Consider the following 115343-nt stretch of genomic DNA (forward strand, 5'->3'; position numbering starts at 1 on the left):
GCCCCACGGCCGGGTCGTGACGGACGGGAGGCTCGGTGCCAGCTGGCACCGAGCCTCCCGTCCGTCACGTGGTGCGTGCGCGGCTGGCGCCGGTGCTGGCGCGGCTGGTGCGAGGTCGTGCACTCGGTGCGGGTCTGTACGGTCGCACCACGCGGTCGACCTCGTACGGGGCGGGAGACCGCGCACCGTGCCGGGTCGGAGCGGGCGTCCGAGACGGGTGCGTCAGCTCCACCACGCGGGGAAGGACCGCGTGATCGTGTCGACGAGGGCGCGGCGGGAGCGTCGGGGGCCGGCGAGCCAGGCCTCGATCGCACCGACGAAGCCCTGCGCGACGAAACCGGCGGCGACGTCGTCGAGGAGCTCCGGACGCGCGGCGGCGTCCAGCGCCTCGATGTGCCGGACGCTCGAGACGGTGAAGTGCTCGACGAGCAGCCGGTGCAGCGAGCCGTCGTTCGGGTCGGGCAGGGCCTTGGCGTAGATGTCCCGGTGCGTGACGACGTGTTCGACGACCGCGTTGATGCCGCGGCGCGTGATGGCGGCGAGTTCCTCGGCGTCCGCCCCCTGCTCCGCAGCGGTGTGTCGTGCGGCGGCGTCCTCGTCACGGATGTCGTCGAGCTCCGGGGTCAGCACGTCGGCGAGCAGCGAGCCGGGGGAGACGGCGTGCGAGTAGAACGTGGCCCGGTTGATCCCGGCGGCGCGGGTGACGTCCGCCACCGTGATCTCGGACACCGGACGGCTCGTCGCGAGTCGCAGGATCGCTTCACGCAGGGCAGCCGTGGTGTGCAGGATCCGAGCGTCCACCATGACGCCCACCCCCTCTTCCGTCCTGGTCGCCCGGACTCCCGAGCATGCCGACGCTACCGCAGGTGGGGCGGCGGTGTCGCGGGCGGGAGTCGGTGCGTAGGATGGTACCGCGGCCGAATCGATTCGAGCGTGGCCGCGATCACCACTCGCAACCACCCCTCATCGCCGAAGGACCTGTCGTGACCGCGCCCGCCACCACCGGCTCGCTGAGAGTCATCCTGCACCCGGGGGACTCGCTCTCCCGGGCCCAACGGCTCGTCTACGTGTTCGTCCTCGGAGCCCTCACCGCGCTCGGCCCGTTCACGATCGACCTGTACCTGCCCGCGTTCCCGGCGCTGAAGCAGCAGTTCGGGGTGACCGACGGCGCTGTGCAGCTCACGCTGACGGCCACGACGCTCGGGTTCGCGGCCGGCCAGCTGCTCGTCGGCCCCTGGAGCGACAAGGTCGGCCGTCGTCTGCCGCTGATCATCGCGACGACGGTGCACATCGCCGCGTCGATCGGGGCGGCGACGGCGCCGAACATCGAGGTGCTCGGGCTGTTCCGCGTCCTGCAGGGCATGGGCGCCGCGGCCGGGGGCGTGGTCGCGATGGCCACCGTGCGCGACCTGTTCGGCGGGAAGCCCCTGGTCCGGATGCTGTCGCGCCTGGCGATGGTGAACGGGCTCGCACCGATCCTGGCACCGCTCATCGGGTCGCAGATGCTGCGGTTCACCAGCTGGCGCGGGATCTTCGTCTTCCTCGCCTGCTACGGCCTGGCGGTCGTCATCGCGTCGATCCTGCTCATCGTCGAGACGCTGCCGCCGGCTCGTCGTCAGGAGGCCGGCCACTCCACGATGGGCCAGCGCTACCGGGCGCTCTTCTCGGACCGCATCTTCGTCGGAGTCGCGCTCATCGGGGCGATGGTCTTCAGCGGGTTGTTCTCGTACCTCAGCGCGTCACCGTTCCTGTTCCAGGGCGTCTACGGCCTCGACGCGCAGCAGTACGGGCTGCTCTTCGCGGTGAACTCGGTCGGGGTCGTCCTCGGCGTGCAGATCTCGGCACGGCTCGCGCAGCGGGTGGGTCCGCAGTGGATCCTGGCGTGCTCGACGGCCACGCTGTTCCTGGCCTCGACGGCGATCATCGTGCTCGACCTGCTCGGCGCCGGGCTCGTCGGGGTCCTCGTCCCGCTCTGGTTCTTCATCGCCGCGTGCGGGTTCTCGTTCCCGCTCGTACAGGTCATCGGGCTCGCCTCCCACGGGAAAGAGGCCGGCACCGCCGCCTCGGTCCTGGGAGCGCTCAACTTCGGCGTCGCCGGGCTCATCTCGCCGATCGTGGGATGGCTCGGGATCACGCAGGCTGCACCCATGGCGGCGGTCATGGCGTCCACGGCGGCGGTCGCGATCCTGCTGCTGTGGTTCGTCGTGCGGCCGCGGACGGTGCCGGCGCTGTCGCACTGAGGTCCGGCGGGGTGCGGCGGGGACCGGCGAGGTGCGGGCGGGGTGCGGCGGGCGGGTGCGGCGGGGACCGACGGGTGCGGCGGGTGCGGTGCGGCGGGGACCGACTCGGAACGACACCGCCGTTGTCGTGCGACGTCGATCGTGTCGTTCGGCGCGACGAGCCCGACGCGTTCGTGGCAACCGCGACAAGATCGTTGTCGTACGACGACGATCTTGTCGTTCGAGGACGGACTCTCCGCGGGGCCGTACCGCCGGGTCAGCGGCGTCCCTAGGCTGAGCGCATGAGCGACGCGGTGGAGCAGGCACGGGCAGCGGCGGAGGCAGCGCGGGCAGCGGCGGACGAGGCACGACGCCTCGCGGACCAGGCGGTCGCCCGGGCCGAGAAGCTCGCCGCGGCACTGGCCCAGGCGGCATCCACGGCGGCGGCACCCACGTCAGCGGACTCCGCGCCGGCACCGGCGCCGGACGCGACCTCCGCGAACGGCGTCCCCGCGGCCCCGGCGACGGCGGTACCCGCGCCGGACGTGACCTCCGCGACCGACGTCCCAGCGGCGCCGGGCGGGACCACCCCGGGCCCGGCGGCCGCGCTGCCGACCGCCACCGAGCCTCCCGTCGGGCCGCTCGGGGCGGACGCCGTCGACGCCGTCCGGGCGGGCTACACGGTGACCGGCACGGCGCTGGAACTCGGGGCCCTGGTCAACGGTGCCGTGCGCCCCGACGTCCAGGTGCGCATCCCCCTCGGCATGCTGAACCGGCACGGCCTGGTCGCCGGTGCGACCGGCACCGGCAAGACCCGCACGCTGCAGCTGCTCGCCGAGCAGATCGCGGCGAACGGCGTCCCCGTGTTCGCCGCCGACGTGAAGGGCGACCTGTCCGGGCTCGCCGTCGCCGGGCAGGCCTCGGACAAGCTCCTCGCGCGCACCGCGGGCATCGCACAGGACTGGAGCCCTGCCGCCAGCCAGGCCGAGTTCTACTCGCTCGGCGGGCAGGGGACCGGCGTGCCGATCCGTGCGACGGTGTCCGGCTTCGGGCCGCTGCTGCTGTCGAAGGTGCTCGGGCTGAACGACACCCAGGAGTCGTCGCTCGGGCTGGTCTTCCACTACGCCGAGCGTGCCGGGCTGGCACTCGTCGACCTCGCCGACCTGCGGAGCGTGCTGACCTTCCTGGTGAGCGATGCCGGCAAGCCCGAACTCGCGGACCTCGGGGGACTGTCGAAGCAGACGGCCGGGGTCATCCTGCGCGAGCTCGTCACGTTCGCCGACCGCGGCGCCGACCGGTTCTTCGGCGAGCCGGAGATCGACACGCAGGTGTTCCTCCGGACGGCGGCGGACGGGCGCGGCATCGTGAGCCTGCTCGAGGTGCCGGGGGTGCAGGACCAGCCCGAGGTCTTCTCGACGTTCCTGATGTGGCTGCTCGCGGACCTGTACAACGAGCTGCCGGAGGTCGGTGACCAGGACAAGCCGAAGCTGGTGTTCTTCTTCGACGAGGCACACCTGCTGTTCAGCGGCGCGTCGAAGGACTTCCTCGAGCAGATCGTCCGGACCGTGCGGCTCATCCGGTCGAAGGGCGTCGGGATCGTCTTCGTCACGCAGACGCCGAAGGACGTCCCGAACGACGTCCTGGCGCAGCTCGGCTCCCGCGTGCAGCACCAGCTCCGAGCGCACACACCGGACGACGCCAAGGCCCTGCGCGCGACCGTCTCCACCTACCCCACGAGCGAGTACGACCTCGGCGAGGTCCTGACGTCCCTGGCCACCGGTGAGGCGATCGTCACCGTGATGAACGAGCAGGGTGCTCCCACCCCGGTGGCCTGGACACGGCTCCGCGCACCGCAGGGCTCCATGGACCCCATGCCGGCAGCCGAGATGGAGGCCCGGGTCGCCTCCTCCCCGCTCCTCGCGACGTACGGCACTCCCGTCGACCCCGAGTCCGCCCATGAGGTCCTCGCCCGCCGCATGGAGGCCGCCGCGGCACAGTCCGCCGCCGACGACGCCGCGAAGCAGGCGGCAGCAGCGGAGGCGGAAGCGGCGAAGGAGGCCGCCCGGGCCGCTGCGACGGCGGCGAAGGAGGCCGCCGCACAGGCGAAGCAGGAGGCCCGGGAACGGACCGCCGCGCAGCGGGAGTACGAGCGCACGCAGCGCGAGTTCGAACAGGCCGAGCGGACGGCTGCGCAGCGACGCGGGCGCTCCACGTCGCGGTCGCGGACCACGTCGTCCCGGAAGACCGGCGACCCGTTGTCCGACCTGCTCGGCGGGGGACTGGGTCAGGCGATCGCGAAGGAGGTCGTGCAGGGGATCTTCTCGACCCTGCGTCGACGGCGCTGATCGACCGGCAGGTCACCTCGCCGCGGGGTCAGCCTCGGTCAGCAGGGCTTGCGGCGCTCGGCCGGCCGCGGCGGCAGGTAGCGCCGGGCGAAGTCCCGCGCGGGCAGCGGACGGGTGAGCTCCGTGACCTGGACGCCCAGGGCGTCGACGACTCGGTCGAGCCCGGCGTCGCCCCAGACGTCCGAGCGCATCCGGAAGAGGTGCCGGTCGTCGGGGCCGTACGCCACGAGGACCCGCGTGGTCCGGTCGATGGAGCTGCCGAAGGTGGTGGCGAGCACGACACGTTCGACGCAGGGACGGCCGACGGACCGCATCGGCGTCAGCACTCCGCGCACCATGACGCCGTCGTGGCTGATCCCCACGAAGGCAGACCGGAGTCGGACGAAGACCACACCGGCAGCGACGGCGAGCACGACGACGACGGTGGCGACCAGCGCCCAGAGCCGCAGCGGGAACGAGACCCACAGCAGGGCGACGGCGAGCGGGACCGCCGAGAAGACGATGCTCAGCGCCGTGGACCGGACGAGGGCGACCCGCGGACGGACCAGGACGTCGAACGTCACGGGCTCCGGACCCGTCGCCGCCGTCGTTCCCCCCACGGCCGTCTCCTCGTCCCCTCGGGTGCACCCGGAGCGCGCCGTCGAGGACGCTCCGCAACGGCGCCCCTGCCGTCCACGTGTGCGCGACCCACCCGGCTCTCGGATGCGTCGTACCGGCAGCATAGGGGAGGTCTCGGCCGCTGCGACCGATCTGTCCACCCTTCTGGGGGAGCGCTGGGGAAGCGGGGTTCAGCGTGGTCCGCAGGGTGGGGGACTGTGACACGTCATCGCCGGAGACCGGGGCTGCAGCTCGCCTGGAACGACGAGAGCGCACGTGCCCTGGTGGACTCGTGCGCTCCCGGTCGTGCTGTTCTTCGTGGCGGAGAATGGGGGATTCGAACCCCCGAGGGCTTGCACCCAACACGCTTTCCAAGCGTGCGCCATAGGCCACTAGGCGAATTCTCCTGGTGCCATCTCGCGATGACGACACCCCATGGTACAGGTCTTCCGGGGTGTGGACGACCACCGCTCTCCACAGGTCGATCCGTTCCCAGAGGGCACGGCAGCGGCACGGCTAGCCTGGACCCGTGTCGACCCGCATCTACATCACGTCAGCAGAAGGACACACGGGCAAGAGCACGGTGGCGCTCGGTGTCCTCGAGACCCTCGCCCGCACGGTCGGACGCGTCGGCGTGTTCCGGCCCGTCGCCCGTTCGGTGGAGGAACCCGACTACGTGCTCGAGCTCCTGCTCCAGCACACCGCCGCCGGTCAGTCGTACGACGACGCCGTCGGCGTGACGTACGACGACGTCCACGCCGACCCGGACGCGGCACTCGCCACCATCGTCGGCCGCTTCGCCCAGGTCGAGCGGCAGTGCGACGCCGTCGTGGTCCTCGGCTCCGACTACACGGACGTCGGCAGCCCCACGGAGCTCTCCTTCAACGCCAAGGTCGCGGCGAACCTCGGCGCACCGGTGCTCCTCGTCCTCGGCGGGCGCGACTCGGCCGAACGCGGTGCCAGGACCGCCGCGGACATGGGCCAGGTCGCCGACGTCACGACGAGCGAACTCCGCGCCGCACACGCCCAGCTGCTCGGGATCGTCGTCAACCGCGCCGACCCCGACGCACTCCCCGCGATCTGCGACGCCGTGTCCGCGGCCGTGCAGGACCACCACCCCGACACGCTCGTGTGGGCGATCCCCGAGGACTCGGTCCTCGTCGCGCCGACCGTGCGCGCCCTGCTCGCCGCGACCGAGGCCACGCTGGTCCGCGGCGACGACGCCCTGCTCGACCGCGAGGCCCTCGGCACGGTCGTCGCGGGCATGAGCATGGAGAACGTGCTCCCGCGGCTGATCGAGGGTGGCATCGTCGTGGTGCCCGGGGACCGCAACGACGTCCTCATCGCGACGCTCCTGGCGAACCAGTCGGACACGTTCCCGAGCCTCGCCGGCGTGATCCTCAACGGCGGGTTCGAGACGGCCCCGCAGATCACGCGGCTGCTCGAGGGCCTGTCGAGCTCGCTGCCGATCGCCACGAACGACCTCGGCACGTACGACACGGCCCTGCGCATCACGCAGACCCGCGGTCGTCTCGCGGCGGACTCCCCGCGGAAGGCCGACCTGGCGCTGTCGCTGTTCGAGCGCCACGTGCAGGCCGACGCGCTCCTCGCCCGACTCCAGGTCACCCCGTCGGGCGTCGTCACGCCGCTCATGTTCGAGCACGGGTTGCTCGACCGGGCGCGCGAGTACGGCACGCGGATCGTGCTGCCCGAGGGCGACGACGACCGGATCCTCCGCGCGGCCTCGACCCTGCTGCAGCGTCAGGTCTGTGCGCTCACGATCCTCGGTGACCCTGCGGCGATCCGGGCGCGGGCGACGGAGCTCGGGCTCGACCTCGACGCAGCCCAGCTCGTGTCGCCGTTCGACCCCGCACTCCGTGAGCGCTTCGCGGAGGAGTACACGAAGCTCCGCGCACACAAGGGCATGAGCATCGAGCTCGCCCGCGACACCGTGACCGACGTCTCGTACTTCGGCACGATGATGGTGCAGCTCGGGCTCGCGGACGGCATGGTCTCCGGCGCGAAGCACACGACGGCGCACACCATCCGGCCGTCCTTCGAGATCATCAAGACCCGTCCGGACACGTCGATCGTGTCGAGCGTGTTCCTGATGGCGCTCGCCGACCGCGTGCTCGTCTACGGCGACTGCGCGGTGATCCCCGACCCGACCAGCGAGCAGCTGGCCGACATCGCGATCTCCTCCGCCGAGACCGCCACCCAGTTCGGCATCGAGCCCCGCGTGGCGATGCTGAGCTACTCGACGGGGGACAGTGGCTCCGGAGCGGACGTCGACAAGGTCCGCGCCGGCACCGCCTTCGTGCGGGAGCGTCGACCGGACCTGCTCGTGGAGGGGCCCATACAGTACGACGCCGCCGCCGACCCGACGGTCGCGAGCACGAAGATGCCGGACTCGCCGGTCGCCGGCCACGCGACGGTCTTCATATTCCCGGACCTCAACACGGGCAACAACACCTACAAGGCGGTCCAGCGGTCCGCCGGCGCAGTCGCGATCGGGCCGGTGCTGCAGGGGCTCCGCAAGCCGATCAACGACCTGTCCCGCGGGGCACTGGTCAGCGACATCGTGAACACAGTGGCCATCACCGCGATCCAGGCGGGCACCGCACAGACGGCCGCCAGCACGTCGGTCGACCCCGCAGCACCCACCGGCACCGCGACCAGCGCTCGCTGAGCGCCGACGCCACCCGAGCCTCCAGACCGGCCCTTGGGCCATGCACAGAAAGCGAGCCACCGTGACCGCCGCACTCGTCGTGAACTCCGGATCGAGTTCGTTCAAGTACCAGCTCATCGAGCTCGACGGCGAGCGCGAGCTCGCGTCCGGGCTCGTCGAGCGCATCGGCGAGTCCACGGGCGCGTGGAAGCACACGAACGCGCTGACCGGGGAGTCCTCGTCGAACGACTCGGCCTCGGTGCCTGACCACGCCGCCGGCTTCCAGGCGATGATCGACGCGTTCGCGAAGGTCGGGCCGTCGTTCGACGACCACCCGCCGTCGGTCGTGGGGCACCGCGTCGTCCACGGCGGCACGGCCTTCGACGCCGCCACGATCGTCACGGACGAGGTCGAGCGGCAGATCGACGCCCTGTCGAGCCTGGCGCCGCTGCACAACCCCGCGAACCTCGAGGGCATCCGCGCCGCGAAGCAGGTGTTCTCCGGCGTGCCGCACGTCGCCGTGTTCGATACCGCGTTCCACCAGACGATGCCGCCGCACGCGTACACGTACGCGATCCCCGCGGAGCTCGCCGAGCAGCACCAGATCCGCCGGTACGGCATGCACGGCACGAGCCACAAGTACGTCTCCGAGCAGGCCGCCGTGTTCCTGGACCGCCCGCTGTCGGAGCTGAAGACGATCGTGCTGCACCTCGGCAACGGCGCCTCGGCCGCGGCGATCGACGGCGGCCGGTCGATCGAGACCTCGATGGGGCTGACGCCGCTCGAGGGACTCGTCATGGGCACCCGGTCCGGGGACCTCGACCCGGCCGTGCTGATCCACCTGCACCGCGAGGCGGGGATGTCGTTCGACGACCTCGACACGATGTTGAACAAGCAGTCCGGCCTGCTCGGCCTGACCGGCAACGGCGACATGCGCGACGTGCAGGCCGCGGCGATCGACGGCGACGAGACGGCCGAGGCGGCGCTCGCCGTCTACCGGCACCGGATCCGCCGGTACGTCGGGGCGTACACCGCGCAGCTCGGCGGACTCGACGCCGTCGTCTTCACGGCGGGCGTGGGGGAGAACAACGCGCTGCTGCGTCGTCGGGTGCTGGCCGGGCTGGAGCACCTCGGCATCGAGATCGACAACGACCGCAACGAGCTGCACGCGAAGGACGCCCGAATCATCTCGACGGACTCCTCGCGGGTCGCCGTGCTGGTCATCCCGACGAACGAGGAGCTCGAGATCGCCCGGCAGTCGGCGGCCGTCGCGCTGTAGCGGCGGGCGCGAGACGCCGGCGTCCCAGGACGAGACGCCGGCGTCCCAGCGAGACACCGGCGTCTCGGCGAGACACCGCCTCCCGTGTGGGACGCCGCCGAAAACTGCGGCGTTTCGAGGACTCCGCGGTGTCTCGCGCGGACAGGGGTGTCTCGCGCAGACGCCGGCGTCTCGACGAGACACCGCGGCACGTGTGAGACGCCGCCGAAAACTGCGGCGTCTCGAGGAGTCCGTGGTGTCTCGCACTGACAGAGGTGTCTCGCTGCTGGCGCTGCACGAGACGCCGGCGTCTCGCGCGGACGGGGGTGTCTCGCAGCCGCAGCCGCAGCCGCGCCCGCGGCAGCCGCAGCCGCAGGCGGGCCGCACCCGCAGCCGCCCCGCGCGGGCCTCAGCCCAACGCCGCGAGCGCCGCCGGGATCGGCGTGTCGCCGCTCGTGACCTCGAACTGCACACCCACCGCACTGTCGTCGAGCAGCGCGTGCAGCACGACCGCGGCGACGTCGGCGCGGGGGATCGACCCGCGCGGAACGGTGCGACCCACGGTGACGGTGCCCTGCGGCGGTGTGTCGAGCAGCCCGCCCGGGCGCACGATCGTCCACCGCAGGCGCCGAGCCCGCAGGTTCGCGTCGGCCTCGGCCTTGGCGCGCAGGTACACCTGGAAGACCGCGTCCTCGTCCTGCGCCGGCACCACGGCCCGGGTGGCGTCGTACGTGTCGGCGCCCATGGCGGAGATCATCACGTAGCGCTCGATGCCCGACCGGACCGCGGCGTCCGCGAGCACGACTGCGCCGTCGCGGTCGACCGAGAGCTTCCGCTCGGCCCCGCTGCCCGGACCGGCCCCGGCGGCGAAGACCACCGCGTCGACCCCGCGCAGTCGCAGGGCGAGGTCGTCGTCGTCGAGCTGCTCGAGGTCGGCGACCACGGCGGTCGCACCCGTCTGTTCGACGTCGGCGACGTGGGCGGGGTTCCGGACGATGCCGATGGCCTGGTGTCCGGCGTCGGTGAGCTGTCGGGCGAGGAGGAGGGCGATCTGGCCGTGTCCTCCGGCGATGGCGATCTTCATGCCGTCAATCCTGCCCCCTGTGATCCGGTAGACTTCTCGGCGGCTCCTCACGTGACGCCATCCAGGCCAACTCCCCCAGGGCGGAAACGCAGCAAGGGCAACCTGGCTCTGACGGGTGCGTGAGGAGTCTTTTTCATGTCCGTGCGGGACAACGTCCCGATCGTGTGTGAAGATCATCCCAGGAACCCCCAACCAGGGTCCCGACCACTCCCGACGCACCATCGGGAGGATCAGCCCCTCCGGCTCACCACCGGGGGGAATCCGAGGATCAGGTGACGGGCGTGCCCGTCAGGATGAGGAACACACATGCGCAAGCACGTGTCGCTTCGTGGTACCCGAACGCACGGGACCGGCGACAGGACAGGACGACTCTCCCGCGGTGACCGACGGCTGCTGCTCCGCCGTGGTGTCGTTGCCACGGTCACCGCGCTCATCGCCGCGACCGTGGCGATCCAGCCAGCGGCTGCTGCCCCGACCGACCTGACCGAGGGCGAAGCCGTCCTGCTCGGCGGGTCGGGCATCGTCGACGTCGACACCCTGGCACAGCTCGCGGGGGCCTACTCGGCCAGAGGCACGACGAGCGGCGGCGGGACCACGAACCAGCCGCTCGACGTCACGGCCCTGAACGCGCTCAACGTCGACCTCGGGAACGACATCGACCTGCTCGGGTCGAACGGCATCCTGCGGCTCGGGGTCGCGGGGCAGTACGCCACGACGTCTGCCACCGGCGCCACGGCGTCCTCGGGGGCGGTCACCGGCAACGGAGCGATCGGCGTCGGCTCCGGCACGAACGGGTCCGGCGCGACCGTGAACCTGAACCCGCTGCTGTCCCGCGTCGGTGCTGACGCGTCGGTGCTCGCGGACGGGCGGCTCACCGTCGGGGCACTGGCGTCGACGATCTCCGCCGCGCGTGGCTCCACGGTCACCACGACGAGCGACTACCAGATCGCGAACGCGCAGCTCAGCCTGCAGAGCCCCGCGGTCGCCGGACTCACCACGGCGCTCCGCAGCGACCTCCGCACGTTCTCGTCGGGCGTCAACTCCACGCTCGGGTCCAACGGCGCGCTCTCGGGCGTCACCGGGCACCTGACGACGGGCCTCACCGGGGCGCTGTCCGGGCTCGGGCTCGTGTCGCTCAACGGCACGACCGCGCGGGCGACCGTCGACCTGAACCTCGACGACACGCTGACGCAGGTCCTCGCGCAGCCGCTCACGTCCGGGGCGGTCACGCTCACCCCGTCGACGGGCGCGGTCACGGTCGACCTCGACCAGCTCACGGCGCTGAACGGACAGCCCGCGAACACCCCGGTGCTGACGCAGCAGGCGGTGACCTCGATCAACACGGCGATCGCGGACATCCTCGGCCGCCAGCTGCCGACGGCGCTGCAGACGGCCGTGGTGAACACGGTGAACTCGACCGCGATCACGATCCGGGTCACCGCGAACGCGACGATCGCCGGCCTGCCGGTGGCACCGCTGACCGTCACCGTCGCGACCACCCTCGGGCAGGTCCTCGGCACCACCACGGGCACGCCGGTCGTCACCGCATCGGGCCTCGGGCTCCTCGGCTCGGCGCTGCTGCCGCTCGTCACCCCGGTCGTGACCACCACGCTCATCCCGGGCGTCCGCGCCGTCGCCGCGCCGCTCCTCACCGGGGACGCCCTCACCACGCTCGGGACCACGCTGACGGCGACGACCACGGTCGTCTCGCGACTGCTCTCGCCCGCGGTGCTGCTGCTGCGCCAGGTGATCGACATCACCGTGAACGCGCAGGACTCCACGACCGGGTTCCGCGACCGCCGTGGTTCGGACGCCGGCACCCGCAGCGTCCACGCCATGCGGCTGGCGATCCTGCCGGGGGCGAACGTCTCCACGGTCGACCTCGCGACCTCGACCGTGCGAGCGGCTGCCGTCGCTCCCGTGACCATCACCGCGCCGACCGCGAACCAGTCGTTCAGCGTGCCGACCACGAGCGCCACCCGCTCGATCACCGTCAGCGGCACCGGGGACCCGGGCGCCGCGATCGCGGTCGACCTCGGCGACGGCCGCACCGCCACGGCCACGGTCGCCGCGGACGGCACCTGGACCACCGCCGTCGCGAGTGTCCCCACCGGGACCTTCACCGCGACGGCCACCCAGACGGTCGGTGGTGCGGCCGCCGGCACGGCGACCCAGGGCTTCTCGGTCGTCGCCCAGCGGGCCCTGACGATCACGACGCCGACCACCGGTCAGACCTTCACCATCGCCGGCGCCTCGGCCCCGGTGACCGTGGCCGGTTCCGCGACGCCGAACGCCACCATCGCCGTGGACCTCGGTGCCGGCCGCACGGCCACCGGCACCGCCGACGAGACGGGGGCGTGGTCCGTCACCGTGCCGGGCGTCCCTGCCGGCAGCTACACCGCCAGCGTCACGCAGAGCGTCGGCGACGCGACCTCCGCACCGACCGAGCGGCCGTTCCGCGTGGTGCAGGCAGCGCCGCTGACCGTCACGACCCCGACCGCCGGCCAGGGGTTCCCGGTCGCCGACGCCGCAGCCACCCGTGACGTCCGCGTCTCCGGCGCCGGGCAGCCCGGCGCGACGGTCGACGTCGACGCTGGTGCCGGTCGCACGGCCACCACCACGGTGGACGCCGACGGCTCCTGGTCGACGACGCTCCAGCGGGTCCCCGTCGGTGACCACACCGCCCGCGTCACGCAGACAGTCGGCACCTCCACGAGTGCCGTCGTCACCCGCGCGTTCTCGGTGACGGCCGCTCCGGCGCTGAGGATCACGGCGCCGGCGGACGACAGCACCATCACCGTCGCCGACGCGTCCTCGACCACCCCGGTCACGGTCCGCGGCACCGCCGCGCCCGACGCCCGGGTCGACGTCTCGATCGGCGGTGCGTTCGCCGCCACGGTCACCGCGGACGACGACGGCGCCTGGACGACGACCTTCCGCGGTGTCCCGGTCGGACCCAGGACGGTCACGGCCACCCAGACGGTCGGCGGTTCCACGTCGCGTCCGGTCACCTCGACCTTCACCGTCGCCGCCGGTGACGCCCTGACGATCACCGACCCGGCCGACGGCGACGTCGTCACCGTCCTCGGGCAGCGCACCGACCTGCCGATCACCGGCACGGCCGAGGCGGGTGCCGCCGTGGCGGTCGACCTCGGCGACGGCCTGACGGCGACGACCACGGCCGACGACGACGGCGACTGGACGGTCACCGTCCGCGACGTCCCCGTCGGTCGGTACACGATCGCGGCGACGCAGCGGGTGAACGGCACGACCTCACCGGTCCTCGAGCAGGTCGTGACCGTCCGCACGGCGACGCCCCTCGCCGTGACCGCCCCGACCCAGGGATCGACCACGACGGTGGCGCAGGCCTCCTCGCGGATCGACGTCCCGGTCACCGGCACGGCCGAGCCCGGCGCTCGGGTGACCGTCGTCCTCGACGACGGCACGCCCCTGACCACCACCGCGGCCACCACCGGTGGCACGTGGCGCGTCACGCTGCCGGACGTCCGCACGGGCGACCACACCGTCTCGGTCACCCAGACCGTGGACGGCACCGAGAGCACCGCGATCGACCGCGACTTCACCGTCGCGGCCGGCGTCGCGCTGCGGATCGACACCCCGACCGCGCAGCAGGACGTCCCCGCCGGTGGCGACGCGACCGCGGCCGTGATCGCGAGCGGCTCGGCCCAGTCCGGTGCCACCGTCACGGTGCGCTTCGACGACGGTGACCCGATCGTGGTCACCGCCGGACCCGACGGCCGCTGGACGGCCCCGGCCACCGGCGGCACCTCGCTGCCGATCGGCGCGCACACCGTGACCGCCACGCAGACCGTGAACGGGACCGACGGCCCAGTGGTCGACCGTGACTTCACCGTCGTGCCCGGCCGAGCGATCACGATCGACACCCCGCCCACCGGTCTCCGGTTCGTGGTGGTCGACGAGGACGCCACGACCGACGTCCGGATCACCGGCACCGCGGAGCCCGGGGCAGCCGTCGCGGTCTCCGTCGGCGGTGCTCGGCTCACGACGACGGCCGACGCCTCCACCGGCGCATGGGCCGTGACCGCGCGGGACCTCCCGCCGACCGGCACCTCCACCGTCAACGCCACGCAGTCCGTCAACGGCGTCGACACCAGCGCCCTGCCGATCACGTTCCAGGTCGTCACGGCGGCCCCGGTCCGGATCACCACGCCGGGCGCCGACGACACCACCACCGTCGCGGGCGAGGACGTCACCACCGACGTCACCGTCTCCGGCACCGCCCAGCCCGGCGCGTCCGTCACCGCGACCACCCCGGGAGCCCCGGACCAGACCGTGACCGTCGGCGACGACGGCACGTGGACGGTCACGTTCCCGGACCTCGCCATGGGCGAGCACCCGGTGTCCGTCACGCAGACGCTCGGTGGCGACACCTCGGTGCCCGTCGAGCGGACGGTGTCCATCGTCGCCGCCGACCCCGTGCGGATCACGAGCCCGGCCGCCGACGCCGTCCTGTACGTCATCGGTGCCGACAGCACGCGCGACGTCACCGTCTCCGGCACCGCAGCAGCAGGCGCACCGGTCTCGGTGCAGCTCGCTGACGACCGGGCCACCACCACCGCGGACGCCGACGGTGCCTGGACGGTCACGTTCACCGACGTGCCGGTGGGTGACCACCCGGTCACCGCCACGCAGACGGTGAACGGCACCACGGCCTCCAGCCCGGACCGCACCGTCTCGGTGCAGGCAGCCGACGACGTCACCATCACGACGCCGACGGACGGCACCCGACTCGTCGTCGCGGACGCGACCGGCACGGCTGACGTCCGGACGGGAGGCTCGGCGCAGCCGGGCGCGTCCGTGACCGTCCGGCTCTCCGACGGTTCCACCCGGACCGTCACCGCTGACGGTGACGGCACCTGGTCCTGGACCTTCGAGGACCGGCCGGTCGGCGACCTGCGGGTCACCGCGACCGAGCGGTTCGCCGGCCAGACCTCGGCAGCGGGGCCCGTCGCGGTCTCCGTGGTCGCCGGAGCGCGGCTGACCGTCACCGACCCCGCCGGCGCCACCCGCGTCACGGTCGCTGACGACGACGCCACCACCGACGTCCGGTTCGCGGGGACCGGCCAGCCCGGTGCCACCGTGACGGTCGACCTCGGCGCAGGGGGCTCCGCGACCGCCACCGTGCGGGGTGACGGCTCGTGGGACACGACCGTGCAGGACGTGCCCACCGGTTCGCACACCGCGTCGGTGACCCAGTCGGTGAACGGCACGACGAGCGCGGCGGTCGAACGCCCCGTGACCGTCCTGGCGGCGGCCGACCTGACCATCCGCCAGCCCGACGCCGACGAGCCGGTCACCGTCGCCGACGGCGACCAGACCACGACGGTCGTCGTCGCCGGTGACGCCCAGCCGGGCGCCACCGTGACCGTGACGGTGGACGACCGCGACCCGGTGCAGGTCACCGCGGGCACGGACGGCACCTGGACGGTCGAGGTCCCGCGTCTCGGCGTCGGCGACCACGACGTCAGCGTCACGCAGACCGTCGGCGGCTCCACGTCGACGGCGCCCGTCACCTCGACGTTCGAGGTCGTCGCCGGCGCGCCCGTCCGGGTCAGCGCACCGACCACCGACGCGGTGTTCCCCGTCGGGGACGCCGACGCCACCACCACGATCCAGGTCAGCGGCACCGCGGAGCCCCGCGCGAACGTCGTCGTCGACCTCGGTGGCGGCCGGAGCGAGTCCACGACCGTCGGCAGCGACGGCCGGTGGACGGTCGACGTCGCGGGCATCGGAGCCGGTGACCCGGTGGTGTCCGTGACGCAGCGCATCGGCGACACGGAGTCGGCTCCGGTCACCGTGCCGGTGCACGTCGTCGTCGCGGACCCGATCACCATCGCGGTGCCCGGGGACCAGTCCACGATCCGAGTCGCCCAGGACGACTCCACCACCACGGTCACCGCGAGCGGTGCCGCCGCGGTCGGCGCCACCGTCCGGGTCCGTCTCGACGACGGCACCGTGCGGAGCACCACCGCGACGGACGCCGGCACGTGGTCGGTCGACTTCGCCCGGGTCGGGACGGGACGCCACACCGTGCGCGCCACCCAGACCGTCGCCGGGTCGACGTCGAGCCCGGTCACGTCCCGGTTCACCGTCGCCGGTGCCACCACCCTGGCGATCGACGCCCCCACGGCCGGCTCGACGATCACCGTCCCGGCCGGCACCACCGGCACGGACGTGGTGGTCAACGGCACCGGCCAGCCCGGCGCCGCCGTCATGGTCGTCGCCGACGGGGGCGACCCCGTCGAGGTGCCCGTCGGGACGGACGGCCGCTGGACGACCACGCTCGCGGGCCTCGGCGCCGGCACTCACGAGCTGTCGGTGACGCAGGTCGTCAACGGCACGACGTCCGACCCGGTCGGCCGCGGCTTCACCGTCGTGGTCGCCGACGCGGAGAGCATCGTCGTGACCTCGCCGGCACCGGGCACCGTGTACCGCGTGCTCGGCGGTCCGACCGGCGTGGTCGTGACCGGCACGGCAGCGCCCCGCGCCGCGGTGTCGGTGTCGATCGACGGCGGGACGGCGGTCACGACGACGGCCGACACCGACGGCGCCTGGCGCGTCACGGTGCCGGGCATCGGCACCGGAGCGCACACGATCGCCGCGACGCAGACGGTCGGCGGCCGTGACGGCACCGCGCCCGAGGTCGGGTTCTCCGTGGTCGCCGCGACGCCGGTGACGGTGTCGAGCCCCACCGACGGCCAGGTGTTCCCGGTCACGGGTGACTCCGCGTCCGTCCCGGTCAGCGGCACCGCCGAGCCCGGGGCCAGCGTCACGGTCGAGCTCGACGGCCAGACGGTCACCACCGTCGCCGGCGACGACAGCTCGTGGACGGTGACCGTCGACGACGTGTCGCCGGGCACCCACACGGTGTCCGTCACGGAGACGGTCGGGGGACGCACCTCCGACCCGGCGACCGCTGACGTCCGTGTCGTGGTCGCCCAGCCGACCGACGTGGTGATCACGTCGCCGACGCCCGGCCAGCTCATCGCCACCTCCGGGTTCGGCTCGACGGCCACCTTCACGGTGACGGGCCACGCCACCCCGGGTGCCGCGGTCACGGTCCGGCTCTCCACCGGGCAGGTCCGCGACGCGAAGGCCGACGCCGACGGTGACTGGAGCGTGGTGTTCGACCGCGTGGCCGAGGGGGAGTGGACCATCCGCGCGACCCAGTCGGTCGCCGGTGTCGACTCCGCGTCGCAGCAGGTGCCGATCCAGGTCGACGCCATGGACCCGCTCGCGGTCACGTCACCGCTGTCGGGTGCGCACCAGACCGCCGGCAGCGCGGGCTGGGTCGACTGGATGATGACCGGGACCGCCGAACCGGGCGCGACCGTCAGCGTCTGGGCCGACGACGGGGATCCCGTCACGACGACGGCCGACGCGGACGGCTCCTGGTCGGTGATGCTCCGGCTGACCGTCGGCACGCACCGGCTCTCGGCGACCCAGACCGTCGGTGGCGCCACCTCGGCGCCTCGGCTGTGGACGCTCATGGTTGACGCAGCGGCGACCGCACCCGGCCAGCCGACGGACCCGGGCCAGCCCGGTCTCCCCGGGGCACCGGGTCAGCCGGGACAGCCTGGTCTCCCCGGCACGGGTGGGATCGCCACGGGCGGGGCCGGCACGGGCGGGACCGACTTGCCGGGCTCGGGGGTGCGCGGCAGCACGACCGGCGGCACCACCGGCCAGGGGACACGTGGCGGTGACCTCGCCTTCACCGGCGCGGACGTCGCCCCGCTCGCCGCCACCGCCGGCGGCCTGGTGGTCCTCGGGTTCCTGCTGCTCGGCCTGTCGCGCCTGGCGCGCGGCGTGCGCCGACGCCGGAGCTGACGCCACCGCACGACCCGCACCGCGCCTCCCGACCGTCGCCCTGACGGCCGGGAGGCGCGTTGCCGTCCCCGGGTCCCGGCACCTCCGTAGGTGCCCGTCCCAGGGCCCGGGGCGACCTGTGGAGAGCGGCCTCCGGCTGTCGGCCGTCCCGGCTACCCTTGTCGCGTGGTCACCGCCCTGTATCGCCGTTACCGGCCTGAGAACTTCGCCGAGCTCATCGGGCAGTCGCAGGTCACCGACCCGCTCCGCACGGCGCTCCGCACCAACCGTGTCAACCACGCGTACCTGTTCAGCGGGCCGCGCGGCTGCGGCAAGACGACGTCGGCGCGCATCCTCGCGCGCTGCCTGAACTGCGCCGAGGGCCCCACCGACACCCCGTGCGGCGTCTGCCCGAGCTGCGTCGAGCTCGCGCGCGGCGGCAGCGGTTCGCTCGACGTCATCGAGATCGACGCCGCCAGCCACAACGGTGTCGACGACGCCCGCGACCTCCGCGACCGCGCCGTGTTCGCCCCGGCGCGCGACCGCTACAAGATCTTCATCCTCGACGAAGCCCACATGGTCACGCCGCAGGGCTTCAACGCGCTGCTCAAGCTGGTCGAGGAACCGCCCGAGCACGTCAAGTTCATCTTCGCCACCACCGAACCCGAGAAGGTCATCGGGACGATCCGGTCGCGCACACACCACTACCCCTTCCGGCTCGTCCCGCCCGCCGCGATGCTCGAGTACGTCGAGCAGCTCTGCACGCAGGAGTCCGTCACCGTGGCTCCCGGCGTGCTGCCCCTCGTCGTCCGGGCCGGCGGCGGATCCGTCCGCGACACCCTCTCCCTGCTCGACCAGCTCATCGCCGGCAGCGAAGACGGAGCGCTCCGGTACGAGCGTGCCGTCGCCCTGCTCGGGTACACCGACAGCGCGCTCCTCGACGACGTCGTCGACGCACTCGCCGTCGCGGACCCGGGCTCGGCCTTCGCCGCCGTCGACCGCGTCGTGCAGACCGGGCAGGACCCCCGCCGCTTCGTCGAGGACCTGCTCGAACGCCTCCGTGACCTCATCGTCGTCGCCGCGACGAACGAGAGCGCCGGCGCGGTCCTGCGCGGGGTCTCTCCGGAGGAGCTCGACACCATGTCCCGGCAGGCCGGCGTGTTCGGCGCGACGGGGCTGTCCCGTGGCGCGGACATCGCGAACCGGGCCCTCACCGACATGACGGGCGCGACCTCGCCGCGGCTGCACCTCGAGCTGATGGTCGCGCGGATGCTGGTCCCCGAAGCGGACGACTCCCAGCGCGGTGCGCTCGCACGGGTCGAGCGGCTGGAACGCCGAGTCGGTGTCGGTGACGCCGGGGGCCACAGCGGTGGTCCAGCGGTGCTCAAGTCGGCAGCTCCGTCGGCAGCGCCTGCTGCCGCGCCGGTGCGTGACGCCGCGTCGTCGTCGACCGTGCCGGCCTCGTCCTCGATGCAGCCGGTCCGGCAGTCGGAGCCCGTGTCGACGAGCGCCAGCAGCGCGCCGGACACGATCGGGGCGATCGGGGCATCGTCCGGGTCGTCGTCCTCCTCGGGGTCGTCGACGTCTGCTGAGACTGCGGCCGGTGGCCCGGCAGCCGCCTCGGCCGCACAGGACGCCGCCGCCTCGTGGGCCGCTGTGGCTCCGGGCCGTGCGGACTCGACGGGTGCACCGGACTCCTCCGGGGCCGCTGCTTCGTCCGGGTCGTCTGCGTCGTCCGGGTCGCCTGCGTCGTCCGGGGCGTCTGGGCCCTCGTCGTCGACGCCGGGCACCGATGCGTCCCCGACCGCGGTGGCCACGGACCGACCGGCCTCCACGGGGTCGGCGCCGAGCGAGCACGCGTCCTCGTCGTCCACCGGTCAGGGCACGGTCATCGGCTCCGAGCCGGCGGTCCGTCCGATCGCGCCCGTCGGGCTGCAGCAGATGCGGGACGCCTGGTCGCAGGTCCTCGAGCACGTGCAGCACGCCAAGCGCTCCGCCTGGACCGTCGTCGTCACGGCGCAGGTGACCGCGCTGCGCGACGACGTCCTCACGCTGACGTTCCCGAGCCAGCAGGACGTCGCCTCGTTCAAGGAGATGGCCGACCCGTCGACCAGCGTCAGTGAGCTCGTCCGTGCGGCGATCCTCGACGTGCTCGGGTTCCGGGTGAAGTTCGTCGCACGTGGCCCCGGTGGTGCCGGCGGGCCCGGGCAGCAGCGTCCGGCCGAACCGCCGCGCGACCAGCCCGTGGCGGCCGCGCAGCGTTCCGCGCCGGTCCAGTCGGCACCGACCCCTGCAGCGGCGTCCACACCGGCACCGGCACCGGCACAGGCACCGGCACCGGCACCCGCCCCGACCCCGGTCGAGGACGCGCCCGAGCGCCCCACGTCCGCCCAGCAGGCATCGTCCTCACCCGCGGCCACCGCGCCGGAGACCCAGCCGCAGCAGGAGGCACCGCGCAGCGTGCCCGAGCAGCCCGCGCAGCAGCCGGTCGTCCGCGAGCCACAGGCCGAGTCCCGGCCGTCTGCGCCGACGCAGCCCGAGTCCCCGCCGCCCGTCGAGTCGACGCCGGTGTCCAACGACCCGGTGACTGAGTGGGCCGTCGCGACGATCCCGTCCACGGACCCGAGCACCGGCGCTGTCCCAGAGGGCGTCGAGCCAGCCTGGGGAGCGCCCTTCGGGTCGACCGGGCCGTCGGAGACCGTCGCCCCGACCACCGCCACGACTCCGGACGCCGCGGCAGCGTCGCGCACGGGCTCCCCGGCTACGGCGCCCGCTGGCAGCGCGACTGCCCCCGGCACCCAGGACGCGCAGCAGCGCTCCGCCGCAGCACCCGGTTCAGCGGCGCCCGGCGCGGACGTCCCGGTCGACGACTACCCGATGGACGACGGTCCCTTCGACGACGCCCCCTACGACGACGGCGCCCCGTTCCCCGACCCCGGGTTCGGCGGTCGTGCAGCCGGTCCGGCCCCGACCCAGCAGGCCCCGACGCAGCAGGCCCCGACGCAGCAGGCGCCGGCCCAGCAGGCGTCGGCCCAGCAGGCTCCGGCATCGTCGGCGCCCGCGCAGCAGCGTCCGGCGCAGCAGGCACCGGCCCAGCAGCCGCGCCGTGCACCTGTACCGGGTCGCTACGGCGAGGCCGTCGTGCGTGAGATCCTCGGCGCACAGTTCATCGAGGAGACCACCCTGAGCGAAGGCAACTGATGTACGACGGCATCGTCCAGGACCTCATCGACGAGTTCGGTCGCCTCCCCGGCATCGGCCCGAAGTCGGCACAGCGCATCGCCTTCCACATCCTGCAGAACGAGTCGTTCGACCCGGCCCGGCTCGCCGAACTGCTCGCGGACGTCAAGGAGCGGGTCCGGTTCTGCGAGGTCTGCGGCAACGTGACCGAGTCGGTGCGCTGCAGCATCTGCCGCGACCCCCGCCGCCAGCCCCAGACCATCTGCGTGGTCGAGGAAGCGAAGGACGTCGCCGCGATCGAGCGCACCCGCGAGTTCCGCGGGCTGTACCACGTGCTCGGCGGCGCGATCAGCCCGATCGACGGCGTCGGCCCGGACGACCTCCGGATCCAGCAGCTCATGACCCGACTGGCCGACGGCACCGTGGACGAGGTCATCATCGCGACCGACCCCAACCTCGAGGGCGAGGCCACGGCGACCTACCTCAGCCGGCTGCTCGTGCCGATGGGCATCAGGACGACCCGCCTGGCGTCCGGACTGCCCGTCGGCGGCGACCTCGAGTACGCGGACGAGGTCACCCTCGGCCGTGCGTTCGAGGGCCGGCGCGTCGTCGGCGGCTGACCAACCGGCGCCGCCACGCACGATCGTTGCGCCGAGGCCCGCTCGCACGCAACATCCCCGAAACAGCGTCTACGATTGTCGCAAGCCGCGCCCGTCGCGGACCACCTCGTCCCAGGAGTACCCGCCCGTGGCCTTGATCGTGCAGAAGTTCGGTGGCTCCTCCGTCGCGGACGCGGAGAGCATCAAGCGCGTGGCGAAGCGGATCGTCGAGACGAAGAAGGCCGGCAACGACGTCGTCGTGGCGGTCTCGGCGATGGGCGACACCACCGACGAGCTGGTCGACCTCGCGCACCAGGTCACCCCGATCCCGGCCGGCCGTGAGCTCGACATGCTGCTCACCGCGGGGGAGCGCATCTCGATGGCGCTGCTCGCGATGGCGATCAAGAGCCAGGGCGTCGAGGCCTCGTCCTACACGGGCAGCCAGGCCGGCATGCTCACCGACGCCCAGCACGGCAAGGCCCGCATCGTCGACGTCACCCCGAAGCGCGTGCGTGAGGCGCTCGACGCCGGCCACGTGGCGATCGTCGCCGGGTTCCAGGGCTTCAACCGCACGACGGGCGAGATCACCACGCTCGGCCGCGGTGGATCGGACACCACGGCGGTCGCACTCGCAGCCGCCCTCGACGCCGACATCTGCGAGATCTACACCGACGTGGACGGCATCTTCTCCGCCGACCCGCGCATCGTGCCCAAGGCGCGCAAGATCGACCGCATCACGAGCGAGGAGATGCTCGAGCTCGCGGCGTCCGGCGCCAAGGTCCTCTACATCCGCGCCGTCGAGTACGCCAGGCGGCACGGCGTCACCCTCCACGTCCGTTCGTCGTTCTCCAACGCCGAGGGCACCATCGTCTACAACCCTGCGAAGGGGGAAACCGTGGAAGAACCGATCATCACCGGCATCGCCGGAGACCTCTCCGAGGGCAAGATCACCGTCGTCGGCGTGCCCGACCAGCCCGGCAAGGCGGCGGAGATCTTCACGATCGTCGCCCGTGCCGGTGCGAACATCGACATGATCGTGCAGAACGTGTCGGCGGCCTCCACCGGTCGCACCGACATCTCCTTCACGTTGCCGAAGGACCAGGGCCAGAACGTCCTGACCGCACTCGGTGTCGCGAAGGCGGACATCGGCTTCGAGAGCATCCAGTACGACGACCAGATCGGCAAGCTCGCCCTGGTCGGCGCCGGCATGCGCACGAACGCAGGGGTGTCCGCCGAGCTCTTCCGCGCGCTGCACCAGGCGTCCATCAACATCGAGATGATCTCCACGTCCGAGATCCGCATCTCGGTCGTCACCCGCGCCGACACCCTGAACGAGGCCATGCGCGTCGTGCACGAGGCCTTCGGTCTCGACGCCGACAGCGAGGCCGTCGTCTACGCCGGCACCGGCCGCTGACCCGCACCACCAGGAGCCACCCATGACCGCAGAACTCACCGTCGCCGTCGTCGGCGCCACCGGCCAGGTCGGCGCCGTGATGCGTCGCCTGCTCGAGGAGCGCGACTTCCCGGCCACCACCGTCCGCTTCTTCGCCAGTGCCCGGTCCGCCGGCACGACCCTGTCCTTCCGCGGGCAGGACGTCGTGGTCGAGGACAGCGAGACCGCCGACCCGTCGGGCATCGACATCGCGCTGTTCTCGGCCGGTGCCACTGCCTCTCGTGCGCTCGCGCCACGGTTCGCCGCCGCCGGCGCCCTGGTGATCGACAACTCCAGCGCCTGGCGCATGGACCCCGAGGTCCCGCTCGTCGTCAGCGAGGTGAACCCGCACGCCATCGACGACGCGGGCAAGGGCATCATCGCGAACCCGAACTGCACGACGATGGCGATCATGCCGGTGCTGAAGGTCCTCGACACCGAGGCCGGGCTGCAGCGGCTCGTCGCGACCACGTACCAGGCGGTCTCGGGCAGTGGGCTCGCCGGCGTCGAGGAGCTCCTCGACCAGGCCCGCGCGGCACTCGACCAGGACACCGCGGCCCTCACGCACGACGGCAGCGCCGTGACGTTCCCGGAGCCGGTCAAGTACGTCCGACCCATCGCGTTCGACGTCATCCCGCTCGCCGGCAGCATCGTCGACGACGGCCTCGGCGAGACCGACGAGGAGAAGAAGCTCCGCAACGAGAGCCGGAAGATCCTCGAGCTCCCCGACCTGCTCGTCGCCGGCACCTGCGTCCGCGTGCCGGTCTTCACCGGCCACTCGATCTCGGTGCACGCCGAGTTCACCCGGCCGCTGTCGCCGGAGCGTGCCACCGAGGTCCTCGCTGCTGCACCCGGCGTCGAGCTCTCCGACGTCCCGACCCCGCTGCAGGCCGCCGGGCAGGACCCGACGTTCGTCGGGCGCATCCGCGCCGACCAGTCCGCTCCCGAGGGCCGCGGCCTGGTCCTGTTCGTCAGCAACGACAACCTCCGGAAGGGGGCGGCGCTGAACGCCGTCCAGATCGCCGAGGTCGTGGTCGCGCGACGCGCGGTCGCCGTCTGACGGACCCCACCACCTGACGGACGGGAGGCCCGGTGCCAGCTGGCACCGGGCCTCCTGTCCGTCATCCCCGAACCATCTCGATCACCCGTCGCGCTGTCAGCACCCGACGCTAGGATCGTCTGGTGGCAGTGAAGCAGGTGGACCCGATCGACGTCGTCCTCATCGGGGGCGGGATCATGAGCGCCACGTTGGGCGCACTCATCCACCGGCTGGAGCCCTCGTGGAAGATCCGGGTGTACGAGCGCCTCGGCAGCGTGGCGCAGGAGAGCTCGAACCCCTGGAACAACGCGGGGACCGGGCACTCCGCGCTCTGCGAGCTGAACTACACGCCTGAGCTGCCCGACGGCCGCGTGGAGATCACGAAGGCCGTCAACGTCAACGAGCAGTTCCAGGTCTCGCGGCAGTTCTGGTCGTTCCTCGTCGAGACCGGCACGCTGCCCGACCCGTCGAACTTCATCAACCCGACGCCGCACATCTCCTTCGTCTGGGGTGCGGACAACGTCGCCTACATGCGCGCTCGGTACGAGGCCATGAAGGACCACCCCCTGTTCGCCGGGCTCGAGTTCAGCGACGACGCCGAGCAGATCCGCAAGTGGGCCCCGGCGCTCATCCCCGGCCGCAAGAAGGACCAGCCCATCGCGGCGACGTACTCGGCCGCCGGGTCGGACGTCGACTTCGGGTCGCTCACCCGGCAGCTCTTCGACCAGCTCGAGGTCGACGGCGTCGAGTTCGAGCCGAGCCACCGCGTGCGGAACATCAGCCGGGGCAAGGAGTTCGACGGCTGGGCGCTCGACGTCGTGAACGAGATCGGCCGCTCGCCGCAGAAGATCGCCGCGAAGTTCGTCTTCGTCGGTGCCGGCGGCGGAGCACTGCAGCTGCTGCAGAAGTCCGGCATCCCGGAGATCCGCGGCTACGGCGGGTTCCCGGTGTCGGGGGAGTTCCTCCGCACCGACGACCCCGAGGTCGTCCAGAAGCACGCGGCGAAGGTCTACGGCAAGGCCAGTGTCGGCGCCCCGCCGATGTCCGTGCCGCACCTCGACACCCGCATCGTCGACGGCAGTGCTTCGCTGATGTTCGGCCCGTACGCCGGCTTCAGCCCCAAGTTCCTCAAGCAGGGGTCGGTGCTCGACCTGTTCCGGTCGATCCGTCCGCACAACCTGCGCCCGATGCTGAGCGTCGCGTTCTCGAACTTCGACCTGCTCCGCTACCTGATCGGGCAGCTGCTCGCGTCGAAGTCGACCAAGTTCGACGCCCTGCGCGACTTCATGCCGAGCGCCGAACCCGAGAACTGGCACAAGATCATCGCCGGGCAGCGCGTGCAGGTCATCAAGCCCGACAAGGACAAGGGCGGCGTCCTGCAGTTCGGGACAGAGGTCATCACGGCAGCCGACGGCTCCATCGCCGGGCTGCTCGGTGCGTCGCCCGGGGCATCGACCGCGGTGCCGATCATGCTCGGGCTGCTCCGGACGTGCTTCCCCGACCGCTGGGACCGCTGGGAGGACGCCGTGCGCGTGATGGTGCCGACCTACGGCAAGGACCTCGGCGCGGACGCCGCCCTCGCCGACGAGACCCTCGGCCGCACGGCCGCGGTGCTCGGACTGCACCACTGATCCACGCCGGGTCGAACTGACCCGTCCCGAGTTGCGTCGTGTTCGAACGTGTGTTCGAATGGCGCGATGCGATGGAACGGGCAGGCGATCGACGCGACGCTCAGTGACGCCCTGCCGGGGCTCGAGTCGAACAGCGGGTTCGTCCGGAGCGTCACGACGCCGGAGTTCGCAGACGTCACCTTCCACGAGGTCCTGGCGAAGTCCGCGCTGAACCGTGTCGACGGCGTCGACGGGGACACCTGGGGGATGACGATCAACCCCTACCGCGGCTGCAGCCACGCCTGCGTCTACTGCTTCGCCCGGCCGACCCACACGTACCTCGAGTTCGACGCCGGCGCCGACTTCGACCAGCAGATCGTCGTCAAGACGAACGTGGCCGAGGTGCTACGCCGCGAACTGGCCAAGCCGAGCTGGGACCGCCACCCGGTCGCCCTCGGCACGAACACCGACCCGTACCAGCGGGCAGAGGGCCGGTACCGCCTGATGCCCGGCATCATCGAGGCCCTCGCCGAGTCCGGCACGCCGTTCAGCATCCTGACGAAGGGCACGCTCCTCCGGCGGGACATCCCGCTGCTGGTCGAGGCCGCCCGGACCGTGCCGGTCGACGTCGCGATGTCCATCGCCGTGTACGACGACGACCTGCAGCAGTCCGTCGAGCCGGGTACGCCGACCACCTCGGCGCGCCTGGCGACGGTCCGGGCCGTGGTCGACGCCGGTCTGCCGTGCTCGGTGTTCCTGATGCCCGTGCTGCCCTACGTCACGGACACCATCGCCCACCTCGACGACGCGATCGGGCGCGCGGCGGCTGCCGGAGCCACGAGCCTGATGTACTCGGCGCTCCACCTGAAGCCCGGCGTCAAGCCGTGGTACATGGAGTGGCTGGGGCGCACGCACCCGGACCTCGTCGCCCGCTACCGCGCGATGTACCTCGACAACACGTACGCGCCGAAGGACTACCGCCGCTGGCTCGCCGAGCGCATCCGCCCGATCATGCGCGCGCACGGGGTGGGGCTCGGCCGGGTCGACCCGGCGACGGGCTCGATGGGGTTCTCCGACGGCCCGGTGGACGTCCGGCCGGTCGCACTCGGCGTGGAGGGGCCCGGCAGCGACAGGGAGGCGGGCATCTCCCCGCTGAAGCGTGCCGACCCCGGCTGGGACCGCCGTCGTACCGGGATCACGAACGGCGTACCGACGCTGTTCTGACGCCGGCCAAGGGCCTTCGACGGGGCGTCTTCGGGGGACATCGAACGTCAGACCCCTGCCGCTATCATCGAAGCAGTCGTCATCCGGTACCCGATCCGGGGTACACGACCGCGTCGATGGTGGTTGGATCGTGGGCGGCGCTTCCTGGCTCCCGGAAGGAGATGCACCGTGCTCGGCATCCCCACGCATCTCGCTCCGCGAGTGAACGCGTGGTCGACCGTGCGGGCCTTCCACGCGGCGGCCATCGGGTCGCTGCTGGCCGCAGCCGTGACGCTCCTGCTCTTCGTCCTGACGGACACCGACGTCCGGGTGGTGTGGGCGCTGGTCGCCCTGCTGCCGATGCTCGCGATGATCGGCGTCCACGTGCAGTTCGGCACGTGGCGCTCCGCGGTCGCCTTCCTGCTGGTCGGTGGTGTCTGCGCCTGGTGGTTCTCGCTCGTCGTGCAGCGGGACATCGCGGTGCCGTGGGTGACGTCCTACCTGCTCTCGCTCGTCGTCGTCCCGCTCGTCCTGGTCGGTGGGGCCGGCGCGGTCCCCGGTCGTGTGGTCCTGTGGTCGATCGGCGGGCTCGCGGTCGGACGGGTCGCGACGGGCATCGCCACCGCGCAGACCGGCGGACCCGCCCACCCCCTCGTGCTCGCGTGGATGACGCTGGCGTTCGTGGCGGGCATCGTCCTGGTCGGCGGACGCAGCACCACGCGGTCGCAGCGCGTCCAGCCTGAGCTCCTCCGCTCCGCACGCGAAGAGCACGTCTCCGCCTACCGCGCTGGCGTCGAGTCCGAGGCCTCCGCGATCCTGCACGACACCGTGCTGAACCACCTCGGCGCGATCGCCCTCGCGCCCGCCGGCCCGATGGACGAACAGCTCGCCCGCACGGTGGACGCCGACTTCGCGATGCTCACCGGCAAGGCCTGGCTGGCGAGCGGACCGCACGACACCGGTGACAGCGCGGCGGTCGACGCCTTCGAGCACGTCATCGAGGAACACCGGGGCGAGGGGCTCCAGGTCCTGGTCACGGGGGACCCCGCTGCACTCGCCAGGCTCGAGCCCCCGTCCCTGACGGCCCTGGTCCGCGCCGTCGGTGCCTGCCTGGCCAACGTCCGGAAGCACTCCGGCACCGACTCGGCAGAGGTGAGCGTCTTCGACGACGGCACCGCCTGCACCGTGATGGTGGTCGACGACGGCCGCGGGTTCGACGAGCAGCAGACCGGCTCCGACCGCATGGGCCTGCGCAACTCCGTCCGCGAGCGCATCGGCCGCGTCGGCGGGGACGTCCAGGTGTGGACGTCACCCGGCAGCGGCACGAGCGTGATGATGTCGGTGCCGTATGCCACCACCACCACCCCGGTGCGCGTCATCGGCCACGGTGAGACCGACGGCCTGCAGGAGTCCGCGTGAGGGGCTCCAGGACCGCGCAGCAGTACGACCCGCTCGGCGCGATGGGGTCACGGCCGCTCGTCGTCGTCCTCGGTGCCGCAGGGGTGCTCTGGGCGATCCTCGTGTCGCTCTTCGACCGTGACGTCATCGGCAGCCCCACCCTCAGCGCCGTCGCGGTGCTGCTCGTCGCGGCGTCGACCGCGGTCGTGATCGTCGCGTCGAGTCCGTTCCGAGCGCCGTTCCCGCGGTGGGCGTTCATCGCGCACGTGGCGCTCCTCGGCACCGCCGTCGTCGCGAGCGTCGCCGCGCAGTGGGGCCCGGACCGCAACGCACTGAACGACTTCATGTCGCTGCTGACCGCCACGGGGATCGTGATGGCGGCGCCCTACCGTCCGTGGCTCGACCTCGTCGTCGGCGGCGTCGTGCTGGCCGCCGTCGACGCCGTGACCTGGGGCGTCGCCGCGACCGTCTTCCCGCACGCCGTTCCCGCCGCGGTGTCCGCGTTCCTCGCCGCCGCTCCGACCCTCGTGCTGACCGCTGCTGCCGTGGTCTTCGCGTGGACGTTCGCCGGCCTGGCCGAGCGGGTGCAGATCCGTGCGGGGTCGTACTCCGTCGAGCGTGCCGAACGCGACGGCATCGCCGAGAGCGTCGAGCAGGACCGCTCCTCGATCCTCGCCGAGGACGTCGCGCCGTTCTTCGCCGAGCTGCGCACCCGCGAGACGATCACCGACGCCGACCGGGCCAGGGCACGCACGATCGCCGACGGCATCCGCCGCGTGATGGTCGCCGATGCCGACCGGACCTGGCTGCAGCAGGCCGTCCGGGCCGAGGGCGGGGCAGCGGCCACGATCGACGACGCCGACGGGCTCATCGCCGCGCTCGACGCCGACCAGCGCACGGTCGTCCGGACGTTCCTGCGTGCCGTACTCCGGGCGTCGACCGTCGACCCCGCCGGGTTCCACGTCACGGTTGCACGTCGACCCGACGACCGCGTCGACGTCGGCGTCGAGGCCGTGGTGGCCGACTCCGACGTCGGCATCCACCGTGCCTTCGACCCCTACTTCGCCGTCCTCCGCGTGACGTTCCCGGACCTCGACGTCGCCGTCCGCCCGTCCGCCCTCGCATTAAGGTTCTCCTATGACCAGCACTGACCCGAACAGGCTCTCGGAGGGCATGCCGGCCCTTCCGAACCCCGGATCGCGCCGAGTACGACTGGCCATCCTCGACGACCACGAGGTCCTGCTCGACAGCCTGTCCAGCTGGATCGCCGTCAACGCCTTCGACTTCGACCTCGCACTGACCGCGCACACCTGGCTCGAGATGGTCCACAGCGACAGCTTCCCGACCGACCTGGTGTTCCTCGACTTCCAGCTCAAGGAACCCGTCTCGATCGAGGCCCGCGTGCGCACCTGCCGTGCCGCCGGCGCGAAGGTCGTCGTGCTCTCGAGCCTCGACACCCGCGAGTCCCGCGACCGTGCCCTCGCTGCCGGTGCCTCGGCGTTCCTGTCGAAGTCGCTGCCGATGCGCGAGGTCATGGACGTCGCCCGTGACGTCATGGGCGTGGCGCGCGAGACCCCGCCGCAGCGCGAGTGGCGTCCGCTGCCGACCGGGGCGACGGCGCACCAGCGCCCCAAGCTCAGCCACGGCGAAGAAGAGGCCCTGCGGCTCTACGTCTCCGGCTACTCCACGAACGAGGTCGCCGCGCAGATGAACGTGCAGTACGAGACCGCGAAGACGTACCTGCGCCGCGTGCGTGAGAAGTACGCCAAGGTGGGGCGCCCGGCGTCGAAGAAGTCCGACCTGATCCGTCGTGCGGCGGAGGACGGCTTCCTCTCCTAGTGGCCAAGCTGTACTTCCGCTACGGGGCCATGAACAGCGGCAAGAGCACGGGCCTGCTGCAGGCCGCGTACAACTACGAGGAACGCGGCCAGCGGGTGCTCCTCGCCAAGCCCGGCGTCGACACCAAGGGGGACCGCGAGATCGTCTCCCGCCTCGGGGTCACACGGCAGGTCGACGTCGTGTTCGCAGCTGAGGACGACGTCCGCACCGCCGTGGCCGCGGCCGGCGCCGTCGATCCCGCCTCCGACCAGCTCGACGGCATGGTCCGCCCCGTGAGCTGCGTGCTCGTCGACGAGGCCCAGTTCCTGACGCCCCACCAGGTCGACGACCTGCTGCGGATCGCGGTCCTCGACGACGTCCCTGTGATCGCCTACGGCATCCGCACGGACTTCCGGACCGAGGCCTTCCCGGGCAGCCGACGCCTGCTGGAGCTCGCGCACTCGCTCGAGGAGCTCAAGACCATCTGCCGCTGCGGCCGCAAGGCGGTCTTCAACGCGCGCAAGGTCGACGGTGCCTTCGTGTTCGACGGCTCGCAGGTCGCGATCGACGGCGTCGACGTGGAGTACGAGTCCCTCTGCGCCAACTGCTACCTGACGGAGTCCGGCGGTCGCCTCGACGGCGACCTCGGCTGACCGCTCGCGTCACGCAACCGCGTACCGGACGGGAGGCTCGGTGCCGGACCCGCGCCGCGCCTCCCGTCCGTCGTCGTGAGGGGTCATGACGCCCCGCTCACGTCCGCCGAATGGTCGCGAACCGTCGCCGCAGGCGGCGCCGAGCGACGTGACATGACCACTCGGCAGACCGCCGCCGGGGTGTCCTGACCAGTCGCGCGCCCGACCCTGCTCCGCGCTGGGGAGGAGGCTCGGTGCCGGACCCGCCCCGAGCCTCCCGTCCGTCGTCGTGAGGGGTCATGACGCCCCGCTCACGTCCGCCGAATGGTCGCGAACCGTCGCCGCAGGCGGCGCCGAGCGACGTGACATGACCACTCGGCAGACCGCCGCCGGGATGTCGTGACCAGTCGCGCCCCGAGCCTCCCGTCCGTCGTCGTGACCGCCCGGCGCGGAATGCCCACTCCGTGGCGGGCGTTCAACCTGCCATGAGCGACGATTCCCTGCACCTGTCCGTCCTCGACCTGGCCACGCGTGAGTACGGCCAGTCCAACACCGAGGCCCTGCAGGGGTCCATCGACATGGCGGTCCATGCCGAGGGCCTCGGCTACGAGCGCTTCTGGGTCGCCGAACACCACGGCATGCCCGGGATCACCTCCTCGGCCCCCGCAGTCCTCCTGAGCGCCGTGGGAGCCGCCACGAAGACGATCCGCATCGGATCCGGCGGCGTGATGCTGCCGAACCACGCGCCGCTGGTCATCGCTGAGCAGTTCGGCACGCTCCGGGCGCTCTACGGCGACCGCGTCGACCTCGGCCTCGGACGTGCCCCCGGGACCGACGGCGCGACCGCGATGGCCCTCCGCCGCACCGACCGCCTCGACGTGGACGACTTCCCCGAGCGCCTGGCGGACCTCATCGGCTTCTTCACCGGCATGGACGCGGAGAACCCGCTGTCCCGCATCCGCGCGGTGCCCGGCTACGGCGACGTGCCGGAGTTCTGGCTGCTCGGGTCCTCCGGGTACAGCGCCCAGGTCGCCGGTGCGCTCGGCATCTCGTTCGCGTTCGCGCACCACTTCGCCTCCGACAACACCGAGGCCGCGCTCGCGCTCTACCGCGACTCGTTCCGGCCGTCGCGCTTCCGGTCCGAGCCGAACGCACTGATCGGCGTGCAGGTCGTCACGGACGAGGACCCCGCCGTCGTCGACGAGCAGTCCGCACCCGGCATGATCTCGTTCATCCGGATGCGTCAGGGCACCAAGCCCGAGCCGGTCTCGATGGACGAGGCCCGGGCGTACCAGTTCAGCGACCTCGAGCGCCGGTTCATCGCCGCCCGCACCGAGCGTCAGGCGTACGGCACGGCCGACCAGGTCGCCGACAAGATCAACGCGCTGGTGGAGTCCACCGGGGCGAACGGCGTGATCGTGGCACCGGGTGCTGCGCAGGCGCGGTACCGGCACCAGGCGCTCGACGTCGTGGCGTCGCTGCACGCGGCTGGCCGGCTGGTCCGGCGCGCGGTCGCGGTCGCGTAAGGGGTCGCGCCGTACCGCGCGTCGCGCGCGTCGCTGCCGCATCGAGGGAGCAGGAAACGTCGGGTCCGATGGACCCACTCGACGATTCCTGCTCCCTCGTTCGCATGCCGGGAGGCTCGGGTCAGCTGAGCAGGCCGAGTCGCGTGGCCGTCGCCACGGCTCCCACGCGGCTGGTCACGTCGAGCTTGCGGAACACGTTGTAGACGTGGCGCTTCACCGTTCCCACGGCGAGCCCGAGGTCAGCGGCGATCTCGGCGTTCGACCGCGCGGCGGCGACCAGCCGGAGCACCTCGACCTCGCGGTCGCTCAGCGCTGAGCCGGCACGAGCGTCCGTGACGACGTCGACCGGGAAGGTGACGGGGGTGCCCGGCCGGGTGCTCGCCCGGACGATCCGTTCGACGAGCTCGCGGCTGGGCGTGTCCTTCGTCACGTAGTCCACGGCGCCGGAGTCGAGCAGCGCACGCCGGAGGACCGCGTCGCGGTGCATCGTCAAGACGACCACGGCGATGTGCGGGTGGTTCCGCCGCACGGTCGCGATCGTGGTGCGGGCCGGGGGCCCGTCGAGCTCGACGTCGAGCAGGAGCACGTCGATGGCCGTGCTCTCGGGCCCGTCGAGCACGTCGGCGGGTCGTTCACCGTGCGCGACGACGCGGATCGTGGGCACCGAGGCCAGGATCGTCGCGAGTCCCTCGCGGAAGAGCCGGTGGTCGTCGACGATCGCGACGTGCGTGACGGCGTGGTTCACAGCGCTCCCGTGGGCACGACGAGCGTCACCGTCGTCCCCGTGCCCGGCGCGCTGACGACGTCGAGGGTGGCCCCGATCAAGGCAGCGCGCTCTCGCATCGTCGACTGCCCGAGCCGGCCCGGGGCGAGCGCGTCCTGGTCGAACCCGGGCCCCTCGTCCTGCACCACGACCGTGATCGAGTTGTCAGCCCAGGTGAAGTCGACGCGGACGGCTGCGTCGCGGGCGTGCTTCCACCAGTTCGTCAGTGCCTCGAGCAGGATCGTCAGCGACTCCTCGGCCCGCCAGTTCACGATCTGGACCGGCGTGCCGTGCGACACGATCGAGACGTGGTCGGTCTCCGGGAACAGGTCCGCCGTGTGCCGTGCCAGGGCGGCGTCGAGCAGGTCGTCGCCGACGCGGGCGTGCAGGGCGACTGCCAGGTTCTGCACGTCACCGAGGGCGCGTCGGAGCTGAGCGGCTGCGGCCTCGAGCTGCGCTGTCCGCTCGGGCGCCGGGGGATCGGTGAGCAGCGCCAGGTCGATGCGCTGCAGCCCGGCCAGGATCCCGTGGGCGACCCGGTCGTGCAGGTCACGGGCGATGTGAGCTCGCGAGTCGAGGTTCGCCGTCGTGACGCGTTGGCGTAGCGCTTCGGTGTAGGCGATGGCGCCGGCGGGGAAGCGTCGCCAGATGCCCGAGTGGAGGGCTCTGGAGGCACGCAACAGCTCGGCCGGGGTCTCCGCACCGACCTCGTCGACGAACACCGGCAGGTACTCGTCGAAGAGCACCTCGGCCGCGAGCATCGCGCCGGCCGGGTGCTGCATGCGCTCGGCGTGCAGGGCCCCAGTCGCCAGATGCTCGTCCGCCAGGAGCTGGTCGCTCGTGATCGAGGCGTCGTGTCCGTCGGCGTAGTGCCGGTGCGCGTCGGCGAGCATCGAGGTGACGTTCTCGACCAGGCTGGCCGCCAGGGCCGGGTCGTCGCCGAGGTCCGGGGACGTCGCGGCGATGCGTTGCAGGACGGGGGCGAGGCGATCGGGGATGTCCATGTCCGGTTCACGGTAGCGGTGCGACCGCCTCCAACAGAGCAGCGCGGCCCCGATGTGTCGTCGGACGTAGGCCGCGCTGTGCGGAGGTCACGACAACGGATCGAGGAGGCCGTACAGCGCGATCATCAGCCCGGGCACGATCGAGAGCACGGCGACCGTCAGCCAGCGGCGCTTCGGGCGACGAACTGCGAATCCGACCGTGTAGTTCGTCATCGCGACGGCGAACGCGAGTGGCGTCCCGATCAGGCCGATGAACGCACGGAACCAGTTCCAGCTGGCCCACGGTGGGGCGGCTGGGACGAAGGACGTGGCCACGAGCAGGAACACCGACGCCCCCACCATCAGCCACCCCGCGGCGATCCCGCCGCGAGTGGCGCTCCCGAGCCGAGACAGCGCGCTCCCGGCCAGTCCGACCAGCCCGCAGATCGCGACCGCTGCAGCCGCCGCGGCCGTCCGCGCGACCACCGTCGAGATCGTCCTCAACTGGAGCGCCCCGCCGATGACCTTCGGACAGCAAGGGGTGGGGTGACGGGCGCGCAGCTACCGAGAGAGGCCACGAGTCGCTGCTGAGTTCCCAGCTGTCGGTCGTCGTGAAGCAATGAGGACAGCAGCGATGAACAGCCCGATGTGCAGGAACGGCACTCCGATGCTGATCGCGCTCGACAACGAAGACCGGGGGCTGTCGCCTCCGAGAGCCAGGAGGAACAACAAGACTCCGCCCCAGAGCAACGACGTCCCGAGACCGACCGCGGTCGCGATCGCTGACAGCCAACGGATCGTTGTGGCAGGTTCCGGTCGCACCGTCACCAAGACCAGCACGATGTGCGCGATGAGGAGGCCACACATCCACCACCCGGCGGATTCGCTGGCGTTGACCCCTGCGGAGAACTGCACCCAGTTGCCGAAAGCTCCAGCGAAGCCTCCGACGACCATCTCGATCGGCGCCGCGGCCGCTGTGACGGCGATGGACACCCCGACACGGGCAGGATGCGCAATCAATTGCAGACGCATTCAGCTGATTCCGGCGCGGGTGAGGAGCGTGTCAGCGCAGGCCTTCGCGAACTCCGTCAGTTGATCGCTTGTCGGGTCGACCTGGCCTTCCTGGAAGCCCTCGCGGGGTATCTCCGGCCAGATCTTGCCGTGCCACAGCGATTCGATGTTGCCGATGATGGACTGCCTGAGCGTGACGCCGTCTCGATCGAAACGACGATGGAGGAACTCCGCAATGCGATCAGCCGGTTCGGGGAGTCGGACCAGCAGGGCCGCGAAACTGTCCGCAAATGATGTCTGAAGTCTCGTCTCCACTCCGATGAGGAAGCCGTCTGCGTCTGAGATGAGATCGACCATCGTGAACTCCGATGTCGTTGAGTCGGTACCGCCGAGATTGTGTTCGACGAACTTCTTGACCCCCTCTCCCTGCTGGAACTTGCAGAAGTTGGCCCAGAGTTGCACAGTGTCGAGCGCCCAGCCCCCCAGGTCGCTCAGCCCGACGACGTCCCTACCAGCATCGCTCGGCCAGTAGTTCAGGCCCTGCGTCACCACGGCCAGGTGCTCGAGGTCCCCGGCGTACTGCGGGATGAGGTTGCTGACAGCACCGGCAGCTGCGAAGTACTGCTCGCGCGCTCTGCTCAAGGGGGCCGATGGCATTCCGGGCCGGTCCTCCGGCCAGGGTGTGTAGATCAAGAACGGACCATAGCGGTACTTGTCGCTCATCAAGAACGAGAACACCAGGGTGTTCGCCATGTTGTTCGAGAAGACGCCCTGATTCTGCGATTTGAGCGCGGTCTCGGCGAGCATCTGGGTCTCGACGAGACGCCAGTGCAGCGCTCGCGTTCCTTCGTCCTGATCCGGAACGCGCATCACCAGATCACGGCCGGTCGGTTGCGCGTGGCTGGAAACGGCGTTCCGGTCGATGTTGATGGATTTGAGCTCCTGGATCTGGTTGTACCACCACCCGGCTGGCATCGGGTACCCGAGATTGCCGCTGTATCCCGTGGACATGCCGCTCACCCAGATGGCAGAGGCAAGACCCCGTTTGGCGACGCCCGCGGCGATGTTCCTGGTTGCGTACACGCCGACCCTGTAGATCTGTGAGACGGAATGCGCGAGACCGTCGCGCACACCCTCGAAGTACGGGACGAGCAGGGCGTCGATCTCCGTCTCGAAGGCGTCGTAGTCGACAGCGAAGAAGATGGTCACACCTTCGCGAAGGCCCAGCTGTCGTGCACGGATCGCGGCCTGACGCCCGTGATCGAGGCCGAGTGCGCGCGTGAAGTACTGCGGACCGTTGTTGAAGTTCTGGAAGATCGGGACGAGCTTGAGGCCGGCCGCGAAGAGCGTGTCGAGTTCACCGGGAACGATCGATTTCTCGGTCACCGTGAGATAGCGACCTACTACGCGGAAGCCATCGTCGTACCGGGCAGCAGCGAAGGTCGGAGTCAGCGCGGTGGTCGTGTCGAAGCCGATCACCGGTCGGTCCGGATTGCCCGTGCTCACGAGAAGCGCAGCCCATGTGTCGAAGTCTCCGGCCCCGGTCGACGTGATCTCGAGGAAGTTCTGGAACGCAAGCGTGGCGCTTCGGGTCGCAGCATCGAAGGTTCCTGTACGAGGAACTGCGGAGCCGTTGAATGCAAGAGCAAGTTGGAACAACGAGACGAACTTCTTGCTCCCTTCCGTCGTCCCTGAACTGACTCGTCCCTGCTCGCGAAGACCTGTCTGTGTGCCCGGGCCGAAGTTGCCGTTCGCCACTCCGTCCACCATGTTCAGCTCGTACTGGATGGCCAACATGAGCCCCCGCTGCACGTCCCGGGTGAAGCGCCCGTCGCACGGGACGATGTAGTAGTCCGCGCGGTTCGTGTAACGGGAGTTGAGCCACTGCTGTCCGGCCCGAACCAGCTCGGTCCCGACGCCGATCCGTACGTAGGCGTCCAGCGTGAGGAGTGACTTCATGAGTTTCACGTCCACGCGCACACCAGGCGCCAGGCCGATGTCGTTGCGCACGTTCCCGACCGACGCTGCGATCACTTCGTCCCACGCCCCGATCGTGGTTCCTCCGGTGTAGCCCTTGCACCAGAGCGCGCACTGCAGGATGCCGATGATCTTCGGTTTCGTCGCCGAGCTCACCGAACCCACTTTGGACGAGTACGTCGTCTGAGTTGTCGGACCGAAGGTGTCCGAGAGTGCAGTGATGCCGAGTTCATGCTGGAGCGCACGGGTCAGTGCGTACATCGTCCCCCAGCCTGTGATGCCGTCCTCGACGACCCGAGGGACACCACTGACCGCCGCATACGTCGAGTTCAACCACTTCTGTGAGTTCATCACCCAGAGGTCAGCCATCGTTTCGTCCCTAGATCGTGCTCGTGAAGGCGGAATCGGCTCGGGGGCGCCCGGAGTCCGACACAGGGGACGCAGCCTCCGACCCAGTCACTCGCTGGAGCGGGTTGCTCGGAATCGATCCCGTGACCGACACTCGAGCGAAGTTGAGGTCACGGAGCTCTGCGACGGACGGGGTTGCAACCGCGGAGAGCGCGATGCTCAGAGACGAACGGGCTGGCAGTGGATCTCGGAGTGTCAGCGCTGTCGTCCGGGCGCCTCCGTTGGTGGTCACCGTTTGGTCCACCTCGAGTACGTCGAGCGGGTCATCTCCCGCGAACACCTGGTCGACCACCAGCCGGACGAGGGCGGCATCGACATCGACGACGATCTGTGTCCCCGCAGGCACTGCACCAGGGCCGATGCTGTCGACGCGGACGAAGGCTGGGATCGAGTACCGACCAGCCGAGTGGTCGCCGCGCAAGGCGATGTCGTCCCAGACGACAGCGACCGAAGCGCCCCACACAGAACCGGTCACCGGCGCTGGTGGATCGGCGAGTACTGTCATCTCGTTGGTCACGCGATCTGATCGGTTGCGAATTCGGATGACCGATGCACGCGGACCATCGACCGCGTCGTTCGGAAAACGTGCGGTGCGGTTGAGGGGGATTCCGACTGTCACGTTCTCGTGGACCCCTGTGGTTGAACCTTCGAGCGTAGGGAGGGGAATCGTGAGGGTCCCACTGTCGGCGCTCCCGCTGACGGTGACCGGCAGGTGGAGCATCTGCCTTCCCGCCCTGAGCACACTCCCTCCGTCGACCGGTGAAGCGACCCTGGAGTCGAAATCCACTTCGATGACCGACCCGGTCAGCGCGGCGGCATCGCCGCTGACCTCGACCGCGAAGAGTTCTGCGTACGGAAGTACTGATGCGTACTGCGGGTCGAAGATGTAGCTCGTTGTGACGTGCGGGACGACCTCGAGTGGAAGGCTGACCCCTTCGTCGCGGGTTGCGGCTGTGGCTCTCTTGCTCGTCGTCAGCGGTGTGCTGAGTCCAACGGCTCCGCTTCCGAGCATGAACGATCGACGTGAAAGTCTCACTGTCTCCCCAAACATCGAGTGCGAGATTTCAGTGTAGGGAAGAGTCAGGCGCCCTTGGAGTCCACCATCGCGGGATGTGTCCTCGGTTGTAGCCGGCCCGAGCGCGGTTCTCCTGCGGGCAGGCAGGAGCTCAACGCAACGGCAGAAGGCCCGGATCCAATCGGACCCGGGCCTTCATCTGTCGGGGTGACAGGATTTGAACCTGCGACCTCCTCGTCCCGAACGAGGCGCGCTACCAAGCTGCGCCACACCCCGAGGTGTGATCACCCCTGACGGAGCGACCTCGAAAGTCTACCCGATAGACAGGGGTGGTCGTGACCATCGTGGCAACGAGATGGGGCCGGGGTCAGTTCCGTGCGGGCCTCGGCAGCCACGAGCCGCATCCCGGGTATCGGCCCCGGCTGTGTGGGGGCCGAGACATCCCGCGTGGTGTGACGGTCAGGGCAACCCCCTGGCATCATTTCGGCTACTGCAAATGCGTCGGATGTGTCGAAGGACGCAGGGGCGCTGAATGGATTGACACCTGTGGGAGCGGCTGTCCATCGTTGTTCCGCGCGCAGGTTGATGCGTGCAGAGAGCAGGAGACGTTGAAGAACCTCAGGACAAGAATTGTCGTCGGCATCGCGGCTTGCGCCGCTGTGGCCGCTCCACTCATCGTCAGCGCCCCGGCAAACGCGGCGCCGAGTGGCTGCGTAGCGCGGGTGTTCCAAGCGAAGTCGACAGGCGATTGTGTGAAGAACATACAAGCGATCTTGAACTACGACGAATTCAGGAACAGTCGACCCAAGATCACGGTCGATGGCAGTTTCGGGCCAGCGACGGACTGGTCTGTACGCCAGTTTCAGGGTGACTGGTGGGTCACCTCCGATGGGATCGTCGGGTCAGGCACCTGGGGGCTGTTGTGCAGCCATCGGCAGGGCAGCATGAGCCCGGTCCAGAAGCGAGCCGGCTGCGGTTCCCTGTTCTGACCCACTCATGCTGCGTGGGAGCCCTGGGGCCGGACAGCCCTGTCAAGCGGTCCGGGCCGTCAGGGTGACCACGACGGCCTCGGGGCGGACGGCGAAGCGCACGGGTGCGTAGATCGACGTCCCGAGGCCGGCGGAGACGTTCAGCCACGACCAGTGCGTCCGGCTCTGCCACTGGTGCAGGCCGCTGGCGTACCGGCGGGGAAGGTCGCTGTTCGTGACGAGTGCGCCGACACCGGGGACCGCGACCTGGCCGCCGTGCGTGTGCCCGGCGAAGATGACGTCGGCACCCTGCGTGACGAAGGCGTCGAGGACGCGGCGGTAGGGAGCGTGCGTGACACCGATGGAGACCGGCGCGGGGCCGTCCTCGTCCTCGGACCACGGGACGTCGCTGCGCATCTCGTCCACGTTGGTCGGCAGGACGTCGAGGCGGTCCCAGTCGCGGTGCGCGTCAGACGTGCCGAAGAGCTCGAAGCGTGAGCCGCGGACCTCGATCGCGCGGGCCTTGTCGTTGAGGTCGAGCCAGCCGAGCGACTCGAAGAACGCCGTCTGCCGCTCGACGTCGAGGTCGACCGCACGGGCCTTGGCGTGCATCGCGCTCGGGCCACCGAAGTACTTGAGCGGGTTGCGCGGGGAGGGGCCGTAGAAGTCGTTCGACCCGTAGACGAACGCGCCGGGGACGCCGCGGAAGGGCTCGAGCGCGTACTCCACCGCCGTGTTGGCGGTCTCGTGCCCGAGGTTGTCACCGGTGTTCACGATGAAGTCCGGCTCGACGAGGCTGAGGTCGCGCAGCCACTGCTGCTTGTCCGCCTGCCAGGGGGCCATGTGGATGTCCGAGAGGTGCAGGACGACCACGTCGCGCGAGCCTGGCGGCAGCACGGGGACGGTCTCCCACCGGATGCCGAACCGCCGCCGTTCGACGAGGGCACCCCAGGCCGCGGAGCCCGCACCGACGACCGCGCCGGCTGCGAGGACGCCGAGCCCGGCGCGGGCAGCCGTCACTTGCAGTTCTTTCCGGGCTTGCCGTCCTTGTCACCGAACAGCTTCAGGGTGATCGGCGTCGACTTCGCGGCGTTCGCACCGGCGGCTGGGTCGATCGCTGCGACGCGGCAGAGCTGCTTGGAGTTGCCCCGTTCGAACTGGTCGGACACGGCCACGTTCCCGAAGCCCGCCGAGTTCAGCGTCGAGCGGGCCTCGTTGACGGGGCGGTTGCCGACGTTGGGCACGGTGGCCTGGGAGCCGTCGGTCGTGAACACCGTGACGCTGGAGCCGCGCGACAGCAGCGACCCGGCCGCGGGGGAGGTGGACGACACCGTTCCGGCGGTCCCGCCGCCGGCCTGCACGCCGCCGTCGACGTACGTGAAGCCGGACGACGCCACGAGGGAGCGGGCCTCTTCGGCCGTCTTGCCCGCGAGGTTCGGCACCGGGTTGCTGTTCCCGCGGATCGCGGTCTGGCTCGGAGCCGGGAACGGCCCAGCCGGGTGGAGCTGGTTGATCGGCGCCATGGCCTGCTCCCAGACCCCGGCACGGGCACTGGCGTAGGAACCGCCCGCGCCGCTGTAGAAGTGGCGGAGGTTGATCTTGGCACCGTCGGTGTTGCCCTGCCAGTAGGCGGTGGCGACCTTCGTGCTGCCGCCCACGAGCCAGATCTGGTCGGCGTCGTCGGTGGTACCGGTCTTGGCGAAGAGCTCGGTGCCGTCCGGGGTCTGTGCGCCCACCGCTGTGCCGTACTTGATGGTGCCCTTGAGGGCGAACGCGGCGGTCGCGGCGACGCTCGGGTCGAGGACCTGCTTGCACTCCTTGGGCTGGCCGCCGAGGCTCTTGCCCTGCGCGTTCGTGATGTTGTCGATGGCGATCGGCTTGCAGTAGGTACCGCCGTTCGAGATCGTCGCGTACGCGGAGGCCATCGTCAGCGGGGCGATGTTGTTCGTCCCGAGGATCGACGACGGGTAGGAGTTCAGCTCCGTCTTCTCGTCAGCAGAGTGGACGCCGAGGTCCTCTGCGGTCTGCTTGATGTCGCAGAGGTCGAGTTTGGATGCCATCGACGCGAACGCGGCGTTCACGGACAGCGCGGTGGCGCGGGCGACGGTGTAGTTGCCTGCTTCACCCGCCGAGTCGTTCTTCGGCCCGTAGGTGGTGTAGTCCGGCGCCCCGCAGTGCGTCCAGGTGTTGATGTTGTGCGGCGTGCCGTTCACGGTCTCGTTGAGCCCGTGGCCGTCCTTCAGCCAGTCGAGCAGCGTGAACACCTTGTACGTCGACCCGGTCTGGAACCCGATCGACCCGCCGTACTCCTTGTCCACGCTGTAGTTGATCGACGTCGCCGTTGGCGGGGACTGGATGGACTGGTCGTAGTCCTTGTTCTGCGCCATCGTCAGGATGCGCCCGGACGAGGCCTCGACCGAGTCGAACGCGGCGCCGAGCTTGAAGCGGCTCTCCGTGTTCGGGTCGTACTTGTTCAGCAGGTCCTTCTGCTGCCCGTTCAGGTTGATGTCCAGCGTGGTCTGGATCGTGTAGCCGCCGTTGCGCCATGCGGTGGCGCGGTCCTTCTCGGAGCCACCGAGCTGCGACATCTGCTTGACGACCTTGACGGCGTAGTCGCAGAAGAACTGCGCGCCGTTGCCCGCGGCCGCCTGGCAGCCCTGGGTCGGCTCGGTCAGGTGCACGTAGTCAGCGGGCTTCGAGGCGATGGCAGCGTCGAACTGCTCCTGCGTCAGGTGCTTCTGCGCGAACATCGACTTCAGGATGACGTTGCGGCGCCCGACGTTGGCCTCGTAGTTCTTCGGGGTCGACAGGTTGCGCTGGTTCGGCGACTGCACGATCGCCAGGATCGAGGCGGCTTCCTGCGGCGTGAGGTCCGTGGCGTTCTTGTTGAAGTAGTGCTGCGCCGCGGCCTGCACGCCGTACGTCTGGTCACCGAAGTAGGCGATGTTGAGGTACGCGGTGAGGATCTGCTCGTGCGAGTACTTCTTCGCCAGGCCGATCGCGAGCTTCATCTCCTCGAGCTTGCGGGAGATCGACTGCTCGACGGCGGCGTTGTATGCCTTCTCGCGTTCCTTCTGCGTGGGGAGCTCGAGGGCTTCCTGCATCTTGATGTTGCGGACGAGCTGCATCGTCAGCGTCGACCCACCGCCCGACTCGCCGAGGCCGCCGGCGACACTGCCGACACCAGCGCGGACGAGCGACGTCATGTCGACGCCGCCGTGGTCGTAGAAGCGCTTGTCCTCGCCGTCGACGGCGGCGTTCTTCAGCTGGTCGCTGATCTCGTCGAACTTCAGCTCCTCGCGGTTCTGGTCGTAGACCGAGGCGAGGTGGACCGGCTTGCCGTTCGCGTAGGCGTAGATCTCGTTGCGCTGCGGGAGCTCACCGATCTCGATGTACTCGGGCAGTGACTCGAACACACCGATCGTCGACGTCGTCGTGACGCCGGCGACCGCGATGGCCGGCGTGACCCCGATGGTGACCAGGAGGCCGGCGAGCACGCTGAAGCCGGTGAAACCGATGAAGGCGCCGACTGCAGAGACGGGCTTGGTCCGCGATGCAGACGTCTTCTGGGCAGACATAGGATGCAGCCTAAACGACACCCACGACTGAAAGGCTGGCAAGGAACCGCATGACTCGCTGGGAGTACTTCACCACGCCCTTGATGATCCACAACACCACCGCCATCCTCAACAACTACGGCGACGAGGGCTGGGAGCTGGTCCAGATCGTCACCGGTCCCGAGGGCGGGCTCGTCGCCTACCTGAAGCGTCCGAAGGCCCAGGCGTGAGCGTCTCCGACCGGCTCGCGGAGCTCGGCCTGACGATCCCCGCGGTCGCCGCACCCGTCGCCGCCTACGTGCCCGCGGTCGTCACGGGACGGTACGTGTACACGGCGGGGCAGCTGCCGTTCGTCGACGGAGCACTCCCCGTCACCGGCAAGGTCGGCTCGGATGTCGACGCCGCGACCGCGACGGCGCAGGCCCGCCAGGCCGCCCTGAACGGGCTCGCCGCCGTGCAGAGCGTCGCCGGGTCGCTCGACCGGGTCGCCCGCGTGGTCAAGCTCACGGTCTTCGTGGCGTCGGACCCGTCGTTCACCGGGCAGCCGGGTGTCGCCAACGGTGCGTCGCAGCTGGTCGGCGACGTCTTCGGCGAGGCGGGCGTCCACGCTCGCAGCGCCGTCGGCGTCGCGGTGCTCCCGCTCGACGCCCCCGTCGAGGTCGAGCTGGTCGTCGAGCTGACGGACTGAACCACCGTCGGACGCGACGCGTCCGCACACGCAGGAAGAGCCTCCAGTCCGGTCGGGACGGGAGGCTCTTCCTGCGTTCCGTGGTCTACATCAGGTCCGCGATGGTCGCCATGATCGTCGGGTCGGCCAGGGTGGTCGTGTCGCCGATGCGGCGGCCCTCGGCCGCGTCGCGGAGCAGCCGGCGCATGATCTTGCCCGAGCGGGTCTTCGGCAGCTCCGGCACGACGACCACCTGGCGGGGCTTGGCGATCGCGCCGATCCTGGTCCCGACCCAGGCGCGCAGCTCGGCGGCGACCGCCTCGCGGTCGGCGCCCTCGGCTGCCTCGGTCGTCAGGATCACGAAGGCCACGATGGCCTGACCCGTCGTCTCGTCGGCGGCCCCGACGACGGCGGCCTCGGCGACGCCCTCGTGGCCGACGAGCGCCGACTCGATCTCAGCGGTGGAGAGCCGGTGCCCCGAGACGTTCATGACGTCGTCGACGCGTCCCTGCACCCAGATGTCGCCCTGGCCGTCGAGCCGAGCGCCGTCGCCGGCGAAGTAGCGGCCGGGGAAGCGGTCCCAGTACGTCTCGACGAAGCGGTCCGGGTCGTTCCAGATCCCGCGCGCCATCGACGGCCACGGTTCGGTGATGGTGAGGTAGCCGCTCTCGCCCGGGTCGGCGCGGTGGCCGTCCTCGTCGACGATCTCGGCGACGATGCCCGGCAGCGGTGTCTGGGCCGCGCCCGGCTTCAGCTTGGTGACGCCGGGGAGCGCGGAGATCATGATCGCGCCGGTCTCGGTCTGCCACCACGTGTCGACGATCGGGGTGCGGTCGTGGCCGATGACCTGTCGGTACCAGTGCCAGGCCTCGGGGTTGATCGGTTCGCCGACGCTGCCGAGCAGGCGCAGCGACGACAGGTCGTGCGCGTCGGGGACCTGGCGGCCGGCTTTCATGGCCGCGCGGACCGCGGTCGGGGCCGTGTAGAGGACCGTCACCCCGTACTGGTCGACGAGGTCCCACCAGCGGCCGGGCTTCGGCTCGTCCGGGGTGCCCTCGTAGAGGACCTGGGTCACGCCGTTCGCGAGGGGCCCGTACACGACGTAAGTGTGTCCGGTGATCCAGCCGATGTCGGCGGTGCACCAGTAGACGTCCTTCTCCGGGTGCATGTCGAACACGTTCTTCTGCGTGTAGGCGGCCTGGGTGAGGTACCCGCCCGACGTGTGCACGATGCCCTTCGGCTTGCCGGTCGTGCCCGAGGTGTACAGGATGAAGAGGGGGTTCTCGGCGGGGAAGGCCTGCGGCTCGTGGTGCTCGTCCGCCTTCGCGAGCTCGTCGTGCCACCACCGGTCGCGGTCGTCGTGCCAGTCGATCGCGTTCTCGCCGCGTCGCACGACCAGGACGTGCTCGACGCTGTCCGTGCCCTCGCCCTGCAGGGCCTCGTCCACCGCTGGCTTCAGGGCCGCGACGGCACCGCGACGCCAGCCGCCGTCCGCCGTGACCACGAGCTTCGCGCCGGCGTCCTCGATGCGGGCGCGGAGGCTCTCCGCGCTGAAGCCGCCGAAGACCACCGAGTGCACGGCGCCGATGCGGGCGACCGCGAGCATCGTGACGACGGCCTCCGGGATGAGCGGCAGGTACACGACGACGCGGTCGCCCTGGCCGACGCCGAGGTCGGTGAGCATGTTCGCCGCACGCTGCACGTCCGCGGTCAGCTCGGCGTACGTGATGCGACGGGTGTCGCCGCGCGCGCCCTCGAAGTGGATCGCGACCCGGTCGCCGTTGCCGGCGCGGACGTGCCGGTCCAGGCAGTTCTCCGCGACGTTGAGCGTGCCGTCGTCGAACCACGTCGCGAACGGCGCGCCCGACCAGTCCAGCGTCCGCGTGAACGGGGTGCGCCAGTCGAGGAGCTCGCGGGACTGGTCCGCCCAGAACTGTTCGCGGTCCGTGCCGGCGGCGGTGTGCAGGTCCTCACGCGCGACAGCGTCGGCGATGAACTCGGGCGTCGGTGGGAACGTGGGGGAGTCGTCGTGGCGGGCGTCGTCGCCGTCGTGGCGAGCGTCGTCGCCGCGGGGGTCGACCTGGGTCGGAGTGGACATCGATGTCCTTTCGCGTCGGTGCGTCCGGTGTGCACACGGAGACTACCGCTCGGCCGGAGGGGTGGGTGCGTCCTGCAACGGGCGTTCTGCAGCGTGCCGTCGCGTGGCGTCCGGCGTTGCCGCCGGTGTTCGTCGGGCGGTCCTGCCGGTGGTCGTCCCGCGGTCCTGCCAGGGCGCGTCCCGCGATCTGCCGGGGCTCGTCCGGTGGTCCTCCGCCCCGCCTGACGGCGTTCGGCGTACGCCGTCGGCGGACACGCCCCGGAAGCGCGACACGGATTGCCCGAGTTGGCCCGTCGTGGGGTACAGTGGTGCTTGCCGGACTCGTTTCCGGCGGCATCGGATCGGATTCCCCCCAATCCTCCGGTGTCCTGGCGGCACCTGTTCCCCCCAACCGGTGCCGCCTCTTCTTTTTCCCGGACGCGTTGCGCGCCATCCGGTGTCCGTTGTGGCCGATCGGGTCTGGCCGATCCGCGCGTTGGTGCGGAACGGTGGACAGACCGGTACATGTCGACGCATGGACCACCACTGACCGACCGGTGGTACATCGGCGTGGCAGTGCAGCAGGCGGCAGGGGGTCGCTGCCGTCACCGCATCCCCGCGCGACCCGGCATCTCCGGGGACCGCCCGGGGTACGTGGGGACCAAACAGGGTACAAAACGTCACACTGATAGGAGGACCACAGGTCCTCCACAGACGGCTGCCTGGTCCGGTACGACCACTCGACCGCTGCCTAGCGTGCCGCCATGCACCGCCACCGCGCCGACGGCCCGCCGTTCCTGCCAGGGTCGTCCCTGCCCGTCCGGCTCCGCAGCGGCACCGACACGCTGGAGTTCGAGGAACTCGCACCGTTCGTGCTCGACGACACCGTGACCGACGTCCTCGTGCAGGGCGGCGTCTCGGTGTGGGTCGACCGCGGCAACGGTCTCGTCGACACCGGCCTGCGGCTCGGCGAGACGCGGACCAGGGAGCTGGCGACCCGGCTCGTCGCGCTCGGCGGCCGTCACGTCGACGAGTCCACCCCGATCGCGGACGTCCGGCACGGCGAGGGGGTCCGCGTGCACGTGGTCCTGGCGCCCGTCGCGGTGCGTGGCACCGTCCTGTCCATCCGGCTCCCGCGCGGAGCACGACCGACCATCGCCTCCCTCGCGCGGGGCGGGGTGTTCGACCGGGTGTCGCGACGGTTCGTCGAGGACGCGGTCGAGCAGCGGCGGAACGTCCTGGTCTCCGGCGCCACCGGCAGCGGGAAGACCACGCTGCTCGCCGCGATGCTCGGGCTCGTCCCGCACGACGAACGCATCGTCATGGTCGAGGACGTCGCCGAGCTCCGCGTCGACCACCCGCACGTCGTGGGGCTCGAGGCCCGGCAGGCGAACGCCGAGGGTGCCGGAGCACTCGGACTCGACCGGCTCGTCCGGGAAGCCCTGCGCATGCGACCGGACCGGATCGTCGTCGGCGAGTGTCGTGGCGCAGAGGTGCGGGAGCTCATGTCGGCGCTCAACACCGGTCACGACGGCGGGGCCGGCACCGTGCACGCGAACGGGATCGACGACGTGCCCGCGCGGCTCGAGGCCCTCGGCGCGCTGGCGGGCCTGGACCCGGCTTCCCTGGCCCGGCAGGCCGTGAGCGCCTTCGACCTCGTGCTGCACGTGGAGCGTGCGCGGGGCACCCGCCGGTTGGCGGCAGTCGGGAGGCTCGGGGTCGACTCCGCCGGCCGGCTGGCGGTCACGCCGACGGCCGGCACGGAGACGCGTGTCCGTCGACGCCCGAGCCCGCACGCCGGACATCCGTGAGCCGTCCGGCTCCCGCGTTCGACCCGGTCCACGCGGCCCGGGTGCTCGACCAGGTCGCGACGCTGGTCACGGCCGGGATCCCGGCGCCGCGGGCGATGGCCCTGGCAGCGTTCGACCCCGGTCGGGGGAGCGGCGTCCCCGCGTGGGACGACGTCCGCGCCGTGCTGGCCGTCGCCGAGCGCACGGGGGCACCCGTCGCGCCGACGCTCCGAGCCCTGGCCGGGGCGTTGCGGCGCGCGGCCTCGGGTGACCGCGCCGTCCGGGTGGCGCTCGCCGGACCACGGACCAGTGCGAACGTCGTGCTCACGCTGCCGGCACTCGGCGTGCTGCTCGGCTCCCTGTGGGGGATCGACACCACGGCCGTGCTGCTGCGGACCCCCGTGGGGTGGGTGTGCGGCACGGCCGCGCTGCTCCTGGTCGGCGTCGGACGCGCCTGGACCGCCCGGTTGATCCGCGCGGCGACCCCGGAGGGCGGTGTCCCCGGGGTGCTCCTCGACGCGTGGGCGGTGGCGCTCGCCGGGGGAGGCTCGTGGACGAGTGCCGCGTCGGCCGTGCGGGACGCGATCGACGAGCGGCCGTCGCGGTCGGTCGAGGCCGAGCGGCTGCAGGAGACGCTCGACCTGGCACGTCGGGCCGGGGTGCCTGCGGCGGCGCTGCTCCGGGCCGCCGCCGACGACGTCCGTGACGACCTCGCCGCCGAGGCCCTGGCCGCTGCTGAGCGGCTCGGCGTCCGCCTCGTCCTGCCGCTCGGGACGTGTGTGCTGCCGGCGTTCGTGCTCGTGGGGGTGGTCCCCGTCGTCGTCGGCATCCTCTCCTCCACCGTGACGGGGGCCGCGTGAGTTGTCCACGGGTGCGTCCGGTGTCGGCTGCTCGGCCCTGCCCGGTCGCCAGGCTGGTCCCACCAGAAGAGAAGGGAAGACCACCATGACCACCTCGACCCCGGACACCCGTCCCGATCCCACCTCGCTCCGTCGTCCTGCGTTCGACGACGACCGTGGGTCCGCCACCGCCGAGTACGCCGTCGTGATCCTGGCCGCCGTGGCCTTCGCCGGCGTCCTCGTGGCGGTGATGCGCTCCGGCGAGGTCCAGGCGATCCTCACGGACCTGGTCCGTGGTGCGCTCTCCCTGTGACCGTGGTGCCGTCACGGTCGAGTTCGCCGTCGCGCTGCCCGTCGTGGCCGTGGTCGTGTCCCTGGCGATCGGCGGGGTCGTGCTCGTCGACGCGCAGAGCCGCCTGCAGGTCGCTGCCGCCACGGCCGCTCGGGCCTGGGGCCGCGACGACGCCGACGGTGCCCAGGCCGCACTGGGACGACTCGCTGCCGGTGCCGGCAGCCACGTCACCCGGCAGGACGGCCTGGTCTGCGTCACGGTCGAGCGCTCCGGTCGCGGGCCCTTCTCCTCCCTCACACTCCGCGCGTCGGGCTGTGCGGCGGACGGCGGACGGTGACCGTGGATCGGCCACGGTCGTCATGGTCGGCGTCGTCACCGTGGCGATGGTCCTGGCCACGGCGCTCCTCGCGGCTGCGGGCACCCGGGTCGCGGTCGTACGGTCCCAGGGCGCCGCGGACGCCGCCGCCGTGGCCGGTGCGGCGGCGGCCGTCGGACTGGTCCGTGGCGGACCCTGCGCCGCCGCGGACCGGACCGCGCGTGGCAACGGGGCACGGGTCTCCTCGTGTGACGTCGCCGACGCCGTCGTCCGGGTCCGGGTGCACCTGCGCTCCGGGCCGTTCGACGTCGAAGCCGTCGCACTCGCCGGTCCTCCGCCCGTCGACGGATGAACACACGACCCGGACATCGACCCGGCGGGCATCCCCGTCACTGTGTGTATGGTGTGCCTGTCGGCCCGCCGGTCATCGATGTCCCGGTCGACCCGGACGCGTCCGCGTCCCAGGGCCGACAGCACCATCGATCAAGGAGTCACGTGCCAGGCACGAAGAAGCTCGTGATCGTCGAGAGCCCCGCGAAGGCGAAGACGATCGCGCAATACCTCGGTGACGGATACGAAGTCCAGGCGTCAGTCGGACACATCCGTGACCTCATCGAGCCCAAGAACCTGCCCCCGGAGCTCAAGAAGGGCTCGATCGGCAAGTTCTCGGTCGACGTCGACAACGGGTTCGAGCCGTACTACGTGGTCTCCGACGCCAAGAAGAAGACCGTCGCCGACCTCAAGCGCGCCCTGAAGGACGCCGACGAGCTCTACCTCGCGACAGATGAGGACCGCGAGGGCGAGGCCATCGCGTGGCACCTCCTGCAGGTGCTGAAGCCCAAGGTGCCCGTCAAGCGCATGGTCTTCCACGAGATCACCAAGGAAGCGATCCAGCGGGCACAGGAAGCCACCCGCGAACTCGACACCGCACTCGTCGACGCCCAGGAGACCCGCCGCATCCTCGACCGTCTCTACGGCTTCGAGGTCTCGCCGGTGCTCTGGCGCAAGGTCGGCCCCGGCCTGTCCGCCGGCCGTGTGCAGTCCGCTGCCACCCGGCTCGTCGTCGACCGGGAGCGCGAGCGTCTCGCCTTCGTCTCGGCGAACTACTGGGACCTGACCGCACGCTTCGAGAAGGCTGGCGACAGCGCCTTCACGGCCAAGCTGGCCCGGATCCACGGCACGCGTGTCGCCTCCGGCCGTGACTTCGACGACCGCGGGGTCACCACGTCCGACGCCGTCCGGCTCGACGAGGCCTCCGCCACCGCCCTGACCGCCGTGCTCGAGCGCGCCGGGGACGCCGTCGTGCGCAGCGTCGACTCCAAGCCCTACACGCGCCGGCCGGCCGCGCCCTTCACCACGTCGACCCTGCAGCAGGAAGCCGCTCGCAAGCTCCGCTTCTCGGCGCGTCAGACGATGAGCGTCGCCCAGTCGCTGTACGAGAACGGCCACATCACCTACATGCGAACCGACTCCGCGTCGCTCTCGCAGCAGGCCGTCGCCGCCGCCCGCAAGCAGGCCGCCGAGCTCTACGGCGGGGACACGATCCCGGACAAGCCGCGCAGCTACGCCGGCAAGAGCAAGAACGCCCAGGAAGCCCACGAGGCCATCCGTCCTGCCGGTGACGTGTTCCGCACGCCGTCGCAGATGGAGAAGGTCCTCCGCGGGAACGACTGGAAGCTCTACGACCTCATCTGGAAGCGCACCGTCGCCTCGCAGATGGCCGACGCCAAGGGCTCCACCGCTTCGGTGGTCCTCGGGATCACGTCCGCCGAGTCCGTCGAGGGCCTCGCGTCCACGGCGACGGGCACGGACGTCGAGTTCACCGCGTCCGGCACCGTCATCACGTTCCGCGGCTTCCTCAACGCCTACGAAGAGGGCCGTGACGAAGAGCGTCACGACGCAGCCGCGAACGCCGCCGACGCCAAGCTCCCCGTCATGACCGAGGGCGACCACCTCGGGGTCGACGAGGTCGAGGCCAAGGGGCACGACACCTCCGCGCCGCCGCGCTACACCGAGGCCAGCCTCGTCAAGACGCTGGAGGAGCTCGGCATCGGGCGCCCCTCCACCTACGCGGCGATCATCTCGACGATCGTCGACCGCGGCTACGTCACCCCGCGCGGCACCTCGCTCGTCCCGAACTGGATCGCGTTCAGCGTGGTCCGGCTGCTCGAGGACTACTTCGGCGACCTCGTGGAGTACGACTTCACGGCCGAGATGGAGAACGACCTCGACCGGATCGCCAACGGCGAGGCCGACCGCGTCGACTGGCTCAAGGGCTTCTACTTCGGTGGCGGTGACCAGCGCGGCCTCCGCACGGTCATCGACAACCTCGGTGAGATCGACGCCAGGGAGATCAACTCCGTCGAGCTCTCGCCGGGTCTGACCCTGCGCATCGGTCGGTACGGCCCCTACATCGAGACCCCGAGCGACGACCCGGAGAAGCCCCGCCGCGTCAACGTCCCCGAGGACCTCGCCCCCGACGAGCTCACCCCCGAGAAGGCCCGCGAACTCGTCGACGCGCCGGTCGTCAGTGACCGCGTGGTCGGGATCAACCCGGAGACGGGGAAAGAGGTCCTGGCGAAGGACGGCCGCTTCGGTCCGTACGTGACCGAGCGCACGCCCGAGCCCGAGCCCCAGGTGGACCCCGCCACGGGAGAGGTCATCGAGACCCCTGCCGAGCCGGAGCCCGTCGCGACCACCGCCGCGGCGAAGAAGACGACCGCGGCCGCCGCGAAGAAGGCCGCTGCAGCCGGGGAGACGGCCACCGCCACGAAGGCTGCCGCCACCAAGGCCAAGAAGCCCGCGAAGAAGGCCGCCGCGCCGAAGGAGCGCACCGCGTCGCTCTTCAAGTCGATGGACCCGCAGAGCGTGGACCTCGAGACCGCGCTGAAGCTGCTGTCCCTGCCCAGGACGGTCGGCGCCGACCCCGAGTCCGGTGACGAGATCACCGCGCAGAACGGTCGCTACGGCCCGTACCTCAAGAAGGGGACGGACACCCGCACGCTGCCGAGCGAAGACGCGATCTTCGACGTCGACCTCGCCGGTGCGCTCGAGATCTTCGCGCAGCCGAAGTACGGCGCCAAGCGTGCCGCGAGCGCCTCGCTCAAGGAGTTCGAAGCGGACCCGGTGTCCGGCAAGCCGATCAAGATGAAGGACGGCCGCTTCGGGCCGTACGTCACCGACGGCGAGACGAACGCCACGATCCCGCGCGGCGAAGAGGTCGAGGCCGTCGACTTCGAACGGGCCGTCCAGCTGCTCGCCGACAAGCGTGCGAAGGGCCCCGTGAAGAAGAAGGCCCCCGCGCGACGCGCTCCGGCCAAGAAGAAGTGACCGGCCGCTTCATCACGCTCGAGGGCGGCGACGGGGCGGGGAAGACCACGCAGGCCGAACTCCTGACGGCGTGGCTCGAGACCAACGGCCGGACGGTCGTGCGCACGCGTGAGCCCGGGGGCACTGACCTCGGGCTCCGCGTCCGCGAGATCGTCCTGCACGAGCGCGGGCACATCGCGCCGCGCGCCGAGGCCCTGCTCTACGCCGCCGACCGGGCACACCACGTCGAGACCGTCGTGCGGCCCGCGCTAGCACGGGGCGACGTCGTGCTGCAGGACCGCTACATCGACTCGTCCGTCGCGTACCAGGGCGTCGCCCGTGGGCTCGGTGCCGAGCAGGTCCGCGACGTCTCGGACTGGGCCGCCGGTGGTCTGCAGCCCGACCGGACCGTCCTGCTCGACCTCGACGTCACCGAGGGCCGCGCCCGCGTCGCCGCCGCTCGTGGTGACACGTTCGACCGCCTGGAGTCAGAGGCCGCTGCGTTCCACGAGACCGTCCGCCGCGCCTTCCTCGACATGGCCGACGCCGAGCCCGACCGCATCCTCGTGGTCGACGCCGCGAAGCCGACGGACGACGTCCAGCGGGCGATCCGTCGTGCGCTCGCACCACTCGTCGGGATCGACGCATGAACGCGGCCTCGTCGGTGATCGCTGCCAGCACGAGCGCGGCCTCGTCGGTGGTCGCTGCCAGGATGTCCGCGTGAGCGTGTGGGACGGCCTGACCGGCCAGGACGAAGCGGTCGCGGCGCTCCGCAACGCCGCCGAGTCACCCGACGGCACCGGCGGGATGACGCACTCGTGGCTGATCACCGGCCCCGCGGGTTCCGGCAGGTCGAACGTCGCCACCGCCTTCGCCGCAGCCCTCGTCGGCTCCGGTCCGGACGACGACCACACCCTCCGGCAGATCACGGCGCACACGCACCCGGACGTCTCCGTGCTGACGACCCAGCGGGTGATCATCACGATCGACGAGATCCGGCACCTCGTGACGTCCTCGTACTACTCACCGTCCGTGGGTCGCTGGCGCGTCGTCATCATCGAGGACGCCGACCGCATGACGGAGCGCACGTCGAACCTGCTGCTCAAGGCGCTCGAGGAACCGCCGGAGCGCACCGTGTGGATCCTCTGCGCGCCCAGCGAGGCCGACCTGCTCCCGACCATCCGGTCCCGCGTCCGTTCGGTCCGGCTCCGGGTCCCGGGCATCGAGTCCGTGGCCGACCTGCTCGTCGCCCGGACCGGGGTCGACCGGGCCCTCGCGCTCGACGCGGCACGGCAGGCCCAGAGCCACATCGGCATGGCACAGCGTCTTGCGACCAGCCCCGAGGCGCGAGAGCGTCGCCGCAGGACCCTGCAGACCGTGCTCGGCATCCGGAGCGTCGGGGAAGCCGTCACCGCGGCGGCCGAACTCCTCGCCGTCGCCGACGAGGACGCCAAGTCGATCACCATGGAGCGCGACGCGGAAGAGCGCGACGCGGCCCTCCGGTCCCTCGGGGTCGAACCCGGTGGCACGGTCCCGCCAGCGCTCCGGTCGCAGCTCCGTGCCATGGAAGAGGACCAGAAGCGTCGGGCCACCAGGAGCCTCCGCGACGGCCTCGACCGCATCCTGGTCGACGTCTCCTCGCTCTACCGGGACCTCCTGCTCATGGGACTCGGAGCACCGGGCGAACCGGTCAACCTCGCGATGCAGGACGAGCTCGACCGCGCACAGGAGTCGGTCCCGCCGGCGGCGGCGCTCGAGATCCTCGACGCGATCGCCCTGGCCCGGCAGCGGATCGCGGCGAACGTCGCAGCGCTGCTGGCGCTCGAGGCGCTCCTGGTGACGCTGGTCCGCGCCCTCCGCTGAGCGCTCGGGCCGCTGGGCGACGCGCGCGGTGCGCTCGTTTCGCGCTCGCCGGTCGGAACCTGTATAGTCGTGACCCGTGCCGCTCCGGATCCGGAGCGTGCGCCGCCTTAGCTCAGTCGGTAGAGCGATTCACTCGTAATGAATAGGTCGTCGGTTCGATTCCGACAGGCGGCTCCACGAAGAACCCCGGTCGGGGCCCTGAACAGGGTCCCGACCGGGGTTCTGTCGTTCGGTCGGTGCACGATCCGTCCGTGCACGATCCTCAGTGGGTGGTGGTGGCGACCCAGTCGATCAGCAGGTGCCCCGGCTGGCCCCAGTTGCCGATCTGGAACATGTAGCGGTGCGGCGTCGTGGGGACGTTCTCGGTGACGGTGCCGATGAGCTCGCCGTCGAGGTAGTACTTGACGTACTGCCCGGGGACCCAGTCGGTCGTGTAGGTGTGCCATCCGCGCCACGACACGTGCGTGTCGATCCGCTTCGCCTTGTCCTCTTGCCCGGGGACCATCGAGTGGTGGAAGACCGTCGGGCGTCCGTCGAACTGGCCCTCGGGGTAGTTCAGCTCGCCGTCGGCGCGGACGTTCGACGTCGGCCACAGCATCACGGCCACACCGTTGGCAGCGCCGCCGCTGGCCTTCGCGCGGATGCTGAAGGTCCCGCCGACGTGCGACCAGGCACCGGTCGGCGTGCCGAACGTCCCGGCAGCGCCGTGCTCGCCGTCCATCGCGACGTCCATCACGCCGTCGTGCGCACTCGCGATCAGGCTGGACCAGTACTTGCCGCCGGTGGCGTCCGGGTAGGGCTGCCAGGCGTTCACGTACGTGGAGGCGAACGCACCACCAGCCGGTGCAGGCGTGTCGAAGCCCTCGGCGAAGGTGGAACCGGCCGGGGGGTTCGTCGTCGTGCCGACGGCCATCGGAGGCGCTGTCGGATCGGGCTCGGCCGTCGTGGACGGGGTGCTCGGCATCGTCGTCTCGTCGACGGGTGCAGACGCCGCCGATCCGCCAGCCGATGGCTGCTTCGTCGTGGGAGCGGAGGGAGTGGCGCTCTGCACCGAGCTGCCGGCCGTCCCGGGGGCGGGCTCGGAGGAGCCGGCCGGGGCGACGGTCGCGAGTGCCAGCGCCGCCGCACCCGCCGCCACCACCACCACTGTCATCACACGCTTGATCATGGGAACCCCGCGGAACATCTGCCTCAGGGATCTCCAGGGTCCAGATCGTTCTCGTCATCACCTTCGAGTACGCCACAACGCTAACTGCGCGCGTCCGAGGTGTCTGGTCTGACTGCCATGTCAGCGCGGCCTTTGCGGCTTCCCGCTGACATGGGAGTGTGCGACGTGGTGACCGTCCCCAGTCCGGGGGCCAAGCACCGCGGTTCGGTTGCTCAGGGCAGGTAGTACGTCGGGTTCGGCAGCTTCACGGCGCGGTCGGCCGAGCCCCCCAGCAGGTCGCTGAACTGGTCTCCGAAGTTCGCCACGACGTCGTAGTGGCCGCCGCTCCGCGACTCGATGTGCGCACGGGTCTGCGACTTGTACTCGACGGTCGTGCACTTGGCGGTGGCGCACTCCACGTACGACGGCTGCTGCGAGGCACCGACACCGGTCCACTTCGTGTAGTACGTCTGCGTGCCGCGTCGTTCGGCGGTGAACTGGGGGAACCCGACCTTCTGCAGGTTCGCGATCGTGGCCTCCTTCTGGTCGTCGTTCCGGCCGGTCAGCCCGATCACGGTGCAGCCGGACTGCTGCGCCACCGCCACGAGGGACGTCATCGACGGGGTGGCCGGGAAGCGCTGGTCCTGCACCCAGACGTCCTGCTCAGCGGGGTTGAACACGAAGTGCATGTCGGCGACCTCCATGTCGTAGGTCCACAGCGTGGTGTCGTCCGCGTCGAGCACCACGGCGGGGTTGCGGTGCTGGTACCGACCGGCGGCGCACTGCGCGGCGACGACGGGTGCATGGCGGGCGACGATCGAGCGCATCTCCCGGATGTAGGGGGAGTTCTGCTTGTCCGCGATGCCGGTGCCGGGGTCGCCGTAGTAGGTGGCGATCGTGGACTTCACTGAGTCGATGTTCGGGATGCCCTCACCGCCCTGGGTCGCACCGGAGGAGCCGTCCGGTGCCATCGTGAACCGGGTGCGCGGCGCGAGCCGGGGTTCCGTGACGCCCGGCAGGTTCGTCGAGGGGAGGTAGTAGGTCGGGTTGGGGAGCTTCAGGGTGCGGTCGGCGTACCCGCCCTGCAGGTCACTCCACTGGTCGCCGACGTTCAGCGTGATGTCGTAGCCGAGGTCCTGCTCGATGTGCTTGCGGGTCTGGGCCTTGTACTCGACAGTGGTGCACTTCGCGGTCGCGCACTGCACGTACGACGGCTGCTGCGAGGCGCCGACACCCGTCCACTTCGTGAAGAACGTGTCCGGGGTGAAGCCCTGGTACCCGACCTTGGTGAGGTTGGCCAGCGTGGCTGCCTTCTGGTCGTCGTTCCGCCCGGTGAGCCCGAAGACCGTGAAGCCCATGCGCGACGCGGTGTCCACGAAGCCCACCATCGACGGGGTGGCGGGGAAGCGCTGGTCCTGCACCCAGACGTCCTGCTCGGTGGGGTCGAACACGAAGTGCATGTCCGCCACCTCCATGTCGTAGGTCCACAGGGTCGTGTCGTCCGCGTCGAGCACGATCGCGGGCTTCTCGCCGCGATGGACCGCGCGGTCGTGGATGCGCTGGAGCTGTGCCGTCTGGCGGGCGACGATGCCGGCCATCTCGCGGATGTAGGGCGAGTCCGCCTTGTCCGCGATGCCGGTGCCCGGGTCCCCGTAGTAGGTGGCGATGGTCTTCTTCACGGAGTCGATGTTCGGGATGCCCTCGCCGCCCTGCGTCGCGCCGGACGACCCGTCCGGCGCCATCGTGAAGGCGGTCCGCGGTGCGAGCGTGGTGTCGCTCCCGTGCCCGTGCCCGTGGCCGGGCGAGCCCCACCCGTGCGCTGACGCCGGCACAGCACCGACGACCGTTGCCGTGACGACGACGGCTGCTGCCGCCGCGGCGACGGCGAGGAACCGGGAAGGGGACGCGGAACGGCGCATGGGGATCCTGATCTCGAGGTGGCGACCCCTGATCGGGGGACATCCGAGCACGCTAGCTGGCAGTCGGCCGTGCAGTCCAGAGCAATCGTCTGCATGTGGACAGATGCGCTCGAACCGGCGGTGGTGGAGGCCCCGCTGGTAGACATGGCACATGACGGTTCGATGGGGAGTCATCGGGACGGGCGGCATCGCCCGGACCTTCGTGGGCGACTGCACCGCTGCGGGGGTGGTGTTCACCGCGGTCGGCAGCCGGACGCAGGAGAGCGCCGAGTCCTTCGCGGCCGAGTACGGCATCCCTCGTGCACACGGCAGCTACGCGGACCTCGTCGCGGACGACGAGGTCGACGCGGTCTACGTGGCCACGCCGCACTCGCGCCACGCCGAGGACGCCCTGCTCGCCATCGCGGCCGGCAAGCACGTGCTCGTCGAGAAGGCGTTCACCATCACCGCCGACGAGGCCCGCGCGGTCGTCGACGCCGCACGACGTGCCGACGTCGCCGTGATGGAGGCGATGTGGACCCGCTTCCTGCCGCAGATGACGATGATCCGCGAGCTCATCGCCGAGGGGCGCATCGGCCGGCCGCGGCTCGTGGAGGCCACTCACCACCAGGCGCTCCCGGACGACCCGACGCACCGGCTCAACGACCCCGCGCTCGGCGGCGGCGCCGTCCTGGACCTCGGCGTCTACCCGATCTCGTTCGCGATCGACGTCCTCGGCGCCCCGACGGCGGTCGCCGCAGCGGGCACCCTCAGCGACCAGGGCGTGGACACGCAGATGGGCATCGTGATGACCCACGAGGGCGGGACGCAGTCGACGGTGCACTTCGCGCTCGACGTGCGCAGCCCGAACACGGCGTCGATCATCGGTGAGGACGGCCGCATCGACATCGACGCGACCTGGTACACCCCGACGACGTGGCGGCTCCGCGACCGGGACGGTGCCGTCGTCGAGGAGTTCGACGGCCGCGAGGAACTGTCCGGCTACGCGCACGAGGTCCGCGCCTTCGAGGCGATGGTCGAGTCCGGTGACCACGAGGGCGGCGCGATGGACCCCGAGGAGACCGTCGTCGTGATGGCCGCGATGGACGAGGCCCGCCGACAGGTCGGCGTCCGCTACGCCGCCGACTCCGCCTCCTCCACAGCCCGGTAGCGCGCGCCCGTCCTCCACACCTCGAGGAAGTCGGCCTGGAGGCTCCTCCCGCAGTTCCGTAGGATCGCTTGCGATGTCCGAGCACCAGTCCTTCCCCGACCGCCTCCGTGGCGGGCTCTCCGCGATCCGCGCGTCGATCAAGCGGAAGCCGCTGCCGTGGGCGGTCGGCGGACTGGTCGCCGTCGTCGCGATCGGGTCCGGCGGTGCCGTCGCGATCGCCTCCGCCGACGCACCGACGGCGACGGCCTCGGCCTCGGCGCGCGGGACGGTCTCCGCCACGCCGACCCGGACGCCCTCGGCGACGCCGACTCCCACCCCGACGCCGACCCCGAGCACCACCCCGACTGCCACGCCGACCCCGACCCCGGCACAGGCGGCGGCTCCCGCTCGCACGTGCTCGATCGCCGGCGCGGCCTCGGCGCCCGGCCTCGGGAACTTCGAGGGCTATGTCATGAACGCGACGACGGGGGAGACCCTGTTCTCCAGGAGCGGCGACACCCCGGCCCAGACCGGCAGCGTCATGAAGACCCTCACGACCGCGACGGCGCTGGCGGTCCTCGGCGGCGGCCACACGATCCCCACCACCGTCACCGACGAGGGCCGCGGCACGATCGCGATCGTCGGCCACGGCGACGCCACCCTGTCGCAGGGCGGCGCCACGGTGTACCCGGGGGCACCCACGCTCGCCCAGCTCGCCCAGCAGGTGAAGGCGCGACTCGGTGCGACCCCCGTCACGACGATCGTCACGGACGACTCCTACTGGAACGACGCCGACGCCTGGGACCCGACCTGGCCCGTCAGCGAGCGCACGATCGGGTACCAGCCGAAGGTCACCGCGCTCATGGTCGACGGTGACCGGGCGAACCCCGGAGCAGCGACCTCGCCGCGTTCCGAGGACCCGGTCGGGCGCGCGGGTGCGGCATTCCGCACCGCGCTCGCGAACGCCGGCGTGGTCGGTGCCGGCAACGCCCAGCTCGTCAAGCGCGCAACGACCAGCCAGACCACGATCGCGACGGTGTCGTCGCAGCCGGTGTCGACGCTGATCGGGCAGATGATCCCGAACTCCGACAACACCCTCGCCGAGATGCTCGCCAGGATCTCCTCGCGGGAGTCCGGCGGCGGTGGGTCGGCGGCGTCGCTCTCCGGGGTGTACCAGAAGGCACTCGCCACCTACGGGGTCGACCCGGCCGGCATCGTGATCAAGGACGGCTCCGGGGAGAGCGCCGCCAACGCCGTGTCGCCGGCGTTCGTGGCGCACCTGATGGTCCCGGTCGCCGCGGGGGCGAAGGGCCTCGGCACGCTGGCCCAGGTGCTGCCGGTGTCCGGCCAGTCGGGCACGCTCACCAGCCGCTTCACGGGGGCGAACGCCGTCGCCCGTGGCGCGGTGCACGCGAAGACCGGCTGGATCGACAGCGCGAACACCCTCGGCGGGTACATCGACGCCGCCGACGGCACCAAGCTCACCTTCGCGTTCTACGCCATCGGCTCACCGCGGGCCTCGGCGCTCCCGGCACTCGACGCGGTCACCGCGGCCGCCTACTCCTGCGGGAACCGCCTCACGGGCTCCTGAGCCGACGGGTGTTGGATGGGTCCATGACCAGGGCTCTCCTCGTGGTGGACATGCAGAACGACTTCACCGAAGGCGGTGCGCTCGGGGTCGGCGGCGGCAACGCGCTCGCCACCCGCATCAGCGCCTTCCTCGCTCGACACGCTGGGGAGTACGACCTCATCGTCGGCTCCCGCGACTGGCACGACGCCGCCGGGGACAACGGCGGCCACTTCGCCCGCGCGGACGCCCCCGACTTCGAGACGACCTGGCCGGTGCACTGCGTCGCGGGCACCCCGGGCGCCGAGTACCACCCCGACCTCGACACGGCGCCGATCGACGTCCACGTGATGAAGGGGCAGGGCGCCCCGGCCTACTCGGCGTTCGAAGGCACGACGGAGTCCGGCCAGGACCTCGCCGACGTGCTGTTCGACCGTCAGGTGCACGAGATCGACATCGTCGGCATCGCCACGGACCACTGTGTCCGCGCCACCGCCGAGGACGGCCTGCGCGCCGGCCTCGACGTCGTGGTGTTCGAGGACCTGGTGGTCGGGGTGGACCCGACACGCAGCGCCGCCGCACTCGAGGAGATCCGGAACGGCGGCGGCCACGTCGACCGGAGTGACATGGACAAGGGGCTCGCGAACCCCGGAGGAGCACAGCTGTGACGACGAACGACACGACCACGAACGACATGACCACCACGACCGTCGCCGACGAGCACGTCCGCGTCGAGGGCGTCCCCACCGGGCTGCTCATCGGCGAGACCTGGCGTCCCGCGACCGGCGGACGGACCATCGCCGTACAGGACCCCTCGACCGGTGCCGTCCTGGCCGAGGTCGCCGACGCCACGCCCGAGGACGGCATCGCCGCGCTCGACGCCGCGGTCGCCGCCCAGGACGCCTGGGCCGCCACCGCACCCCGCAAGCGCTCCGACGTCCTCCGCCGGACGTTCGACCTGGTGCACGAGCACGCCGACGACCTCGCGGCCCTGATGACCCTGGAGATGGGGAAGCCCCTCGCCGAGTCCCGGGGCGAGGTCGTCTACGGCGCCGAGTTCCTGCGCTGGTTCTCGGAGGAGGCCGTCCGCATCGGCGGCGACTACCGCACGAACCCGGAGGGCACGGGCCGCGGCATCGTGCTGAAGCGTCCGGTCGGCCCGGTGTACGCGATCACGCCGTGGAACTTCCCGCTGGCGATGGCGACCAGGAAGATCGGTCCCGCGCTCGCCGCCGGGTGCACGGTCGTCATCAAGCCCGCTGACCTCACACCCCTGACCACGCTGTTCCTCGCGGAGCTGTTCCGCCGGGCCGGGCTGCCGGACGGTGTCCTCAACGTGGTGACGTCCTCGGACGCCAAGGAGCTGTCGGCACCGATCATCGCCGACCGCCGGCTGCGCAAGCTCACCTTCACCGGCTCGACGCCCGTCGGGTCGGCGCTCCTCAAGCAGGCCGCCGACAACGTCCTCCGCACGAGCATGGAACTCGGCGGCAACGCCCCGCTGCTCGTGTTCGACGACGCCGACCTCGACACCGCCGTCACCTCGGCGATGCAGGCGAAGTTCCGCAACGTCGGTGAAGCGTGCACGGCCGCGAACCGCTTCTTCGTGCAGGACGGCATCGCCGACGCGTTCCTCGCGGCCCTCACCGCGAAGGTCGAGGCGCTCCGCATCGGCCGCGGCTCGGAGGACGGCACCACCATCGGGCCGCTCATCGACGGCCGGGCGGTCGACAAGGCCGCCGCGCTCGTCGACGACGCCGTGGAGCGCGGGGCCCGACTCGTCGCGGGCGGTGAGCGGGTCGACCGCCAGGGGACCTTCTACGCACCCACCGTCCTCGACGACGTGCAGCCCGGGTCCGACATCCTCACGACCGAGATCTTCGGGCCGGTCGTGGCGATCACCCGGTTCCACACCGAGGACGAGGGCATCCGGCTCGCGAACGACACCGAGTACGGGCTCGTCGCCTACGCCTACACGTCCGACTTCGCCCGCGGGCAGCGGCTGGCCGAGCGCCTGGAGACCGGCATGCTCGGCCTGAACACCGGCGTGGTGTCGAACGCCGCGTTCCCGTTCGGCGGCGTCAAGGCCTCCGGCCTCGGGCGGGAGGGCTCGCACGAGGGCATCGAGGAGTACCTCGAGACCGTGTACGTCCTGACGCCCGACCCGTTCGCGCAGTAGTCGAGTCCGGCGGTGCCGGTCGGCCCCGCTAGACCAGGAGCTGGTGCTTCGCCAGGTCCCGGTAGAGCGGGGTCGACTCGACGAGCTCCGAGTGCGTCCCGACACCGACGACCCGGCCGTGCTCGAGCACGACGATGACGTCCGAGTCGACCACGGTGGACAGTCGGTGCGCGATCACGAGCAGGGTGCGGTCCTCGGCGACGGCGTCGATCGCCAGACGCATCTTCTGCTCGTTCACGCCGTCGAGCGAGGACGTCGACTCGTCGAGCAGCAGGATCGGTGGAGCGGCGAGCAGGGCACGGGCGATCGCCAGGCGCTGACGCTCACCACCGGAGAGCATCACGCCGTCCTCGCCGACCTGGGCGTCGAGCCCGCGGGCGTCGCGGTGCAGGACCTCGCCGAGGTTGACGGCCTCGAGCACGCGGACGCAGTCCTGCTCCGACGCGGTCGGGGACCCGAGCAGCAGGTTGGCGCGGATGGTGCCGGCCAGCACGGGGGCGTCCTGTTCGACGTACCCGATCTGGGCGCGGAGCTCCTCGCGGTCCAGCCCGCGGACGTCGATGCCGCCCAGGCGGATGACGCCGTCGGTCGGGTCGTAGAAGCGCTCGATCAGGGCGAGGGTCGTGGACTTGCCGGCGCCCGAGGGCCCGACGAGGGCGACACGCGATCCGCGGGGCACCCGGAAGGACACGTCGTGCAGCACCGCCTGCTCGTCCTCGGCTGCCCCGGCGACCCGACCACGGCCTCCTGTCCGGTCAGCAGGGTCGGCGGACGCGACCGCACCGTCGGGACCGGACGCGTCGGCGGAGCGGGCGTACCGGAACGTCACGTGCTCGAACGTGATGGCGTCGTCGGTGGCGACCGCGGCGGCGGGACGGACGGTGGCGTCGTCCTGGTCCTCGGTCGGCAGGTGCAGGATCTCCTCGATCCGGCCGAGCGCGCCGAGCGCCTGGGCGACGGCGACCGCTGCCCCCATGGCCTGGCCGAGCGGCATGATCATCATGAAGAGCAGCAGGATGAACGTGATGAGCGTGGCGATGGTGATCGTGCCCGCGGCGACCTGGGCCCCGCCGACGCCGAGGACGGCGATGAACGCCACCTGCATGACGATGCTCGCGACGGGGACGACGAACGCCGACATCTTCGCGATGTCGAGCCCGCGGCGGTAGGCCTCGGTCGCGTGGGTGTCGACCTCGGTGACCTCGCGCTCCGTGGCACCGGCGGCACGGATGGTGCGGACGGCGCCGATGCCGCGCTCGACCGCGGCCGTCAGGTCGCCGACCTTCTCCTGTGCGCGCTTCGACGCGACGCGGATGCGGCGGCTGAGGCCACCGACGACGACGATGGCGACGAGGACGATCGCGAGCGTGATGCCGAGCAGCAGGGGGTCGATGATCGCCATCGCGATGATCGCGCCGATGAACGTGAGTGAGCCGCCGATGGACTCGATGAGGCCCTGGGTCAGGACCGCTCGCAGCAGCGTGGTGTCGCTGCCGACGCGTGACACGAGGTCGCCGGTGCGACGGGTGTCGAACTCGGAGATCGGCAGGTTGAGGATGCGCCCGATGAGCTTGCGGCGGGTGGAGAGCACGACGCCCTCGCCCGCCCGCTGCAGCAGGAAGTGCTGGATGCCGTTGAGCAGTCCCGCGACGATGACGAGTCCGACCAGCAACCACACGAGCATGCTCAGCGTGTTGCCGTGCTGCACCGCGGTGATCACCTGGTTCACCAGGAGCGGCTGTGCGAGCGACGCTCCCGCGCCGAGGATGCTCAGCACGATGATCACGACCATCGCCGGCTTGTTCTCGAACAGGTAGGACAGCAGACGTCCGAACGTGGCACGGGGGCCGTCGGTCGTCTTCGGGCGGGCGAAGGGGAGGCTCATTGTGTCCTAGTTTCTGCCGTACTTCTTGTGCACTGCCTGGCGACTGACGCCGAGGAGCGTCGCGATCTCCTGCCACGAGGCGCCGGCGATGCGGGCGCGGCGGGCGGCGAGTTCCTCGGTGCGGTCGAGTTCCCGGCGCAGGTCGCGCACGCTGGCGAGCGCGGAGAAGGGGTCGTCCCCTGATGCTCCCGCTGCGAGGTGCGTGATCGTCGGCCGGTCCATGGGTGTCAACGTACATTGACGCGCCGACATCCGTCAACCTGGGTTGACGCGGCAGGGTTGCGGCGGACCCGGAACGACAAGGTCGAGGTCGTACGACAGCGAGCTTGTCGTTCCGGGTCGGGAGGGGGACCGGGGGAGCGGGAGCGGGCGCCGGGCCGGCCGCAGACGGACGGGAGGCCCGGTGCCAGCTGGCACCGAGCCTCCCGTCCATGGGGTGGTCGCGACTACCGCGCGCGCTCGGGCGACACGACGCCGGCGCGAGCCGCGTCGGCCTCGCCGAAGTCGCTGCCACGGGTCTCGCGGACGAGCAGCAGCGCGACGAGGGTGACCACGGCCGCGATGGTCAGGTAGAGCCCGACGAGGAAGATGTCGCCGTCCGGCTTCCACAGCGCCAGGGCGATCGTCGGTGCCAGCGAGGCACCCAGGATCGACGCGATGTTGTACGCCAACGCGGAACCCGTGTACCGGACGTTCGCCGGGAACAGCTCCGGCAGCAGCGCGCCCATCGGGCCGAACGTCAGACCCATGAGCGACAGGCCCACGATGAGGAAGGTCACCACGGTGATCGGGCCCTGCGACGCCGCGAACCAGAACTGGAACGTCAGGCCGAACAGCGCGATGCCGATCGTGGTCGGGATGAGCGTGCGACGACGTCCGAACTTGTCGGCGAGGACCCCGGCGATCGGGGTGAAGATGCCGAAGAACACGACGCCGATCATGAGCAGCGTGAGGAACTCACCGCGGGAGTAGCCGAGGCCGACCTTCGGCACGAGCGCCGACGCGGTGGCGCCGGTGGTGCCGTACGACAGCGTGAACGTGGTCATGAAGTAGAAGAGCACGTACGTGGCGACCATGCCGAAGGTGCCGACGATGACGGCCTTCCACGAGGTGCGGAACACGCGGCCGAGCGGGATCTTCGCGACCGTGCCGGACTCCTGTACGCCGCGGAACACGGTCGACTCGACCAGACGGAAGCGGACGTAGAGGCCGATGAGCACGAGGACGGAGGACAGCAGGAACGGCAGGCGCCATCCCCATGCCTGGAAGTCGGGGTTCGGGGTGCCGTCGGCGCCGGCGGGCATCGCGGCGTTGATCGCGATGAACAGGCCGTTGGCGAGCAGGAACCCGATCGGGGCGCCGAGCTGCGGCATCGAGCCGAAGACGCCGCGCTTGCCGGCGGGGGCGTTCTCGGTCGCGAGCAGTGCCGCGCCGGACCACTCACCGCCGAGGCCGACGCCCTGGGCGAAGCGCATCACCGCCAGGAGCACGGGCGCCCAGATGCCGATCGTGTCGAACGTCGGCAGGCAGCCGATGAGGAACGTCGCGGTGCCCATCACGAGCAGCGAGGCGACGAGGGTGGTCTTGCGGCCGATGCGGTCCCCGAAGTGGCCGAAGATGATCGACCCGACCGGGCGGGCGAAGAACGCCAGCGCGAAGGTCACGAACGAGGACAGCTGCGATGCGGTCGGGTCCTCGTTCGGGAAGAAGAGCGTCGGGAACACGAGGACCGCGGCGGTCGCGTAGACGTAGAAGTCGTAGAACTCGATCGACGTGCCGATGAGGCTCGCGACGACGACCCGCGACCGCGGGTTCGTCTTCTGGGTGGGGGCAGGTGCAGCCGATGTGGCGGGCATGGTCGTTCTCCGTGCAGAGCACCCGGAGCGGGCGCGGCTGTGCCGAACGGCGGACACCGTGTGGGCCGCGTGGTGGGCGGTGACCGACGGGTGCGCTCGGGAGGTGGTGGACCGCTCGTGACGGAAGCCACCAGTCTACGACGGTCGTCGCGTACCTGCGAATCCGCCGTGACCGCCCACGGCGTCAGTTGTGTGCGCCGGCCTCGAGGTGCGCGGGGAGCTGGTGGCCCATGCGGTCGCGCTTGGTGTCGAGGTAGCCGGCGTTCTGTGCGGAGATGCCGACGACGAGCGGCACGAGTCCGTCCACCGTGATGCCGTGCTCCTCGAGCTGCCGGCGCTTCTCCGGGTTGTTCGACAGGAGCCGGACGCGGCTGATCCCGAGCTCGGTGAGGATGCCAGCGGCGCCGCCGTAGGCCCGGGAGTCGGCGGGCAGCCCGAGCGCCAGGTTGGCGTCGAGGGTGTCGAGGCCGTCCTCCTGCAGGCGGTAGGCCTTGAGCTTGTTCACCAGGCCGATGCCGCGGCCCTCGTGCCCGCGGAGGTAGATGACCACGCCGCCCTCGGCCGCGATGGTGTCGAGCGCGGCGTCGAGCTGGGGGCCGCACTCGCACTTCAGCGAGCCGAAGGCCTCACCGGTCAGGCACTCGGAGTGCACGCGGACCAGGGCGCCGTCGGTCGGGGCGGAGCCGTCCGGGAGCGCACCGATGATCGCGACGTGCTCTGCTCCGGTCACCAGGTCGTGGTAGGCGCGCATCTCGAACGTGCCGTGGGTGGTCGGGACGTTCGTCGCGACCTCGAACCGGACCGGACTGCCCGGGGTGGGGGATGTCAGGGCGTCGGTCATGTGGTGCTCCGGTCGGTACGGGCCCCGTCGTCATGCTGCACGGGTCCGGGGGGCTGTGTGGGGACAGCGGCGGCCGGCCGGGCACGCACCAGCAGGTCGGGGCCGAGGCTGGTGGTCGATAGTACGTCCAACCGCAGACGGTCGCGCATGCTTCCCACGCCGATGTCCCCGAGGGCGACCCGCGGGCCGCCGAGCAGCACCGGGGCGACGTAGGCCAGCACCTCGTCGACGAGTCCTGCGGCGAGCAACGCCGAGGCGACGGTGGGGCCGCCCTCGACGAAGACGGTGCGGACGCCCTCGGCTGCGAGTGCCTGGAGTGCACGGTCGAGGTCGTGTCCGGGGAGGTGCAGGAACCCGCGCGGGTGGCGGCGGACGGCGGCGTCGGCCGGGACGGCGCGGTCGCCGAGCACGACCGCGAGCGGCTGGTCGGCGAGGAGCTCGCCGGCGTCACCGCGGGCGGTCAGCGAGGGGTCGTCGGCCAGCACGGTACCGGTGCCGACGAGGATGGCGTCGTGGGCGGCGCGCTGTTCGTGGACGTGCTGTCGCGCCGCGGCGCCGGTGATCCACCTGCTCGACCCGTCGGCTGCCGCGGCCCGGCCGTCCAGGCTCGACGCCCACTTGACGGTCACCCACGGGCGGCCCAGCCGGACGGAGGTCAGCCAGCGCTCGAGGAACGCGGTCGCCTGGTCGGCGAGCACGCCGGAGACCACGTCGACCCCCGCGGCACGCAGCCGGTCGGCACCGCCGTGCACGGCAGGACCCGGGTCGTCGATGGCGTAGACGACCCGTGCGACGCCGGCGTCGATGAGCGCCACGGAGCACGGGCCGGTGCGACCGACGTGGTCGCAGGGTTCGAGGGTGACGACGACCGTCGCACCGCGCTGCTGCTCGGGCGTGAGCTGCGACAGGGCGTCGACCTCGGCGTGCGGGGTGCCGGCACCACGGTGGTGGCCCTCGGCGATGGTGGTGCCGTCGGGGTCGAGCACGACGGCACCGACGCGGGCGTGGTCACCGAGCACGGGGCCGAGCGCCGCGAGCTCGAGCGCCCGGCGCATGGCCCGCACCTCGGTCTCCGACACTGCCCTGCTGTCCACGAGCCGAGACTACCGGGACGCCGGGTCGGCCCCTGGGGCCTTGCCCGGAGCGTACGACTCGGACGGCCACGGCAGGTCGGACGCCGGGGCGCCGTCGGCCCGACGGAGCCCCTTCCACGCCGACGCGGGGGAGCCGTCCCGGTTCGGGATGTTCGCGGTGCCGGTGCCCGTGTAGGAGAAGTCCGCACGCCGGGCGACGTCCGCCGACGCCACGTTGCCGACGTAGCACTCCCAGTACACGTCGGGCGCGCCACGGTCGAAGGCCCAGTCGACGACGAGGGCGACCGCGTCGTGCACGAGCCCCTGCCCGCGGGCTCCCGGAGCGAGCCAGAAGCCGAGGTCACGGTGGGCGGTGCGGAAGGAGATCACGCCCTCGAGCCAGATGGAGCCCTGTCGGCGGATCGCCCAGGTGTACTCGCGGTCGGACGCCCACCCCGGCCCCACGAGGGCGTCCACGAAGGCGGCGGCGTCCTGCGGGCGGTACGGCGTGGGGACGGTCGTCCAGCGCACCACCTCGGGGTCCTGGCAGCCCTCGGTGATCGCGACGGTGTCCGCGCGGGTGGGGACGTCGAGGCGGACCCGTTCGGACTCGAGCGTGACGGGGAGCACGTCAGCGCCGGACGCGCGGGACGAACCCGATGCGGTCGTAGACGCGGGCGAGGGTCTCGGTCGCGATCGACTCGGCACGCTCGGCGCCGAGGGCGAGCAGACGGTCGAGCTCGGCCGGGTCGTCGAGGAGCTCCAGCGTGCGGGCGCGGACGGGTTCGAGCTCCGCGACGACGGCGTCGGCCACCTCGCCCTTGAGGTCCCCATAGCCCTTGCCCGCGAACGCGGTCTCGAGCTCGGCGACCGGCGTGCGCGTGAACGCCGACAGGATCGCCAGCAGGTTCGTCACACCGGGCTTCTCGGCGCGGTCGGCGCGGATCTCGCGTTCGGTGTCCGTGACCGCCGACCGGATCTTCTTCGCGGTGCGCTTCGGCTCGTCGAGGAGCAGCACGAGGCCCGAGTCGGAGGCTGCGGACTTGCTCATCTTGCTGGTCGGGTCCTGCAGGTCGTAGATGCGCGCCGTGTCGGCGAGGATCCGGGCCTCCGGCACGACGAACGTGTCGCCGAACCGGGAGTTGAAGCGTCCGGCGAGGTCGCGGGTGAGCTCGACGTGCTGGCGCTGGTCGTCGCCGACGGGCACCACCTGGGCGTCGTAGAGCAGGATGTCGGCGGCCATCAGGATCGGGTACGTGAAGAGCCCGACCGATGCCGCTTCTGCTCCCTGCCGGGCCGACTTGTCCTTGAACTGGGTCATCCGGCTCGCCTCGCCGAACCCGGTGAGCGTGTTGAGCACCCACGCCAGCTCGGCGTGCGCCGGCACGTGCGACTGGACGAAGAGCGTCGATCGCTCCGGGTCGATGCCGGCGGCGATGTACTGCGCCGCGGTGCGCCGGGTGTTCTCACGCAGGGCGGTGGGGTCCTGCGGGGAGGTGATCGCGTGCATGTCGACCACGCAGAAGATCGCGTCGTGGTCGTCCTGCATGTCCCGCCACTGCATGAGCGCGCCGATGTAGTTGCCGAGGTGCAGCGAGCCAGCGGAGGGCTGGATGCCGGAGAAGGTGCGGGGGTTGGTCATGGTGCTGGTTCCAGTCCTGGACGGAGAAGGGGAGCGGGGTCAGAGCTCGTAGTCGACGACCACGGGGGCGTGGTCGGACCATCGCTGGTCGTAGGCGTCGGCGCGGTCGACCGTGTAGGTCCGGACCTTCGCGGCGAGCTCGGGCGTGGCCATCTGGTAGTCGATGCGCCAGCCGGAGTCGTTGTCGAAGGCCTGCCCGCGCCAGGACCACCACGTGTAGGGCCCGTCGACGTCGCCGGCCTGCTGACGGCCGACGTCGACCCAGCCGAGGCCCGGCCCCGTGGAGCCGTCAGCGCCCTCGACGGGTTCGCCGTCCGCGCCGAAGAAGCGGCTGAAGTAGGCGCGCTCCCGCGGCAGGAAGCCAGCACGCTTGACGTTCCCCTTCCAGTTCTTGATGTCGCGCGGGTCGTGCCCGACGTTGAGGTCGCCGACGACGACCGCGAGCGGGTTGTGCGCGCGGACCGCGGGCAGCCGGGCGGTCATGGCGTCGAGGAACTTCCACTTCTCGTCCTGCTTGGGGGTGTCGGCTTCCCCGGAGTGGACGTACGTCGACACGACCGTGACCGTCGTGCCGTCGATCTCGTAGTCGGCTTCGAGCCAGCGGCCGGCGGAGTCGAACTCCGTGGGGCCGAGCTCGACGCGGTGGACGTGCGCACGGTGCCGGGAGGCGATGGCGACGCCGGCGCGGCCCTTCGCCGAGGCCGGGTCGTGGACGACGTCCCACTCGTCGCCGAGCAGCCCGGTCAGGTCGTCGCTCGACGCGCGGACCTCCTGCAGGGCGAGGACGTCCACGTCGCGTGTCGCCAGCCAGTCGCCCATGCCCTTGCGGAAGGCGGCGCGCACGCCGTTCACGTTGACGGATGCGAGGCGCAGGCGTGTCATGCAGAACACCTTATCGGCGGTGGCCGACACCCTGCGGACGTGGGCAGCGAACGACTGGAGGCCCGGTGCCAGCTGGCACCGGGCCTCCCGTCGGGGACGCAGGTCGCGGTCACCGCGACCCGTGCGGTCAGGCCGCGTCGTGGTCCGTCTTCAGGAACTCGACCAGGCTGTCAGCGGTGGTCTCGGCGTCGTCGCCGGTCACCGTGAGCGTGACCTCGTCGCCGTTCTCGACACCGAGGCCGAGCAGGCCGAGGATGCTGCCGGCGTTGGCCGACTTCTCGCCCTTGGCGATCGTGACCTGGTGCCCGGACGCGGTGACGCTCTGGACGAACAGCGACGCCGGGCGGGCGTGCAGACCGGATCCGCTGGCGACGGTGACGGTGCGGGTGGCTTCGGACATCGATGAACTCCTTCGACGAGATGGTCGGCCCATGCTAGCGAGCCGGTGGTCGGGGAACCCCGACGGTCAGGACCGGCCGGGCCAGAAGACCTCGGCGCCGGCGGCCTCGACCTCGCGGACCAGGTCGAGGTTGACCGCAGGGTCGGTGATGATCGTGTCGATCGCGGCGAGGGGGGCGACGCGGCCGAACTCCTCGCGACCGAACTTCGTGTGGTCGGCGAGCAGGATGCTCCGTCTGGCTGCCTTGATCATCGCGGACTTCACGGCCGCCTCGGCGACGTTGTGCGTGGTCAGGCCGCGTTCGGGCGTGATGCCGTTGATGCTGATGAACGCGACGTCCACGCTGACCATCCCGATGAGCTGGTGCGTCCACGTGCCGACCCCCGCGAGCGAGTCGCTGCGGATGTTCCCGCCGAGCAGGTGCAGGTCGATGCCCGGGCGGTTCGCGACGGCCATCGCCACCGGCAGCGAGTGCGTGACGACGGTGAGCCCGCGGTCGGTCGGCAGCATCTCGGCGAGGCAGATCGTCGACGTGCCCGCGTCGATCATCACCGAGCCGTTCTCGGGCAGCTCCTCGAGCGCGGCCTCGGCGATCACCATCTTCTCCGGCTGGTTGATGCCGCCGCGGTCGCCGACGCCCGGGTGCAGGGTGATCCGCTCGACCGGGATCGCACCGCCGTGGGCACGACGGACGAGCCCGCGGCGCTCGAGCGAGGTGAGGTCGCGCCGGATGGTCTCCGGCGTGACCTCGAGGAGCTCGGCGAGGTCCTTCACGTCGACGCGGCCCGCGGCACGGGCCTGCTCGACGATGCGCTGGTGGCGCTCTGGTGCGTACATCGGACCTCGGTGTCTCGTGGGTGGCGGCATCCGGCTGACCGCCTCGGAGCAGGAGCTGACCACTTCGGGGCGGAACGGACACGGACGGATGCTCGCCGACGGGCAGCGGCCCGAAGTGGGGGCAGGTCAGACCGAAACGGGCATCTGTTTGTGCATTTTTATCCCCGGATGTGTTTGTTTGTCAACGCGGATCGGGGTATGGTGCTCCAAGCCGCACGGGCGTGGTCCGTTCGTGTCGCTGTGCACAGAACCACCAGTCCCCACCGCAAGCGCGCGTGAGATGAAGGAGTCTCGAATGTCCGAACTGCTCGGAACCGGCGTCGGCCGAGGCGTTGCCCACGGCACCGTGCTCCGGATGGCGGCCCCGCTCGGCGAACCGTCGACCGCACCGCTCGAGGGCTCGTCGGACGACGCGAAGCAGGCCGTGGACGCAGCGCTCGCCGCCGTGGCCGAGGACCTCACCAAGCGCGGACAGCTCGCCGGTGGCGACGCCCAGGCCGTGCTCGAGGCCCAGGCGCTCATGGCGCAGGACCCCACCCTCCTCGACGACGTGCACGCCCGCATCGACGGCGGCACCAACCCCGAGCGCGCCGTGTACGAGGCCTTCGCGCAGTTCCGCGACCTGCTCGTCGGCATGGGCGGCTACATGGGGGAGCGTGCCACCGACCTGGACGACGTCGCCCAGCGCATCGTCGCCAAGCTCCGCGGAGTCCACGCCCCGGGCGTCCCCGAGTCGGACACCCCCTTCGTCCTCGTCGCCCGCGACCTCGCGCCGGCCGACACCGCCCTCCTCGACCTCGAGAAGGTCCTCGCACTCGTCACCCGTGACGGCGGTCCGACCTCGCACACCGCGATCCTGGCCCGCGCCAAGGGCATCACGGCGATCGTCGGCGTGACCGGCGCGGACGACCTCACCGACGGGCAGGCCGTCGTGGTCGACGCCGCCGCCGGCACGGTCGTCACCGAACCCTCCGCCGAGCTCGTCGCCGACGTCGAGCAGCGCATCGCCGACCGCCTCGCCGCCGCCGCTGCCCCCCTGACCGCCGGTGCCCTGGCCGACGGCCACGTCGTGCCGCTGCTGGCGAACCTCGGCAGCCCGGCCGACGCCGCGGGCGCCGTCGCTCTCGGTGCGGAGGGCGTGGGGCTCTTCCGCACCGAGTTCCTCTTCCTCGACTCCCCGAAGGCGCCCACGGTCGACGAGCAGAAGGCCTCGTACGTCCAGCTCCTGGCGGCGTTCCCCGGCAAGAAGGTCGTCGTGCGCGCGCTCGACGCCGGTGCCGACAAGCCGCTGCCGTTCCTGACCGACAAGGACGAGGAGAACCCGGCGCTCGGTCGCCGTGGACTCCGGGCGCTCCGGAACCACCCCGAGGTGCTCCGCGACCAGCTCACCGCGCTCGCCCAGGCCGACGCCGAGACCGAGGCGGACCTCTGGGTGATGGCCCCGATGGTCGCCGACGCCGAGGAGACCGAGTACTTCGTCGACCTGGCCCGCGAGCTCGGCATCCGCACCGCCGGCGTGATGGCCGAGGTGCCCTCGCTCGCGCTGATGGCCGAGCAGGTCTTCGTCTCCGCCGACTTCGTGTCCATCGGCACGAACGACCTGACCCAGTACACGATGGCCGCCGACCGCATGCTCGGCACCGTCGCGAGCTACCAGGACCCCTGGCACCCCGCCGTCCTGCGCCTCGTCGCGCAGCTCGGCAGCGCCGGAGCCGACGTCGGCAAGGCCGTGGGCATCTGCGGTGAGGCCGCGGCGGACCCGCTCCTCGCCGTCGTGCTCGTCGGCCTCGGCGCCACCACCCTCTCCATGACCCCCGCGGCCCTCGCCGACGTGCGCGCCGAACTCGGCAGGCACACGCTCGACGAGGCCCGCGAGATGGCCCGGGCGGCACTCGCCACGTCCACGGCGGCGGCCGCGAAGTCCGCCGCGGCGGCCGCGCACGCCGCCTGAGCCAGCACCAACCAGCACGACACGCACCACACAGCACGACCCGCACCACACAGCACGACCCGCACCACCCAGCACGACCCGCACCACCCAGCACGACCCGCACCGAACAGCTCCAACCCGTCCCCTCCACGCAGCAGCACCACCACACAGAAAGTCACCGCACATGACAACGTCGTCCGTTGCAGCGCCAGACGCCCCCGCCCAGTCGCGGGGTGGCGCACGCGTCGCCGTTCAGAAGTTCGGCACGTTCCTCTCCGGCATGGTCATGCCCAACATCGCGATCTTCATCGCGTGGGGCATCATCACCGCCTTCTTCATCGAGACCGGCTGGACGCCCGTGGGCATCCTCGGCGGCTTCGGTGAGACGAACGGCGTGGCGAACGTCGGACTCGTCGGCCCGATCCTGACCTACCTCATCCCGCTCGCGATCGCGATCCAGGGTGGCCGCATGGTCTACGAGACCCGCGGCGCCGTCGTCGGGTCGATCATGACCATGGGCGTCATCATCGGTGCCAGCGGCACGACGATGATCCTCGGCGCGATGATCTGTGGCCCGCTCGGCGCCTACCTGATCAAGCAGGTCGACCGCATCTGGGACGGCAAGATCAAGCCGGGCTTCGAGATGCTCGTCAACAACTACGCGGCCGGCATCCTCGGCTTCGGTCTCGCGATGATCGGGTTCTTCTGGCTCGCCCCGCTGTTCAAGCTCATCGCGGAGGGCCTCGGCGACGCCGTGAACTTCCTCGTGCAGCACTCGCTGCTGCCCGTCGCGAGCATCATCATCGAGCCCGCCAAGGTCTTCTTCCTCAACAACGCGATCAACCACGGCGTGCTCGACCAGCTCGGCGCGCAGCAGGTCCAGGAGTCCGGCAAGAGCATCCTGTTCCTGCTCGAGGCGAACCCCGGCCCCGGCCTGGGCATCCTGCTCGCCTTCACCTTCTTCGGTGTCGGCATCGCCCGCTCGACCGCTCCCGGCGCGATCATCATCCAGTTCTTCGGTGGCATCCACGAGATCTACTTCCCGTACGTGCTGCAGAAGCCGATCCTGTTCATCGCCGTCATCCTCGGTGGTGCGACCGGTGTCGCCACGAACGTCGCCTTCAAGTCCGGCCTCGTCGCCCCGGCGTCGCCCGGCTCGATCTTCGCGGTGCTCGGCGCCACGGAGCGCAACAGCTTCCTCGGCGTCATCCTCTCGGTGATCCTGTCGGCCGCGGTGTCCTTCGCCGTCGCGTCCTTCTTCCTCATCGCCACCCGCAAGCGCGACCTCGCCGCCGGCAACGCCGGTGACATGAGCGCCGCGATGGCCAAGCTCCAGGCGAACAAGGGCCGCGACGTCAACGCCGCGACCTCGGGCCTGCTCGGCAACAACGCGCCCCGCAACGACGAGGAGACCGAGGCGGCCTTCGGTGGCGTCGGTTCCGGCACCGCCACGGCGACCCGCGTCGAGAACGTCGTCTTCGCCTGCGACGCCGGCATGGGCTCGAGCGCCATGGGTGCCAGCGTCCTCCGCAACAAGATCAAGAAGGCCGGTATCGAGGGCGTCACCGTCGTCAACAAGGCCATCGCGAACCTGTCGGGTGACGAGGACCTCATCATCACGCAGGAGGAGCTCACCCCCCGCGCGAAGCAGAAGAACCCGAACGCGCAGCACGTGTCGGTCGGCAACTTCATGAACGCCCCGCAGTACGACCAGGTCGTCGACCAGCTGAAGAACCAGTAGCGCCGACCGGGTCCGACCAGCGGCCCGACCCACTGACCGGTCCACGACCAGTCAGCGAGTGCACGATGGAGAGGGGGCGGGCAACCGCCCCCTCTTCCCACTTCCACGAACCGAGGAGAACCACAGATGCCCGTCCTGCAGGAGAGCCAGATCCGGATCCACACCGAGGACACCGCCCCGACGAAGTCGGAGGCGATGAAGGAGGCCGCCGAGATCCTCGAGGCCGCCGGCGCGGTCACGGGCGACTACTACCCGGCCATGCTCGAGCGTGAGAAGACCGTCTCGACCTACATGGGCAACTTCCTCGCCATCCCGCACGGCACGAACGACGCGAAGGACGCCATCAAGTCCTCGGCGCTGTCGTTCATCCGCTACGCGGCACCGATCGACTGGGACGGCAACGAGGTCCGCTTCGTGGTGGGCATCGCCGGCGTCAACAACGAGCACCTCGACATCCTGTCGAAGATCGCGATCGTCTTCTCCGACGAGGACGAGGTCCAGAAGCTGACCGACGCCCCGGACACCGCGGCGATCCTGGCGATCCTCGGCGAGGTCAACGAGTGAGCACCGCCGTCCACTTCGGCGCCGGCAACATCGGCCGCGGCTTCGTCGGGCTCCTGCTGCACGAGGCCGGCTACGAGGTCGTCTTCGCCGACGTCGCCGCCCCGGTCATCGACGCCCTGGCGGCCGCCGACTCGTACACCGTGCACGAGGTCGGCACCGGCGCCCAGGACCACGAGGTCACGAACTTCCGTGCGCTCAACAGCGCGCAGGACGAGCCGGCCGTCGTCGCCGAGATCGCCACGGCGGACATCGTCACCTGCGCCGTCGGGCCGAACGTCCTGAAGTTCATCGCGCCGGTCATCGCCGCTGCGCTCCAGCAGCGTGACGCCGACGCCGCGCCGATCGCCGTGATGGCGTGCGAGAACGCCCTGAACGCGACCGACCGCCTCCGCGAGTTCGTCGTCGAGGCCCTGCCCGCCGACGTCCGCGACGCGAGCCTCGCCAAGGCCGTCTTCGCGAACACGGCCGTGGACCGCATCGTCCCGGCGCAGCCCGAGGGCGGTGGCCTCGACGTCACCGTCGAGACCTACTTCGAGTGGGCCATCGACCGGACGCCGTTCCACGGCACCGAGCCGGAGATCCCCGGCGCGCACTACGTCGACGGCCTCGCCGCGTCCATCGAGCGGAAGCTCTTCACGGTGAACACCGGGCACGCCACCGTCGCGTACCACGGCTTCCTCGCCGGGGCGGACAAGATCTCCGACGCGATCGCGATCCCGGCCGTGCGCTCCGCACTCGAGTCGGTGCTCGGTGAGACGAGCGACCTGCTGGTCCGTCGCCACGAGCTCGACCCCGAGGTGCACCGGGCCTACGTGGCCGCGATCATCGCGCGCTTCGAGAACCCGCACCTGCCCGACACCGTCACGCGCGTCGGCCGCCAGCCGCTGCGCAAGCTGTCCCGCGACGAACGGTTCGTCTCACCGGCCGCCGCCCTCGCCGAGGAGGGCACCGAACCGGTGGCGCTCCTCGACGCCATGGGCGCCGCGCTCCGCTTCGACGTCGCCGACGACGAGCAGAGCGTCGAGCTGCAGGCGCTCCTCGCCTCCGACCGTGCGGACGCCGACGTGGCGACCGAGATCACGGGCCTGGCCAGCGAGCACCCGCTGCACGCCGCGTTCACCGACCGGGTGCACACCGCGCGTTCCTGACGTGACCACCTGACGGACGGGAGGCCCGGTGCCAGCTGGCACCGGGCCTCCCGTCCGTCACCGGGTCGCCACCGGCGACCGTCCCCGTCCGGCGACCATCCCGTCCGGCGACGCCCGTCAGGCGACGCGGATCGTGAGGCCGTCGTGGTCGACCGTGATGCGCGCGGCGACGACCGTGCCGAAGGGATCACCGTCGAGCTGCAGCTGCTCCGGCGCGTCGAGGGCCAGGTCGAAGGACCGCGCGCTCGTGTAGCGGAGCGTCTTCGACGTGGGCAGGACCCAGGCGAGCAGCCGGCCGAACCGGGTGCGGTGGAAGAACCGGTTCAGGGAGAGTCCGTAGCCGACGCCGCTCCAGCCGATGGCGCGCTTCGGCTGGAACGCGACCGCGTCGAGCACGCCGTCGTCCGGCCGGGCGTCGGGCAGGAGCAGGACCCCGGCGGTCAGCGTGCCGCAGTTGCCCACGATGAGGGTGTGCGCCTGCATGGTCCTGGCCGGGGCGTCGTCGAGCCGGTAGCGGACGGCGACCTGCCGGTTGCCGATCACCGACCGGATGATCGGGTCGGAGTACGCCACCCAGCCGAACCGCTTCTTGAGCCGCGGGCTGGTGTTCGCCGCCATGTTGGCGTCGAGTCCGATGCCCGCCATCACCAGGAACGCGTGGTGCGCGACGGTCCCCTCGGCGTCGGTCAGCTCTGCGAGTGCGACGTCGGCCCGTCGGTCCGTCCCGGTGAAGGCCGCGCGGACCGACGCGCGCACGTCGTTCAGCGGGATGCGGAGGTTCCGCGCGTAGAGGTTGCCGGTGCCGGCGGGCAGGAGGGCGACGGGGACGCCGGAGCCGCGGAGCTCCTCGGCGACGATCCGCAGGGTGCCGTCCCCGCCGGCGACCAGGACCACGTCGGCTCCCGATGCCCGCGCCGCCCGCGCTGCCCCGCGGCCGTCGTCCGTGGCGTCGGTCTCGAACCAGGCGCTGGGCGCCCATCCGTGCTCGGTCTCGGCGGTCGTGACCGTCGACCGCAGCAGGCCGACGTCGACCTTCACGGGGTTGACGACCAGGGCGAGGCGGTGGTCGGGACCGAGGGCGGGCTCGTCGTGCGGCATCGCGTCGACTGTAGTGGACGGCACGTCATCCCCCGGCTGTCCTCGGGACGTCATGCGCACGAGCGAGACGTTCCGCGCCCAGCAACACCCCCCGAACGGGTCATCTCTGGGCGTTCGTACCCCAGACACCGCGCCGTGTCCCTGAGACTGCGTTCACCGGGAAGCACGTGGGGGTCGACGACACCCGCCGGTGCACACCGATCACAGGCAGGGGCCTGTCATGGCCAGCACACATCCCATCCGTCCGTTCGCGATCGTCACGACGGGGATCGGGCTCGCTGCGGTCCTGGCCCTCGGGTCGGCGTCATCCGCCACCGCGGCCACCGTCATCGACGGGCCGGTCAACCTCGGCACCGCGTCGAGCTACGGCGTGCTCGGCGCCAGCACGGTCACGAACACCGGCCCCACCGTGGTCAACGGTGACCTCGGCCTGTCGCCCGGCACCTCGATCACCGGGTTCGGCGGCGCCCCGAACGGCGCGGTCAACGGCGAGACCCACCAGACCGACGCCCCGGCCACCCAGGCGCAGATCGACACGACGACCGCGTACAACACGGCCGCGTCGCTCACGCCGAACCAGACCGGCCTCGGTGAGCTGAACGGTCTGAGCCTCACCCCCGGCGTCTACCGCGGCGGGGAGCTGGCGCTGGCGAACAACGGTGCACTGACCCTGGCCGGCACCGCCGACTCGGTCTGGGTGTTCCAGGCCGCCTCGACGCTGACCATCGGCTCGGCGTCCCGCATCACCATCACCGGCGGCGCGAACGCCTGCAACGTGTTCTGGCAGGTCGGCAGCTCCGCGACCATCGGTACCCGCGCCCAGTTCCAGGGCACCGTGCTGGCCGACCAGTCCGTCACGGCCACCACCGGCGCGACGATCGCCGGGCGACTGCTCGCCAGGAACGCCGCCGTGACCCTCGACACCAACCGCATCACCGCACCGACCGGGTGCGCCGCAGCCGGGACCCCTCAGCCCAGCGTCGCACCGACGATCACCTCCGGCACCCCCGAGGGCGCCACCGCCGGCACGCCGTACTCGTCCACCGTGACCGCGACCGGGCTGCCGCGCCCGACGTACTCGGACAACGGCACGCTGCCGGCCGGCCTGTCGATCGACACCCTCACCGGGGTCATCTCCGGGACCCCCACCACGCCGGGCACCACCACGGTGACGATCACCGTCAGCAACGGCACCGGTCCGGACGCCACCCAGACCTTCCCGCTGCCGGTCGCACCCGCGGCGGTCGTCCCGACCCCGACGCCGACCGCCACACCCACACCGACGGTCCCGACCGCCGTGCCGACGGTCGGCGTGCCGACCCCCGGCGCCTCGGCCACGCCCGGTGCGGTCGTCCCCGGCGGCACCGGCGGCGGCAACGGCCCCTCGGAGCTCGCCTTCACCGGCGCCGACCCGTTCCCCGGCCTGCTGGCCGCCGGCGGGATGGCCGCAGTGGGAGCGTTCCTGCTCGTGCTCCGGCACCGCCGCCGTGCCGTGGCGGCACGACGCCTCGTCGGCTGATCCCCTGACGACGGAGAGCCCCGGCCGCGCGAGCGCCCGGGGCTCTTCTCGGTCACGCGCGTAGCCTCCGAGACATGACGAAGCAGTGGGTGGCGCCCAGCGCCGGTGGCAGCGAGGTCCTGGCGTTCGTGGACGTCGACGTGCGGGAACCGGGGCCGGGCGAGGTCACCATCACGGTCCGTGCGGCCGGCATGAACCCCGCCGACACGAAGCACACCCGCGCGGGCGACCCGTCGGCGTACCCGATGCCGATCGGCTACGAGGTCGCCGGGGTGCTCAGCGCACTCGGCCCCGACACGACCATCGCCTCCGGCGGGGGAGCGGTCGGCGACGAGGTCGTGGCCTTCCGGATCGCCGGCGGCTGGACCTCCTCGATCACCGTGCCGGCGGCCGACGTGTTCGCCAAGCCGGCGTCCCTCGACGACGCCCAGGCGGCGAACCTGCTGCTGGCCGGCACGACCGCAGCCGACGTCATCCGCGTGACCAGGGCCTCCGGGCGGGACACGGTCCTGGTCCACGGCGCCTCCGGCGCGGTCGGCGTCAGCCTGCTGCAGCAGCTACGACTGCTCGGCACCCGCGTGATCGGCACGGCCTCCGAGGGCGGCGCCGACACCGTGCGCCGGTACGGGGGCGAGTGGGTCGCGTACGGCGACGGCCTGGAGGCTCGGGTCCGTGACCTCGCACCGCACGGTGTCGACGTGGCCGTGGACTGCGTCGGGACCGACGAGGCCGTCGACGTCTCGTTGGCCCTCGTGGCCGACCGCGGCCGGATCGTCACCATCGCGGCCCAGGCGCGCGCGGCAGCGGACGGCTTCGCCGCCGTCGGCGGTGCGCAGCCGGAGAGCAAGGCGTTCCGTGACTCGGTGCGCCAGCGCCTGATCGACCTCGCCGCTGCCGGACAGCTCGAGGTGCCGGTGGCGCGGACGTTCCCGCTCGCCGAGGCGCGATCGGCCGCCGAGTTGCTGGAGTCCGGACACCCGGGCGGCAAGCTCGCGCTGGTCCCCTGACGGGGGCCACACGGTCACCCCTGCTTCTGATTGACTCTCACGAGTACCAGCCGACCAACAGGGAGAACCCGTGAGCGACCAGTACCCACCGCAGAACCCGTACGGGCAGCAGCCAGGAGGGCCGCAGTACGGCGGTCCGCCGCAGGGCGGGCAGCAGCCGTACGGCCAGCCGTCCTCCGGTGGTGAGCCGCCGCTGTGGGCGCCGTGGTACGGCATCTCGTTCCCCAAGGCCCTCGCGCGCTTCTTCAAGAAGTACGTCGCCTTCAGCGGTCGTGCCAGCCGGAGTGAGTTCTGGTGGGTCGTCCTGTGGAGCGTGATCATCTCGATCGTCATCAGCCTGGTCGGCGGGGCGATCGACGGCGCTGCCGACACCCCGCAGGACCAGTTCGGCACCGGCACGATCGAGAACACCCTGTCGGGCCTCTGGGGCCTGGCGACGCTGCTGCCGAGCGTCGCGATCCAGATGCGCCGCCTGCACGACGCGAACTTCAGCGGGTGGCTCTGGCTGCTCGTCTTCATCCCCGTGCTCGGCTGGATCGCCCTCATCGTGCTCAGCACGATGCAGTCGAACCCGGCCGGGCAGCGTTTCGACCGGCCGGAGGCCACCCGATGAGCAACGACGGCACGCCGCAGTGGAACCAGCCGCAGGGTCAGGGCCAGGGCCAGGGCCAGGCATGGCAGCAGCCTGGGCAGTACGCGCAGCCCGGCCAGGACGCGCAGCAGCCCGGTCAGTACGCGCAGCAGCCGAGCGGGGCGCCGCAGTACGGTGCGCCCGCCCCGACCGGTCCCGGGGGCGAGCCACCGCTGTGGGCACCGTGGTACGGCATCTCGTTCCCGAAGGCGATCCGCCGGTTCTTCGCGAAGTACGCCCGGTTCGACGGCCGCGCCAGCCGGAGCGAGTACTGGTGGTGGGTGCTCGCGAACGGAATCGTCTTCGTGGTCCTCTACGCCGTGCTCTTCGCGTTCATCTTCGCCACCGGGGACACGACCTCGTCGAGCTCGGCGACCGGTGTGCAGGCGTCCGCGAACTCGAGCTCCCCGCTCGTGGCGATCCCCGGCATCCTGTTCCTGCTCTGGGGGCTCGCCACGCTCGTCCCCAACCTGGCGCTCTCCTGGCGCCGTCTGCACGACGCCAACCTGGCGGGCCCGTTCTGGTTCCTCAGCTTCATCCCGGGCGTGGGCTGGATCGTGGTCCTCGTCCTGACGCTGCTCGAGTCGAAGCCCGAGGGCCAGCGGTTCGACCAGCCCGAGCGCGGCTGAGTCGATTCCGACGCCGTCACCCACACGACGAAGCCGCCGTTCCCCCTCGGGGGAGCGGCGGCTTCGTCGTCGTGCGGATCTTGCGCCCGCTAGGCGGTCAGACCGCGCGGACGCGGACCAGGGAACCGTCGACGACCAGGTCACGCACCGTGAGCGATGGGTCCGCGACCTGGAAGCGCAGCGCGCCGCCGGGCTGGTCGAACCACGGCTGCACGAAGCGGACCGTGACCAGGAACGGGCGGTCGACGACGTAGCGGTGGACCTCCGGTGCCTGGACGACGTGGGGCGGGAGCGACCGCGCCGGCAGTGGGGTGTCGAGCGGGTGGAGCAGGTAGCCGTCCGGGCCGCCGATGCGGTCGACGGGGACGCCGGCCGGGATCTGGATCGTCAGACCCTGCTCGCCGGCCTGGCCCACCTGCTGCGCGAGCTGCGGGTACGTCGACGCGGCCCGGTCGCGGAGTCCATCGAGCTCGTGCCGGGGCAGGTCGCGCGGCGCCGGGAACGGGCGGTTCAGGAACCGTCGGAGCATCTCGACGGCGTCGTCCTCGCCACGGACCGTCGCCAGACGACGTGCGGTGCCGTAGTCGACGACCTCGAGCGCGAAGGTGTCCGCTCCGTCGGCCGGGACCAGGCGCAGGGCACCCTCGACGGGAGGCTCGTGCAGGGTCTCGCCGGGGAGCTGCACGTACCGGATCGTGTAGCCGAGCTGGTCGAGGATGGGGCGGGTGTCCGCGAACGTCATGAGCGGGAGCCTAGTGGGCCGACCTCTGCCGGTGCTGGTCCCACGGGGCCTACGCCCGACCCCGCATGACCGCCTGCTTGACCTCCGAGATGGCCTTCGTCACCTGGATGCCACGGGGGCAGGCGTCGGTGCAGTTGAAGGTCGTCCGGCAGCGCCAGACGCCCTCCTTGTCGTTGAGGATGTCGAGGCGCACGTCGGCGGCGTCGTCGCGGGAGTCGAAGATGAACCGGTGGGCGTTCACGATCGCGGCCGGGCCGAAGTACTGACCGTCGGTCCAGAACACCGGGCAGGACGACGTGCACGCGGCGCAGAGGATGCACTTGGTGGTGTCGTCGAAGCGGGCACGCTCGGCCACGGACTGCACGCGCTCCTTGCCGGGCTCCGGGGCCTTCGAGGCCTGCAGGAACGGCTGGACGTCGCGGAAGGACTTGAAGAAGGGCTCCATGTCGACGACGAGGTCCTTCTCCAGCGGCAGGCCCTTGATGGCCTCGACGTAGATCGGCTTCGAGACGTCGAGGTCCTTGATCAGGGTCTTGCACGCCAGACGGTTGCGGCCGTTGATGCGCATCGCGTCGGACCCGCACACACCGTGCGCGCAGGAGCGCCGGAAGGTCAGCGAGCCGTCCTGCTCCCACTTGATCTGGTGCAGAGCGTCGAGGATGCGGTCGGTCGGCAGCATCATGACGTCGAAGTCCTGCCAGCGCGGCTCGTCGTCGACGTCCGGGTCGAACCGCCGGACGATCACGGTGACCGGGAAGGAGCCGGGAGGCGCGGTGGCCGCGTCGGTGCGGGGTGCGTCGGAGACCAGGGTGTCGGTCATCAGTACTTCCTCTCCATCGGCTCGTAGCGCGTCATGACGACGGGCTTCCAGTCGAGCGTGATGTGGTCGTCGGCGAGTGACGAGTGCGGGTCGCCCGTCAGGTAGGCCATGGTGTGCTTCATGTAGTTCTCGTCGTCGCGCTTGGGGAAGTCGTCGCGCATGTGGCCGCCGCGGGACTCCTTGCGGTTCCGGGCGGAGTACACGACGACCTCGGCGAGGTCGAGCAGGAACCCGAGCTCGACGGCTTCGAGCAGCTCGGTGTTGAACCGCTTGCCCTTGTCCTGCACGGAAACGTGCATGAACCGGTTGCGGAGCGTGTGGATGGTCTCGGTCACCCGGGCCAGGGAGTCGTCGGTGCGGAACACCTGCGCGTTCTTGTCCATCTCCTCCTGCAGCTCCTTGCGGAGCGCCGCGACGCGCTCGGTGCCGGTGGAGGCGCGGAGCTGCTCGAGCATGCCGCGGACGTTCGCCGCGGGGTCCTCGGGCAGCGGGAGGAACTCGGCCGTCTGGACCCACTCGGCGGCGTTGTTGCCCGAGCGCTTGCCGAAGACGTTGATGTCGAGCAGCGAGTTCGTGCCGAGGCGGTTCGACCCGTGGACGGAGACGCAGGCGCACTCGCCGGCGGCGTACATGCCGGGCACGACGGTGTCGTTGTCGCTGAGGACCTCGGCGTTCGTGTTCGTCGGGATGCCGCCCATGGCGTAGTGCGCGGTCGGCATCACGGGCACCGGCTCGACGACCGGGTCGACGCCGAGGTAGGTGCGGGCGAACTCGGTGATGTCCGGGAGCTTGGTCTCGAGCACCTCGGCGCCGAGGTGCGTGCAGTCGAGCAGCACGTAGTCCTTGTTCGGGCCGGCGCCGCGCCCCTCGGCGACCTCCTGCACCATGCACCTGGCGACGATGTCGCGGGGTGCGAGGTCCTTGATCGTGGGGGCGTAGCGCTCCATGAAGCGTTCGCCCGATGCGTTGCGGAGGATCGCGCCCTCGCCGCGGGCGCCCTCGGTCAGCAGGATGCCGAGGCCGGCGAGCCCGGTCGGGTGGAACTGGAAGAACTCCATGTCCTCGAGCGGCAGGCCGGTGCGCCACACGATGCCGACGCCGTCACCGGTCAGGGTGTGGGCGTTCGAGGTGGTCTTGTACATCTTGCCGAAGCCACCGGTGGCGAAGATCATCGCCTTCGCGTGGAAGACGTGCAGCTCACCGGTCGAGAGCTCGAACGCGACGACGCCGGCCGGCTGCTTGCGGGTGACGCCGTCCTCGCCGACGACGTCGACCATGATGAGGTCGAGTGCGTAGTACTCGTTGAAGAAGTTCACGCCGAGCTTGACGCAGTTCTGGAACAGCGTCTGCAGGATCATGTGGCCGGTGCGGTCGGCAGCGTAGCACGCACGGCGGACCGGGGCCTTGCCGTGGTCGCGGGTGTGGCCACCGAAGCGGCGCTGGTCGATCTTGCCCTCTGGCGTGCGGTTGAACGGCAGGCCCATGTTCTCGAGGTCGATGACCGCGTCGATGGCCTCTTTCGCCAGGATCTCGGCGGCGTCCTGGTCGACCAGGTAGTCACCGCCCTTGATCGTGTCGAAGGTGTGCCACTCCCAGGAGTCCTCCTCGACGTTGGCGAGCGCCGCCGCCATGCCGCCCTGCGCCGCACCAGTGTGCGAGCGGGTCGGGTAGAGCTTCGAGATCACGGCGGTGTTGGCCTTCGGGCCGGCCTCGATCGCGGCGCGCATGCCAGCGCCTCCTGCGCCGATGATGACGATGTCGAACTGGTGGTGGTGGACGGTGATGTCGGGCACAGGGGTCTTTCGATCGAGAGCGGAGCTGGAACGGGCGGTCGTGCGTGCGGCTACCGAGCCGGGCAGAACGACGGCAGGTCAGCAGCGGCGGCGCCGGCGGGGCACGGGTCGAAGGTCCAGCAGACGAGCGTGCCGAGGACGATGAGCAGGACGCACGCCACCAGGATCGCGCCGAGCAGCGTCTTGCGGACGGTGGGCTTCGCCACGTAGTCGTTGACGATGGTGCGCATGCCGTTCGAGCCGTGGATCAGCGCGAGCCACAGCATGAGGGTGTCCCACACCTGCCAGAACGGGTTGGCCCACTTGCCGGCGACGAACGCGAAGTCGATCTGCTTGACGCCTTCGCCCGCCACCATGTTCACGAACAGGTGGCCGAAGATCAGCACGACCAGGAGCACGCCGGAGGCGCGCATGTAGATCCAGCCCCACTTCTCCCAGTTGGTGGTGCGGCGGGCGGCCTCGGGACTGCGAGGAGGAGCGACGGTCTCGGTGGTCATCGGTGGCTCCCGGTCAGTTGAAGTCGGCGACGAGGTTCATGAGCTGGCGCGGCAGGAAGCCCGCGATCGCCACGGCCCAGAGGACGAGGACGATCCAGAACATCGCGCGCTGGTACTTCGGCCCCTTGGACCAGAAGTCGACCAGGATGATCCGCAGCCCGTTGAATGCGTGGAAGACGATGGCCATCACGAGGCCGATCTCGCCCAGGTTCATGATCGGGGTCTTGTACGTCCCGATGACCGCGTTGTAGGCCTCTGGAGACAACCGCACGAGCGCGGTGTCGAGGATGTGCACCAGCAGGAAGAAGTAGATCGCGACACCGGTGATCCGGTGCAGGACCCACGACCACATGCCGGTGCTGCCGCGGTAGAGCGTCCCCTGGAAGTTCCGCGGCGCGCGCGGCGCATCGATGGTCACCTGGGGTTCAGCTGTCGCTGTACCTGTGGTCTGCTCGGCCATGAGCTCGCCTTCCGTTGGGACAGGCGCACCGATCGGCGCGCCGTTGCCGTCGTGTTCGTGTGGAACACGTCCCATCCTACGACCGACCGCTGACCTTCTCGTTCCACCCGGCCCGGACACCCCGGGTCGCGGTCGGCGGGACACCGATGTGCCGTGCCGTCTGGTGGTGTGCGAGCAGCTCGTCGCCGACCGCCTCCCACGTCGTGCCCTCGACCCGGAGCCGACCGGCAGACCCCATCCGCTCGGCACGGGACCGGTCGAGGTGCAGGCCGAGGACCGCGTCCCGGAGCCCGTCCGCGTCGTCCGGGTCGTAGAGCTCGCCGTCGAGCCCCGGGGCGACGAGGTCGAGCGGGCCGCCAGAGGCCGGTGCCACGACGGGGAGCCCGGCCGCGTGGGCCTCCTGCAGGGTCTGGCCGAAGGTCTCGGCGGGACCGGTGTGCACGAACACGTCGAGCGCCGCGTACGTGTCGGCGAGGGCGTCGCCGCGCAGTGGGCCGGTGAACGTCACGTCCAGGTGGCGGAGCCGTCGCTCCAGGAACTGCCGGGAGGGTCCGCCTCCTGCGACCACGATCCGGATGCCCGGGACGCCGCCGAGGTCCGCGAGCCGCTCGACCTCCTTCTCCGGTGCCAGCCGGCCCACGTACCCGACGATGGTCTCGCCGTGCGGGGCGATCCGCCGCCGCATCGCGCGCACGTGCGCGCTCCGGCGGCGTGCCGGGTGGAACAGGGCGGTGTCGACGCCGCGCCCCCACCGTGCGACGCGCGGCACCCCCTCGGCCTCGAGCATCGCCGCGGTGGCGCTCGACGGGGCGAGCGTCAGCGACGCCCCCGCGTGGATGCGCCCGAGGATCTTCCGCACCAACGGGACGGTCGCGGTCAGGCCGTTGCGGCGGGCGAACCCGGCCACGTCGGTCTGGAAGACGGCGACGGAGGGGATGCCGAGCCTCCCGGCCGCCGTGATCGCGCGCCCGCCGAGCAGGAACGGACTGGCGGCGTGCAGGACGTCGGCGCCGGAGGCGGCGAGGATCGTGTCGAGGACGGGGTGGGGGAGGGCGACCGGGAACTGGCGGTAGGCGACGGCCGGGATCCGGTGGACGTCGAAGGACCGGTGGCGCTCGATCTGCGTCCGCGACCGGAACTGCGCGAGTCCCGGGGTGTCCGGCGCGATCACGACCGCGCGGTGGCCACGGCGTTCCAGGTGGTCGAGGACCGCCAGGACGCTGGTGGTCACACCGTTGAGGGTGGGCAGGAAGCTCTCGGTCACGACGGCGACGGTCCGTTGGGACGTGCCGCGCTCCACGCTGCGTGCGTTCATGGCGCCTCCGATGCTCCGCGGGCGACGTGTCCTGGCGGGGGGTGGGCACGTGAACGGCGAGCACTGCGCCGGTGAACGGATGCGGGATCGGTGCGGGAAGCCCCCAGGGTCCTCCCGGGATCACCGATAGGTTGTGGCTGTGGCAGACCCCCTCGACGACTTCTACGCGATCATCCCGGCCGGCGGCATCGGATCCCGGCTCTGGCCGCTCTCGCGTGCCGACGCCCCCAAGTTCCTGCACGACCTGACCGGGTCGGGGACCTCGCTCCTCCGCCAGACGTGGGACCGCCTCGCACCGCTGGCCGGCGAGTCCCGCATCATGGTCGTCACCGGTCGTGCCCACCGCGTCGCCGTCGAGTCGCAGCTGCCCGGCGTGCAGGACCACAACGTCGTGCTCGAGAGCGAGCCGAAGGACTCCACCGCGGCCATCGGCCTCGCCGCGGCGATCCTGCACCGCCGCGAGCCCGACGTCGTCATCGGGTCCTTCGCCGCCGACCACGTGATCGGGGACGCCCGTGGCTTCCGCCGGTCCGTCGCCGAGGCCGTGGCCGCCGCCCGCGCCGGGTACGTCACCACGATCGGCATCACCCCGTCGGAGCCCGCGATCGGCTTCGGCTACATCCACGTCGGCGCCTCGCTCGGCATCGAGTCCGCCCCGCAGGCGCACGCGGTGACCGCGTTCGTCGAGAAGCCCGACCTGGACACCGCCTCGGCGTACCTGGAGGACGGCAACTACCTCTGGAACGCCGGGATGTTCATCTCCCGCGCCGACGTGCTGCTCGAGGAGATCGGCCGCAACGAGCCGAAGCTGCTCGCCGGCATCGAGGAGCTCGCCGCCGCGTGGGACACCTCGTCACGCGGCGCGGTCGTCGACGCCGTGTGGCCGGAGCTGAAGAAGATCGCGATCGACTACTCGGTCGCCGAGCCCGCGGCAGCAGCAGGCCGTCTCGCCGTGGTCCCCGGGGACTTCGACTGGGACGACGTCGGCGACTTCGCCTCGCTCGCCAAGCTGCAGTCCGGCGGCCTCGCGAACCACCTGGCCGTCCTCGGCGACGGCGCGAGGATCCTCGCGGACTCCTCCAGCGGCATCGTCGTCTCGCACAGCCAGCGGCTCATCTCGCTCATCGGGGTGGAGGACATCGTCGTCGTGGACACCCCCGACGCGCTCCTCGTCACGACGAGTGCGAACGCCCAGCGCGTCAAGGGCGTGGTGGACGCGCTGAAGATCAGCGGCCGGGACGACGTCCTGTAGCGCTCCACCGTTCCGGGGCTGCGGAACGGCCCCTGCGTTACGGGCGCGTTACGGCCCGGTCGCGATCCCGTAACCGATCCACAGGGCGGTCCCGGGGGGTCCTGTACCGGCCAGGCGGTCGTGTACTGTCGCCACGATCGCCCGGTGCAGTGACCGGGCCAAGCTCCCCGGAGGAACCCACCCGTGTCATCTCGTACCCGTCAGATCGCCATGAGCGGTCTCGCGCTCGTCGGCACCGTCGCCGTGCTCGCCGGTTGCTCGGCTGCCCCGTCCAGCTCCTCCACCTCGGCGTCGGGGAAGTCCAGCTTCCTGCCGTGCATGGTCTCGGACGCCGGTGGCTTCGACGACAAGTCGTTCAACCAGCTCGGCTTCGAGGGCATGGTCTCGGCCGCCGACGACCTCGGCTCGAAGTACAAGAAGGCCGAGTCGAAGGACGCCACCGTCTACGACTCGAACATCCAGCAGCTCGTCACCCAGAACTGCAACCTCGTCGTCACCGTCGGCTTCAACCTCGCCGCGGCCACGAAGAAGCAGGCAGCTGCCAACCCCGACACGAACTTCGCGATCATCGACGACAACTCGATCGACGCGAAGAACGTCAAGCCGATCACGTTCGACACCTCGCAGGCCGCGTTCCTCGCCGGCTACGCGGCTGCGTCCTACTCGAAGACCGGCACCGTCGGCACCTTCGGTGGCATGCAGATCCCGACCGTCACCATCTTCATGGACGGCTTCGCGGACGGCGTGAAGTACTTCAACGAGCAGAAGAAGAAGGACGTCAAGGTCGTCGGCTGGGACGAGGACAGCCAGAAGGGCTCCTTCACCGGCGGCTTCGAGGCCGGCACGCAGGCCAAGTCGGTCGCGCAGTCGCTCCTCGACCAGGACGCCGACGTGATCCTGCCCGTCGGTGGCCCGATCTACCAGAGCGCGGCAGAGGCCATCAAGGACGCCGACAACGGCTCCGTGCTGGTCGGCGCGGACAGCGACCTCTACGAGGCCGACCCCCGCTACAAGGACATCGCCTTCACCTCGGTGGAGAAGGGCATGAAGCCCGCGACGAAGGACGTCGTCGAGCAGGCCGCCAAGGGCGACTTCTCGAAGACCCCCTACGTCGGCACGCTGAAGAACGACGGCGTCGGCATCGCCCCCTTCCACGACTACGAGTCGAAGGTCGACAAGGGCCTGCAGGGCGAGCTCGACACGATCAAGGCCGGGATCATCGACGGCTCGATCAAGGTCGCCACGAAGGCGACCGTCAAGTAGCACGACCGGTGCGGGCGGGGGATCACTCCTCCGCCCGCATTCGTGCGCTCCGCACCACCCGCGACAGGAACTGTGAAGACCCGACATGAAGCTCGAACTCCGCGACATCACGAAGCGGTTCGGCCCCCTGGTGGCGAACGACCACATCTCCATCACCGTGGAACCCGGCGAGGTCCACTGCCTGCTCGGTGAGAACGGCGCCGGCAAGTCGACGTTGATGAACGTCCTCTACGGCATGTACCAGGCGGACGAGGGTGAGATCCTGCTCGACGACGTCGTCCAGGCGTTCGACGGACCCGGCGACGCGATGCGCGCGGGCATCGGCATGGTGCACCAGCACTTCATGCTCGTCCCGGTGTTCACGGTCGCCGAGAACGTGATGCTCGGGCAAGAGGAGACGGCCTTCGGCGGCCGCCTCGACCTGGCCGGCGCGCGGAAGCGCGTCCGCGAGATCTCGGACCGCTTCGGGTTCGACGTCGACCCCGACGCCCGTGTCGAGGACCTGCCCGTCGGTGTCCAGCAGCGCGTGGAGATCATCAAGGCGCTGTCCCGCGACGCCTCCGTGCTGGTGTTCGACGAGCCGACGGCCGTCCTCACCCCACAGGAGACCGACGAGCTGATGGGCATCATGCGCCAGCTCCGCGAGGCCGGCACCGCCATCGTCTTCATCACCCACAAGCTCCGCGAGGTCCGCGAGGTCGCCGACCGCATCACCGTGATCCGGCTCGGCAAGGTCGTCGGCGAGGCCTCGCCCACCGCGTCCAACGGCGAACTCGCCGCGCTCATGGTCGGGCGCAGCGTCTCGCTCGTCGTCGACAAGGCCCCGGCCACCGCGGGCGAGGACGCCCTCGTCGTCGAGCACGTCACCGTGACCGACCCGTCCGGCATCGTGCTCGTCGACGACGTGTCGTTCACCGTCCGCCGTGGCGAGGTCCTGGCGATCGCGGGTGTGCAGGGCAACGGCCAGACCGAGCTCACCGAGGCGATCATGGGCCTCGAGCCCGTCCGCTCCGGCCACATCGTGCTCGACGGGCGCGAGGTCACCGGGCGCAGCGTCAAGCAGATCCTCGACGCCGGTGTCGGGTTCGTCCCCGAGGACCGGAAGGAGGACGGCCTGGTCGGCGAGTTCACCATCGCGGAGAACCTGATGCTCGACCGCGCCGACGCCGCCGAGTTCGTCCGCGCCGGCACGATCCGGGCCGCGGAGCGCGACGCCTTCGCGGACGAGAAGATCGCCGAGTTCGACATCCGCACCCCCGGTCGCACCACCGCGGCCGGTCGACTGTCCGGCGGCAACCAGCAGAAGATCGTCCTGGCCCGCGAGCTCAGCCGCGACCTGCGCCTGTTCGTCGCCGCGCAGCCCACCCGAGGCATCGACGTCGGCTCGATCGAGTTCGTGCACAAGCGCATCGTCGCGACGCGCGACACCGGCGTCCCGGTGATCGTCGTCTCCACCGAGCTCGACGAGGTCGTCGCGCTCGCCGACCGGATCGCCGTGATGTACCGCGGCGCGATCGTCGGCATCGTCCCGGCGACCACGCCGCGCGACGTCCTCGGACTCATGATGGCGGGCGAACTGCCCGCGGGAACGGAGCTCGCCGCGTGAGCGACACCACGCCGCAGCACGGGGGCACCACGCCACCGTCCGACGGCAGCACCCCGAACGACACCGCCGCACCCAGCACCGTCGACCAGACCGTCGCCGGCGCTCCCGCGTCCGACGACCGCCTGCAGGACGTCGGTGCGGGCGCCCCGCACCTGATGACGGACTCGGCCACCGACAGCGAGCGCCGCGAGGGCCGCTGGAGCGACGCGCTCCAGAGCATCGTCAACGGCTCGGTCCTGACGACCGTGCTCGCCGTGGTCCTCGCCCTCATCGCCAGCGGCGTCCTCATCGCCCTGACCGACAAGGACGTGCAGACCGCGGCCGGGTACTTCTTCGCCCGCCCGATGGACACCCTGCGCGCGGTCGGGACGGCCGTCGGCGGGTCGTACGCGTCGCTGTTCCAGGGCTCGGTCATCAACTTCGGTGCCCCGACGGCCGCTGCCGCGATCGCGCCGATCACCCGCTCGGTGGACTACGCCGTGCCGCTCGTCGTCGCCGGTCTCGGCGTCGCCGTGGCGTTCCGCGCCGGCCTGTTCAACATCGGCGGCCAGGGGCAGGTCCTCATCGCCGCCGGTGCCGCCGGGTGGGTCGGGTTCTCGTTCGACCTGCCGGCCGCGGTGCACATCCCGCTCACGATCCTCGCCGGCATCGTCGGCGGTGCGGTCTGGGCCGGTCTGGTCGGGCTCATCAAGGCGCGCACCGGTGCCAACGAGGTCGTCCTGACGATCATGCTGAACTACGTCGCGCTGTACCTGCTCGCCTTCGCCCTGCGGACCCCCGGGCTGCTGCAGGCCGGCGGCAGCCCCAACCCGATCTCCCCGGCGACGAAGGACAGCGCGCTGCTGCCCGGGCTCTTCGGCCCGCAGTACGGCATCAACGTCGGGTTCCTCGTCGCGATCGCCGCGGTGGTCGTCGTGTGGTGGCTGCTCAACAAGTCCTCGCTCGGCTTCCGCTTCCGGACGATCGGCGAGAACCCGCGTGCGGCTCGCGTGGCCGGCATGAGCGTGCCCCGTCTGACGATCTGGGTGCTGGTGATCTCCGGTGGTCTCATCGGCATCGCCGGTGCCTACCAGGTCGAGGGCGCGGTCACGACCGGCTTCACGTCGGGCATCGACGCCGGCATCGGCTTCGACGCGATCACCGTCGCGCTGCTCGGCCGGTCCAAGCCGTGGGGCACCTTCTGGGCCGCGATCCTGTTCGGCGTGCTGAAGAACGGCGGCTACGCCATGCAGGCCGCCAACGGCATCCCGATCGACATCGTCGACGTCATCCAGGCCCTCATCGTCCTCTTCATCGCGGCCCCGCCGCTCGTCCGCGCGATCTTCCGGATCCCGCAGCCGGGCGCCCGTCGACGCACCAAGCAGCCCAGCAAGCGGAAGGCGGTCGCCGCGTGAGCACCCTCAGCCCCACCGCGGTCCCGTCGGCCCCCGTCGCCGACCGTGCCGTCGAGACCACCAGGAGCTGGAAGGCCCCGATCGCGTTCGCGGTGTTCACCGTGCTCGCCGTGGTCCTGTTCCTCGTGGTCAGCCGGAGCGGCACGACGACGTTCCGGCTCGCCAACCCCGGCGACTTCGTCCAGCTGCCCGACGTCGGCCTGCCCTCCGTCGGCACCGGTTTCGTCGTCGTCGTGCTGCTGGCCCTCGCGACGGCCGCGTCGTTCCTGCTGGTCTCGCGGTCCCGCCCGGTGCCGCTCTGGCTGACGAGCGTGTTCGCGGTCCTGTTCGTGATCGGCTTCCTGACCTGGGCCGCCGCGGGCAAGACCATCCCGCTGCCCGGCCTGCTCGTCGGCGCGATCGGCCTCAGCGTCCCGCTGGTGTTCGGTGCCCTCGGCGGCGTCATCTCCGAGCGCGTCGGCGTCGTGAACATCGCGATCGAGGGCCAGTTCCTCGCCGGCGCGTTCACCTCCGCGCTCATCGCCTCGCTGACGGGCTCGGCGTGGGTCGGCCTGGTCGGTGCCCTCGTCGCCGGTGTGCTCGTGTCGTTCGTCCTCGCGGCGTTCAGCATCAAGTACCTCGTCGACCAGGTCATCGTGGGTGTCGTCATCAACGCGTTCATCTCCGGCTTGACCGGCTTCCTGTACTCGCAGGTGCTCTCCCCGGACGAGGAGCGGCTCAACGTCGGCGTGACCTTCCCGCGCTTCGAGATCCCGGTGCTCCACCAGATCCCGGTGATCGGTCCGGTCTTCTTCGAGCAGACCGTGATCGTCTACCTGGCGTACGTGGCCGTCGCGGTCGTCACCTTCGCGCTGTTCAAGACCCGCTGGGGCCTGCGCCTCCGCGCGGTCGGCGAGCACCCGGAGGCGGCGGACACCGTCGGCATCAACGTCACCGGCACGCGGTTCTGGAACGTCTCGCTCGCCGGTGCGATCGCGGGACTCGGCGGCGCGTACTTCACGCTCGACGCCGTCGGGCCGTTCACGAAGGACATGACCGACGGCGCCGGCTACATCGCGCTGGCGGCGGTCATCTTCGGTCGCTGGGACCCGGTGCGGGCCACGCTCGCGGCGCTGCTCTTCGGCTTCGCGTCCAACCTGCAGAACACGCTCGGGGCGATCAACTCGCCGGTGCCGAGCGAGTTCCTGCTGATGCTGCCGTACGTCGTCACGATCTTCGCGGTGGCCGGCCTGGTGGGCCAGTCGCGGGGACCGGCCGCCGCCGGCAAGCCCTACTTCAAGAGCTAGCCAGGAGGCCCGGCACATGTCCGACACGAACGCTGCGGGTGACCAGGGGGTCACCACCGACCCGACGACCGGCGAGCCCTCCTGGACCGACCCGGCCACGAGCCTCCCGTCCGATCCGGACGCCGCGATCGACGCGAGCGTCGACGTGGACTGGACCGCCCTGCGGGAGGCCGCGACGACCGCCATGGGGCGGGCGTACGCGCCGTACTCGTCGTTCCCGGTCGGCGCTGCGGCGTTGACCGACGACGGCCGGATCGTCTCCGGCTGCAACGTCGAGAACGCCTCGTACGGGGTGACGCTGTGCGCTGAGTGCTCACTCGTGTCGCAGCTGCACATGACCGGCGGCGGCAAGCTCGTCGCGTTCACCTGCGTGGACGGCGACGGGGCGACGCTGATGCCGTGCGGGCGCTGCCGCCAGCTGCTGTTCGAGCACTCGGCCGAGGGCATGCTGCTCGAGACGGTCTCCGGCATCCGCACCATCGACGAGGTGCTGCCCGACGCGTTCGGGCCGCGCACCCTCGTCACCTACCAGCAGGAGCACTGAGCATGGCCGTCGAGCCGTTCGACACCGTCGACCTCATCCGCACGAAGCGCTCCGGCGACACGCTGAGCACGGCCGAGATCGACTGGCTGGTCGACGCGTACACCCGCGGCTACGTCGAGGACCCGCAGATGGCGGCCTTCGCGATGGCGGTCTTCCTGAACGGGATGGACCGGCGCGAGGTCAAGGACCTGACGCTGGCGATGATCGCGTCGGGGGAGCGGATGTCGTTCGGCTCGCTCGGCAAGACCACCGTGGACAAGCACTCCACCGGCGGGGTCGGTGACAAGATCACGCTGCCGCTCGCACCCCTCGTCGCGTCGTTCGGCGTCGCCGTGCCGCAGCTGTCCGGGCGTGGGCTCGGTCACACCGGCGGCACGCTCGACAAGCTCGAGTCGATCCCGGGGTGGCAGGCCTCGATCTCGAACGACCGCATGATGTCGGTGCTGTCCGACGTCGGTGCGGTCATCTGCGCCGCGGGGTCCGGCCTGGCCCCGGCCGACAAGAAGCTCTACGCACTCCGTGACATCACGGGCACCGTCGAGTGCATCCCGCTCATCGCGTCGAGCATCATGTCGAAGAAGATCGCCGAGGGGACGGGTGCGCTCGTCCTCGACGTGAAGTTCGGGTCGGGGGCGTTCATGCCGTCGTACGAGGCCTCGCGGGAACTCGCGCAGACGATGGTCGACCTCGGCACCGACGCCGGTGTGGCGACCTCGGCGCTCCTGACCGACATGGAGGTCCCGCTCGGGCTGACCATCGGCAACGCGCTCGAGGTCCGTGAATCGATCGAGGTCCTCTCCGGGGGAGGACCTGCCGACGTGGTGTCGCTGACGATCGAACTGGCCTCGGAGATGCTCCGGCTCGCCGGGCTGCCGGACGCCGACCCGGCCGCGGCCCTGGCCGACGGCCGCGCGATGGACACCTGGCGCCGGATGATCGCCGCGCAGGGCGGCGACCCGGACGCGGCGCTGCCGGTCGCGCGTGAACAGCACGTCGTCACGGCGCCGGCATCCGGGGTGCTCGCCACCCAGGACGCGCTGCCGTTCGGCATCGCGGCCTGGAGGCTCGGTGCGGGTCGTGCGCGCGCGCAGGACCCGGTGCAGGCCGGGGCCGGCATCCAGCTGCACGCGAAGCCGGGCGACACCGTGACCGAGGGGCAACCGCTCTGGACGCTGCACACCGACGAGCCGTCCCGGTTCGAGCGGGCGCTGGAGTCGCTCGAGGGCGCGTGGTCGATCGGGTCGGCAGCCGAGCCGCGTGGGCCGATCGTGCGGGAGCGCATCCAGGGCTAGCCTGGACGCATGAGCGCCGACGACGCCCCCACGTACCGACTGCCCGACGCGGGTGCCGTGATCAACGACCTGCCGAAGGTCTCGTTGCACGACCACCTCGACGGCGGTCTCCGCCCCGCGACGATCATCGAGCTCGCTGCGGCCGCCGGTGTCACGTTGCCGACGACCGACGCCGATGAGCTGCGCCAGTGGTTCGCCGACCAGTCGGACTCCGGCTCGCTCGTCGAGTACCTGAAGACCTTCGACGTCACCGTCTCGGTGATGCAGACGGCCGAGCAGCTGCGTCGCGTGGCGGCGGAGTTCGTCGAGGACCTCATCGCCGACGGGGTCGTCTACGGCGAGGTCCGCTGGGCGCCCGAGCAGCACCTGCAGGGCGGGCTGAGCCTCGACGAGACGGTCGAAGCCGTGCAGGCCGGCATCGAGGAAGCGGTCGACGCCGCCGGCGGAGCGATCCGCGTCGGGCAGCTCGTCACCGCGATGCGCCACGCGGACCGGTCCCTCGAGATCGCGGAGCTGGCCGTCCGGCACCGCGACCACGGTGTCGTCGGCTTCGACATCGCCGGCGCCGAGGCGGGCTTCCCCGCGTCGAAGCACCGCGCGGCCTTCGACTTCCTGGCCTCCGAGCTGTTCCCCGTCACCGTGCACGCGGGGGAGGCCGACGGGCTCGCGTCGATCCGCTCGGCGCTCGTCGACGGTCGAGCACTCCGCCTCGGCCACGGCGTCCGGGTGTTCGAGGACGTCCAGCTGTCCGACGGCGGCGACGGCTCCACGCTCGCCAGCCTCGGCGAGATCGCGTCGTGGGTGCGCGACCGCGAGATCCCGCTCGAGCTCTCGCCGTCCTCGAACCTGCAGACCGGGGCCATCGCGGCGTGGGGCGACGACCTCGCCGACCACCCGTTCGACGTGCTGTACCAGCTCGGGTTCCGCGTCACGGTGAACACCGACAACCGCCTGATGAGCAACACGACGCTGACCAAGGAGCTCGCGCTCCTGGCCGGCACCTTCGGGTACGACCTCGAGGACCTCGCCGCGTTCCAGATCAACGCGGCACTCGGCTCGTTCCTGCCGCTCGAGGACCGCGAGGAGATCATCGCCCTCATCACCGCCGGGTACGCGGAGGCCTGATCGCGATGGGCCTGCCGCCGCTGTCCGACGACGCCGTCGTGCTCGGGGCGTCCGCGCCCTCGTGGCGTGACGCGCTCCGGCTGGCCGGCGGCGCCCTCGTGCGGTCCGGTGCCACGACGGACGCCTACACCGAGGCCATGGTCGCCATGGTCGAGGAGCACGGCCCGTACATCGTGATCTCCCCGGGCCTGGCCTTCGCCCACGCCCGGCCGGGGGACTCGGTCCTCCGCGACGGTCTGTCCGTGGTGACGCTCGCGCAGCCCGTGGCGTTCGGACACCCGCACAACGACCCCGTCGTCGTCGTCCTCGGGCTCGCCGTCGCGGGCGTGGGGACGCACCTCGAGTCGATCGGCGCGATCGCGAACCTGTTCAACGACGCCACGGTGACCGCTCGGTTGGCCGCGGCGACCACGCCGGACGAGGTCCGGGGCATCATGGGGGTCCCAGCGTGAAGATCGTGACCATCTGCGGCGCGGGGATCGGCTCGAGCGCCATCCTCAAGGTGAACGCCGAGAAGGCGCTGGCCACCCTCGGGCTGTCCGCCGAGGTGGTCGCCGCCGACGTGGCGTCCGTCCGCCAGGTCTCCGACGACGCCAACGTCATCCTCACGTCCCAGGAGTTCGTCGAGGCCATCGGGACGACCTACGCCGAGGTCATCGTCATCCGGAACCACTTCGACCAGAGCGAGATCACGGCGGCTGTGGAGAAGTCCCTGGGCGAGGCACCGGCCCCGTAGCATTGCTCCATGGCCAGCACGAACCCGCTCAACGACCCCTCCGTCGACCCGTTCGACGTCGCCCGTGACGCCGCGGCGGTGATCGCCGAGCAGTCCGGCATCGACCGTCACGACATCGCCCTGACGCTCGGGTCCGGGTGGGGGAAGGCCGCCGACCTCATCGGCGAGACCGTGTCGTCGATCGACGCCGCCGACGTCCCCGGCTTCAGCGCGTCCGCGGTCCCCGGGCACTCCGGCACCGTGCGGTCGATCCGGCTCGCCGACGGTCGGCACGCCTTGGTGATCGGCGCGCGGACCCACTACTACGAAGGCCACGGCGTCCGCCGGGTCGTGCACAGCGTCCGCACCGCCGCTGCGACCGGTGCCACGACGATGGTGCTCACGAACGGCGCCGGCGGCATCAAGGAGTCTTGGACCCCCGGCACGCCGGTGCTCATCAGCGACCACATCAACCTGACGGCGGACAGCCCGCTCGAGGGCGCCACGTTCATCGACCTGACCGACCTGTACTCCGCGCGGCTCCGGGCGGTCGCCAAGCAGATCGACCCGTCCCTCGACGAGGGCGTCTACACGCAGTTCCGCGGGCCGCACTACGAGACCCCGGCCGAGGTCCAGATGGCCAAGGCGATCGGCGGCCACATCGTCGGCATGTCCACCGCGCTCGAGGCCATCGCGGCTCGACAGGCCGGCATGGAGATCCTCGGGTTCTCCCTCATCACGAACCTGGCCGCCGGCATCCAGACGACGCCGCTGTCCCACGCCGAGGTGCTCGAGGCCGGCCGCGTCGCCGAGCCGGTGATCGCCGACCTGCTCGCCCGCGTGGTGGCAGCGCTGTGAACTCTTCCACGGGAGTGGGCCCCTCGCGCAGCGCCGACACGCTCGACGTCGCGCGGAGCTGGCTGGCGCAGGACCCTGACCCGGAGACCCACGACGAGCTCGACGCCGTCGTCACGGCCGCCGCGGACGGGGACGCCGCGGCGCTCGCGCAGCTCGACGAACGCTTCGACGGACGGCTGCAGTTCGGCACCGCCGGGCTGCGCGCCGAGCTCGGGTGGGGGCCGCTGCGGATGAACCGCGTGGTCGTCACGCAGGCGGCAGCGGGGCTCGCGCGGTTCCTCATCGACACCGGACGCCAGCGCAGCGTCGTGATCGGCTACGACGGCCGGGTCAACTCGGACGTCTTCGCCCGTGACTCGGCCGAGGTCATGCGCGGCCTCGGGCTCGACGTCACCCTGCTGCCCACCGCGCTGCCGACCCCCGTGCTGGCCTTCGCCGTCCGGCACCTCGACGTCGGCGCCGGCGTCATGGTCACCGCGAGCCACAACCCGCCGCGGGACAACGGCTACAAGGTCTACCTGGGCGGGGACGACGACGGGTCCCAGATCGTCCCGCCGGTGGACGCCGAGATCGCGAGCGCGATCGACGCCGTCGCAGCGGGCTCGATCACCGACCTGCCCCGCGCGACCGACCACACCGTCGCCGACAGCACCCTGGTCGACGCCTACGTGGCCGCCACGGCCGCGACCGTCGGCGCACCGGCACTCCCGGCGGCCGAGCAGCCCTCCGTCGTCTACACGGCCATGCACGGCGTCGGGTGGCAGACCGCGAAGGCCGTGTTCGCCGCTGCCGGGTTCGCCGAGGCCGCCGTCGTCCCCGAGCAGATCGAACCGGACGGCGCCTTCCCCACGGTGGCGTTCCCGAACCCGGAAGAGCCGGGCGCCATGGACCTGGCGATCGCCCGCGGTGTCGCCGTCGGCGCGGACCTCGTCATCGCGAACGACCCCGACGCCGACCGCCTGGCGCTGGCGATCCCGTCCGGTGACTCGTACCGCCGGCTCTCCGGCAACGAGGTCGGGTGGCTCCTCGGCTGGCGGGCTGCCGCACGGGCGGCCGAAGCCGGCCAGACCGGCACCCTGTCGGCTTCGATCGTGTCGTCGCCGGCCCTGGCCCGGGTCGCCGCCCGCTACGGCCTGCAGCACCGCGACACCCTGACCGGCTTCAAGTGGGTCTCCCGCGTGCCCGACCTGCTCTTCGGGTACGAAGAGGCGCTCGGTTACCTCGTCGACCCGCAGGTCGTGCGCGACAAGGACGGCATCTCGGCCGCGCTGTCGCTGCTCGACCTCGCAACGGAGCTCGCGGCGTCCGGGTCGACCATCGCCGACCAGCTCGACGCCTTCGCCGCCGAGTTCGGGGCGTTCGCGTCCGGGCAGGTCGCCACCCGCGTGGACGACCTGTCGCGCATCGGGGAGGTCATGGCGGCGCTGCGGTCCTCGCCGCCCACCACCCTCGGACCGCTCGACGTCCTCGCGACGACGGACTACGCGGCCGGCGTGCAGGGCTTCCCGCCGTCGGACATCCTGCGCTACGACCTCAGCGGCGACGCCCGGGTCATCGTCCGCCCGAGCGGGACCGAGCCCAAGGTGAAGGTCTACATCGACACCGTCGCAGCGACCTCGGCCGAGGCCCAGTCCCTCGTCGAAGCCCTCGCTGACGCGATCCGCCCCCGCGTCTCCTAGCGGAGCGCCCGCCCCGCCCCCGAGTCGCGCCCTGGTGCGAACGTCGCGCCCCGTCACCCCGGGGCGCGATGTCCGTGGCGGGGCGCGATCTCGCGAGTCTGTCCTCCAGACCGTGGAGCCACTCCTCCACACCGCGGGTCGCCGACCGGCCTTCCACCGACGATGCCGTGCAGCGGGGCGGCCATCGGTGCCGATGCCACGCTCGCCCCATGAGCATCGAGATCCTGTCGACCGGAGCGGGCGTCGACGCCGCGGCGGGGGCCAGCACCCGTCGGGCAGCCGCGCGCGGAGAACTCCTCCGGCTCAGACGCGGTGACTACGTCGAGACGACATCGTGGAACGGCGCGTCCCATCACGACCGTCACCGGGCCCTTGTCCACGCGCTGATGCGGTCGCAGCCGGACGACCTGATCGTGTCGCATGCATCCGCGGTGGCACTGCTCGGACTGCCGTGGATCGGGTCGTTCGGGAAGCGCCTGGTGGTGTCCGACCCCGCTCGGGACCGTGGGCAGGTCAAGGCGACGATGCAGCGCGTGGGAACGGCGAGCAGAGTGCCGGACACGGTCAGGATCGAGGGGATGGCGGTGACGTCCCCGGTGGTGACCGCCGTCGACGTCGCACTGCGCGAGCACCCGTGGCGCGCCATCGTCGTCCTCGATGCCGTGCTCCGTCGCGGAGTCAGCACCGAGGCGCTCCTGACCGAGCTGGAGCAGCGGGGCGCCGCCCGAGCGAGGGTCCGTGCACGCGACCTCATCGAACACGCTGATGCTGCGGCGGAGTCACCGGGTGAGAGCATCACGCGGTGGGGTGCCCACGTGCTCGGTGCTCCGGTGCCGGTGTTGCAGTACGGGTTCCCCAACGACTGGGGAGGCACCGAGCGGGTCGACCTGTTCTTCCCCGGATCGGGCACCGTCGTCGAGTTCGACGGTGTCGCGAAGTACACCGATCCGCGGTACAACGGAGGGCGCTCGTCGCAGGACGTCGTCGTGGCCGAGAAGCGCCGAGAGGACCGCCTTCGCGCACAGCCCGATGTCCGTGGCTTCGCCCGTGTGGGGTGGTCCGACGCGATGCCCGGCGGGCAGCTGCCACGCCGACTCGTCGAGGCCGGCGTCCCACTCAGCCGGAACTGGGGCTCAGCGTGGCGGGCCGCAGCAGTTCGCGCCCTCTGACGAACATCGCGCCCCGAGGCGTCGGGGCGCGATGTTCGTCAGGGGGCGCGATCGAGCGGTGCAGCGTCTGTTTCGGCGACGTCGCCGCCGGGCGAGAAGCCCTACGCGAGCTCGAGCAGGACGTGGCCGGACGAGATCGTCTGGCCGACGGGGGCGTCGAGCGCCGTGACGACGCCGTCCTTGTGGGCCTGCACGGGCTGTTCCATCTTCATGGCCTCGAGCACGACGAGCAGGTCGCCCTTCACCACGGTGTCACCCTCGGCGACCGCGAGCTTGACCACGGTGGCCTGCATCGGCGACGTCACGGACGACCCCGACGCGACGCGCCCGCCCTTCACACCCGAGGAGCGACGACGAGGGGGAGCGGAGGGACCCGCCGGACGACGACCAGCAGCGGCGGCGCCACCGACGATCGCGGGCATGGTGACCTCGATGCGCTTGCCCTGCACCTCGACCACGACGGTGTCGCGGTCACCGGGCGTCGGCAGTTCCTCGGGGGAGCCGCTCCACGGCGGGATGTCGTTGACGAAGTCGGTCTCGATCCACTGCGTGTAGATGCTGAACGGCTCGTCGTCGGGCGTCGCGAACGCGGGGTCCGACACGACCGCGCGGTGGAACGGCAGCACGGTCGGCAGCCCGGCGACCTCGAACTCGGCGAGGGCCCGACGTGCGCGCTCGAGCGCCTCGGCGCGGGTGGCACCGGTGACGATGAGCTTCGCGAGCATCGAGTCGAACGAGCCGGACACGACGTCGCCGGACACGACGCCGGAGTCGACACGGACACCGGGACCAGACGGTGCGGTGAACACGTGCACCGGACCGGGCGCGGGGAAGAAGTTGCGGCCGGGGTCCTCGCCGTTGATGCGGAACTCGAAGGAGTGCCCGCGCGGCGTCGGGTCGGCGTAGTCGAGCACGCCGCCCTCGGCGATGCGGAACTGCTCGCGCACCAGGTCGATGCCGGTGACCTCTTCGGACACGCAGTGCTCGACCTGCAGGCGGGTGTTGACCTCGAGGAACGACACCGTGCCGTCCGCCCCGATGAGGAACTCGCAGGTGCCGGCGCCGACGTAGCCGACCTCGCGAAGGATCGCCTTGGACGACTCGTAGAGCAGGGTCTGCTGCGCCTCGGTCAGGTACGGCGCAGGGGCTTCCTCGACGAGCTTCTGGTGCCGACGCTGCAGCGAGCAGTCACGCGTGGACACGACCACCACGTTGCCGTGCGCGTCGGCGAGGCACTGGGTCTCGACGTGCCGCGGCTTGTCGAGGTACTTCTCGACGAAGCACTCGCCACGCCCGAAGGCGGCGATCGCCTCGCGCGTGGCCGACTCGAAGAGCTCGGGGATCGAGGCACGGTCCCGCGCGACCTTGAGGCCACGACCGCCACCGCCGAACGCGGCCTTGATCGCGACGGGCAGCCCGACCTCGTCAGCGAACGCGACGACCTCGGAGACGTCCTGCACGGGCTCGATGGTGCCCGGGGCGAGCGGCGCACCGACCTTCTCGGCCACGTGGCGCGCGGAGACCTTGTCGCCGAGGCGCTCGATGGACTCGGGCGACGGCCCGATCCAGACCAGCCCGGCGTCGAGCACGGCGCGGGCGAAGTCGGCGTTCTCGGCGAGGAAGCCGTAGCCCGGGTGCACGGCGTCGGCGCCGGACCGTCGGGCGACGGACATGATCTTGTCGATGACCAGGTACGTGTCGGCGCTCGTGGTGCCGTTCAGTGCGTAGGCCTCGTCAGCGAGGCGGGCGTGGAGGGCGTCACGGTCCTGGTCGGCGTAGACGGCGACCGAGGCCTTGCCAGCATCGCGGGCCGCACGGATGATGCGGACGGCGATCTCGCCGCGGTTCGCGATGAGGACCTTGCTGATACGGGGCATGACACATCAGCGTATTCGCGGAGGCGCACACGGAATTGAGCGGCATCCACAACAAAGCGCCGGAAAAGCAGGTGGATGTCTACAGTGCCCAGAAGTCGTGCCAGGACACCCCGAAGCCCCGCAGCAGCATCGACCGGAGCACCGGGAGCGACAGTCCGACCACGGCTGACGGTGCTCCGTCGATCCGCGTGATGTACGCAGCAGCCCGGCCATCGATGGTGAACGCGCCGGCGACCTCGAGCGGCTCGCCCGTCGCCACGTACGCGTCGATCTCGTCCGCCGAGACGTCGTCGGCGAAGGTCAGCACCGCGCTGTCGACGGCGACCACGTGGTCGCCGTCCACGACGAGTGCCGACCCGCCAGGGGCGACGGGTCCCAGGGACGGGACGGTCCCAGGGGACACCAGCGCAGCCACGTCGCGGACTGGAGGCTCGGTGCGGGCCCGCCCCGATCCTCCCGGCCGTCTCGTGGTCCCGTCTCGACGCCGGTCCACGACGCAGTGACCGCTCCAGAGCGTGCCGCCGCCGGCGGCGAGCATCTGTCGCCAGCGTTCCCGGGCGACCTCCGGGTCGTGCGGCTTGCCGTACAGGCGCCCGTCGACCTCGAAGGCGGAGTCCCCACCGAAGACGAAGCCGTCCACCGGTGAGCCGGCGACTGACGCGTCGGCGACCGCGTCGGCCTTGGCGACGGCGAGGAGCGCGACGAGCTCCGGACCGGTGAGCTCGCGGCCGAGCGTGTCGCGGGCGGCAGCGGCGGCGGCGTCCTCGTCGACCCCGGGGGCGACGAGCACCGGCTCGATCCCGGACTGGGCGAGGAGTGCTCGGCGGGCGGGGGAGGTACTCGCGAGGTACAGACGCATGGGAACATCGAACCATGGGTGAATCGGTCGGAACACTGCTCGAACTGGACGTCACCGGGATCGCGCACGGCGGCATCTCGGTGGCACGGCACGAGGGGCGCGTGGTGTTCGTCTCGGACGCGATCCCGGGGGAGACCGTCGTCGCCCGGGTGACCGAGGACCGGAAGAAGTCGTTCTGGCGCGCGGACGCCGTCAGCGTCACGACGCCGAGCGAGCACCGCGTGGACCACGTCTGGCCGGAGGCCGGTCTCGACCGCGACCCCGCTGAGCGTCCCGGTGGTGCGGAGTTCGGGCACATCGCACTCGCCCACCAGCGCACCCTGAAGCACGACGTCCTCGTCGACTCCTTCTCGCGGTTCGCCCACGTCGACCTGACGGAGGTGCTCGGCCGGGACGTCGTCGTCGAGGCGGCACCCGGTGACGACGCCGCGAACGGCCTCGGCTGGCGCACCCGCGTCCGGCTGCACGTGGACGAGGACGGCACCGCCGGTCCGTTCGCCGCCCGGTCGCACACCGTCGTCCCGGTGGCGAGCCTGCCGCTCGCGACGGCCACCGTGCAGGAGAGCGCGCCGCTCGCCCGCCGGGCCATGCCGGGCGCGTCGGTCCTCGACGTCCTCGCGCCGAGCGGCTCCGAGGGAGCACGCCTGGTCGTCGACGAGCAGGCGCCCACCGCCGTCACCGAGGTCGTGGGGAACCGCACCTTCACCGTCGACGACACCGGCTTCTGGCAGGTGCACCGCGCTGCGGCGGCCGTCCTGACCGAGGCCGTGCAGGACCTCGTCGACCGCGACCGCCTCGACGCCGACGGCATCCACCTCGACCTCTACGGCGGTGTCGGCCTGCTCGCCGCGGCCGTCGGGGACCTCGTCGGTCCGAAGGCCCGCCTGACGAGCGTCGAGAGCGCCGGCCGGGCGACCGAGCACGCGCAGGAGAACCTCGCCGAGTGGATCGGCGCCCGTGCCGAGCCGGGGCGGGTCGACCGGTGGCTCGCCCGCACGGTGCAGACCGCGTCGCGCAGCGAGCTCGACCGCTACCGCGCCGGCACCGTCGTGCTCGACCCGCCGCGCTCCGGCGCCGGGCGCGAGGTCGCCGTGCAGATCGCCGCACTGCAGCCAGCGCAGGTCGTCTACGTCGCCTGCGACCCCGTGGCACTCGCCCGCGACGTCGCCACGTTCGCCGACCTCGGGTACCGTCTCGAGGCCCTCCGTGCCTTCGACCTGTTCCCCCACACGCACCACATGGAGGCCGTCGCGCGTCTGGTGCCGGTCGCCTGACGCACAGTGTGAGTGGCGACATCTGAAGCTGGGTCCGACCTGGGTATCCTGGTCCGTGTTGGCAACCCGGTTTCAGGGGCCGGGTGTCATCAGATGAGAGGGCATCGTGGCTGCAGACACCATCACCACAGCAGGAACGACCGACGTGAGCACGAGACCCGTGCGCGTCGCGATCGTGGACGACCACGAGTCCGTGCGGCTCGGGATCCAGGCAGCGTGCCAGAACGAGGGCTTCGAGGTCGTGCTCACCGCGGCCAGCGTGCCGGAGTACATCGCGAACCTCGACGCGCGTGAGGTCGACGTCGTCGTGCTCGACCTGTCGCTCGGCGACGGGTCCACGGTGACCGAGAACGTGAAGGGCGTGCAGGGGACCGGTTCGGCCGTCCTCGTGCACAGCATCGCCGACCGCGTCGCGAACGTCCGGGAAGCACTGGCGGCAGGGGCCGCCGGGGTCATCCCGAAGTCGTCCGCGACGAAGACCGTGATGGCCGCCGTCGCGACCGTCGCGCGCGGCGACGTGCTCAACAACCTCGAGTGGGCGAGCGCCATCGACGCCGACCGGGACTTCGCCAAGGCGCAGCTCGGCCGTCGTGAGCGCGAGATCCTGCACCTCTACGCATCCGGGCTGCCGCTCAAGCTCGCCGCGCAGCAGCTCGGCATCGGCTACTCGACGGCGCGCGAGTACCTCGACCGCATCCGTGTGAAGTACGTCGAGGTCGGCCGTCCGGCGCCGACGAAGGTCGACCTGCTCCGACGTGCCGTCGAGGACGGCATCCTGCCAGGGCTCGACTCGGGCGTCGAACCGGACGCCGACAACCGCTGACGGCCTCCGCGCCCATGACGAACGAGCTCGCGCCCTTCGGGGCCGACCCGGCGCGGAGCGTCCGGGCGACGGTGACGCAGGGCTCCGTCGAGCGGTCGTTCGCGATCCTCCTCGCCGTGTTCGCGATCGGCTTCGGTCTGGCCAACGCCTCGCAGGTCGCGAGGCAGTTGCCGTACCTCGACCCCGTGTGGGGTGTCGTGGTGCCGTCGGTGCTCGCCGCGGCGTTCTTCCTGGTCGGCGCCTCGGTCTTCGTCCAGCGTCTGGTCCAGCCGGCGCAGATCGCCACGGCGGTGCTGTTCCTCGTCGCGCTCGTCGCCTGGCCGTTCACGGTCGAGCACGCGATCCCAGCGGATCAGCACCCCTGGCCGTGGTGGCTGTGCAACATCGGCACGATCGCGGCCGCGATGGGCTTCGCCACGTGGCGCGCCACGGTCTACAACGCCGTCGTGCCGATCGTGTTCGTCGTCATCCGCCTGACCCCGGTCGGTGGTGGCGTCGGCGTCACCACGGCGGTGCTGGAGGGCGTGAACATCGGCATCCTCGGCGGCGCGGCCCTGGTGCTCATCGTGATGCTCCGCCGTGCGGCGGCGTCGGTCGACTCGGCGCAGGCGACCGCGGTCCGGCGGTACTCGCACGCGATCCGGGAGCACGCGACCGAGGTGGAGCGTGTGCAGGTCGACGCGATCGTGCACGACAGCGTCCTCACCACACTGCTCTCCGCCGCCCGTGCCGACACCCCGGACGCCAAGACGCTCTCCGCGCGGATGGCCAGGAACGCGCTCGACCACCTCGCTGCCGCGGCCACCGACGGACCCGGCGAGGTCCCCCCGGTCCCGCTGCCGGAGCTCCGGGCACGGATCACCGACGCCGTGGCGTCCCTGCCTGCTCCTGTGCGGGTCGACGGCGGTCCGCTCGGCCCCACGACCCTGCCGGCAGCTGCTGCCGACGCCATCGCCTCGGCCGCGCTGCAGGCCGCGGTGAACAGCGTGCAGCACGCCGGCGAGGGGGTCGCACGCTGGATCACGGTCGACGAGGTGGTGGGAGCGGTCGTCCAGGTCGAGGTCGCCGACGACGGCTCGGGCTTCGACGTCGACGCCATCCCGGCGGAGCGCCTCGGTGTCCGCCGCTCGATCGTCGAGCGCGTGGCCTCGGCCGGTGGCCTCGCCGAGATCCGGACGGCACCGGGCAGCGGGACACGCATCCTGCTCACGTGGCCGGCACCCGCGGCGGTGGACGCGTGAAGGTCTCGGTCCCCGCCTCCGTCGCGACCGGGCTCGCCGCGCTGTTCTCGCTCTACCACCTGCTGCTCGCCACGACGACGCTGTTCTGGGTCGCGAACGCCGGACCGATCATCGCCTGCATGGTGCTCTACGCGGCCGCCACGGGCGCGGCCCTGCTCGTGCGCGGGTCCGCGCTCCCGGTGTGGACGGCGTGCTTCGCCCTGGCGACGGCGATCGTGATGCCGCTCGTGGCAGCACCGGTCGTGGACCCCTCCCCGGGGGCGGACCACGTGAACGGCACCTGGTGGGTCGCCGCGATCGGCACGCTCATGGTCATCCTCGTCGTGCGGCAGCGCGCCCCCTTCGCCTGGGTCGGGGTGCTGGCACTCACCATCACGACCGTCTCGTGGGCCGGCATCGACGCGTTCGGCGGCCTCGGGGTGCTCGGCAGCGTCTCGTGGGTGGTCATCGCGACGGCGTTCACCGCCGCCATGAACCGCGCGATCCGGATCCAGCGGGACTTCATCCGCGCCGAGCAGGAGACCGTCGACTGGCAGGCCGCGCAGGACGCCCACGTGTTCGAGCGGCAGTTCCGACTGAGCCAGACCACGCGCATGGCCCGGCCGATGCTGCAGCGCATCATCGACTCCTGCGGCGGACTGACCGACGACGAGCGCACCGAGTGCCTGCACCTCGAACAGGCCATCCGCGACGAGATCCGCGGCCGTTCACTGCTCTCCGACGACGTGCGCGACGAGGTCATGCGGCTGCGCCGTCGCGGTGCCGTGGTGCAGCTCCACGACGACGGCGGGCTCGACGAGCTCGAGGTCGACGACCTCCGGCGCATCCACAGCGAGCTCGCTGACGCGCTGCGACAGGCACACGATGCCGACAACGTGATCGTGCGCACCGTCCCCGAGGGCGCGGACGCTGCCGTCACGGTGGTCGGGCTGCGGCTCGACCTCGCTGCGAGCGAGTCGGCGGCGCTCGGTGCGGGATCCGACGACGAGGACGACGACGACTCCGCCGTCGCCGTGTGGCTCGAGATCCCGCGGCACGAGACCGTCTGACACGAGACCGTCTGACGCGGCCGCCGGCCTGGAGGCTCGAGGCGGCTCCGTCTGGCGGGCGTCGGTTCGGTCTGCCGTTGCGTCGGGATCGAGACGCCCGGACCCGGAAACGGGGAACGGGCCGGTCGAGATACGACCGGCCCGTTCACGACCCGAGGCAGAGCGGCAACCCGAATGTCGCCCTGGCTCGCAGCGATCAGTGGCGTCGTACCCTAGTCGGCCACTGATCGGCGATGTTCTTCTGTGAAGGACACCGAACACTGATTACTATGCCCGCTGCCAAGCCCCGTGTCAGTCGTCATTATGGGGGACAATTCCTGCCGTTTCTGTCCACAACGGCGTTTCATGCCCCCCGGTCGAGGGGTGTCAGCACGGGGAAGTGCACGCTGCAACGCGGATACCGGCGGGTACCCCAGGGGTACAACCTCGGCCGTTGCTCTCCCCGGGGGACGGCCGCGGGTCAGCGGAGGGAGCGCGACCAGGCTCCCGGGCCGTGCGGCAACGGACCGCGGAGTCCGCGAGCAGCCGACTCCCATCCGACGCGCGGTGAGACCTCGACCCGCGCCGGACCGGCTGCTGCGGCCTGGTCGGCCTGGTGCTGCAGCACGGCGACGACGGCCGCCAGCTCCTCTGGCGACGGGGCACCCGCGACGACGCGGACGTCCGCGACGGGACCGGCGTCACCGGCCGCCGCGCCAGGCTGCGATCCCGTCACAGGGGGATGTTCCCGTGCTTCTTGGGCGGCAGCGTTGCGCGCTTGCCCCGCAGCGCCCGGAGCGCCTTGATCACGGAGACGCGGGTGGCGTGCGGCTGGATGATGCCGTCGAGCTCGCCGCGTTCGGCAGCCAGGTACGGCGACGCCACGTTGTACGTGTACTCGTTCGCCAGGCGGGAGCGCACGGCGGCGACGTCCTCGCCGGCGTCCTCGGCGCGCTTGATCTCGGACCGGTACAGGATGTTGACCGCGCCCTGACCACCCATCACGGCGATCTCGGCGGTCGGCCAGGCCAGGTTGATGTCCGCGCCGAGCTGCTTCGAGCCCATCACGATGTACGCCCCGCCGTAGGCCTTGCGCGTGATGACGGTGACCAGGGGGACGGTTGCCTCGGCGTACGCGTACAGGAGCTTGGCGCCGCGGCGGATGACCCCGGTCCACTCCTGGTCGGTGCCGGGCAGGTAGCCGGGCACGTCGACGAGGGTCAGGATCGGGATGCTGAACGCGTCGCAGAACCGGACGAAGCGCGCGGCCTTCTCACCGGCGTCGATGTTCAGCGTGCCGGCCATCGCCTGCGGCTGGTTCGCGATGATGCCGACCGTGCGGCCCTCGACCCGGCCGAACCCGATGAGGATGTTCGGCGCGAAGAGCGGCTGGACCTCGAGGAAGTCCCCGTCGTCGACGACGTGCTCGATGATCTGGGTGACGTCGTACGGCTGGTTCGTCGAGTCCGGGATCACGACGTCGAGCTCGCGGTCGGCGTCGGTGGTCTCGAGCTCGGGGGCGACGTCGTACGCGGGGGCGTCGGAGAGGTTGTTGTCCGGCAGGAACCCGATGAGCGACCTGGCGTAGTCGAGCGCGTCGGACTCGTCCTCGGCCAGGTAGTGCGCGACACCGGACACGGCGTTGTGCGTCTGGGCACCGCCGAGCTCCTCGAAGCCGACGTCCTCGCCCGTGACGGTCTTGATGACGTCGGGGCCGGTGACGAACATGTGGCTGGTCTTGTCGACCATGATCACGAAGTCGGTCAGGGCGGGGGAGTACACCGCACCGCCGGCCGCCGGACCCATCACGATCGAGATCTGCGGGATGACCCCGGACGCCGCCGTGTTGAGGCGGAAGATCTCGCCGTACTTGCCGAGCGCGACCACGCCCTCTTGGATCCGGGCACCGCCGGAGTCGAGGATGCCGATGATCGGCACGCCCGTCTTCATGGCGTGCTCCATCACCTTGATGATCTTCTCGCCGGCGACCTCGCCGAGCGAGCCACCGAAGACGGTGAAGTCCTGCGCGTACACGGCGACCTGCCGCCCGTGGATCGTGCCGAAGCCGGTGACGACCGCGTCGCCGTAGGGCCGCTTGGCCTCCATCCCGAAGGCGTGGGTGCGGTGCCGGACGAACTCGTCGAGCTCGACGAAGGAGTTCTCGTCGAGGAGCTGCTCGATCCGTTCGCGCGCCGTCGTCTTGCCCTTGGCGTGCTGCTTCGCGATGGCGGCTTCGCCGGCTGCGGTCACGGCTTCGTGGTACCGCACGCGGAGGTCGGCGAGCCGGCCGGCCGTCGTGGAGAGATCGGGGGTGTCACCTTGAGTCACCCGCTCACCCTACCGGCGTGCCGAGACCGGGCCGTTGGAGGACCCGCACGGTTCCTGCCCGTACATTTGCACGCATGTCCACACCCGAGCTCTCGCGTTCCCGTGCCGCCGTCGAGTCCTCGGGAGCGGTCCTCGACGTCCGGGAGTCCACCGGCTCGACGAACGCCGACCTGCTCCAGGCGGCGTCCGGCCTGCCGGACGGCAGCGTCGTCGCGACGCTCGACCAGACGGCTGGCCGCGGGCGTCTCGACCGTTCGTGGACGGCCCCGACCGGGCAGACCCTCGCCGCCAGCGTCCTGGTCCGCGCCGACCTCACCGACCGCGACCGCGGCTGGCTGCCGCTGGTGGCGGGCGCGGCGATGCGCGACGCGGTGCGCGCGGCCCTGGAGCCGGCACCCGACGACCGGGCCGACGGGGCGGACGCGAGCCGAGCCTCCCGTCCGGCCGACACGGAAGCGCGTGGGACGGAACGGGTGCTCGTGAAGTGGCCCAACGACGTCCTGGTCGACGGCCGCAAGGTCTGCGGCATCCTCTGCCAGGTCGCGGGGGACGGCGCGGTCGTCGTCGGGGCCGGCGTGAACCTGACCATCCCGGCCGACGCGTTGCCGACGCCGAACGCGACCTCGCTCGTCGCCGCGGGCGCGACCGGTGACGCGGCCGGCTTGGCAGACGCGGTCCTGTCCGTCTTCGTCACGGGCGTCCGGGAGGCCGTGGTCGCCCTGGCCACGGGCGGTGCGGACGCCGACGCGGTCCGGTCCCACGTCCGTGCCGTCTGCGGCACCATCGGCGCGCGGGTCCGGCTGGAGCTGCCGGACGGCGGCGTCGTCGAGGCGGACGCGACCGGCATCGACGACGACGGCCGCATCACGATCCGGGATCGAGACGGTGTCAGCAGGGGCGTCGCCGTCGGGGACGTCACCCACCTGCGGTATGCATGACGCCATGACCGCCGAGCCCCCGCCAGAACGCGTCGTCGCGCGGCTGCGGCCGCACGCGCGCAGCCTGGTGCGTCCCGCGGTCTTCGTCGTGCTCGTCGCGGCGGCCGGCGGCTTCGGGTTCGGGGTGTTCCGGGCGCAGTTCGCGTGGGTGAACGCCGTGATCGCGGTGCTCGTCGTCGCGCTGGTGCTGTTCGGCGGCATCGTGCCGCTCGTCCGGTGGATGACGCGGCGGTACGTCGTGACGACCAGGCGACTCGTCGTCGTGCACGGTCTCGGCACCAGGACGCGGCGGGAGCTGCTGCACTCGCGCGGGTACGACGTGACCGTGCGTCGCCGCGGCCTGCAGGGGCTGTTCCGCTCCGGCGACGTGCTCGTGTTCCCCGGGGACGACCCGGCCGTGGTGCTCGCCGACGTGCCCCACGCCGACCTGGTCGTCGCCGTGCTGCACGACATGGTGGAGGCCCACGAAGCCCGGCGACGCCACCGCGAGCCGGACTGGGACGAGATCGTCGGCGGACCCGACCGGCCGTCGTGGGGCGACGTGCACCGTCGGTAGTTCCGGTACCGTGGTGATGTGCGCATATCAGTCATCGGCTGCGGTTACCTCGGTGCCGTGCACGCCGCTTCCATGGCCAAGCTCGGACACGAGGTCGTCGCGGTCGACGTCGACCCGGTGAAGATCGAGCGGCTCGCCGCCGGCGACGCCCCGTTCTTCGAACCCGGACTCCCCGAGATCCTCTCCGAGGCGATCGCGTCCGGACGGATCCGCTTCACCACGGACATGTCCGAGGTGGCGGGGGCCCGCGTGCACTTCGTCGCCGTCGGCACCCCGCAGGGACCGACCGGCGCCGCGGACCTGACCTACGTCGACGCCGCCGTGGCCGCGCTGACACAGTACGTCGCCCCGGACGAGTTCGTCGTCGGCAAGTCCACCGTCCCGGTGGGCACCGCCGCCCGCCTGGCAGCGTCGCTGTCCGAGGCCGTGCCCGGCGCGACGCTCGTCTGGAACCCCGAGTTCCTCCGCGAGGGCTTCGCCGTGCAGGACACCATCTCGCCGGACCGTCTGGTCTACGGCGTGCCGTCGGGTGCCGCGGGTGAGTCCGCCGTCGCCGCCCTCGACGAGGTCTACGCCACGACCCTCGCCGAGGGCACCCCGCGCCTGGTGGTCGACCTGGCCACCGCCGAGCTCGTCAAGGTCAGCGCGAACGCGTTCCTGGCGACGAAGATCTCCTTCATCAACGCGATGGCCGAGATCGCCGAGGTCGTCGGCGCCGATGTCACGGCGCTCGCCGACGCCATCGGCCACGACGCCCGCATCGGCCGCAAGTTCCTCAACGCCGGCCTCGGGTTCGGCGGGGGCTGCCTGCCGAAGGACATCCGCGCGTTCCAGGCCCGGGCGACCGAGCTCGGCGTGGGGGAGTCCCTGGCCTTCCTGGCGGACGTCGACGCCATCAACCTGCGTCGTCGCGCGCACGTCGTCACCCTCGCCGAGGAGCTGCTCGACGGCGACGTCACCGGCAAGCGCGTGGCCGTCCTCGGACTCGCCTTCAAGCCGAACTCGGACGACGTCCGCGACTCCCCGGCGCTCGACATCACCGCCCGGCTGCACGAGCTCGGCGCCCTCGTCTCGGCGTACGACCCCGAGGCCAACGGCACCGCCGCCCGCATCCACCCCGAGGTGCACTACGTCGACAGCGCGGACGAGGCCCTCCGCGGTGCCGACCTGGTGCTCGTGCTGACCGAGTGGAACGCGTTCCGCCAGCTCGACCCGGTCGCGGTCGCCGGCCTCGTGCAGAACCCGGTCGTGATCGACGGCCGGAACTGCCTGGACCGCGACGCCTGGACGGCCGCGGGCTTCACCGTGCGCGGGATGGGCCGCTAGCCGCGCACCCGTTCAGGACTCCGGTCTGGTCCGCGCCCGGAGTCCTGGACAGCCTCCCGGTCGGGGCGGTACACCCACACCCGGTACAGCCAGAACCGGAACGCGGTGCCGAGCACCAGGCCGATGACGTTGCCGGAGACGGTGTCAGCGAACGCGGAGGTGAACCCGAGCAGGTAGTGGGACACGCCGAGGCAGCCGAGTGCGATCCCGAGGCCGCCGAGGGACACCACGACGAATTCGGCACCCTCCTTCGCCGTGGCCGACCGCCGCTGGTCGCGGAAGGTCCAGTGCCGGTTGCCCAGCCAGTTGACCAGGATCGCGACGGCCGTCGAGACCACCTTGGCGATGATCGGTCCGGCGGCGACGTCCTCGGGGCGCAGCACCGTGGCACGCAGCACGTTGAAGAGCACGGTGTCGACGACGAAGCCGACCGCGCCGACGACGCCGAAGCGGGCCAGCTGTGCGATGAGTCGCCGCACGTGTCCTCCTGGGTCCGTAGAGTTGACGCTGGCCGACCGGCGTGGTCGGCAGGGATCGCCGCGGCGACCTCGAGAACTGTAGACGGGCGCTCCTCCGGTGAGCCGGAGCAGTGCGGAAGGAACGTTCAGGATGACCTTGCGTGTCGGCGTGATCGGTGGCGGACAGCTGGCCAGGATGATGGTGCCGGCGTCGGTCGAGCTCGGGATCGACATCCGGGTGCTCGCCGAGGGACCGGGGATGTCCGCGGCGATCGCGGCCACGGCCGAGGGCGACTACCACGACGTCGACACGGTCCTGGCGTTCGCACAGGACGTCGACGTCGTGACGTTCGACCACGAGCACGTGCCGCAGGACGTCCTCCGTGCCCTCGTCGAGGCCGGGGTCGCGGTGCGTCCGGGTCCTGCGCCCCTCGCGGTCGCGCAGGACAAGATCACCATGCGGACCCGGCTCACCGAACTCGGGCTGCCGGTGCCGGACTGGGCGTCCGTGCACGACCCCGCCGAGCTCCGCGCCTTCATCGCGGACCACGGTGGTCGCGCGGTCGTGAAGACGCCCCGCGGCGGGTACGACGGCAAGGGCGTACGGGTCGTCTCCGACCCCGCCGAGGTCGAGGACTGGTTCACCGCCGTCGCCGAGTCCGCCAGCGAGCAGGCGCTCCTCGCCGAGGAGCTCGTCACCTTCACCCGCGAGCTCGCGCAGTCGGTGGCACGTCGACCGTCGGGCGAGATCGTCGCGTGGCCGCTCGTCGAGACCGTGCAGCGTGACGGCGTCTGCGCCGAGGTCATCGCACCCGCGCCCGACAGCGCCGGCCGGATCGCCGACCTGGCGGAGTCGATCGCGGTGCGGGTCGCAGAGGAGTTCGGTGTGACGGGCGTCCTCGCGGTGGAG

At 71.3% G+C, this 115343-nt stretch carries 94 protein-coding genes, 3 tRNA genes, 1 other RNA gene and 1 pseudogene (1 of these 99 running past the window's edge); 62 read left to right on the plus strand and 37 right to left on the minus strand.

What is annotated here, in order from left to right; all coding sequences use genetic code 11:
* Positions 1-222: 222 nt before the first annotated feature.
* Entirely contained in the window at positions 223-804 is a 582-nt protein-coding gene (locus tag ITJ54_RS15745) for a TetR/AcrR family transcriptional regulator (RefSeq protein ID WP_194629904.1), read from the minus strand.
* 179 nt (positions 805-983) lie between these two features.
* Here ITJ54_RS15745 and ITJ54_RS15750 point away from each other — a divergent pair, with 179 nt between their 5' ends.
* Together ITJ54_RS15750 and ITJ54_RS15755 are read left to right on the plus strand one after the other, a co-directional pair.
* Positions 984-2240, plus strand: coding sequence for a multidrug effflux MFS transporter (locus tag ITJ54_RS15750; protein ID WP_323741758.1), 1257 nt, complete (start codon positions 984-986; stop codon positions 2238-2240).
* 281 nt (positions 2241-2521) lie between these two features.
* Positions 2522-4564 (plus strand): helicase HerA-like domain-containing protein, encoded by a 2043-nt coding sequence (locus ITJ54_RS15755; protein ID WP_194629905.1) that lies wholly within the window; start codon positions 2522-2524, stop codon positions 4562-4564.
* 38 nt (positions 4565-4602) lie between these two features.
* Here the strand turns inward: ITJ54_RS15755 and ITJ54_RS15760 are convergent, their stop codons facing one another.
* Both ITJ54_RS15760 and ITJ54_RS15765 read right to left on the minus strand, forming a co-directional pair.
* Positions 4603-5163 carry a hypothetical protein gene (locus tag ITJ54_RS15760; protein ID WP_194629907.1) on the minus strand — a complete coding sequence of 187 codons (561 nt, stop codon included), beginning with the start codon at positions 5161-5163 and terminating at the stop codon, positions 4603-4605.
* 317 nt (positions 5164-5480) lie between these two features.
* Positions 5481-5568, minus strand: a tRNA-Ser gene (locus tag ITJ54_RS15765).
* Positions 5569-5690: 122 nt separating this feature from the next.
* Between ITJ54_RS15765 and pta the strand changes: the two genes are divergently transcribed.
* Together pta and ITJ54_RS15775 are read left to right on the plus strand one after the other, a co-directional pair.
* Positions 5691-7850 (plus strand): phosphate acetyltransferase, encoded by a 2160-nt coding sequence (gene pta / locus ITJ54_RS15770; RefSeq protein WP_194629909.1) that lies wholly within the window; start codon positions 5691-5693, stop codon positions 7848-7850.
* Positions 7851-7911: 61 nt separating this feature from the next.
* Positions 7912-9108 (plus strand): acetate/propionate family kinase, encoded by a 1197-nt coding sequence (locus ITJ54_RS15775; protein WP_194629911.1) that lies wholly within the window; start codon positions 7912-7914, stop codon positions 9106-9108.
* 388 nt (positions 9109-9496) lie between these two features.
* Here ITJ54_RS15775 and ITJ54_RS15780 read toward each other — a convergent pair whose 3' ends face one another.
* Positions 9497-10171, minus strand: a complete 675-nt coding sequence (locus ITJ54_RS15780; protein ID WP_194629913.1) for an NAD(P)H-binding protein — start codon at positions 10169-10171, stop codon at positions 9497-9499.
* 38 nt (positions 10172-10209) lie between these two features.
* Between ITJ54_RS15780 and ffs the strand changes: the two genes are divergently transcribed.
* From ffs to ITJ54_RS15845, 13 genes are all read left to right on the plus strand, one after another.
* Positions 10210-10306: signal recognition particle sRNA small type (ffs, locus tag ITJ54_RS15785), an RNA gene on the plus strand.
* A gap of 171 nt (positions 10307-10477) precedes the next feature.
* Positions 10478-18040: an Ig-like domain-containing protein gene (locus ITJ54_RS15790; protein WP_194629915.1), complete on the plus strand. Its 7563-nt coding sequence runs from the start codon at positions 10478-10480 to the stop codon at positions 18038-18040.
* 165 nt (positions 18041-18205) lie between these two features.
* A complete protein-coding gene (locus ITJ54_RS15795) occupies positions 18206-21220 on the plus strand; it encodes a DNA polymerase III subunit gamma and tau (RefSeq protein WP_323741759.1) in 3015 nt (1004 codons plus the stop codon).
* Positions 21220-21819 (plus strand): recombination mediator RecR, encoded by a 600-nt coding sequence (gene recR / locus ITJ54_RS15800; RefSeq protein ID WP_194629917.1) that lies wholly within the window; start codon positions 21220-21222, stop codon positions 21817-21819. Before ITJ54_RS15795 ends, recR begins: the two co-directional genes overlap by 1 nt.
* A gap of 127 nt (positions 21820-21946) precedes the next feature.
* Positions 21947-23212 carry an aspartate kinase gene (locus ITJ54_RS15805; RefSeq protein ID WP_071270270.1) on the plus strand — a complete coding sequence of 422 codons (1266 nt, stop codon included), beginning with the start codon at positions 21947-21949 and terminating at the stop codon, positions 23210-23212.
* A 22-nt stretch (positions 23213-23234) separates the two neighbouring features.
* Positions 23235-24290, plus strand: coding sequence for an aspartate-semialdehyde dehydrogenase (locus ITJ54_RS15810; RefSeq protein WP_194629919.1), 1056 nt, complete (start codon positions 23235-23237; stop codon positions 24288-24290).
* A 122-nt stretch (positions 24291-24412) separates the two neighbouring features.
* Positions 24413-25900: a malate:quinone oxidoreductase gene (locus tag ITJ54_RS15815; RefSeq protein ID WP_194629921.1), complete on the plus strand. Its 1488-nt coding sequence runs from the start codon at positions 24413-24415 to the stop codon at positions 25898-25900.
* 66 nt (positions 25901-25966) lie between these two features.
* Entirely contained in the window at positions 25967-27103 is a 1137-nt protein-coding gene (locus ITJ54_RS15820; RefSeq protein WP_194629923.1) for an Rv2578c family radical SAM protein, read from the plus strand.
* Between the two features lie 168 nt (positions 27104-27271).
* Positions 27272-28501: a sensor histidine kinase gene (locus ITJ54_RS15825; protein ID WP_194629925.1), complete on the plus strand. Its 1230-nt coding sequence runs from the start codon at positions 27272-27274 to the stop codon at positions 28499-28501.
* Positions 28498-29631, plus strand: a complete 1134-nt coding sequence (locus ITJ54_RS15830) for a hypothetical protein (protein ID WP_194629927.1) — start codon at positions 28498-28500, stop codon at positions 29629-29631. The genes ITJ54_RS15825 and ITJ54_RS15830 overlap by 4 nt, the downstream gene beginning before the upstream one ends.
* A complete protein-coding gene (locus ITJ54_RS15835) occupies positions 29618-30319 on the plus strand; it encodes a DNA-binding response regulator (protein ID WP_071270285.1) in 702 nt (233 codons plus the stop codon). The genes ITJ54_RS15830 and ITJ54_RS15835 overlap by 14 nt, the downstream gene beginning before the upstream one ends.
* Positions 30319-30951: a thymidine kinase gene (locus ITJ54_RS15840; RefSeq protein ID WP_194629929.1), complete on the plus strand. Its 633-nt coding sequence runs from the start codon at positions 30319-30321 to the stop codon at positions 30949-30951. The genes ITJ54_RS15835 and ITJ54_RS15840 overlap by 1 nt, the downstream gene beginning before the upstream one ends.
* 464 nt (positions 30952-31415) lie before the next feature.
* Entirely contained in the window at positions 31416-32456 is a 1041-nt protein-coding gene (locus ITJ54_RS15845) for an LLM class flavin-dependent oxidoreductase (RefSeq protein ID WP_194629931.1), read from the plus strand.
* A gap of 121 nt (positions 32457-32577) precedes the next feature.
* On the opposite strand, the gene ITJ54_RS18385 is transcribed toward ITJ54_RS15845, so the two are convergent.
* From ITJ54_RS18385 to ITJ54_RS15875, 6 genes are all read right to left on the minus strand, one after another.
* On the minus strand, positions 32578-33201 hold the full coding sequence (locus ITJ54_RS18385) for a response regulator transcription factor (RefSeq protein ID WP_194629933.1): 624 nt from the start codon (positions 33199-33201) through the stop codon (positions 32578-32580).
* Positions 33198-34223: a sensor histidine kinase gene (locus ITJ54_RS15855; protein ID WP_194629934.1), complete on the minus strand. Its 1026-nt coding sequence runs from the start codon at positions 34221-34223 to the stop codon at positions 33198-33200. The genes ITJ54_RS18385 and ITJ54_RS15855 overlap by 4 nt, the downstream gene beginning before the upstream one ends.
* An 87-nt stretch (positions 34224-34310) precedes the next feature.
* Complete coding sequence (locus ITJ54_RS15860; RefSeq protein WP_194629935.1) at positions 34311-34688, minus strand: hypothetical protein; 378 nt, start codon at positions 34686-34688, stop codon at positions 34311-34313.
* Positions 34689-35234: 546 nt separating this feature from the next.
* Positions 35235-37559: a glycoside hydrolase domain-containing protein gene (locus ITJ54_RS15865; protein WP_194629936.1), complete on the minus strand. Its 2325-nt coding sequence runs from the start codon at positions 37557-37559 to the stop codon at positions 35235-35237.
* A gap of 10 nt (positions 37560-37569) precedes the next feature.
* Complete coding sequence (locus tag ITJ54_RS15870; RefSeq protein WP_194629937.1) at positions 37570-38610, minus strand: hypothetical protein; 1041 nt, start codon at positions 38608-38610, stop codon at positions 37570-37572.
* 205 nt (positions 38611-38815) lie between these two features.
* A tRNA-Pro gene (locus ITJ54_RS15875) sits at positions 38816-38889 on the minus strand.
* 476 nt (positions 38890-39365) lie between these two features.
* Between ITJ54_RS15875 and ITJ54_RS18480 the strand changes: the two genes are divergently transcribed.
* Positions 39366-39602 carry a peptidoglycan-binding domain-containing protein gene (locus ITJ54_RS18480; RefSeq protein ID WP_416354917.1) on the plus strand — a complete coding sequence of 79 codons (237 nt, stop codon included), beginning with the start codon at positions 39366-39368 and terminating at the stop codon, positions 39600-39602.
* Positions 39603-39644: 42 nt separating this feature from the next.
* Here the strand turns inward: ITJ54_RS18480 and ITJ54_RS15885 are convergent, their stop codons facing one another.
* Positions 39645-40601, minus strand: coding sequence for a metallophosphoesterase (locus ITJ54_RS15885; RefSeq protein ID WP_194629939.1), 957 nt, complete (start codon positions 40599-40601; stop codon positions 39645-39647).
* The gene (locus tag ITJ54_RS15890) at positions 40598-43159 is read right to left on the minus strand and encodes a transglycosylase domain-containing protein (RefSeq protein WP_194629940.1); all 2562 of its coding nucleotides are present in this window, start codon (positions 43157-43159) and stop codon (positions 40598-40600) included. Before ITJ54_RS15890 ends, ITJ54_RS15885 begins: the two co-directional genes overlap by 4 nt.
* A gap of 50 nt (positions 43160-43209) precedes the next feature.
* Between ITJ54_RS15890 and ITJ54_RS15895 the strand changes: the two genes are divergently transcribed.
* On the plus strand, positions 43210-43368 hold the full coding sequence (locus tag ITJ54_RS15895) for a DUF4177 domain-containing protein (protein WP_111106559.1): 159 nt from the start codon (positions 43210-43212) through the stop codon (positions 43366-43368).
* Positions 43365-43826: a RidA family protein gene (locus tag ITJ54_RS15900; protein ID WP_194629941.1), complete on the plus strand. Its 462-nt coding sequence runs from the start codon at positions 43365-43367 to the stop codon at positions 43824-43826. The genes ITJ54_RS15895 and ITJ54_RS15900 overlap by 4 nt, the downstream gene beginning before the upstream one ends.
* A gap of 85 nt (positions 43827-43911) precedes the next feature.
* Here ITJ54_RS15900 and acs read toward each other — a convergent pair whose 3' ends face one another.
* Positions 43912-45903, minus strand: a complete 1992-nt coding sequence (gene acs, locus ITJ54_RS15905; RefSeq protein WP_194629943.1) for an acetate--CoA ligase — start codon at positions 45901-45903, stop codon at positions 43912-43914.
* Between the two features lie 743 nt (positions 45904-46646).
* Between acs and ITJ54_RS15910 the strand changes: the two genes are divergently transcribed.
* From ITJ54_RS15910 to ITJ54_RS15950, 9 genes are all read left to right on the plus strand, one after another.
* Entirely contained in the window at positions 46647-47693 is a 1047-nt protein-coding gene (locus ITJ54_RS15910; protein ID WP_194629944.1) for a TadA family conjugal transfer-associated ATPase, read from the plus strand.
* Positions 47690-48532, plus strand: coding sequence for a type II secretion system F family protein (locus ITJ54_RS15915; protein WP_194629946.1), 843 nt, complete (start codon positions 47690-47692; stop codon positions 48530-48532). Before ITJ54_RS15910 ends, ITJ54_RS15915 begins: the two co-directional genes overlap by 4 nt.
* 85 nt (positions 48533-48617) lie before the next feature.
* Positions 48618-48824, plus strand: coding sequence for a DUF4244 domain-containing protein (locus ITJ54_RS15920; protein ID WP_194629948.1), 207 nt, complete (start codon positions 48618-48620; stop codon positions 48822-48824).
* Entirely contained in the window at positions 48805-49140 is a 336-nt protein-coding gene (locus ITJ54_RS18390; protein ID WP_194629950.1) for a TadE family type IV pilus minor pilin, read from the plus strand. Before ITJ54_RS15920 ends, ITJ54_RS18390 begins: the two co-directional genes overlap by 20 nt.
* Positions 49118-49471 (plus strand): Rv3654c family TadE-like protein, encoded by a 354-nt coding sequence (locus ITJ54_RS15930; protein ID WP_323741760.1) that lies wholly within the window; start codon positions 49118-49120, stop codon positions 49469-49471. Before ITJ54_RS18390 ends, ITJ54_RS15930 begins: the two co-directional genes overlap by 23 nt.
* A gap of 143 nt (positions 49472-49614) precedes the next feature.
* Positions 49615-52449 (plus strand): type I DNA topoisomerase, encoded by a 2835-nt coding sequence (topA, locus tag ITJ54_RS15935; RefSeq protein WP_194629954.1) that lies wholly within the window; start codon positions 49615-49617, stop codon positions 52447-52449.
* Positions 52446-53078 carry a dTMP kinase gene (gene tmk, locus ITJ54_RS15940; RefSeq protein ID WP_194629956.1) on the plus strand — a complete coding sequence of 211 codons (633 nt, stop codon included), beginning with the start codon at positions 52446-52448 and terminating at the stop codon, positions 53076-53078. The genes topA and tmk overlap by 4 nt, the downstream gene beginning before the upstream one ends.
* Positions 53079-53148: 70 nt before the next feature.
* Positions 53149-54291 (plus strand): DNA polymerase III subunit delta', encoded by a 1143-nt coding sequence (locus ITJ54_RS15945; RefSeq protein ID WP_194629958.1) that lies wholly within the window; start codon positions 53149-53151, stop codon positions 54289-54291.
* A gap of 101 nt (positions 54292-54392) precedes the next feature.
* Positions 54393-54468 (plus strand) — tRNA-Thr (locus tag ITJ54_RS15950).
* Positions 54469-54553: 85 nt separating this feature from the next.
* Here ITJ54_RS15950 and ITJ54_RS15955 read toward each other — a convergent pair.
* Together ITJ54_RS15955 and ITJ54_RS15960 are read right to left on the minus strand one after the other, a co-directional pair.
* Positions 54554-55459, minus strand: coding sequence for a glycoside hydrolase family 16 protein (locus tag ITJ54_RS15955; protein ID WP_194629960.1), 906 nt, complete (start codon positions 55457-55459; stop codon positions 54554-54556).
* Positions 55460-55671: 212 nt separating this feature from the next.
* Positions 55672-57357, minus strand: a complete 1686-nt coding sequence (locus ITJ54_RS15960; RefSeq protein WP_194629962.1) for an HAD family acid phosphatase — start codon at positions 57355-57357, stop codon at positions 55672-55674.
* A gap of 151 nt (positions 57358-57508) precedes the next feature.
* On the opposite strand from ITJ54_RS15960, the gene ITJ54_RS15965 reads away from it, so the two are divergent.
* The 4 genes from ITJ54_RS15965 (at position 57509) to ITJ54_RS15980 (ending at position 62232) form a co-directional block, all read left to right on the plus strand.
* Positions 57509-58507 (plus strand): Gfo/Idh/MocA family protein, encoded by a 999-nt coding sequence (locus tag ITJ54_RS15965; protein ID WP_194629964.1) that lies wholly within the window; start codon positions 57509-57511, stop codon positions 58505-58507.
* Between the two features lie 73 nt (positions 58508-58580).
* Complete coding sequence (locus ITJ54_RS15970) at positions 58581-60077, plus strand: D-alanyl-D-alanine carboxypeptidase/D-alanyl-D-alanine-endopeptidase (protein ID WP_194629966.1); 1497 nt, start codon at positions 58581-58583, stop codon at positions 60075-60077.
* 23 nt (positions 60078-60100) lie between these two features.
* Positions 60101-60721 carry an isochorismatase family protein gene (locus tag ITJ54_RS15975; protein ID WP_194629968.1) on the plus strand — a complete coding sequence of 207 codons (621 nt, stop codon included), beginning with the start codon at positions 60101-60103 and terminating at the stop codon, positions 60719-60721.
* 26 nt (positions 60722-60747) lie between these two features.
* A complete protein-coding gene (locus tag ITJ54_RS15980; RefSeq protein ID WP_194630187.1) occupies positions 60748-62232 on the plus strand; it encodes an NAD-dependent succinate-semialdehyde dehydrogenase in 1485 nt (494 codons plus the stop codon).
* Between the two features lie 28 nt (positions 62233-62260).
* Here the strand turns inward: ITJ54_RS15980 and ITJ54_RS15985 are convergent, their stop codons facing one another.
* From ITJ54_RS15985 to ITJ54_RS16030, 10 genes and pseudogenes are all read right to left on the minus strand, one after another.
* Positions 62261-64117, minus strand: coding sequence for an ABC transporter ATP-binding protein (locus ITJ54_RS15985; protein ID WP_194629971.1), 1857 nt, complete (start codon positions 64115-64117; stop codon positions 62261-62263).
* Positions 64118-64123: 6 nt separating this feature from the next.
* Positions 64124-64339 carry a hypothetical protein gene (locus tag ITJ54_RS15990; protein ID WP_194629973.1) on the minus strand — a complete coding sequence of 72 codons (216 nt, stop codon included), beginning with the start codon at positions 64337-64339 and terminating at the stop codon, positions 64124-64126.
* A gap of 224 nt (positions 64340-64563) precedes the next feature.
* Positions 64564-65973, minus strand: a complete 1410-nt coding sequence (locus ITJ54_RS15995) for an MFS transporter (RefSeq protein ID WP_194629975.1) — start codon at positions 65971-65973, stop codon at positions 64564-64566.
* Positions 65974-66157: 184 nt separating this feature from the next.
* A pseudogene (gene ribA / locus ITJ54_RS16000) lies at positions 66158-66781 on the minus strand (GTP cyclohydrolase II); the annotation flags it as partial.
* A gap of 29 nt (positions 66782-66810) precedes the next feature.
* Positions 66811-67869: a bifunctional diaminohydroxyphosphoribosylaminopyrimidine deaminase/5-amino-6-(5-phosphoribosylamino)uracil reductase RibD gene (gene ribD / locus ITJ54_RS16005; protein ID WP_194630189.1), complete on the minus strand. Its 1059-nt coding sequence runs from the start codon at positions 67867-67869 to the stop codon at positions 66811-66813.
* A gap of 48 nt (positions 67870-67917) precedes the next feature.
* Entirely contained in the window at positions 67918-68517 is a 600-nt protein-coding gene (locus ITJ54_RS16010; protein WP_194629979.1) for a GNAT family N-acetyltransferase, read from the minus strand.
* Position 68518: 1 nt separating this feature from the next.
* Positions 68519-69529 carry a tryptophan--tRNA ligase gene (gene trpS, locus ITJ54_RS16015; protein ID WP_194629981.1) on the minus strand — a complete coding sequence of 337 codons (1011 nt, stop codon included), beginning with the start codon at positions 69527-69529 and terminating at the stop codon, positions 68519-68521.
* Between the two features lie 39 nt (positions 69530-69568).
* Positions 69569-70411, minus strand: coding sequence for an exodeoxyribonuclease III (locus tag ITJ54_RS16020; RefSeq protein ID WP_194629983.1), 843 nt, complete (start codon positions 70409-70411; stop codon positions 69569-69571).
* Between the two features lie 127 nt (positions 70412-70538).
* Positions 70539-70811, minus strand: a complete 273-nt coding sequence (locus ITJ54_RS16025) for an HPr family phosphocarrier protein (RefSeq protein WP_194629985.1) — start codon at positions 70809-70811, stop codon at positions 70539-70541.
* Between the two features lie 66 nt (positions 70812-70877).
* Positions 70878-71648, minus strand: a complete 771-nt coding sequence (locus ITJ54_RS16030; RefSeq protein WP_194629987.1) for a DeoR/GlpR family DNA-binding transcription regulator — start codon at positions 71646-71648, stop codon at positions 70878-70880.
* A gap of 295 nt (positions 71649-71943) precedes the next feature.
* On the opposite strand from ITJ54_RS16030, the gene ptsP reads away from it, so the two are divergent.
* From ptsP to ITJ54_RS16050, 4 genes are all read left to right on the plus strand, one after another.
* Complete coding sequence (ptsP, locus tag ITJ54_RS16035) at positions 71944-73599, plus strand: phosphoenolpyruvate--protein phosphotransferase (RefSeq protein ID WP_194629989.1); 1656 nt, start codon at positions 71944-71946, stop codon at positions 73597-73599.
* Between the two features lie 163 nt (positions 73600-73762).
* The gene (locus ITJ54_RS16040) at positions 73763-75319 is read left to right on the plus strand and encodes a PTS mannitol transporter subunit IICB (protein ID WP_194629992.1); all 1557 of its coding nucleotides are present in this window, start codon (positions 73763-73765) and stop codon (positions 75317-75319) included.
* Positions 75320-75445: 126 nt separating this feature from the next.
* On the plus strand, positions 75446-75883 hold the full coding sequence (locus ITJ54_RS16045) for a PTS sugar transporter subunit IIA (protein WP_071270432.1): 438 nt from the start codon (positions 75446-75448) through the stop codon (positions 75881-75883).
* Positions 75880-77031 (plus strand): mannitol-1-phosphate 5-dehydrogenase, encoded by a 1152-nt coding sequence (locus tag ITJ54_RS16050; RefSeq protein ID WP_194629994.1) that lies wholly within the window; start codon positions 75880-75882, stop codon positions 77029-77031. Before ITJ54_RS16045 ends, ITJ54_RS16050 begins: the two co-directional genes overlap by 4 nt.
* 117 nt (positions 77032-77148) lie before the next feature.
* Here the strand turns inward: ITJ54_RS16050 and ITJ54_RS16055 are convergent, their stop codons facing one another.
* On the minus strand, positions 77149-78129 hold the full coding sequence (locus ITJ54_RS16055; RefSeq protein ID WP_194629996.1) for a diacylglycerol/lipid kinase family protein: 981 nt from the start codon (positions 78127-78129) through the stop codon (positions 77149-77151).
* 220 nt (positions 78130-78349) lie between these two features.
* On the opposite strand from ITJ54_RS16055, the gene ITJ54_RS16060 reads away from it, so the two are divergent.
* From ITJ54_RS16060 to ITJ54_RS16075, 4 genes are all read left to right on the plus strand, one after another.
* Positions 78350-79648, plus strand: a complete 1299-nt coding sequence (locus tag ITJ54_RS16060; protein ID WP_194629998.1) for an ice-binding family protein — start codon at positions 78350-78352, stop codon at positions 79646-79648.
* A 74-nt stretch (positions 79649-79722) separates the two neighbouring features.
* Positions 79723-80655 carry a quinone oxidoreductase family protein gene (locus ITJ54_RS16065; RefSeq protein ID WP_194630000.1) on the plus strand — a complete coding sequence of 311 codons (933 nt, stop codon included), beginning with the start codon at positions 79723-79725 and terminating at the stop codon, positions 80653-80655.
* A 70-nt stretch (positions 80656-80725) separates the two neighbouring features.
* The gene (locus tag ITJ54_RS16070) at positions 80726-81268 is read left to right on the plus strand and encodes a DUF805 domain-containing protein (protein WP_194630002.1); all 543 of its coding nucleotides are present in this window, start codon (positions 80726-80728) and stop codon (positions 81266-81268) included.
* Positions 81265-81915: a DUF805 domain-containing protein gene (locus ITJ54_RS16075; protein ID WP_194630005.1), complete on the plus strand. Its 651-nt coding sequence runs from the start codon at positions 81265-81267 to the stop codon at positions 81913-81915. Before ITJ54_RS16070 ends, ITJ54_RS16075 begins: the two co-directional genes overlap by 4 nt.
* Before the next feature lie 97 nt (positions 81916-82012).
* On the opposite strand, the gene ITJ54_RS16080 is transcribed toward ITJ54_RS16075, so the two are convergent.
* The 6 genes from ITJ54_RS16080 to ITJ54_RS16105 all read right to left on the minus strand — a co-directional run bounded on the left by ITJ54_RS16080 (position 82013) and on the right by ITJ54_RS16105 (position 87542).
* Positions 82013-82657: a TNT domain-containing protein gene (locus ITJ54_RS16080; RefSeq protein ID WP_194630007.1), complete on the minus strand. Its 645-nt coding sequence runs from the start codon at positions 82655-82657 to the stop codon at positions 82013-82015.
* 49 nt (positions 82658-82706) lie between these two features.
* Positions 82707-83477 (minus strand): succinate dehydrogenase iron-sulfur subunit, encoded by a 771-nt coding sequence (locus ITJ54_RS16085; protein ID WP_194630009.1) that lies wholly within the window; start codon positions 83475-83477, stop codon positions 82707-82709.
* The gene (gene sdhA / locus ITJ54_RS16090) at positions 83477-85270 is read right to left on the minus strand and encodes a succinate dehydrogenase flavoprotein subunit (RefSeq protein ID WP_194630011.1); all 1794 of its coding nucleotides are present in this window, start codon (positions 85268-85270) and stop codon (positions 83477-83479) included. Before sdhA ends, ITJ54_RS16085 begins: the two co-directional genes overlap by 1 nt.
* Positions 85271-85320: 50 nt before the next feature.
* Positions 85321-85767: a succinate dehydrogenase, hydrophobic membrane anchor protein gene (gene sdhD / locus ITJ54_RS16095; protein WP_194630013.1), complete on the minus strand. Its 447-nt coding sequence runs from the start codon at positions 85765-85767 to the stop codon at positions 85321-85323.
* Positions 85768-85780: 13 nt separating this feature from the next.
* Positions 85781-86227: a succinate dehydrogenase, cytochrome b556 subunit gene (sdhC, locus tag ITJ54_RS16100; protein WP_194630015.1), complete on the minus strand. Its 447-nt coding sequence runs from the start codon at positions 86225-86227 to the stop codon at positions 85781-85783.
* A gap of 76 nt (positions 86228-86303) precedes the next feature.
* Positions 86304-87542, minus strand: a complete 1239-nt coding sequence (locus ITJ54_RS16105) for a glycosyltransferase family 4 protein (protein ID WP_228509554.1) — start codon at positions 87540-87542, stop codon at positions 86304-86306.
* A 139-nt stretch (positions 87543-87681) separates the two neighbouring features.
* Here ITJ54_RS16105 and ITJ54_RS16110 point away from each other — a divergent pair, with 139 nt between their 5' ends.
* The 13 genes from ITJ54_RS16110 to ITJ54_RS16170 all read left to right on the plus strand — a co-directional run bounded on the left by ITJ54_RS16110 (position 87682) and on the right by ITJ54_RS16170 (position 101725).
* On the plus strand, positions 87682-88794 hold the full coding sequence (locus ITJ54_RS16110) for a mannose-1-phosphate guanylyltransferase (RefSeq protein WP_194630018.1): 1113 nt from the start codon (positions 87682-87684) through the stop codon (positions 88792-88794).
* 183 nt (positions 88795-88977) lie between these two features.
* Positions 88978-90057, plus strand: coding sequence for a BMP family lipoprotein (locus ITJ54_RS16115; RefSeq protein ID WP_194630020.1), 1080 nt, complete (start codon positions 88978-88980; stop codon positions 90055-90057).
* 85 nt (positions 90058-90142) lie between these two features.
* On the plus strand, positions 90143-91663 hold the full coding sequence (locus ITJ54_RS16120; RefSeq protein WP_194630022.1) for an ABC transporter ATP-binding protein: 1521 nt from the start codon (positions 90143-90145) through the stop codon (positions 91661-91663).
* Positions 91660-93057 carry an ABC transporter permease gene (locus ITJ54_RS16125; protein WP_416354916.1) on the plus strand — a complete coding sequence of 466 codons (1398 nt, stop codon included), beginning with the start codon at positions 91660-91662 and terminating at the stop codon, positions 93055-93057. Before ITJ54_RS16120 ends, ITJ54_RS16125 begins: the two co-directional genes overlap by 4 nt.
* The gene (locus tag ITJ54_RS16130) at positions 93054-94343 is read left to right on the plus strand and encodes an ABC transporter permease (RefSeq protein ID WP_194630024.1); all 1290 of its coding nucleotides are present in this window, start codon (positions 93054-93056) and stop codon (positions 94341-94343) included. The genes ITJ54_RS16125 and ITJ54_RS16130 overlap by 4 nt, the downstream gene beginning before the upstream one ends.
* Before the next feature lie 16 nt (positions 94344-94359).
* Complete coding sequence (locus ITJ54_RS16135; RefSeq protein ID WP_194630027.1) at positions 94360-94887, plus strand: cytidine deaminase; 528 nt, start codon at positions 94360-94362, stop codon at positions 94885-94887.
* Positions 94888-94889: 2 nt separating this feature from the next.
* Positions 94890-96179, plus strand: a complete 1290-nt coding sequence (locus tag ITJ54_RS16140) for a thymidine phosphorylase (protein ID WP_194630029.1) — start codon at positions 94890-94892, stop codon at positions 96177-96179.
* A gap of 9 nt (positions 96180-96188) precedes the next feature.
* Positions 96189-97304 carry an adenosine deaminase gene (locus tag ITJ54_RS16145; protein ID WP_194630031.1) on the plus strand — a complete coding sequence of 372 codons (1116 nt, stop codon included), beginning with the start codon at positions 96189-96191 and terminating at the stop codon, positions 97302-97304.
* A gap of 5 nt (positions 97305-97309) precedes the next feature.
* Positions 97310-97756 (plus strand): PTS sugar transporter subunit IIA, encoded by a 447-nt coding sequence (locus tag ITJ54_RS16150; RefSeq protein WP_194630033.1) that lies wholly within the window; start codon positions 97310-97312, stop codon positions 97754-97756.
* Positions 97753-98040 (plus strand): PTS sugar transporter subunit IIB, encoded by a 288-nt coding sequence (locus ITJ54_RS16155; protein ID WP_194630035.1) that lies wholly within the window; start codon positions 97753-97755, stop codon positions 98038-98040. The genes ITJ54_RS16150 and ITJ54_RS16155 overlap by 4 nt, the downstream gene beginning before the upstream one ends.
* A 9-nt stretch (positions 98041-98049) precedes the next feature.
* A complete protein-coding gene (locus tag ITJ54_RS16160; protein ID WP_194630037.1) occupies positions 98050-98877 on the plus strand; it encodes a purine-nucleoside phosphorylase in 828 nt (275 codons plus the stop codon).
* A complete protein-coding gene (locus ITJ54_RS16165; RefSeq protein WP_323741761.1) occupies positions 98874-100556 on the plus strand; it encodes a phospho-sugar mutase in 1683 nt (560 codons plus the stop codon). Before ITJ54_RS16160 ends, ITJ54_RS16165 begins: the two co-directional genes overlap by 4 nt.
* Positions 100557-100765: 209 nt before the next feature.
* The gene (locus ITJ54_RS16170; RefSeq protein WP_194630040.1) at positions 100766-101725 is read left to right on the plus strand and encodes a hypothetical protein; all 960 of its coding nucleotides are present in this window, start codon (positions 100766-100768) and stop codon (positions 101723-101725) included.
* A gap of 101 nt (positions 101726-101826) precedes the next feature.
* Here ITJ54_RS16170 and ITJ54_RS16175 read toward each other — a convergent pair whose 3' ends face one another.
* Both ITJ54_RS16175 and ITJ54_RS16180 read right to left on the minus strand, forming a co-directional pair.
* Positions 101827-103602 (minus strand): acetyl/propionyl/methylcrotonyl-CoA carboxylase subunit alpha, encoded by a 1776-nt coding sequence (locus tag ITJ54_RS16175; protein WP_194630042.1) that lies wholly within the window; start codon positions 103600-103602, stop codon positions 101827-101829.
* Positions 103603-103681: 79 nt separating this feature from the next.
* Positions 103682-104461, minus strand: a complete 780-nt coding sequence (locus tag ITJ54_RS16180; RefSeq protein WP_194630044.1) for a Maf family protein — start codon at positions 104459-104461, stop codon at positions 103682-103684.
* A gap of 14 nt (positions 104462-104475) precedes the next feature.
* Between ITJ54_RS16180 and ITJ54_RS16185 the strand changes: the two genes are divergently transcribed.
* The 4 genes from ITJ54_RS16185 to ITJ54_RS16200 all read left to right on the plus strand — a co-directional run bounded on the left by ITJ54_RS16185 (position 104476) and on the right by ITJ54_RS16200 (position 108848).
* Entirely contained in the window at positions 104476-105735 is a 1260-nt protein-coding gene (locus ITJ54_RS16185) for a class I SAM-dependent RNA methyltransferase (RefSeq protein ID WP_194630046.1), read from the plus strand.
* A 145-nt stretch (positions 105736-105880) separates the two neighbouring features.
* Complete coding sequence (locus ITJ54_RS16190; RefSeq protein ID WP_323741762.1) at positions 105881-106558, plus strand: response regulator transcription factor; 678 nt, start codon at positions 105881-105883, stop codon at positions 106556-106558.
* A 14-nt stretch (positions 106559-106572) separates the two neighbouring features.
* Positions 106573-107799 carry an ATP-binding protein gene (locus tag ITJ54_RS16195; protein ID WP_194630048.1) on the plus strand — a complete coding sequence of 409 codons (1227 nt, stop codon included), beginning with the start codon at positions 106573-106575 and terminating at the stop codon, positions 107797-107799.
* On the plus strand, positions 107769-108848 hold the full coding sequence (locus ITJ54_RS16200; protein WP_323741763.1) for a hypothetical protein: 1080 nt from the start codon (positions 107769-107771) through the stop codon (positions 108846-108848). The genes ITJ54_RS16195 and ITJ54_RS16200 overlap by 31 nt, the downstream gene beginning before the upstream one ends.
* A gap of 460 nt (positions 108849-109308) precedes the next feature.
* On the opposite strand, the gene ITJ54_RS18030 is transcribed toward ITJ54_RS16200, so the two are convergent.
* Both ITJ54_RS18030 and ITJ54_RS16210 read right to left on the minus strand, forming a co-directional pair.
* On the minus strand, positions 109309-109563 hold the full coding sequence (locus ITJ54_RS18030) for an acyl-CoA carboxylase subunit epsilon (protein WP_194630050.1): 255 nt from the start codon (positions 109561-109563) through the stop codon (positions 109309-109311).
* Positions 109560-111155, minus strand: a complete 1596-nt coding sequence (locus tag ITJ54_RS16210) for an acyl-CoA carboxylase subunit beta (RefSeq protein ID WP_071271557.1) — start codon at positions 111153-111155, stop codon at positions 109560-109562. The genes ITJ54_RS18030 and ITJ54_RS16210 overlap by 4 nt, the downstream gene beginning before the upstream one ends.
* Before the next feature lie 74 nt (positions 111156-111229).
* Here ITJ54_RS16210 and ITJ54_RS16215 point away from each other — a divergent pair, with 74 nt between their 5' ends.
* Genes ITJ54_RS16215 through ITJ54_RS16225 form a run of 3 tightly spaced genes read left to right on the plus strand, consistent with a single transcriptional unit; the run spans position 111230 to position 113975 of the window.
* Positions 111230-112093 (plus strand): biotin--[acetyl-CoA-carboxylase] ligase, encoded by an 864-nt coding sequence (locus ITJ54_RS16215; RefSeq protein ID WP_194630052.1) that lies wholly within the window; start codon positions 111230-111232, stop codon positions 112091-112093.
* Between the two features lie 4 nt (positions 112094-112097).
* A complete protein-coding gene (locus ITJ54_RS16220) occupies positions 112098-112649 on the plus strand; it encodes a PH domain-containing protein (protein WP_194630054.1) in 552 nt (183 codons plus the stop codon).
* 18 nt (positions 112650-112667) lie between these two features.
* On the plus strand, positions 112668-113975 hold the full coding sequence (locus ITJ54_RS16225; protein WP_194630056.1) for a UDP-glucose dehydrogenase family protein: 1308 nt from the start codon (positions 112668-112670) through the stop codon (positions 113973-113975).
* Here ITJ54_RS16225 and ITJ54_RS16230 read toward each other — a convergent pair.
* Positions 113972-114454: a GtrA family protein gene (locus ITJ54_RS16230; protein ID WP_323741764.1), complete on the minus strand. Its 483-nt coding sequence runs from the start codon at positions 114452-114454 to the stop codon at positions 113972-113974. The genes ITJ54_RS16225 and ITJ54_RS16230 overlap by 4 nt on opposite strands.
* A 130-nt stretch (positions 114455-114584) precedes the next feature.
* On the opposite strand from ITJ54_RS16230, the gene ITJ54_RS16235 reads away from it, so the two are divergent.
* Positions 114585-115343: the 5' portion of a 5-(carboxyamino)imidazole ribonucleotide synthase gene (locus ITJ54_RS16235; RefSeq protein WP_194630060.1), read on the plus strand. The gene runs 378 nt beyond the window's last position; the window shows 759 of its 1137 coding nt (coding positions 1-759); the start codon lies at positions 114585-114587; the stop codon falls past the right edge of the window.

It is taken from the genome of Curtobacterium sp. VKM Ac-2865, from assembly GCF_015350905.1.
Classification (GTDB): domain Bacteria; phylum Actinomycetota; class Actinomycetes; order Actinomycetales; family Microbacteriaceae; genus Curtobacterium.

Coding starts and splice junctions, on each gene's coding strand:
- ITJ54_RS15745 (WP_194629904.1), bottom strand. CDS start 804: ATGGTGGACGCTCGGATCCTGCACACCACGGCTGCCCTGCGTGAAGCG.
- ITJ54_RS15755 (WP_194629905.1), top strand. CDS start 2,522: ATGAGCGACGCGGTGGAGCAGGCACGGGCAGCGGCGGAGGCAGCGCGG.
- ITJ54_RS15780 (WP_194629913.1), bottom strand. CDS start 10,171: ATGAAGATCGCCATCGCCGGAGGACACGGCCAGATCGCCCTCCTCCTC.
- ITJ54_RS15790 (WP_194629915.1), top strand. CDS start 10,478: ATGCGCAAGCACGTGTCGCTTCGTGGTACCCGAACGCACGGGACCGGC.
- recR (WP_194629917.1), top strand. CDS start 21,220: ATGTACGACGGCATCGTCCAGGACCTCATCGACGAGTTCGGTCGCCTC.
- ITJ54_RS15810 (WP_194629919.1), top strand. CDS start 23,235: ATGACCGCAGAACTCACCGTCGCCGTCGTCGGCGCCACCGGCCAGGTC.
- ITJ54_RS15820 (WP_194629923.1), top strand. CDS start 25,967: ATGCGATGGAACGGGCAGGCGATCGACGCGACGCTCAGTGACGCCCTG.
- ITJ54_RS15835 (WP_071270285.1), top strand. CDS start 29,618: ATGACCAGCACTGACCCGAACAGGCTCTCGGAGGGCATGCCGGCCCTT.
- ITJ54_RS15845 (WP_194629931.1), top strand. CDS start 31,416: ATGAGCGACGATTCCCTGCACCTGTCCGTCCTCGACCTGGCCACGCGT.
- ITJ54_RS15855 (WP_194629934.1), bottom strand. CDS start 34,223: ATGGACATCCCCGATCGCCTCGCCCCCGTCCTGCAACGCATCGCCGCG.
- ITJ54_RS15865 (WP_194629936.1), bottom strand. CDS start 37,559: ATGGCTGACCTCTGGGTGATGAACTCACAGAAGTGGTTGAACTCGACG.
- ITJ54_RS15870 (WP_194629937.1), bottom strand. CDS start 38,610: ATGCTCGGAAGCGGAGCCGTTGGACTCAGCACACCGCTGACGACGAGC.
- ITJ54_RS15890 (WP_194629940.1), bottom strand. CDS start 43,159: ATGTCTGCCCAGAAGACGTCTGCATCGCGGACCAAGCCCGTCTCTGCA.
- ITJ54_RS15895 (WP_111106559.1), top strand. CDS start 43,210: ATGACTCGCTGGGAGTACTTCACCACGCCCTTGATGATCCACAACACC.
- acs (WP_194629943.1), bottom strand. CDS start 45,903: ATGTCCACTCCGACCCAGGTCGACCCCCGCGGCGACGACGCTCGCCAC.
- ITJ54_RS15910 (WP_194629944.1), top strand. CDS start 46,647: ATGCACCGCCACCGCGCCGACGGCCCGCCGTTCCTGCCAGGGTCGTCC.
- ITJ54_RS15920 (WP_194629948.1), top strand. CDS start 48,618: ATGACCACCTCGACCCCGGACACCCGTCCCGATCCCACCTCGCTCCGT.
- ITJ54_RS15955 (WP_194629960.1), bottom strand. CDS start 55,459: ATGATCAAGCGTGTGATGACAGTGGTGGTGGTGGCGGCGGGTGCGGCG.
- ITJ54_RS15960 (WP_194629962.1), bottom strand. CDS start 57,357: ATGCGCCGTTCCGCGTCCCCTTCCCGGTTCCTCGCCGTCGCCGCGGCG.
- ITJ54_RS15965 (WP_194629964.1), top strand. CDS start 57,509: ATGACGGTTCGATGGGGAGTCATCGGGACGGGCGGCATCGCCCGGACC.
- ITJ54_RS15970 (WP_194629966.1), top strand. CDS start 58,581: ATGTCCGAGCACCAGTCCTTCCCCGACCGCCTCCGTGGCGGGCTCTCC.
- ITJ54_RS15975 (WP_194629968.1), top strand. CDS start 60,101: ATGACCAGGGCTCTCCTCGTGGTGGACATGCAGAACGACTTCACCGAA.
- ITJ54_RS15980 (WP_194630187.1), top strand. CDS start 60,748: ATGACCACCACGACCGTCGCCGACGAGCACGTCCGCGTCGAGGGCGTC.
- ITJ54_RS15985 (WP_194629971.1), bottom strand. CDS start 64,117: ATGAGCCTCCCCTTCGCCCGCCCGAAGACGACCGACGGCCCCCGTGCC.
- ITJ54_RS15990 (WP_194629973.1), bottom strand. CDS start 64,339: ATGGACCGGCCGACGATCACGCACCTCGCAGCGGGAGCATCAGGGGAC.
- ITJ54_RS15995 (WP_194629975.1), bottom strand. CDS start 65,973: ATGCCCGCCACATCGGCTGCACCTGCCCCCACCCAGAAGACGAACCCG.
- ribD (WP_194630189.1), bottom strand. CDS start 67,869: ATGCGCCGGGCGCTCGAGCTCGCGGCGCTCGGCCCCGTGCTCGGTGAC.
- trpS (WP_194629981.1), bottom strand. CDS start 69,529: ATGACCAACCCCCGCACCTTCTCCGGCATCCAGCCCTCCGCTGGCTCG.
- ITJ54_RS16020 (WP_194629983.1), bottom strand. CDS start 70,411: ATGACACGCCTGCGCCTCGCATCCGTCAACGTGAACGGCGTGCGCGCC.
- ITJ54_RS16025 (WP_194629985.1), bottom strand. CDS start 70,811: ATGTCCGAAGCCACCCGCACCGTCACCGTCGCCAGCGGATCCGGTCTG.
- ITJ54_RS16030 (WP_194629987.1), bottom strand. CDS start 71,648: ATGTACGCACCAGAGCGCCACCAGCGCATCGTCGAGCAGGCCCGTGCC.
- ptsP (WP_194629989.1), top strand. CDS start 71,944: ATGTCCGAACTGCTCGGAACCGGCGTCGGCCGAGGCGTTGCCCACGGC.
- ITJ54_RS16040 (WP_194629992.1), top strand. CDS start 73,763: ATGACAACGTCGTCCGTTGCAGCGCCAGACGCCCCCGCCCAGTCGCGG.
- ITJ54_RS16045 (WP_071270432.1), top strand. CDS start 75,446: ATGCCCGTCCTGCAGGAGAGCCAGATCCGGATCCACACCGAGGACACC.
- ITJ54_RS16055 (WP_194629996.1), bottom strand. CDS start 78,129: ATGCCGCACGACGAGCCCGCCCTCGGTCCCGACCACCGCCTCGCCCTG.
- ITJ54_RS16060 (WP_194629998.1), top strand. CDS start 78,350: ATGGCCAGCACACATCCCATCCGTCCGTTCGCGATCGTCACGACGGGG.
- ITJ54_RS16065 (WP_194630000.1), top strand. CDS start 79,723: ATGACGAAGCAGTGGGTGGCGCCCAGCGCCGGTGGCAGCGAGGTCCTG.
- ITJ54_RS16075 (WP_194630005.1), top strand. CDS start 81,265: ATGAGCAACGACGGCACGCCGCAGTGGAACCAGCCGCAGGGTCAGGGC.
- ITJ54_RS16080 (WP_194630007.1), bottom strand. CDS start 82,657: ATGACGTTCGCGGACACCCGCCCCATCCTCGACCAGCTCGGCTACACG.
- ITJ54_RS16085 (WP_194630009.1), bottom strand. CDS start 83,477: ATGACCGACACCCTGGTCTCCGACGCACCCCGCACCGACGCGGCCACC.
- sdhD (WP_194630013.1), bottom strand. CDS start 85,767: ATGACCACCGAGACCGTCGCTCCTCCTCGCAGTCCCGAGGCCGCCCGC.
- sdhC (WP_194630015.1), bottom strand. CDS start 86,227: ATGGCCGAGCAGACCACAGGTACAGCGACAGCTGAACCCCAGGTGACC.
- ITJ54_RS16105 (WP_228509554.1), bottom strand. CDS start 87,542: ATGAACGCACGCAGCGTGGAGCGCGGCACGTCCCAACGGACCGTCGCC.
- ITJ54_RS16120 (WP_194630022.1), top strand. CDS start 90,143: ATGAAGCTCGAACTCCGCGACATCACGAAGCGGTTCGGCCCCCTGGTG.
- ITJ54_RS16135 (WP_194630027.1), top strand. CDS start 94,360: ATGTCCGACACGAACGCTGCGGGTGACCAGGGGGTCACCACCGACCCG.
- ITJ54_RS16140 (WP_194630029.1), top strand. CDS start 94,890: ATGGCCGTCGAGCCGTTCGACACCGTCGACCTCATCCGCACGAAGCGC.
- ITJ54_RS16145 (WP_194630031.1), top strand. CDS start 96,189: ATGAGCGCCGACGACGCCCCCACGTACCGACTGCCCGACGCGGGTGCC.
- ITJ54_RS16150 (WP_194630033.1), top strand. CDS start 97,310: ATGGGCCTGCCGCCGCTGTCCGACGACGCCGTCGTGCTCGGGGCGTCC.
- ITJ54_RS16160 (WP_194630037.1), top strand. CDS start 98,050: ATGGCCAGCACGAACCCGCTCAACGACCCCTCCGTCGACCCGTTCGAC.
- ITJ54_RS16170 (WP_194630040.1), top strand. CDS start 100,766: ATGAGCATCGAGATCCTGTCGACCGGAGCGGGCGTCGACGCCGCGGCG.
- ITJ54_RS16175 (WP_194630042.1), bottom strand. CDS start 103,602: ATGCCCCGTATCAGCAAGGTCCTCATCGCGAACCGCGGCGAGATCGCC.
- ITJ54_RS16180 (WP_194630044.1), bottom strand. CDS start 104,461: ATGCGTCTGTACCTCGCGAGTACCTCCCCCGCCCGCCGAGCACTCCTC.
- ITJ54_RS16185 (WP_194630046.1), top strand. CDS start 104,476: ATGGGTGAATCGGTCGGAACACTGCTCGAACTGGACGTCACCGGGATC.
- ITJ54_RS16195 (WP_194630048.1), top strand. CDS start 106,573: ATGACGAACGAGCTCGCGCCCTTCGGGGCCGACCCGGCGCGGAGCGTC.
- ITJ54_RS16215 (WP_194630052.1), top strand. CDS start 111,230: ATGTCCACACCCGAGCTCTCGCGTTCCCGTGCCGCCGTCGAGTCCTCG.
- ITJ54_RS16220 (WP_194630054.1), top strand. CDS start 112,098: ATGACCGCCGAGCCCCCGCCAGAACGCGTCGTCGCGCGGCTGCGGCCG.